Annotated in this window: 119 protein-coding genes, 2 tRNA genes and 6 pseudogenes (2 of these 127 cut by a window edge); 72 read left to right on the forward strand and 55 right to left on the reverse strand. The window is 67.8% G+C overall.

What is annotated here, in order from left to right; genetic code table 11:
* From nirB to NVV57_10230, 12 genes and pseudogenes are all read left to right on the forward strand, one after another.
* Positions 1-2,159, forward strand: a pseudogene (nirB, locus tag NVV57_10175) (nitrite reductase large subunit NirB); it begins 399 nt to the left of the window's first position.
* Positions 2,156-2,533 carry a nitrite reductase small subunit NirD gene (gene nirD / locus NVV57_10180; protein ID MCR6713025.1) on the forward strand — a complete coding sequence of 126 codons (378 nt, stop codon included), beginning with the start codon at positions 2,156-2,158 and terminating at the stop codon, positions 2,531-2,533. Before nirB ends, nirD begins: the two are co-directional and overlap by 4 nt.
* Positions 2,530-3,744, forward strand: coding sequence for a uroporphyrinogen-III C-methyltransferase (cobA, locus tag NVV57_10185; GenBank protein MCR6713026.1), 1,215 nt, complete (start codon positions 2,530-2,532; stop codon positions 3,742-3,744). Before nirD ends, cobA begins: the two co-directional genes overlap by 4 nt.
* 13 nt (positions 3,745-3,757) lie before the next feature.
* Complete coding sequence (locus tag NVV57_10190; protein MCR6713027.1) at positions 3,758-4,870, forward strand: uroporphyrinogen-III synthase; 1,113 nt, start codon at positions 3,758-3,760, stop codon at positions 4,868-4,870.
* Positions 4,867-5,568 (forward strand): sirohydrochlorin chelatase, encoded by a 702-nt coding sequence (locus NVV57_10195; protein MCR6713028.1) that lies wholly within the window; start codon positions 4,867-4,869, stop codon positions 5,566-5,568. Before NVV57_10190 ends, NVV57_10195 begins: the two co-directional genes overlap by 4 nt.
* Complete coding sequence (locus tag NVV57_10200) at positions 5,558-6,286, forward strand: HesA/MoeB/ThiF family protein (GenBank protein ID MCR6713029.1); 729 nt, start codon at positions 5,558-5,560, stop codon at positions 6,284-6,286. The genes NVV57_10195 and NVV57_10200 overlap by 11 nt, the downstream gene beginning before the upstream one ends.
* Positions 6,279-7,154 (forward strand): annotated as a pseudogene (locus NVV57_10205) (molybdopterin molybdotransferase MoeA). Before NVV57_10200 ends, NVV57_10205 begins: the two are co-directional and overlap by 8 nt.
* A gap of 143 nt (positions 7,155-7,297) precedes the next feature.
* A complete protein-coding gene (locus NVV57_10210; GenBank protein ID MCR6713030.1) occupies positions 7,298-7,483 on the forward strand; it encodes a hypothetical protein in 186 nt (61 codons plus the stop codon).
* Positions 7,480-7,947, forward strand: coding sequence for a cyclic pyranopterin monophosphate synthase MoaC (moaC, locus tag NVV57_10215; protein ID MCR6713031.1), 468 nt, complete (start codon positions 7,480-7,482; stop codon positions 7,945-7,947). Before NVV57_10210 ends, moaC begins: the two co-directional genes overlap by 4 nt.
* Positions 7,935-8,516: an NTP transferase domain-containing protein gene (locus tag NVV57_10220; GenBank protein ID MCR6713032.1), complete on the forward strand. Its 582-nt coding sequence runs from the start codon at positions 7,935-7,937 to the stop codon at positions 8,514-8,516. The genes moaC and NVV57_10220 overlap by 13 nt, the downstream gene beginning before the upstream one ends.
* The gene (locus NVV57_10225) at positions 8,513-8,776 is read left to right on the forward strand and encodes a DUF6457 domain-containing protein (protein MCR6713033.1); all 264 of its coding nucleotides are present in this window, start codon (positions 8,513-8,515) and stop codon (positions 8,774-8,776) included. The genes NVV57_10220 and NVV57_10225 overlap by 4 nt, the downstream gene beginning before the upstream one ends.
* Positions 8,773-9,009 carry a MoaD/ThiS family protein gene (locus NVV57_10230; protein MCR6713034.1) on the forward strand — a complete coding sequence of 79 codons (237 nt, stop codon included), beginning with the start codon at positions 8,773-8,775 and terminating at the stop codon, positions 9,007-9,009. Before NVV57_10225 ends, NVV57_10230 begins: the two co-directional genes overlap by 4 nt.
* Here NVV57_10230 and NVV57_10235 read toward each other — a convergent pair.
* The 10 genes and pseudogenes from NVV57_10235 to NVV57_10280 form a co-directional block, all read right to left on the reverse strand.
* Positions 9,006-10,334, reverse strand: a complete 1,329-nt coding sequence (locus NVV57_10235) for a multicopper oxidase domain-containing protein (GenBank protein ID MCR6713035.1) — start codon at positions 10,332-10,334, stop codon at positions 9,006-9,008. The genes NVV57_10230 and NVV57_10235 overlap by 4 nt on opposite strands.
* Positions 10,331-11,671, reverse strand: a complete 1,341-nt coding sequence (locus NVV57_10240; GenBank protein MCR6713036.1) for a hypothetical protein — start codon at positions 11,669-11,671, stop codon at positions 10,331-10,333. Before NVV57_10240 ends, NVV57_10235 begins: the two co-directional genes overlap by 4 nt.
* Before the next feature lie 21 nt (positions 11,672-11,692).
* Positions 11,693-12,688, reverse strand: coding sequence for a GTP 3',8-cyclase MoaA (moaA, locus tag NVV57_10245; protein MCR6713037.1), 996 nt, complete (start codon positions 12,686-12,688; stop codon positions 11,693-11,695).
* Positions 12,685-13,104 (reverse strand): molybdenum cofactor biosynthesis protein MoaE, encoded by a 420-nt coding sequence (locus tag NVV57_10250; GenBank protein MCR6713038.1) that lies wholly within the window; start codon positions 13,102-13,104, stop codon positions 12,685-12,687. Before NVV57_10250 ends, moaA begins: the two co-directional genes overlap by 4 nt.
* Positions 13,104-13,610, reverse strand: coding sequence for a molybdopterin-binding protein (locus tag NVV57_10255; protein ID MCR6713039.1), 507 nt, complete (start codon positions 13,608-13,610; stop codon positions 13,104-13,106). The genes NVV57_10250 and NVV57_10255 overlap by 1 nt, the downstream gene beginning before the upstream one ends.
* Positions 13,611-13,624: 14 nt before the next feature.
* Entirely contained in the window at positions 13,625-14,401 is a 777-nt protein-coding gene (narI, locus tag NVV57_10260; GenBank protein ID MCR6713040.1) for a respiratory nitrate reductase subunit gamma, read from the reverse strand.
* Entirely contained in the window at positions 14,398-15,045 is a 648-nt protein-coding gene (gene narJ / locus NVV57_10265; GenBank protein ID MCR6713041.1) for a nitrate reductase molybdenum cofactor assembly chaperone, read from the reverse strand. Before narJ ends, narI begins: the two co-directional genes overlap by 4 nt.
* Positions 15,042-16,700: a nitrate reductase subunit beta gene (gene narH, locus NVV57_10270; protein ID MCR6713042.1), complete on the reverse strand. Its 1,659-nt coding sequence runs from the start codon at positions 16,698-16,700 to the stop codon at positions 15,042-15,044. The genes narJ and narH overlap by 4 nt, the downstream gene beginning before the upstream one ends.
* Positions 16,700-20,414, reverse strand: a pseudogene (locus tag NVV57_10275) (nitrate reductase subunit alpha). Before NVV57_10275 ends, narH begins: the two are co-directional and overlap by 1 nt.
* Positions 20,411-21,163, reverse strand: a complete 753-nt coding sequence (locus NVV57_10280) for a helix-turn-helix domain-containing protein (protein MCR6713043.1) — start codon at positions 21,161-21,163, stop codon at positions 20,411-20,413. Before NVV57_10280 ends, NVV57_10275 begins: the two are co-directional and overlap by 4 nt.
* Before the next feature lie 168 nt (positions 21,164-21,331).
* Here NVV57_10280 and NVV57_10285 point away from each other — a divergent pair, with 168 nt between their 5' ends.
* Positions 21,332-22,672: an MFS transporter gene (locus NVV57_10285; GenBank protein MCR6713044.1), complete on the forward strand. Its 1,341-nt coding sequence runs from the start codon at positions 21,332-21,334 to the stop codon at positions 22,670-22,672.
* 133 nt (positions 22,673-22,805) lie between these two features.
* On the opposite strand, the gene NVV57_10290 is transcribed toward NVV57_10285, so the two are convergent.
* From NVV57_10290 to NVV57_10315, 6 genes are all read right to left on the reverse strand, one after another.
* Positions 22,806-23,690 carry an endonuclease domain-containing protein gene (locus NVV57_10290; protein MCR6713045.1) on the reverse strand — a complete coding sequence of 295 codons (885 nt, stop codon included), beginning with the start codon at positions 23,688-23,690 and terminating at the stop codon, positions 22,806-22,808.
* Between the two features lie 308 nt (positions 23,691-23,998).
* The gene (locus NVV57_10295) at positions 23,999-24,304 is read right to left on the reverse strand and encodes a hypothetical protein (protein ID MCR6713046.1); all 306 of its coding nucleotides are present in this window, start codon (positions 24,302-24,304) and stop codon (positions 23,999-24,001) included.
* Positions 24,298-24,960: an ATP-binding cassette domain-containing protein gene (locus tag NVV57_10300; GenBank protein MCR6713047.1), complete on the reverse strand. Its 663-nt coding sequence runs from the start codon at positions 24,958-24,960 to the stop codon at positions 24,298-24,300. Before NVV57_10300 ends, NVV57_10295 begins: the two co-directional genes overlap by 7 nt.
* Positions 24,957-25,745, reverse strand: coding sequence for an ABC transporter permease (locus tag NVV57_10305; GenBank protein ID MCR6713048.1), 789 nt, complete (start codon positions 25,743-25,745; stop codon positions 24,957-24,959). The genes NVV57_10300 and NVV57_10305 overlap by 4 nt, the downstream gene beginning before the upstream one ends.
* Positions 25,742-26,530, reverse strand: a complete 789-nt coding sequence (modA, locus tag NVV57_10310; GenBank protein MCR6713049.1) for a molybdate ABC transporter substrate-binding protein — start codon at positions 26,528-26,530, stop codon at positions 25,742-25,744. The genes NVV57_10305 and modA overlap by 4 nt, the downstream gene beginning before the upstream one ends.
* Complete coding sequence (locus tag NVV57_10315; GenBank protein MCR6713050.1) at positions 26,527-26,928, reverse strand: helix-turn-helix transcriptional regulator; 402 nt, start codon at positions 26,926-26,928, stop codon at positions 26,527-26,529. Before NVV57_10315 ends, modA begins: the two co-directional genes overlap by 4 nt.
* A gap of 118 nt (positions 26,929-27,046) precedes the next feature.
* On the opposite strand from NVV57_10315, the gene NVV57_10320 reads away from it, so the two are divergent.
* The 3 genes and pseudogenes from NVV57_10320 (at position 27,047) to NVV57_10330 (ending at position 29,784) form a co-directional block, all read left to right on the forward strand.
* The gene (locus tag NVV57_10320; GenBank protein ID MCR6713051.1) at positions 27,047-28,201 is read left to right on the forward strand and encodes a histidine kinase; all 1,155 of its coding nucleotides are present in this window, start codon (positions 27,047-27,049) and stop codon (positions 28,199-28,201) included.
* Positions 28,198-28,868, forward strand: a pseudogene (locus NVV57_10325) (response regulator transcription factor). Before NVV57_10320 ends, NVV57_10325 begins: the two are co-directional and overlap by 4 nt.
* Positions 28,869-28,953: 85 nt before the next feature.
* Positions 28,954-29,784, forward strand: coding sequence for a CPBP family intramembrane metalloprotease (locus tag NVV57_10330; protein ID MCR6713052.1), 831 nt, complete (start codon positions 28,954-28,956; stop codon positions 29,782-29,784).
* 27 nt (positions 29,785-29,811) lie between these two features.
* On the opposite strand, the gene NVV57_10335 is transcribed toward NVV57_10330, so the two are convergent.
* On the reverse strand, positions 29,812-31,398 hold the full coding sequence (locus tag NVV57_10335; protein ID MCR6713053.1) for a DUF853 domain-containing protein: 1,587 nt from the start codon (positions 31,396-31,398) through the stop codon (positions 29,812-29,814).
* A 50-nt stretch (positions 31,399-31,448) separates the two neighbouring features.
* On the opposite strand from NVV57_10335, the gene NVV57_10340 reads away from it, so the two are divergent.
* From NVV57_10340 to NVV57_10350, 3 genes are read left to right on the forward strand one after another with little or no spacing between them, the layout of a single operon-like run.
* On the forward strand, positions 31,449-31,622 hold the full coding sequence (locus NVV57_10340) for a hypothetical protein (protein ID MCR6713054.1): 174 nt from the start codon (positions 31,449-31,451) through the stop codon (positions 31,620-31,622).
* A gap of 48 nt (positions 31,623-31,670) precedes the next feature.
* The gene (locus NVV57_10345) at positions 31,671-32,243 is read left to right on the forward strand and encodes a helix-turn-helix domain-containing protein (protein MCR6713055.1); all 573 of its coding nucleotides are present in this window, start codon (positions 31,671-31,673) and stop codon (positions 32,241-32,243) included.
* Complete coding sequence (locus tag NVV57_10350) at positions 32,243-32,782, forward strand: DUF6036 family nucleotidyltransferase (protein MCR6713056.1); 540 nt, start codon at positions 32,243-32,245, stop codon at positions 32,780-32,782. Before NVV57_10345 ends, NVV57_10350 begins: the two co-directional genes overlap by 1 nt.
* A 120-nt stretch (positions 32,783-32,902) precedes the next feature.
* On the opposite strand, the gene NVV57_10355 is transcribed toward NVV57_10350, so the two are convergent.
* Positions 32,903-33,412: a PH domain-containing protein gene (locus NVV57_10355; GenBank protein MCR6713057.1), complete on the reverse strand. Its 510-nt coding sequence runs from the start codon at positions 33,410-33,412 to the stop codon at positions 32,903-32,905.
* A gap of 144 nt (positions 33,413-33,556) precedes the next feature.
* Between NVV57_10355 and NVV57_10360 the strand changes: the two genes are divergently transcribed.
* From NVV57_10360 to NVV57_10375, 4 genes are all read left to right on the forward strand, one after another.
* Positions 33,557-35,080, forward strand: coding sequence for a circularly permuted type 2 ATP-grasp protein (locus tag NVV57_10360; GenBank protein MCR6713058.1), 1,524 nt, complete (start codon positions 33,557-33,559; stop codon positions 35,078-35,080).
* The gene (locus NVV57_10365) at positions 35,074-35,997 is read left to right on the forward strand and encodes an alpha-E domain-containing protein (protein MCR6713059.1); all 924 of its coding nucleotides are present in this window, start codon (positions 35,074-35,076) and stop codon (positions 35,995-35,997) included. Before NVV57_10360 ends, NVV57_10365 begins: the two co-directional genes overlap by 7 nt.
* Entirely contained in the window at positions 35,998-36,834 is an 837-nt protein-coding gene (locus NVV57_10370) for a transglutaminase family protein (protein MCR6713060.1), read from the forward strand. It begins immediately after the preceding gene.
* Positions 36,835-37,001: 167 nt separating this feature from the next.
* A complete protein-coding gene (locus NVV57_10375; protein MCR6713061.1) occupies positions 37,002-38,297 on the forward strand; it encodes an IS256 family transposase in 1,296 nt (431 codons plus the stop codon).
* A gap of 777 nt (positions 38,298-39,074) precedes the next feature.
* On the opposite strand, the gene NVV57_10380 is transcribed toward NVV57_10375, so the two are convergent.
* From NVV57_10380 to NVV57_10400, 5 genes are all read right to left on the reverse strand, one after another.
* Positions 39,075-39,251 (reverse strand): hypothetical protein, encoded by a 177-nt coding sequence (locus tag NVV57_10380; GenBank protein MCR6713062.1) that lies wholly within the window; start codon positions 39,249-39,251, stop codon positions 39,075-39,077.
* Positions 39,252-39,349: 98 nt separating this feature from the next.
* Complete coding sequence (locus tag NVV57_10385; protein MCR6713063.1) at positions 39,350-41,434, reverse strand: hypothetical protein; 2,085 nt, start codon at positions 41,432-41,434, stop codon at positions 39,350-39,352.
* Between the two features lie 166 nt (positions 41,435-41,600).
* Positions 41,601-42,569 carry a hypothetical protein gene (locus tag NVV57_10390; GenBank protein MCR6713064.1) on the reverse strand — a complete coding sequence of 323 codons (969 nt, stop codon included), beginning with the start codon at positions 42,567-42,569 and terminating at the stop codon, positions 41,601-41,603.
* A gap of 105 nt (positions 42,570-42,674) precedes the next feature.
* On the reverse strand, positions 42,675-44,417 hold the full coding sequence (locus tag NVV57_10395; protein ID MCR6713065.1) for a hypothetical protein: 1,743 nt from the start codon (positions 44,415-44,417) through the stop codon (positions 42,675-42,677).
* Positions 44,306-46,366, reverse strand: coding sequence for a carboxypeptidase-like regulatory domain-containing protein (locus tag NVV57_10400; protein MCR6713066.1), 2,061 nt, complete (start codon positions 46,364-46,366; stop codon positions 44,306-44,308). Before NVV57_10400 ends, NVV57_10395 begins: the two co-directional genes overlap by 112 nt.
* A 198-nt stretch (positions 46,367-46,564) precedes the next feature.
* Between NVV57_10400 and leuS the strand changes: the two genes are divergently transcribed.
* The 8 genes from leuS (at position 46,565) to NVV57_10440 (ending at position 54,737) form a co-directional block, all read left to right on the forward strand.
* Complete coding sequence (leuS, locus tag NVV57_10405; GenBank protein ID MCR6713067.1) at positions 46,565-49,081, forward strand: leucine--tRNA ligase; 2,517 nt, start codon at positions 46,565-46,567, stop codon at positions 49,079-49,081.
* Between the two features lie 54 nt (positions 49,082-49,135).
* Entirely contained in the window at positions 49,136-49,999 is an 864-nt protein-coding gene (locus NVV57_10410) for a DegV family protein (protein MCR6713068.1), read from the forward strand.
* A gap of 93 nt (positions 50,000-50,092) precedes the next feature.
* Positions 50,093-50,743, forward strand: a complete 651-nt coding sequence (locus NVV57_10415; protein ID MCR6713069.1) for a ComEA family DNA-binding protein — start codon at positions 50,093-50,095, stop codon at positions 50,741-50,743.
* 1 nt (position 50,744) lies between these two features.
* A complete protein-coding gene (locus NVV57_10420; protein MCR6713070.1) occupies positions 50,745-51,959 on the forward strand; it encodes a ComEC/Rec2 family competence protein in 1,215 nt (404 codons plus the stop codon).
* Positions 51,956-52,999: an MBL fold metallo-hydrolase gene (locus NVV57_10425; GenBank protein MCR6713071.1), complete on the forward strand. Its 1,044-nt coding sequence runs from the start codon at positions 51,956-51,958 to the stop codon at positions 52,997-52,999. Before NVV57_10420 ends, NVV57_10425 begins: the two co-directional genes overlap by 4 nt.
* Positions 53,000-53,003: 4 nt before the next feature.
* Entirely contained in the window at positions 53,004-53,246 is a 243-nt protein-coding gene (locus tag NVV57_10430; GenBank protein ID MCR6713072.1) for a hypothetical protein, read from the forward strand.
* Between the two features lie 13 nt (positions 53,247-53,259).
* Positions 53,260-53,988 carry a DNA polymerase III subunit delta gene (locus NVV57_10435; protein ID MCR6713073.1) on the forward strand — a complete coding sequence of 243 codons (729 nt, stop codon included), beginning with the start codon at positions 53,260-53,262 and terminating at the stop codon, positions 53,986-53,988.
* 158 nt (positions 53,989-54,146) lie between these two features.
* Positions 54,147-54,737, forward strand: coding sequence for a hypothetical protein (locus NVV57_10440; protein ID MCR6713074.1), 591 nt, complete (start codon positions 54,147-54,149; stop codon positions 54,735-54,737).
* A 54-nt stretch (positions 54,738-54,791) separates the two neighbouring features.
* On the opposite strand, the gene NVV57_10445 is transcribed toward NVV57_10440, so the two are convergent.
* From NVV57_10445 to NVV57_10455, 3 genes are all read right to left on the reverse strand, one after another.
* Entirely contained in the window at positions 54,792-55,466 is a 675-nt protein-coding gene (locus NVV57_10445; GenBank protein MCR6713075.1) for an EAL domain-containing protein, read from the reverse strand.
* 66 nt (positions 55,467-55,532) lie between these two features.
* Complete coding sequence (gene rpsT / locus NVV57_10450) at positions 55,533-55,793, reverse strand: 30S ribosomal protein S20 (GenBank protein MCR6713076.1); 261 nt, start codon at positions 55,791-55,793, stop codon at positions 55,533-55,535.
* 71 nt (positions 55,794-55,864) lie between these two features.
* Complete coding sequence (locus tag NVV57_10455; GenBank protein ID MCR6713077.1) at positions 55,865-56,365, reverse strand: type II toxin-antitoxin system PemK/MazF family toxin; 501 nt, start codon at positions 56,363-56,365, stop codon at positions 55,865-55,867.
* 78 nt (positions 56,366-56,443) lie between these two features.
* Here NVV57_10455 and lepA point away from each other — a divergent pair, with 78 nt between their 5' ends.
* Both lepA and hemW read left to right on the forward strand, forming a co-directional pair.
* Positions 56,444-58,297, forward strand: coding sequence for a translation elongation factor 4 (gene lepA, locus NVV57_10460; protein ID MCR6713078.1), 1,854 nt, complete (start codon positions 56,444-56,446; stop codon positions 58,295-58,297).
* 2 nt (positions 58,298-58,299) lie between these two features.
* Positions 58,300-59,517: a radical SAM family heme chaperone HemW gene (gene hemW, locus NVV57_10465; GenBank protein ID MCR6713079.1), complete on the forward strand. Its 1,218-nt coding sequence runs from the start codon at positions 58,300-58,302 to the stop codon at positions 59,515-59,517.
* Here hemW and NVV57_10470 read toward each other — a convergent pair.
* The 3 genes from NVV57_10470 to NVV57_10480 form a co-directional block, all read right to left on the reverse strand.
* Positions 59,481-59,822, reverse strand: a complete 342-nt coding sequence (locus NVV57_10470) for a DUF4870 domain-containing protein (protein MCR6713080.1) — start codon at positions 59,820-59,822, stop codon at positions 59,481-59,483. The two genes, hemW and NVV57_10470, sit on opposite strands and share 37 nt — an antisense overlap.
* 171 nt (positions 59,823-59,993) lie before the next feature.
* Positions 59,994-60,362, reverse strand: a complete 369-nt coding sequence (locus NVV57_10475; protein MCR6713081.1) for a DUF4870 domain-containing protein — start codon at positions 60,360-60,362, stop codon at positions 59,994-59,996.
* Positions 60,363-60,513: 151 nt separating this feature from the next.
* A complete protein-coding gene (locus tag NVV57_10480) occupies positions 60,514-60,870 on the reverse strand; it encodes a DUF4870 domain-containing protein (protein ID MCR6713082.1) in 357 nt (118 codons plus the stop codon).
* Between the two features lie 79 nt (positions 60,871-60,949).
* Here NVV57_10480 and hrcA point away from each other — a divergent pair, with 79 nt between their 5' ends.
* The 6 genes and pseudogenes from hrcA (at position 60,950) to NVV57_10510 (ending at position 66,694) form a co-directional block, all read left to right on the forward strand.
* Complete coding sequence (hrcA, locus tag NVV57_10485) at positions 60,950-61,954, forward strand: heat-inducible transcriptional repressor HrcA (protein MCR6713083.1); 1,005 nt, start codon at positions 60,950-60,952, stop codon at positions 61,952-61,954.
* 14 nt (positions 61,955-61,968) lie between these two features.
* A pseudogene (dnaJ, locus tag NVV57_10490) lies at positions 61,969-63,086 on the forward strand (molecular chaperone DnaJ).
* Positions 63,087-63,836, forward strand: a complete 750-nt coding sequence (locus NVV57_10495; GenBank protein ID MCR6713084.1) for a 16S rRNA (uracil(1498)-N(3))-methyltransferase — start codon at positions 63,087-63,089, stop codon at positions 63,834-63,836.
* 258 nt (positions 63,837-64,094) lie between these two features.
* Positions 64,095-64,562 (forward strand): hypothetical protein, encoded by a 468-nt coding sequence (locus tag NVV57_10500; GenBank protein ID MCR6713085.1) that lies wholly within the window; start codon positions 64,095-64,097, stop codon positions 64,560-64,562.
* Positions 64,563-64,671: 109 nt separating this feature from the next.
* Positions 64,672-65,907: an IS256 family transposase gene (locus NVV57_10505; protein MCR6713086.1), complete on the forward strand. Its 1,236-nt coding sequence runs from the start codon at positions 64,672-64,674 to the stop codon at positions 65,905-65,907.
* Between the two features lie 139 nt (positions 65,908-66,046).
* A complete protein-coding gene (locus NVV57_10510; protein ID MCR6713087.1) occupies positions 66,047-66,694 on the forward strand; it encodes a hypothetical protein in 648 nt (215 codons plus the stop codon).
* Positions 66,695-66,967: 273 nt separating this feature from the next.
* Here NVV57_10510 and NVV57_10515 read toward each other — a convergent pair whose 3' ends face one another.
* On the reverse strand, positions 66,968-67,456 hold the full coding sequence (locus NVV57_10515) for a hypothetical protein (GenBank protein ID MCR6713088.1): 489 nt from the start codon (positions 67,454-67,456) through the stop codon (positions 66,968-66,970).
* A 195-nt stretch (positions 67,457-67,651) separates the two neighbouring features.
* A complete protein-coding gene (locus tag NVV57_10520) occupies positions 67,652-68,263 on the reverse strand; it encodes a hypothetical protein (protein MCR6713089.1) in 612 nt (203 codons plus the stop codon).
* A 39-nt stretch (positions 68,264-68,302) separates the two neighbouring features.
* Between NVV57_10520 and NVV57_10525 the strand changes: the two genes are divergently transcribed.
* From NVV57_10525 to NVV57_10575, 11 genes are all read left to right on the forward strand, one after another.
* Entirely contained in the window at positions 68,303-68,638 is a 336-nt protein-coding gene (locus NVV57_10525) for an HIT domain-containing protein (GenBank protein MCR6713090.1), read from the forward strand.
* 38 nt (positions 68,639-68,676) lie between these two features.
* Positions 68,677-69,666 carry a PhoH family protein gene (locus NVV57_10530; GenBank protein MCR6713091.1) on the forward strand — a complete coding sequence of 330 codons (990 nt, stop codon included), beginning with the start codon at positions 68,677-68,679 and terminating at the stop codon, positions 69,664-69,666.
* A complete protein-coding gene (gene ybeY, locus NVV57_10535; GenBank protein MCR6713092.1) occupies positions 69,663-70,112 on the forward strand; it encodes an rRNA maturation RNase YbeY in 450 nt (149 codons plus the stop codon). The genes NVV57_10530 and ybeY overlap by 4 nt, the downstream gene beginning before the upstream one ends.
* Positions 70,109-71,359: a hemolysin family protein gene (locus NVV57_10540; protein MCR6713093.1), complete on the forward strand. Its 1,251-nt coding sequence runs from the start codon at positions 70,109-70,111 to the stop codon at positions 71,357-71,359. Before ybeY ends, NVV57_10540 begins: the two co-directional genes overlap by 4 nt.
* Entirely contained in the window at positions 71,352-72,257 is a 906-nt protein-coding gene (gene era / locus NVV57_10545) for a GTPase Era (GenBank protein ID MCR6713094.1), read from the forward strand. The genes NVV57_10540 and era overlap by 8 nt, the downstream gene beginning before the upstream one ends.
* Positions 72,258-72,537: 280 nt before the next feature.
* Positions 72,538-74,283, forward strand: coding sequence for a 2-isopropylmalate synthase (gene leuA / locus NVV57_10550; protein MCR6713095.1), 1,746 nt, complete (start codon positions 72,538-72,540; stop codon positions 74,281-74,283).
* 79 nt (positions 74,284-74,362) lie between these two features.
* Entirely contained in the window at positions 74,363-75,946 is a 1,584-nt protein-coding gene (locus NVV57_10555) for an MFS transporter (protein MCR6713096.1), read from the forward strand.
* 234 nt (positions 75,947-76,180) lie between these two features.
* Positions 76,181-76,546, forward strand: a complete 366-nt coding sequence (locus NVV57_10560; GenBank protein ID MCR6713097.1) for a hypothetical protein — start codon at positions 76,181-76,183, stop codon at positions 76,544-76,546.
* Between the two features lie 56 nt (positions 76,547-76,602).
* Positions 76,603-77,337 carry a DNA repair protein RecO gene (recO, locus tag NVV57_10565; protein MCR6713098.1) on the forward strand — a complete coding sequence of 245 codons (735 nt, stop codon included), beginning with the start codon at positions 76,603-76,605 and terminating at the stop codon, positions 77,335-77,337.
* A gap of 171 nt (positions 77,338-77,508) precedes the next feature.
* Complete coding sequence (locus tag NVV57_10570; protein MCR6713099.1) at positions 77,509-78,267, forward strand: isoprenyl transferase; 759 nt, start codon at positions 77,509-77,511, stop codon at positions 78,265-78,267.
* 14 nt (positions 78,268-78,281) lie between these two features.
* The gene (locus NVV57_10575; protein MCR6713100.1) at positions 78,282-78,581 is read left to right on the forward strand and encodes a TM2 domain-containing protein; all 300 of its coding nucleotides are present in this window, start codon (positions 78,282-78,284) and stop codon (positions 78,579-78,581) included.
* 19 nt (positions 78,582-78,600) lie between these two features.
* Here NVV57_10575 and NVV57_10580 read toward each other — a convergent pair whose 3' ends face one another.
* From NVV57_10580 to NVV57_10595, 4 genes are read right to left on the reverse strand one after another with little or no spacing between them, the layout of a single operon-like run.
* Positions 78,601-78,984, reverse strand: coding sequence for a transcriptional repressor (locus tag NVV57_10580; protein ID MCR6713101.1), 384 nt, complete (start codon positions 78,982-78,984; stop codon positions 78,601-78,603).
* Between the two features lie 29 nt (positions 78,985-79,013).
* The gene (locus tag NVV57_10585) at positions 79,014-79,865 is read right to left on the reverse strand and encodes a metal ABC transporter permease (protein ID MCR6713102.1); all 852 of its coding nucleotides are present in this window, start codon (positions 79,863-79,865) and stop codon (positions 79,014-79,016) included.
* Positions 79,862-80,659, reverse strand: coding sequence for an ATP-binding cassette domain-containing protein (locus tag NVV57_10590; GenBank protein ID MCR6713103.1), 798 nt, complete (start codon positions 80,657-80,659; stop codon positions 79,862-79,864). Before NVV57_10590 ends, NVV57_10585 begins: the two co-directional genes overlap by 4 nt.
* Entirely contained in the window at positions 80,646-81,542 is an 897-nt protein-coding gene (locus tag NVV57_10595) for a zinc ABC transporter substrate-binding protein (GenBank protein ID MCR6713104.1), read from the reverse strand. The genes NVV57_10590 and NVV57_10595 overlap by 14 nt, the downstream gene beginning before the upstream one ends.
* Positions 81,543-81,686: 144 nt before the next feature.
* Here NVV57_10595 and NVV57_10600 point away from each other — a divergent pair, with 144 nt between their 5' ends.
* The 3 genes from NVV57_10600 (at position 81,687) to dusB (ending at position 85,064) form a co-directional block, all read left to right on the forward strand.
* Positions 81,687-82,304 (forward strand): hypothetical protein, encoded by a 618-nt coding sequence (locus NVV57_10600; protein ID MCR6713105.1) that lies wholly within the window; start codon positions 81,687-81,689, stop codon positions 82,302-82,304.
* Positions 82,305-82,343: 39 nt separating this feature from the next.
* Positions 82,344-83,729: a glycine--tRNA ligase gene (locus tag NVV57_10605; GenBank protein ID MCR6713106.1), complete on the forward strand. Its 1,386-nt coding sequence runs from the start codon at positions 82,344-82,346 to the stop codon at positions 83,727-83,729.
* Positions 83,730-83,891: 162 nt separating this feature from the next.
* Entirely contained in the window at positions 83,892-85,064 is a 1,173-nt protein-coding gene (gene dusB, locus NVV57_10610; protein MCR6713107.1) for a tRNA dihydrouridine synthase DusB, read from the forward strand.
* Here dusB and NVV57_10615 read toward each other — a convergent pair.
* Together NVV57_10615 and NVV57_10620 are read right to left on the reverse strand one after the other, a co-directional pair.
* Positions 85,061-85,633, reverse strand: coding sequence for a dihydrofolate reductase family protein (locus NVV57_10615; protein ID MCR6713108.1), 573 nt, complete (start codon positions 85,631-85,633; stop codon positions 85,061-85,063). The two genes, dusB and NVV57_10615, sit on opposite strands and share 4 nt — an antisense overlap.
* Positions 85,634-85,642: 9 nt before the next feature.
* Positions 85,643-86,575, reverse strand: coding sequence for an endonuclease domain-containing protein (locus tag NVV57_10620; protein MCR6713109.1), 933 nt, complete (start codon positions 86,573-86,575; stop codon positions 85,643-85,645).
* 232 nt (positions 86,576-86,807) lie between these two features.
* On the opposite strand from NVV57_10620, the pseudogene NVV57_10625 reads away from it, so the two are divergent.
* Positions 86,808-88,055: pseudogene (locus tag NVV57_10625) on the forward strand (deoxyguanosinetriphosphate triphosphohydrolase).
* On the opposite strand, the gene NVV57_10630 reads toward NVV57_10625, so the two are convergent.
* Genes NVV57_10630 through NVV57_10640 form a run of 3 tightly spaced genes read right to left on the reverse strand, consistent with a single transcriptional unit; the run spans position 88,028 to position 89,288 of the window.
* Positions 88,028-88,417, reverse strand: a complete 390-nt coding sequence (locus NVV57_10630; GenBank protein ID MCR6713110.1) for a hypothetical protein — start codon at positions 88,415-88,417, stop codon at positions 88,028-88,030. The pseudogene NVV57_10625 and the gene NVV57_10630 overlap by 28 nt on opposite strands.
* 5 nt (positions 88,418-88,422) lie before the next feature.
* Positions 88,423-88,839 (reverse strand): hypothetical protein, encoded by a 417-nt coding sequence (locus tag NVV57_10635; GenBank protein MCR6713111.1) that lies wholly within the window; start codon positions 88,837-88,839, stop codon positions 88,423-88,425.
* Complete coding sequence (locus NVV57_10640) at positions 88,839-89,288, reverse strand: hypothetical protein (protein MCR6713112.1); 450 nt, start codon at positions 89,286-89,288, stop codon at positions 88,839-88,841. The genes NVV57_10635 and NVV57_10640 overlap by 1 nt, the downstream gene beginning before the upstream one ends.
* A gap of 60 nt (positions 89,289-89,348) precedes the next feature.
* Here NVV57_10640 and dnaG point away from each other — a divergent pair, with 60 nt between their 5' ends.
* From dnaG to NVV57_10675, 7 genes are all read left to right on the forward strand, one after another.
* Positions 89,349-91,220: a DNA primase gene (gene dnaG, locus NVV57_10645; GenBank protein MCR6713113.1), complete on the forward strand. Its 1,872-nt coding sequence runs from the start codon at positions 89,349-89,351 to the stop codon at positions 91,218-91,220.
* Between the two features lie 3 nt (positions 91,221-91,223).
* The gene (locus NVV57_10650; GenBank protein ID MCR6713114.1) at positions 91,224-91,667 is read left to right on the forward strand and encodes a VOC family protein; all 444 of its coding nucleotides are present in this window, start codon (positions 91,224-91,226) and stop codon (positions 91,665-91,667) included.
* A 201-nt stretch (positions 91,668-91,868) separates the two neighbouring features.
* A complete protein-coding gene (locus NVV57_10655; protein ID MCR6713115.1) occupies positions 91,869-92,978 on the forward strand; it encodes a site-specific integrase in 1,110 nt (369 codons plus the stop codon).
* Positions 92,979-93,256: 278 nt separating this feature from the next.
* Complete coding sequence (locus NVV57_10660; protein ID MCR6713116.1) at positions 93,257-93,469, forward strand: helix-turn-helix domain-containing protein; 213 nt, start codon at positions 93,257-93,259, stop codon at positions 93,467-93,469.
* Entirely contained in the window at positions 93,459-95,417 is a 1,959-nt protein-coding gene (locus NVV57_10665; GenBank protein MCR6713117.1) for a DUF3631 domain-containing protein, read from the forward strand. The genes NVV57_10660 and NVV57_10665 overlap by 11 nt, the downstream gene beginning before the upstream one ends.
* A 450-nt stretch (positions 95,418-95,867) precedes the next feature.
* Entirely contained in the window at positions 95,868-96,077 is a 210-nt protein-coding gene (locus tag NVV57_10670) for a hypothetical protein (GenBank protein MCR6713118.1), read from the forward strand.
* 440 nt (positions 96,078-96,517) lie between these two features.
* Complete coding sequence (locus NVV57_10675; protein ID MCR6713119.1) at positions 96,518-96,997, forward strand: hypothetical protein; 480 nt, start codon at positions 96,518-96,520, stop codon at positions 96,995-96,997.
* Positions 96,998-97,017: 20 nt separating this feature from the next.
* On the opposite strand, the gene NVV57_10680 is transcribed toward NVV57_10675, so the two are convergent.
* On the reverse strand, positions 97,018-97,713 hold the full coding sequence (locus NVV57_10680; GenBank protein MCR6713120.1) for an aquaporin: 696 nt from the start codon (positions 97,711-97,713) through the stop codon (positions 97,018-97,020).
* Positions 97,714-97,764: 51 nt separating this feature from the next.
* Here NVV57_10680 and NVV57_10685 point away from each other — a divergent pair, with 51 nt between their 5' ends.
* Together NVV57_10685 and NVV57_10690 are read left to right on the forward strand one after the other, a co-directional pair.
* Positions 97,765-98,445, forward strand: a complete 681-nt coding sequence (locus tag NVV57_10685) for a helix-turn-helix domain-containing protein (protein ID MCR6713121.1) — start codon at positions 97,765-97,767, stop codon at positions 98,443-98,445.
* Positions 98,442-99,086 carry an arsenate reductase ArsC gene (locus tag NVV57_10690; protein MCR6713122.1) on the forward strand — a complete coding sequence of 215 codons (645 nt, stop codon included), beginning with the start codon at positions 98,442-98,444 and terminating at the stop codon, positions 99,084-99,086. The genes NVV57_10685 and NVV57_10690 overlap by 4 nt, the downstream gene beginning before the upstream one ends.
* A gap of 2 nt (positions 99,087-99,088) precedes the next feature.
* On the opposite strand, the gene NVV57_10695 is transcribed toward NVV57_10690, so the two are convergent.
* The gene (locus NVV57_10695) at positions 99,089-99,439 is read right to left on the reverse strand and encodes a metalloregulator ArsR/SmtB family transcription factor (GenBank protein MCR6713123.1); all 351 of its coding nucleotides are present in this window, start codon (positions 99,437-99,439) and stop codon (positions 99,089-99,091) included.
* A 292-nt stretch (positions 99,440-99,731) separates the two neighbouring features.
* On the opposite strand from NVV57_10695, the gene NVV57_10700 reads away from it, so the two are divergent.
* The 3 genes from NVV57_10700 to NVV57_10710 are packed head-to-tail and all read left to right on the forward strand — an operon-like array spanning position 99,732 to position 101,685.
* Positions 99,732-100,061, forward strand: a complete 330-nt coding sequence (locus tag NVV57_10700) for a metalloregulator ArsR/SmtB family transcription factor (protein MCR6713124.1) — start codon at positions 99,732-99,734, stop codon at positions 100,059-100,061.
* A complete protein-coding gene (locus tag NVV57_10705; protein ID MCR6713125.1) occupies positions 100,058-100,768 on the forward strand; it encodes a cation transporter in 711 nt (236 codons plus the stop codon). The genes NVV57_10700 and NVV57_10705 overlap by 4 nt, the downstream gene beginning before the upstream one ends.
* Complete coding sequence (locus NVV57_10710) at positions 100,765-101,685, forward strand: cation diffusion facilitator family transporter (GenBank protein ID MCR6713126.1); 921 nt, start codon at positions 100,765-100,767, stop codon at positions 101,683-101,685. Before NVV57_10705 ends, NVV57_10710 begins: the two co-directional genes overlap by 4 nt.
* 238 nt (positions 101,686-101,923) lie before the next feature.
* On the opposite strand, the gene NVV57_10715 is transcribed toward NVV57_10710, so the two are convergent.
* Both NVV57_10715 and NVV57_10720 read right to left on the reverse strand, forming a co-directional pair.
* Entirely contained in the window at positions 101,924-102,310 is a 387-nt protein-coding gene (locus NVV57_10715; GenBank protein ID MCR6713127.1) for a CPCC family cysteine-rich protein, read from the reverse strand.
* 76 nt (positions 102,311-102,386) lie between these two features.
* The gene (locus NVV57_10720) at positions 102,387-102,578 is read right to left on the reverse strand and encodes a hypothetical protein (protein MCR6713128.1); all 192 of its coding nucleotides are present in this window, start codon (positions 102,576-102,578) and stop codon (positions 102,387-102,389) included.
* Positions 102,579-102,702: 124 nt separating this feature from the next.
* Here NVV57_10720 and NVV57_10725 point away from each other — a divergent pair, with 124 nt between their 5' ends.
* Positions 102,703-102,906, forward strand: a complete 204-nt coding sequence (locus tag NVV57_10725) for a hypothetical protein (protein MCR6713129.1) — start codon at positions 102,703-102,705, stop codon at positions 102,904-102,906.
* Entirely contained in the window at positions 102,903-103,286 is a 384-nt protein-coding gene (locus tag NVV57_10730; protein ID MCR6713130.1) for a hypothetical protein, read from the forward strand. The genes NVV57_10725 and NVV57_10730 overlap by 4 nt, the downstream gene beginning before the upstream one ends.
* A gap of 246 nt (positions 103,287-103,532) precedes the next feature.
* Here NVV57_10730 and NVV57_10735 read toward each other — a convergent pair whose 3' ends face one another.
* From NVV57_10735 to NVV57_10760, 6 genes are all read right to left on the reverse strand, one after another.
* Positions 103,533-103,766: a hypothetical protein gene (locus NVV57_10735; protein ID MCR6713131.1), complete on the reverse strand. Its 234-nt coding sequence runs from the start codon at positions 103,764-103,766 to the stop codon at positions 103,533-103,535.
* Positions 103,763-104,194, reverse strand: coding sequence for a hypothetical protein (locus tag NVV57_10740; protein ID MCR6713132.1), 432 nt, complete (start codon positions 104,192-104,194; stop codon positions 103,763-103,765). Before NVV57_10740 ends, NVV57_10735 begins: the two co-directional genes overlap by 4 nt.
* Positions 104,195-104,456: 262 nt before the next feature.
* Complete coding sequence (locus tag NVV57_10745) at positions 104,457-104,675, reverse strand: hypothetical protein (GenBank protein ID MCR6713133.1); 219 nt, start codon at positions 104,673-104,675, stop codon at positions 104,457-104,459.
* 106 nt (positions 104,676-104,781) lie between these two features.
* On the reverse strand, positions 104,782-105,246 hold the full coding sequence (locus tag NVV57_10750) for a PIN domain-containing protein (protein MCR6713134.1): 465 nt from the start codon (positions 105,244-105,246) through the stop codon (positions 104,782-104,784).
* Complete coding sequence (locus NVV57_10755) at positions 105,233-106,000, reverse strand: hypothetical protein (protein ID MCR6713135.1); 768 nt, start codon at positions 105,998-106,000, stop codon at positions 105,233-105,235. The genes NVV57_10750 and NVV57_10755 overlap by 14 nt, the downstream gene beginning before the upstream one ends.
* Before the next feature lie 336 nt (positions 106,001-106,336).
* The gene (locus tag NVV57_10760; GenBank protein ID MCR6713136.1) at positions 106,337-107,044 is read right to left on the reverse strand and encodes a hypothetical protein; all 708 of its coding nucleotides are present in this window, start codon (positions 107,042-107,044) and stop codon (positions 106,337-106,339) included.
* Between the two features lie 183 nt (positions 107,045-107,227).
* On the opposite strand from NVV57_10760, the gene NVV57_10765 reads away from it, so the two are divergent.
* The gene (locus NVV57_10765) at positions 107,228-107,890 is read left to right on the forward strand and encodes a hypothetical protein (GenBank protein ID MCR6713137.1); all 663 of its coding nucleotides are present in this window, start codon (positions 107,228-107,230) and stop codon (positions 107,888-107,890) included.
* Positions 107,891-108,099: 209 nt separating this feature from the next.
* Here the strand turns inward: NVV57_10765 and NVV57_10770 are convergent.
* Positions 108,100-108,175 (reverse strand) — tRNA-Asn (locus NVV57_10770).
* Positions 108,176-108,276: 101 nt separating this feature from the next.
* Between NVV57_10770 and NVV57_10775 the strand changes: the two genes are divergently transcribed.
* Positions 108,277-108,353 (forward strand) — tRNA-Ile (locus NVV57_10775).
* A gap of 3 nt (positions 108,354-108,356) precedes the next feature.
* Here the strand turns inward: NVV57_10775 and NVV57_10780 are convergent.
* From NVV57_10780 to NVV57_10790, 3 genes are all read right to left on the reverse strand, one after another.
* Positions 108,357-108,563 (reverse strand): CsbD family protein, encoded by a 207-nt coding sequence (locus tag NVV57_10780; GenBank protein MCR6713138.1) that lies wholly within the window; start codon positions 108,561-108,563, stop codon positions 108,357-108,359.
* Between the two features lie 83 nt (positions 108,564-108,646).
* Positions 108,647-109,498 (reverse strand): NAD(P)H-hydrate dehydratase, encoded by an 852-nt coding sequence (locus NVV57_10785; protein MCR6713139.1) that lies wholly within the window; start codon positions 109,496-109,498, stop codon positions 108,647-108,649.
* A gap of 28 nt (positions 109,499-109,526) precedes the next feature.
* Entirely contained in the window at positions 109,527-110,084 is a 558-nt protein-coding gene (locus NVV57_10790; GenBank protein ID MCR6713140.1) for a GNAT family N-acetyltransferase, read from the reverse strand.
* A gap of 59 nt (positions 110,085-110,143) precedes the next feature.
* Between NVV57_10790 and NVV57_10795 the strand changes: the two genes are divergently transcribed.
* The gene (locus NVV57_10795) at positions 110,144-110,641 is read left to right on the forward strand and encodes a peptide deformylase (protein ID MCR6713141.1); all 498 of its coding nucleotides are present in this window, start codon (positions 110,144-110,146) and stop codon (positions 110,639-110,641) included.
* On the opposite strand, the gene NVV57_10800 is transcribed toward NVV57_10795, so the two are convergent.
* Positions 110,638-111,270 (reverse strand): NAD(P)H-hydrate epimerase, encoded by a 633-nt coding sequence (locus tag NVV57_10800; GenBank protein ID MCR6713142.1) that lies wholly within the window; start codon positions 111,268-111,270, stop codon positions 110,638-110,640. The genes NVV57_10795 and NVV57_10800 overlap by 4 nt on opposite strands.
* Before the next feature lie 203 nt (positions 111,271-111,473).
* Here NVV57_10800 and NVV57_10805 point away from each other — a divergent pair, with 203 nt between their 5' ends.
* Positions 111,474-111,691 carry the beginning of a DUF3145 domain-containing protein gene (locus tag NVV57_10805; protein ID MCR6713143.1) on the forward strand. It continues 280 nt past the right edge of the window, so the window shows 218 of its 498 coding nt (coding positions 1-218); its start codon is at positions 111,474-111,476; the stop codon falls past the right edge of the window.

Genomic DNA, 111,691 nt, shown 5'->3' on the forward strand with positions numbered 1-111,691 from the left:
ATCGACGACGTCGCCGAGATCCGAGGCTACGTGGAGCGGCTGCGCGCTGAGCGCGGCGGCGGAGTGCTGCGGGGAGCCGTGCTCGGTGGCGGTCTTCTGGGCCTCGAGGCGGCTGGTGCACTTCAGGAGTTGGGCCTCGTATCTACCGTGATCCAGTCCGGACCGCGCCTCATGAACGTGCAGGTGGACGACGCGGGCGGGGCCGCGCTCAAGCGGCTCGTCGAGAAGCTCGGCGTCTCCGTGATGCTCGACGCGAACACGTCACGCTTCGCGCCCGGCCGCACCGGCACAGTGGGCTCGGTGAGGTTCGCCGACGGCGCCGAACTGGCCACCGACGTCGTCATCGTCGCTACCGGGGTGAGGCCGCGAGACGAACTTGCCGCAGCGTCGGGCCTTGAACGGGGCGAACGGGGGGCGTGACCGTTGACGACACGTGCCTGACCGCGGACCCGAACGTCAGCGCAATCGGCGAGGTCGCGTCCATCCAGGGTGCGTGGGTGGGCCTCGTGGCCCCCGGCTACACGATGGCGGAGATCGCGGTGGACCGGCTGCTCGGCGGGACATCCACGTATCCGGGAACCGACACCTCGGCCAAGCTCAAGCTGCTGGGCGTGGATGTTGCGAGCTTCGGCGACGCATTCGCGACCACGCCGGGCTCGCTCGAGGTGGTCTTCGCCGACCCGGTCGCGGGTGTGTACAAGAAACTCGTGCTGACGGACGACGCGCGGACACTGCTCGGCGGCATCCTCGTGGGCGACGCCTCCGCGTACTCGAGCCTGCGGCCGATGGTCGGCGCGGAGCTTCCCGGCGACGCCGCAACGTGGCTGCTTCCCGAAGGGGCAGGGGACCGCCCGCAGCTGGAGCTCCCGGACGCCGCCACAGTGTGCTCGTGCAACAACGTCAGCGCGGGCACCATCCGCGGGGCAGTCACGGAACACGACTGCACCGATCTCAGCGCGGTGAAGGCCTGCACCAAGGCGGGCACCGCGTGCGGCTCGTGCGTGCCACTCGTGAAGAAGCTCATGACCACGGAGCTGGAGCGTGCCGGCATCGCGGTCTCCAACGCCATGTGCGAGCACTTCGCGATGAGCCGCGCGGAGCTCTTCAACGCCGTGCAGATCGCGGAGCTCACCGCGTTCAGCGACATCATCGAGCGGTTCGGCACGGGGAGGGGCTGCGACATCTGCAAGCCCGCCGTCGCGTCGATCCTCGCGAGCCTGTACAACGGCCACGTGCTCGCGGAGGGCCGCGCGGCGCTGCAGGACACCAACGACCGCGTCATGGCGAACATGCAGAAGGACGGCACCTACTCGGTGGTGCCGCGCGTGCCCGGCGGCGAGATCACTCCGGAGAAGCTGATCGTCATCGGCGAGGTCGCCAAGGAGTTCGGCCTCTACACCAAGATCACTGGGGGCCAGCGCATCGACCTGTTCGGCGCGCGCATCGAGCAGCTCCCGTTGATCTGGAAGCGCCTGGTAGATGCCGGAATGGAGTCCGGGCACGCGTACGGCAAGAGCCTGCGCACGGTCAAGTCCTGTGTTGGATCAACCTGGTGCCGCTACGGCGTGCAGGACTCCGTGGGCATGGCCATCGCGCTCGAGCTCAGGTATCGCGGCCTGCGCAGCCCTCACAAGCTCAAGCTTGGCGTCTCGGGCTGCGCGCGCGAGTGCGCGGAGGCTCGCGGCAAGGACGTTGGCGTGATCGCCACCGAGAAAGGTTGGAACGTCTACGTAGGCGGCAACGGCGGCTTCAACCCCAAGCACGCGCAACTCCTGGTGGAGGACGTCGATGACGCAACGCTGCTCCAGGTCATCGATCGCTACCTGATGTTCTACATCCGCACGGCGGACCGCCTGCAGCGCACGGCGCCCTGGCAGGAGGACTTCGAGGGCGGGCTTGATCGCCTGCGCGAGATCATCGTCGACGACGCGCTCGGCATCTGCGCGGACCTCGACGCCCACATGGCGCGCCACATCGACTCCTACGAGGACGAATGGGCGGCCGTGCTCCGCGACCCGGCTCGCCTCGCGCAGTTCGCGAGCTTCATCAACGCGCCCGACGCTCCCGATCCCTCGCTCGCCTACGTCACCGAGCGCGGGCAGCGGCGTCCCGCCGGGCCGGTTTTCGTCGCAGGCGACACTTTGGAGGTGCGGGCATGATTCCGACGCTGACGCCAGTCTGCGACCTGGATCGCCTCACGCCGGACCTGGGTGTGGCGGCGCTGTTTCACGACACGCGGCTCGGCGACGTCCAGGTCGCGATCTTCCGCCTCACGGACGGCAGCGTCTACGCGGTGCAGAACCTGGATCCTTTCTCCGGCGCCCACGTGATGTCCCGCGGCATCACGGGTACTCGCGCGGGCGAACCCACGATCGCCTCGCCCATCTTCAAGCAGGTGTTCTCCCTGCGCACGGGCATGTGCCTCGCCACGATGGACCGCGAACCCGCAGCACCCGGCGGGCCGGACTTGGAGACATTCGCCGTGACCCTCGACAATGGCCAGGTGTTCATCAACCTGGCCGGTTACCGGTGACGACCCTCTTCGGCCTTGACCTCTCGGGCAAGCGCGTCCTCGTCGCGGGCGCGGGAGCCGTGGCCACGCGCCGCGTGCGCCGTTTTCTCACCGCGGGAGCCGACGTGCGCGTGGTGGCGCCAACAGCGTCGGACGACATCCAACGGCAGGCGAGCCACGGCGACCTGACCTGGCAATCCCGCCCCGTAGAACCCTCGGACCTGGACGACGCCTGGCTGGTGCTCGCGGCCACGGATGACCCGGCTCTCAACGACCGGATCGCCGGGTGGGCGACCGAGCGGCGCGTGTGGTGCATCGATGCTTCCGACGCCTCGCGCGGCACGGCGCGCCAGGCCGCGATGTCCACGCATGGCGATGTGACGGTTGGCGTGGTGTCGCTGGAGGCGCCGGACCCCAAGCGGATCCGCTCGATGCGCGACGCGATCGCCGAGTACATCGACTCAGGACACGTGGACCTGCGTCGCCGCCGGCCTGGGGCTGGGCGCGTGATCCTGGTGGGCTCCGGGCCCGGGGATCCGGGGCTCGTCACCGTTCGCGGCCGGCAGGCATTGGCAGAGGCCGACGTTGTGGTCACCGACCGCCTTGGCGCCACCGGGCTGCTGGTTGCCGTTCCCTACGACGTTGAGATCATCAACGTGGGCAAAAGCCCTGATAATCACCCGGTTCCCCAAGAGGAGATCAACGCGATCCTCGTGGACAGGGCGCTCGCGGGAAAGACCGTGGTGCGCCTCAAGGGCGGCGATCCGTTCGTGTTCGGCAGGGGAGGCGAAGAGGTACAGGCGTGCCTCGAGGCAGGGCTTGACGTGGAGGTGGTGCCCGGCGTCACGAGCGCGCTGAGCGTGCCGGCGCTCGCGGGCATCCCCGTGACACACCGGGCGGTCTCGAACTCCGTTCTCGTCACCTCGGGCCACGCGGGCGCGGACGCCGCGGCTATCGCCGCGATCACGTCGGGCGCAACCGTGGTGTTCCTCATGGCCGTCAACGCCCTTGAGGGGATCGTCCCGGCGGCCCTCGCCGCGGGTGCCGATTCTCAGTTGCCCGTAGCCATCATCGAGCGTGGCTCGACCTCACAGGAACGCGTGACGCGGGGTGAACTGGGCGCGATCGTTCGTATCGCCAACGAAACGGCGGTGAAACCTCCCGCCGTTATCGTCGTGGGAGAGGTGGCGGCTCCGGGGTTTCTCGGTTCGGACTCGGGCGTCACCTCCTGAAGGGGAGGCAGGCGTGGCTGCAATCGGTGAACCGCTCGTCGGGTGCGTCGTGGTGATCACGGCGGACCGTCGCAAGCGCGAGCTCGCCGCCGCCCTCGAGCGGCGCGGAGCCATCGTGCGTCACGCGCCCGCGCTGTCAACCGTCTCCCACCTCGACGACCACCTGCTGGTCCGCAAGACCCGCGGGATCATCGCCGAGCCCCCGGACGTCGTGGTCGCCACCACGGGGATCGGCTTCCGCGCGTGGGTGGAGGCCGCGGATGCGGCGGGGCTTGCGGATGAGTTGCTGGGCGTGCTCGGACGAGCCCGGCTCATCGCTCGGGGTCCCAAGGCGCGCGGGGCGATCCAGGCCGCCGGGCTTGAGGCGGACTGGGTGGCCGAGTCAGAGACGGCGGCCGAGTTGCGCGACTATCTTCTGGCAGAGGGGGTCAGCGGACGGAGGATCGCGGTGCAGCACCACGGCAACGGCTCCGACGGCCTCGACGAGGCGTTCGCTGCGGCCGGCGCGGACGTGGTGGGGCTCGTGGTGTACGGCTGGGGACCGCCGCTCGATCCCGCCGCTCACGTGGAGTGGCTCCGGGCCGCGGCGAGCGGCCACTGTGATGCGGTGCTGTTCACCTCGGCTCCTGGCGCCAGCGCATGGGTCGCGGCGGCTCGTGAGCTTGACGTTCTGACGGGCATCCGCGAGCGTGCGCTCGCGGGGGAGCTGCTGCTGCAGTGCGTGGGGCCCGTGACGGCGGAGCCGCTCGCGCTTGAGGGCCTTCCCGTGCACTATCCGGACCGTTGGCGGCTCGGTGCCCTCGTGCGCGACGTGGTGCGGCACTATGGCGACGAGCAGTTGGCTCGCCCCACACGGGCGGGTTCACTCGTCATCCGTGCGACCACCGCGGTACTGGACGGCAAAGTGCTGCCGGTGTCGCCGTCGGGCTTCGCCATTCTCAAGGCCCTCGCCGCGGCGAACGGATCCGTGCTGACCCGAGAGCAGTTAGGCGAGATCATGCCGTCCGGCCAAAGCGGTGCGCACGCGGTTGAGGCGGCCGTCAATCGACTGCGTGAGGCGTCGCAAGCGCGAGCTCTGGTGCGGACGGTCGTGAAGCGCGGATACGCGCTGGCGGTGGCCGCATGAGCGCGCCGATCCTGATTCTGTGCGCACACGGAACGCGCGACCCAGCTGGCCAGGCGTCCGTGCGCGCGGTGGCCGAGAGCGTTGCCGAGCGCCTCGGCGTTGAGGTGTGCACGGCCTACGTAGATGTCCAGGAGCCACACCTCGACGAGGTGGTGCTCGGCATCCCCGAGAGCGCGGAGGGGATCGCGGCGGTGGTGGTGCCGTACCTCTTGGCGGGCGGCTATCACGTGCACGTGGACATCGCCAATGCGGTGCTTACCAGGCCCGACGTTGTGGCGGCTCTCCCTTTGGGTCCCGATCCGCGGCTCATCGCCATTGTGCGGGACCGGGTCGCGGAGGCAGCCGTGCAACCCACTGCGACGCTCGTCCTCGCGCCCGCGGGCAGCTCCGATGCGAGGTCTCAAGCGGACACGGAGAAGACCCTGGATGCGCTGCGCCTCGCGTGGGACGGGCCGGTGCGCGTCGGCTATGCAGCAGGCATCGAGCCGACCGTGGCGCAAGCCGTCGAGGCCGCTCGGGCCAACGGCGAGTACGAGGCGGACTCGGACGTGGCGGTGGTCTCCTACCTGCTCTCACCCGGGTTCTTCCAGGACCGGCTGGGGCAGGCGGGAGCGGACCAGGTGACCGAGCCGCTCGCCCCCGATGAGCGGCTCGTGGACATCATCGCCGACAGGTATCGTGACGCAGGTGGAACCTGATCCGTTCGTGAGGCAGCGGGCCCTCGCGGGCTTCGCCGGTGAAGGGCAGTCCGCGCTGAGCCGGGCACGCGTCGCGATCGTCGGCGTCGGGGGCCTCGGGTGCCCCGTTGCCCAGTACCTGGCCGCGGCGGGCGTTGGAGCGCTGACGCTCATCGACTCGGACTCGGTGAGCATCACCAACCTCCATCGCCAGGTGCTCTTTGGGCCGGATGACGTTGGGCAGCGCAAGGTCGATGTCGCCGCCTCCGCGCTGCGCTCTCGCGCCCCATGGACCGCGGTCACCCCGCTCGACGCGCGCCTCTCGGACGCCACCGCCGGGGGCGTCCTCGCGGGCCATGACGTCGTCGTGGACGCCACCGACACGTTCGCGAGCCGACGCATCGTCGCGAGCGCGGCGGCCGCGAACGGAACTCCGCTCGTGTGGGGAGCGGTGAACGGCTGGCACGGCCAGGTCACGGTGTTCGACGCGAGCATCGGGCTCGACGACGTCTTTCCCGAGGATCCGCCGCTCGAGCTCGACGCATGCGAGAACGCGTCGGTCCTCGGCACGCTGTGCGGTCAGGTCGGCACCGCAATGGCCACCGAGGTCGTCAAGGTCGTCACCGGTGCGGGCGCGCCGCTTGTCGGCACCCTCGCGATCCTCGACGCCCGCTCGGGGCGCTGGCGCGAGGTCGCCGTCAAGCCCGCCGTGCCCGTGAAGCGCCCCACCCATGCGTGACGTCGCCGCCCACGCCGCCGCCGCTCGCGCGCTCGTGAGCCCGCTTCCCGTTGTGTCCGTGCCGCTCGACGACGCGCTTGGGCGCGTGCTCGCCCACGATGTGGTGGCCCTGTGGTCCAGCCCTCCGTTCACGAACTCGGCGATGGATGGCTATGCCCTGCTTGGGGCCGACGCTGCGGCAGCGAGCGCGGACGCTCCCGTTCTCTTGACCCTCGTGGGTGAGTCGGCGGCCGGGCGGCCCTTTGAGGGCACCGTTTCTGCGGGCCAGGCGGTGCGCATCATGACGGGAGCCGTGGTCCCCGAAGGGGCCGACGCCGTTGTTCCCATCGAACGCGCGAGCGACGACGGCGCGGTGGTGAGCGTGCGGGAGGCGCCGCGGCCCGCGGCGCACATTCGGCGCGTTGGCGAGGACGTGGGAGAGGGGGACACCGTGCTCAAGGCGGGCACCGTGCTCACTGCCGCCCGCCTCGCCGCCGCCGCCAGCGTCGGGCATGCCAACGTGCCCACGCGACCGGCCGCTGTTGTGGCCATCCTCGCCACGGGCGACGAGCTCGTGGCTCCGGGCGTGGTGCCGGGGCCCGGCCAGATCGCCGATTCGAACTCCGTGGTGCTCGCGGGGCTCGTGCGTGCCGCGGGGGCGACCGTGCTCCGCCTCCCGCACACGAGCGACGACCCCGAGGCCCTCCTCGATGCGCTTCATGGCGTGGAAGCCGACCTCATCGTCACCACGGGCGGCGTCTCCAAGGGCGCGTACGACGTGGTGAAGGGCGCGCTTGCGCCTCGCGGCGTGGACTTCGTAGACGTTGCGATGCAGCCCGGCAAGCCACAGGGCCTCGGGCTCGTGAACGGTGTGCCCATCGCGTGCCTGCCAGGGAACCCGGTCTCCGTGCTGGTGTCTTTCGCGGTCGTCGTTCGCCCCATGCTGCGCGTGCTGCAGGGCGAGGCGGATCCGTCCCCCGCACCGCGGTGGCCGCAGAAGGCTGGAACTGCCCCGCGGGCAGGCAGCAGTACATGCCCGTGCGCTGGGTGGGGGACGGGGAGGCGGGTCGCGGTGAGGTGGCGCCCGCGACCGCCCGCGGATCGGGCTCCCACCTCGTGGCGAGCCTCGCCAAGGCGGAGGCGCTCGCCGTGATCCCTGCAGAGACGGACCAGGTTCGCGCTGGCGATACCGTGGTGGTCATGGAGATAGGCGGATGAGCGAGTTCGTGCACCTCGACGATGCGGGCCACGCGCGAATGGTCGACGTCACGGCGAAGCAGCCGACGGTGCGGGCCGCGACCGCTCGCGCCTTCGTGGAGGTCGGCGCTGACGTGGTGGCCAGGCTTCGCGACGGCTCCGTTCCCAAGGGAGACGCGCTCGCGGTGGCGCGCGTGGCCGGCATCCAGGCGGCGAAGCGCGCCCCGGACCTCATCGCTCTCGCGCACGTCATCGGCGTGCATGGGGTGGAACTGGACCTGGAGATCCGCGACGGCGGCGTGGAGATCACCGGCACCGTGCGCACCGCGGACCGCACGGGCGTGGAGATGGAGGCGCTGACGGCAGTCTCCGTGGCCGCCCTGAACGTGATCGACATGGTCAAGGGCCTCGATCGCCGGGCGGCGATCCGGGACGTGGAGCTGGTGTCCAAGGAGGGCGGCAAGTCCGGGACATGGCGGCGCTGACGCCCCCTGACGTTGACTACGCCGCGATCGTGTTGAGCGGCGGCCGCGCCCGTCGCCTCGGCGGCGCGTCGAAGCCCGATCTCGTGGTCGGCGGCGAGCCGCTCCTGGTGTCAGCGCTCAAGGCGGCCGCGGGCGCTGCGGCGACCATCGTCGTCGGACCGCCAAGCGCCCACCACCCGCCGGAGCTGACTACCAGGGAGGACCCTCCAGGCGGCGGTCCGGTTGCCGCCATTGCCGCCGGTCTGGGCCTGGTTGGGGACGCCGAGTGGGTGCTCGTGCTCGCGTGCGATACGCCCCGGGCGGCAGCCGCAGTGCCGGTGTTGCTCGCGGCGGCGAACAGCGGGCCCGACGCTGTTGTCGGGTTCGCGGATGGCCACCGGCAGCCTCTTCTCGCCCTATACAGGAGGGACGCCCTCGCGTCCGCGCTTGCCGTCATGGACGTGGAGTCCGCGTCCATGAGGGCGCTGCTTGACGGTCTCGACGTGGTCGAGGCGGAGCTGCCTGAGGGGGCCGCGAAAGACCTGGATACGTGGGAAGATGTTGAGCAGGCACGAAGGGAGTTCTCATGACTGGGGACAGCGTTCTTGACGCGTGGGTCGCGGCACTCGCGAAGAAACTTGACGTGGATCTCGGCGACCTGGACGTGCAGGCGATCCTCGATGTGGCCCGCGATGCCGCGCACAATGTGATGCGGCCCGGCGCCCCCATCGCGACCTTCATGGTGGGCTATGCCTCGGCGACCCGAGGTGGCGGTCCTGAGGCCATTGCGGCCGCGGGCGAGGCCGTGAGCGCTGCCGCCCTCGCCTGGCCGCAGGGCACGCCCCAATGACCAGAGTGCGCCTCTTTGCCGCGGCCGCGGAGGCTGCGGGCGTGGACGAGCTGACGGCCGACTTCGCGACTCTCGCGGAACTCGAGCGTGACCTCGACGAGCGCTTCGGAGACGCGTTCGCGCGCATCCGCACCCAGTGCTCCGTGATGGTCGACGGCGAACGCAGCACGGGCGACCGTGCCCTCGCCGCGGGTCAGACCGTGGACGTGCTGCCCCCGTTCGCAGGCGGCTAGTCGGTCACCTCGAATACGCCCTGCGCGCCCTTCTCGCTCAGGCTCATGGCGTGGTTGACGAACGCGTAGTGGCCGGGCTCTCCCGCGGTGAACTCCACGAAGCCGCCCTGCGCCGGCAGCAGCGGCAGCACTTGAGCGCCCGTGGTGCCGGTGTCGACGCCCTCGGTCCAGACCCGATCGAACTGCTCTCCAACCACATGGAATGACAGCGCCTCGTTCGGGCCGGCGTTGAGCACCCACACGCGCACCCGCTCGCCCGAGCGCACGGGCAACGGGTGCTCCACGTACTGGAACGCGCGGCCGTTGAACGCCATCACGTCGGGGGCGAGCGCGGCCAGCTTGTCCGTGTTCGCGGGCTCGCCGTTCGCGCCCAGGTAGATCTCGGATTCCACCAGCACGTAGGAGCGATCCACGGGAGTCAGATCATCCGGCTCGATCACCACCGCCCCGAACATCCCGCTCGCAATGTGCTGCGACATGGGCATCGTGGAGCAGTGATACATCCAGATACCAGGCCTATCGGCGGTGAATGCGTAGACGAGGCTCTCGCCGGGCTCAATGGTGCGCATCGGTTCGTCTGGAGCGAGCTCGCCCGCGTGGAAGTCGATCGAGTGCCCCATCGTGCCGTCGTTGACCAGGGTCACGCGGAACGTGTCGCCCACCTTGCCGTGAAGAATCGGTCCGGGTGTGGTGCCGTTGTAGGTCCACACGGCGCGCGTGACGCCCTCCGCGATCGTCTCCGTGCTCTCGGTCACGGTGAGGGTGACGTCGTGAACGGTGCCGGGCTCCAGGGACGGCAGTGCGGCGTCCCTCGCGGGGGTTAGCGCGGCCTGCTCCATGAGCGCCGCCATCGTCGGCGCGGAGACGGCGGCGTCGTCCGTGTGCGACGGGCTGGGGCTCGCGCCGCCCACCGCCACGATGTCGAGGCTCATTCCCATGGCACGGTGGCCCGCGATGGTGCACCACGCCTGAGTGCCGGCGGTGATGACTCCGGCGTCCACCGTGCCGCTCTCGCCCGGCGCCAGGCGATCGGTGCCTACGCCAGACGCGAGCACCAGATCGTGCACCGCGTCCCCCGTGTTCTCGAACGTGATGACCAGGCGGTTGCCCGCGGGCACCTCGATGCGGTTGGGCACGTAACTCATTCCGGCCACCTTGACCGTCACCGTCGTCGTCTGGCCGGTTGTAGTGCCCGACGCTGTGGTTCCCGGCTCGCTGCCGCCCCGCTCTGCGGTGGCCCACAGCAGCGCGGCGAGGGTGACGAGCACCACCGCGAGCACCCCGATCACCGCTTGCGCGACCCGGTTCGCGCGCTGTTCGGTCATGACTCCTCCGTAGGGGTCACGGGCGGCCGCGTGCCGAGCGGGGGCAAAGGCTCGAATGCATCTTCGCGGTGCGCGCGGCGGGCCTTAGCCTGGCGAGCGCCGGCGGCGGCCAAGGCAACGACGTCGGCCGCGAACGTGAGGATCACGAGCAGCCACCACGCCCACCGCGCGGCGGAGCCGACGCCGATCGTCACGGCGAGCGCGACGAGGGCCACGTTCCGCACCACGAGCCGCGCCGTGGCGAGCGTCTCGATGGTTGCGATCCCCGTGCGCACGGGCGTGGGGCCGCCGCCAACAACGACGGGTAGCAGGTACGAGAGGGCTCCGACGAAGATCTGCGCCACCGACGCGGCCCCGATGACCGGAATCCACTGGACGGCGGACTGCTGAGCCGCAGCAGCGTCGGGCGCCCTGGCGATGAGAACCGCGAAAGCCGCGATGCCGAGCCCGCCCCAGGCAACGCCGGCGACCATGGACCACGCCGCGTACTCGCGTGGGCCGCGCCGCGCCGTCGCCTTCGCGAGCGGGAGGCCGATCCACGCGCCAAGCCCAATGCCGTAGACCGCGAGCGAGACGCCGGCCACGACGGTCCAGCCCGCGAGCACGGAAACGGCGGCCACACCGACAGCCGCCACGAGGAAGGGGAGCGCTCGCACCGCGGAAGGCGCGGCGTCGTCCTCCATCTTGGTGCGCAGCACCGTGGGGCCGAGCGTCACGAGCGTGCCCGCGATCGACAGCCCAAGCCAGCCGCACACCATGAGCAGCGAGTGGGCGAGAGCCCAGCGGTCGAGGGCGTCGGAGATCCAGGCCGGCGCGTGAGCGTCGAGGGTGCCTACGGCCAGCACGCCGGCGACCGCGCACCCCGCCACGAACAGCGCGGCGGCTGCCACGTAGAAGCGGATCACCGCCCGGAAGCGAGAGCCAAGCGCGGTGCGGCTCGCGGACGCGAGCGCCCAGCCGTGCCACGCGACCGCGGCGCCCACGAGCGTGGCCGCCGCGACCACGAGCGGGATCACGCCCGCCCACATGCCCGCCACGAGGGCCACGAGCGAGGCGTTGAAGGCGATGGCGCGGATGAAGGCATCGCGAGCCCCGCCGCGGTAGTCGGGCGGCAGGCGAAGGATACCGCGGGCGAAATACCAGGACCATTGCATGATCCCGTTGGTCAGGACGCCCAGGGTGACGAGGTGAATCGTGGTCCACCACGCCTGCGGCACGTCCACCGTTGAGGTCACCACGAGTGCCGCGCACACGATAGCGGCGATCATCCATACCGAGGTGATCCTGTCGGTGCGGGGGCGTCGTGAACGGCGCGCGGGAGTGTTTGTGGTGGGCACTGCTTGTCCTTACGGGTCTGGTCAGCCGCCGATGGCGCTCATGGGACGGGATGGCTGCACAAACGCGGGGTCGTCGATGCCGTGGCCGGGGCGCTTGGTCGCCACGCACGCGATCATCGCCTCGGCGATGCGGTCGTCGTCGGCGCCCTCGCGCAAGAGGGTGCGCAGGTCGGATTCCTCGTGGGCGAAGAGGCAGTTGCGGAACTGGCCGTCCGCGGTGAGGCGCACGCGGTCGCAGCGCTCGCAGAAGGTGCGGGTCACGGAGGCGATGACGCCAACCGTGACGTCCGCGCCCGCGATCGCCCATTCCTCGGCCGGGGCGGTGCCGTGGATGCCGAGCGGCGTGAGCTCAAAGCGGCGGGAGATTGCGGCGAGGATCTCGTCTGCCGTCACCATCTCCTCGCGGCGCCACGTGTGCCCCGCGTCGAGCGGCATGTGCTCGATGAAGCGCATCTGCAGGCCGCGGTCCACGGCGAACTGCACCAGGTCCGCGATCTCGTCGTCGTTGACACCGCGCATAATCAAGGCGTTGAGCTTGATTGGCGCGAATCCGACGGCGCGGGCCGCCTCGATCCCTGCGAGCGTGTCCGCGAGCCGGTCTCGCCGCGTGAGCTCGATGAACCGCGCCCGCTGCAGCGTGTCCAGCGAGATGTTGACCCTGTTGAGCCCGGCGTCGCGCAAAGGAGCGGCGAGCGACGGCAGCCGCAGCGCGTTGGTGGTGAGCGAGAGATCGAGCGGTCCGTCAGGGGTGGTGATCGCCGCGAGCTCGGCGACCACGTCGACGATCGCGGGCCGCAGCAGCGGCTCTCCGCCGGTCAGCCGCACCTCGCGGACGCCGAGCGAGACGGCGATGCGAGCGAGCCGCACCAGCTCGTCGGTCGTGAGGAGGGTGGAGGATGCCAGCCACGGCACGCCGTCGGCCGGCATGCAATACGTACACCTCAGCGAGCAGCGGTCGGTGAGCGAGATGCGCAGGTCCGTGTGGACCCGTCCATAGCGATCTACCAGGCGATTCATGCGAGGCCCACCCAGCTGTGGGAGCCGTCGGCCATGATCTCGCGCTTCCAGATGGGCAGTTCGGCCTTGATGCGTTCCACTGCCTCTCGGCACGCGTCGAAGGCGGCCGCCCGGTGGGCGTGCGCCGCCGCGGCGACGATTGCGGGCTCTCCCACCGCGAGCGTCCCCACGCGATGGGACAGGGCGATGACGGCGCCGTGCGCCCGCTCGACCTCGGCGACGATCCGCTCGAGCACGGCGGCCGCATTGGGGTGCGCCGAGTACTCGAGCGCGGTCACCACCCCCTCGACGCTCGGATCGTGGTCCCGCACGAGGCCCACAAAGGTCGCCACCGCGCCGTGGGACGGATCGCTCACAGCGGCGACGTGCTCATCGAGGGACAGCGGCAGCGCGCTGAGCGCGGCGATCGCGGGCATCAGTGGTCACCGCCGTCCAGCTGCTCGATCGCGTGGGCGAGCACATCCGGAAGCACCTCGAGCGCAGACGCCACTGCGGACGGCGCGCCGGGCAGATTGACCACGACCGCGGGCCGTGGGCGCGCGGTGACGCCGGCGAGCCCGCGCGACAGCGCCACGAGCGGGGTTCGCCCAGCGTCGCGCTGCCGCAGCAGCTCAGGAATGCCGGGCAACTCGTGCTCGAGCAGGGGGGCGGTGGCCTCGGGGGTCGCGTCCCGCGGCCCCACCCCCGTGCCGCCCGTGGTCACCACCGCTCTGGCGCCCGACGCTATGGCCCCCTCGATCGCCAGCCTCACCTCGGTGACGTCGTCACCGACGGTGACCAGGTCCGTTCTGGCCCCGCGGTGGGCGAAGGTCGAGGCGATCACTGGTCCCGTAGCGTCGGGCCTCTCGCCGGAGGCGGCACGATCGGAGACGGTGACGATGGCGACGTGTAGGCCGTCAAGGGAGGGGGTATTGGCAATCACTCTTGGCGGCGCTCCTAGTCCCTGCGCGTGGGTTCCCAGCCGCGCCGCGGAGCGCGCGCGCCCGTGGGGTACTGGTCGCGGGTGCGGTACACGATGTACGGCCTGGCGACGTACTGGATCGGCGCGGACAGGGCGTGCACGAGGCGCGTGAAGGGCCAGACCGCGAAGAGCACGAAGCCCGCGATGGCGTGGGCCTGGAAGATCATGGGCGCGGACGCCATGAGCTCTGGCTGGGGCTGGAACAGCAGCACCGAGCGCAGCCACACGGAGACGTCCTCGCGGTAGTTGTGGCCCTCGCCGAAGATGCCGGACGCGTACCAGGACGCGGTCACGCCGAGCAGGATCGCGGCGCCGAGGAACAGGTACATGGCCTTGTCGTTGGCGGTGGTGCGCTGGAATACCAGGGCACTTGTGCGGCGACGGTAGACGAGCATGACGAAGCCCACGAGCGCAGCCGCGCCCGCGGCGAGCGACATCGGCAAGGTGAGCATGTGGTACGTATGCTCGTCGAGGCCGAGCGCCTCCGTCCAGGTCTCGGGAATGAGCAGCCCCAGCACGTGGCCGAACGCCACAAAGATGATGCCGTAGTGGAACAGCGGCGACGCGATGCGCATGAGCCGCTTCTCGTAGATCTGGCTCGACCGCGTGGACCAGCCGAACTTGTCGAAGCGGTAGCGCCACACGAGGCCCACGATGAGGATCGCGAGGCACACGTATGGCAGGGCCGTCCACAGCAGCAGCGAGCCGGTGGGCAGGTCGGTGGTGGTGGTCGCGGCAAAGACGGCGCTCATGATGCTGCTCCGGTGGGTGTCAGGGCGTCCGACGCGTAGGGGCGCGGCGCGGTGGGGAACGGCTCCAGGCCAACCGTCTCGACCGGCGGTCCCGTGCGCGCGAGCTCCGCCATCCGCCTCGCGATCTCCGGCGTCATGGCGGGAAGGGTGGCGAGCACCGCGTCGATGACGCGGGCATATGGCGACTGGGCCTTCGTGAGCGCCTCGCGCATGAGCCCCATCCCCACGCGGTTCTCAACGAGTAGCGCATCTCCGGTGAGCTGGTTGCCGATCGCGGCGAATTCGAGCACCACCGCCAGGTGGTCGGGAAGCTCCTCGTCTCCGAACTCGAAGCCGGAGGAGAGGTACGCCTGCTTGAACCGCAGCAGCGCGAACCCGCGGTTGCGGGTATCGCCGTCTGTCCAGAAAGAGAGGTACAGGGCGGTGCGGCGGCGCATGTCGAAGGTGTCGACATAGTGGCGCTGCGCCTCGACGAAACCCACCTCGTCAAGCCAGGCCACAGCGTCGGACAGCGGCGCGCGCGTGGCCTCCGGCAGCTCGGCAACGGCGGCGCGAATCTGGGGCAGCCGCTCCGCGAGCTGCTCGTCCGGGTACCACAGCAGCCAGGCCGCGCACAGGCGGGCGGCGGCGGTGAGGTCCGTCATGGCCGTTCCTCCGATTCCTTGCGAATGGGCGGCATGCCAAGCGCGACGCCCTTGCCGTCCCAGTGCGGCAGATTGACCGACGCCGTGGTCACCAGGGACTCGCGGCGCTCCTGCTCCACGCCCTTGAGCACGTGGAAGGAGTCCGCGGGCAGCACGTTGGGGTGGGAGGCGTGCGCCTCGGGGCCGTTCCCGCCGGGGCCGCCGACCGAATCCAGCGAACAGGTGAGGTCGTCGAGCTCGCGTGCCACCTCGGCGTGGGCGGCAGGAATGACGTAGCGGTCCTCGTACTTTGCGATCGCGAGCAGGCGATACAGCTCGAGGATCGCGGTCTCGTCGAGCCCCACCGCGGCCGGGATCTCCGGCTTGGTGGCGTTGCCCAGGTTGTGGTCGCGCATGTAGGAGCGCATCGCGGCCAGGGTGTCCAGAGAGCGCAGCACGGGCGCCGGGTCGCCGGCCGTGAAGAGCTCTGCCAGGTACTCAATCGGGATGCGCAGGGACCGCAGCGCGCCGAAGAGGCTGCCCGCGTCCTCGCCGTCGTGGCCGGTGTCCCGCAGCGCCTCGGAGACGGGGGACAGCGGCGGGATGTACCAGACCATGGGCATGGTGCGGTACTCGGGGTGCAGCGGCAGTGCCACGCGGAACTCCTTGGCGAGGCGGTAGACGGGAGAGCGGCCTGCCGCCTCGATCCAGTCCGCGGGGATCCCGTCGCGGGCCGCCGCGGCCTGCACCGCGGGGTCATGCGGGTCCAGGATCAGGTCAAGCTGCGCCTCGTAGAGGTCCTGCGGGTTGGGGGTCGCGGCGGCAGCGGTGACCTTGTCCGCGTCATACAGGAACAGGCCCAAGTAGCGCAGGCGCCCAACGCACGTCTCGGAGCACACCGTGGGGAGCCCTGCCTCGATGCGCGGGTAGCACAGCGTGCACTTCTCGGCCTTGCCGGTGGCGTGGTTGAAGAACACCTTCTTGTAGGGGCAGCCGGTGACGCACATGCGCCAGCCGCGGCACGCATCCTGGTCCACAAGCACGATGCCGTCTTCCGCGCGCTTGTACATCGCGCCTGACGGGCACGCGGCCACGCAGGCCGGGTTCAGGCAGTGCTCGCAGATGCGCGGCAGGTAGAACATGAACGCCTGCTCGTACTCGAACTTGACGCGGTCCGTCACCTTGTCCTTGATCGCCTTGATGACGGGGTCGCCGCCCGCGGTCTCAGGGGCGCCCGCGAGGTCGTCGTCCCAGTTCGCGGACCACGTGATCTTCATGGGCTTGCCCGTGATCGCGGACTGCGGCTGAGCCACGGGGGAGGTGCGGCCCTGAGGGGCCGTCAGCAGGTTGTCGTAGTCATAGGTCCACGGCTCGTAGTAGTCCTCGACGCCGGGGAGCTTGGGGTTGGCGAAGATCGAGGCGAGGCGCTTGACGCGGCCTCCTTGGCGCAGCTTGAGCTTGCCGCGCTTGGTGAGCACCCACCCGCCTTGCCACTTCTCCTGGTCCTGGTAGGTGCGCGGGTATCCGAGGCCGGGCCGCGTCTCCACGTTGTTGAACCACGCGTACTCCATGCCGTCACGGTTGGTCCACGCCTGCTTGCACGTCACCGAGCACGTGTGGCACCCGATGCACTTGTCGAGGTTCATCACCATCGCCACTTGGGCCATGACCTTCATCAGTACGTCACCTCCTGCGACCGACGGCGGATGACCGTGACCTCGTCGCGCTGGTTTCCGGTTGGGCCTAGGTAGTTGAAGGCGAAGGACAGCTGCCCGTAACCGCCCACCACGTGCGTCGGCTTGATCATGAGGCGGGTGAGCGAGTTGTGAATACCGCCGCGGTGGCCGGAGGTCTCCGCGATCGGAACATCCACCACGCGGTCCTTCGCGTGGTACATGAACACCGTGCCCGCGGGCATTCGGTGGCTGACGACCGCGCGCGCAACCACAACGCCGTTGCGGTTGTACGCCTCGATCCACTCGTTGTCCTTGACCCCGATGGCCGCGGCGTCCTCGACGCTCATCCATAGGTCAGGGCCGCCTCGAGACAGCGACAGCATGTACTGATTGTCCTGGTAATTCGAGTGAATGGACCACTTCGAGTGAGGCGTCAGATAGCGCACCGTCACCTCCTTCTCGCGACCCTGGCCCTGGTCCCCGTACATGCGGTGCATGTTGAGCGGTGGCCGGAACGTGGGCAGGTTCTCGCCCATCTCCGCCATCCAGTCATGGTCGAGGAAGAAGTGCTGACGGCCCGTGAGCGTGTGCCACGGCTTGAGGTGCTCCACGTTGATCGTGAAGGCTGTGTAGCGTCGGCCGCCGTGCTCGGAGCCGGACCACTCCGGCGACGTGATCACCGGCACCGGCCGCGACTGCGTGTCCGGGTAGGTGATGCGCTTGCCCTCCTCCTCGAGCGCGAGGTGGGCCAGATGCTGACCCGTGCGCTTCTCGACGTTCCGGAAGCCCTCCACCGCCACGCGCCCGTTCGTGGTGCCGGAGAGCGCGAGGATAGTCTCGCACCCGTGCACCGCGGTGACGAGAGACGGGCGCCCGGCCGCCGGGCCGTCGGCTATTACGCCGTTGAGCTGGGCGAGCCGCTCAACCTCTGGCGCCACGTTGACGGCGACGCCCTTGGTGAGCGTGCCCAGCTTCTCCATGAGCGGGCCGAGCGCCGACCACTTGGCGCCAAGCTCCGTGTAGTCGCGCTCCACGAGCACAAACTTGGGCGCCGTCTTGCCGGGAATCAGGTCAACCTCGCCCGCCTTCCAGTCCTTGACCACGCCGCCGGGCACGCTCATCGCGTCCGCGGTGTCGTGAAGCAGCGGCACCGCCACGAGGTCCGTGACCTTCTCGATGTGGCCGGGAGCCAGCTCGGAGATCGACTCGGCGAGCTCGCGGAACGTGTCCCAGTCGCTCTTGGTCTCCCACGGCGGGTTGATCGCCGGCGTGAACGCGTGCACGAACGGGTGCATGTCCGTGGACGCGATGTCGTTCTTCTCGTACCACGTGGCCGCGGGCAGCACGATGTCGGAGAACAGCCCGGTGGACGTCATGCGGTAGTCGAGCGACACCAGCAGGTCCAGCTTTCCCTCCGGCGCCTCGTCGCGCCATTTCACGTCCCGCGGCCGCAGCTCCTCCGGGCTGTCCTCGGCCGTCACGGCCGAGTGCGTGCCGAGGAGGTGGCGCAGGAAGTACTCGTTGCCCTTCGCGGACGAGCCCAGCAGGTTCGCCCGCCACACGGTGAGAATGCGCGGCCAGTTGTCCTCGGCGTCGGGGTCCTCGATGGCGAAGCTGGTCTCGCCGGAGAGCAACTGCTCCTTCATGAACTCGCCGGGCTGCTTGCCCGACGCTGCCGCGAGTTCTCCCAGTTCCAGGCTTGAGCGGTTGAAAGTTGGGTAGGACGGCATCCACCCCGAGCGCGCCGACTGGGCGAGCACGTCCATCGAGTGCTGGCCCTCGAACAGTCCCTTGCCGAGCGGCGACGAGATGTCTCTCGGCATCATGCCGTCGTAGCGCCACTGGTCGGTCTGCGTGTAGTAGAAGCCGGTGCCGATCATCTGACGCGGGGGCCGCGCCCAGTCGAGGCCGAAAGCGAGCTGCGCCCATCCGGTCACCGGACGACACTTCTCTTGGCCCACGTAGTGCGCCCAGCCGCCGCCATTGACTCCCTGGCATCCCGTGAGCGTGATGAGCGCGAGGAAGGTGCGGTAGATGGCGTCGGAGTGGAAGTAGTGGTTGGTGCCGGCGCCCATGAGGATGAGCGAGCGGCCACCGGAGTCCTCGGCGTTCTGCGCGAACTCGCGGCCAACGCGGGCGGCGGCGTCCGCAGGCACGCCCCGTGATCTCCTCTTGCCACGCGGGAGTGTAGGGAGAGGGGTCGTCGTATCCGGTTGGCCACTCGCCGGGGAGGCCGTCCCTGCCGACGCCGTACTGCGCGAGCATGAGGTCGAAGACGGTGGTGACGAGGGCGGGCCCGTTGGCCGTCTCGAGCGTGGCCGAGGGCACGCCGCGGCGCAGCACTCCGCCGCGCTCGTCGGTCTCCTGGCCCGTGTCAAAGCGGGGCAGCAGCACCTCCGAGGTGCCCGTTCCGCGCGCTCCGTGGAGGCTCAGGGCGGGGTCGACCCCCTCGAGGTCCAGGTTCCACTTGCCCTCGCCCTCCTCGCCGAACCGGAAGCCGAGGCTGCCGTTCGGCACGGCGGGCCGGCCCGTCGCGGAGTCGATGAGCACCGTCTTGAAGGCCGCGTTCTCGCTCGTATCTCCGAGGTCCGCGGCGGTGACGAACTTCCCGGGCACGTACGCGCCGTCCCGCTCCTCAAGGGTGACGAGGAACGGCAGGTCCGAGTAGCGCTTCACGTAGTCGACGAACCGAGGCACGGTGCGCTCCACGAAGAATTCCTTGAGGATGACGTGGCCCATCGCCATCGCGAGCGCGCCATCCGTGCCCGGGTGGGGGTTGAGCCACTCGTCCGCGAACTTGGTGTTGTCCGCGTAGTCGGGGGAGACCACCACCACCTTCTGGCCGCGGTAGCGAGCCTCCGTCATGAAGTGCGCGTCCGGGGTGCGCGTCACGGGAACGTTGGATCCCCACATGATGAGATAGGCGGCGTTGAACCAGTCCGCGGACTCAGGGACGTCCGTCTGGTCGCCGAATACCTGGGGCGATGCCACCGGAAGGTCCGCGTACCAGTCGTAGAACGACAGCATCGAGCCGCCCATCAGCGAGATGAAGCGGGCGCCGGCCGCGTGGGACGCCATCGACATCGCCGGGATGGGGGAGAAGCCGAAGACCCGGTCCGGGCCGTGCTCCATGAGCGTGTGCACGTGGGCCGCGGCGATGATCTCCTTGACCTCGCTCCAGCGGGCGCGCACCAGCCCGCCCTTGCCGCGGGCCCGCTGGTACATGCGCCTGGTCTCGGGATCGCTCACCACGGCCTTCCACGCCGCCACGGGGTCTGCGTGCTCCGCCTTCGCGTTGCGGTACGCGTCGAGCAGCGTTCCGCGGATGTACGGGTACTTCACCCGCGTGGGGGAGTAGGTGTACCAGGAGAATGCGGCGCCTCGGGGGCAGCCGCGGGGCTCATACTCTGGGCTGTCAGGGCCGGTGCTCGGGTAGTCGGTCTGCTGCGTCTCCCAGGTGATGACGCCGTCCTTGACGTAGACCTTCCAGGAGCAGGAGCCCGTGCAGTTGACTCCGTGCGTGGAGCGGACGATGCGGTCGTGGCTCCACCGATCGCGGTAGAAGACGTCGGCGCCGCGCCCGCCCTCGAGCGTGACCGTGCGCATGTCCTCGGCGACGGTTCCCGGGTGGAAGAAGCGGCCCGCCTTGACGAGCAGGCTTGCCGCCGCGTCCGGGTTTCCTGTTGCGGTGGTGCCCGACGCTGTGGTGGTCATGGCTGCTCCTTGGTGGGTGGGCGTGGGGTGGACGACGGTGCGATGGCGATGCGTGTGGGAACGGTGTCCGGTCGATTGAGGCGGGCGCGGCACACACCCGGCCGCACCCAGACGTCGAAGCCCTCGAGCGTCACGGGCTGGCCGGTGCGCTTGAGCAGGTTCGAGACGAGTTCGGCGTGGATGGTGCAGATCATCGGGTGGTCGTCGATGAGGCTCGCGTACGGGCACTCGGACATCGTGATGGTGTCGCCCACCTCGTCGGTGTGCGCCTTGAATCCGGCTCTCTGGAGCGACTCCACCGCTCGGGCCACCGCCTCGTCTAGGTCGCGCGCGGTGCCGACTTGGGGCACTGAGGAGGCCCAGCGTCGGGCCGTCTCGATGGCCACCTCATCCTCCATACTTGCCACTACTGCGCGAGTGAGGAACTGTTCCAGTTCATCGTATGGCTCGGCGGCGGCGGCGGAGGGCGTGTAGAGGACTTTGGGGCGGCCGCGACCCGCGGCGGCCGCGGTGGTGCGCGTCACGAGATCGGCGGCGACGAGAACGTCGAGGTGGTGGCGCGCGGTGTTGACGTGCAGATCGGTTGCAGCGGCGATGTCCTCGATGGCGAGGGCCTCATCCGCGGCGAGCAGAGCGTCGACGATCGCACGGCGCGAGCCCACGAGAACGCTCGAGTGCGGCGCCTTCGGCGAGCCGAGCGCGACGAGGCGCCGGAGTGCGCCCTCGAGCTCCTGGCTGGACGTTGCCATGCCACCTTCCTACCACTATTCCCACCGTTAGAACATTAAAACTACATCAATTGACGATGGTGAAAAACCATGTATCGTTTCCACCGAGGGAGGCAGGACAGGTGGCGTCACGGCGCCACCGCGCGACAAGCCGGGGCGCCGCCCCGATACTTGAGACAAGGATCAATGATGACCACTTCCGTTGAACGCAAGGGCTGGATCCAGGATTGGGACCCTGAGTCCAACTGGAACTCCAGGTTCGCTTGGCGCACCCTCATCATCACCACTTTCAGCCTCACGCTGTGCTTCATCGTGTGGTTCCTGGTCTCCGCCATCGCGCCCATGCTCAACGAGCTCGGCTTCGACATCTCCGAGCAGCAGCTGTACTGGCTCACGGCCATGCCGGGACTCGCCGGCGGCCTGCTGCGGATGGTGTGGATGTTCCTGCCTCCGGTGCTCGGCACCCGCAAGCTCGTGACGTACACCACGGCACTGCTGCTGGTGCCGATCATCGGCTGGTCGCTCGCGGTGCAGAACCCGGACACCCCCTACTGGGTGCTGCTCGTCTTCTCGTTCTTCACGGGCATCGGCGGAGGCGCCTTCGCGGGCTTCATGCCATCCACGTCGTACTTCTTCCCGCGCGCCAAGGCGGGCACGGCGCTGGGGATCCAGGGCGGAGTGGGGAACTTCGGCGTCTCGATCGTCCAGCTCGCGACCCCGTGGATCGTGGGCTTCATGCTGCTTGGCGGCGCGTTCGCCGGAATCATTGGCGCACCCCAGGAACTCACCGATGAGACCACGGGCCAGGTGCGCGAAGTCTGGTACCAGAACGCGGGCTACGCGTGGTCCTCTCTCACGGTGATCGGCGCGGTGCTTGCCTGGCTGCTGCTGCGCTCCGTGCCCGTTGGGGTCAGGAGCGTGCGCGAACAGCTGGGCGTTTTCCGCGACAAGCACACCTGGATCATGACGCTGCTGTACGTGGTGACCTTTGGCGCCTTCTCTGGCTTCGCGGCGATCTTCGCGCTGCTCATCAGGAACTACTACGGCGCCTCGGTGTTCGGGGACGAGGGCATCGATCCCCTCAAGTACGCGTTCCTTGGTGCACTCGTTGGCTCGGCCGCGCGCGTGCTCTTTGGGCCCGTCGCGGACAAGCTGGGCGGCGGCAAGGTGACGATGATCGCGTGCGTCGGCATCGCGCTCTCGTGTGCGTACACGGCGTTCCAGCTCAGCCCGGAGTCCGCGAGCGAGTTCCCCAAGTTCCTGTGGGGCATGCTCGCGATCTTCTTCTTCGCGGGCATGGGCAATGCGTCCACGTTCAAGCAGATGCCGAGCATCTTCGAGCGCAGCCAGTCCGGAACGGTGATCGGGTTCACCTCGGCGATCGCCGCGTTCGGGCCGTTCTTCTTCTCGATCATCCTGGTGGCCGTGCCGGCGCCCTTCCTGTTCTGGTGGTGGGTGTTCTGCGCGGCGAACGCGTCCGCGATGTCGTGGTTCTACTACGCGCGCGCAAAGGCCGAGCGCCCGTCCTAGGCGGGGCAGGTTCACCCTCGCCCGTACGCACATGAGCGTCGGAATCGGTGCTGCCTGCTTGCCCGTACGCACATGAGCGTCGTATTCGATGCTCAGACCGACGCCCATGTGCGTACAAGATCCGCGACGTCCGCTATGCCGCTCTGCGCGCGAGGCCGGACCGGACCGCCCTGAGCACGGTCCGCCGCACCCACTCTCGCCGGTAGAGAAGGTCGTGCATCGTGAAGTGGAGCACCGCGTAGCCGTCGGACACGAACTCGTTGTCGCGCATCCGATCCTTCTCGCGCTTCTTGGCGCCTCCGTGGTACTTCCAGCCGTCGAGCTCGATCACCACCCGTGCCTCGCGATGAAGCACGTCGGGCGTGCGATCACGACCTGCGATCTCCATCGGCTCTTGCCACTCCAGGTCGGCAAACTCGGGTCCGATCAGCACCTCGGTCTTGGCCAGCACCTCGAGCGGCGACGTGGCACCGTCTTTGAAGTGAGCGAGCAACCTGAGCAGTTGGCCCCGCGCGACCAAAGTGGGTTGACTCCGCTGAGCCTCGAGCAGTTGGCTGGCAGTGCACAGGCCATCCCACAGAGCGAGGTACACCTGCTCTTGTCGACGCCCCGGCGTTGCCTGACGCCATGCATCGAGTGCTGCCGCGGCTGGCGGTGTGCAGCGTATTCCACGGACTGTCGCCACGTCGTCGTCCAGATAGGCGGATCGCACGCGAAGCCATTTCGGCGCACGCGACCGCGTGTGATGCTGCACGACGACCATCGCACCCCTCGGCGCCGTCTCATCACCGCGGTGAATCGCGAGCGCCAGTTCGCCGGTGACGACGGCTTGCGGCCACCAGGCGTTGAGCGCTGATCCCACCGCCTCGGGACTTCCCAGGTGTTCCCGCGCCACATAGACACCGGGCAGGACGCGCCGGAGCACTCCCTCACGGACCGCGCGCTCCAAAGCGGCCCGGGAGAAGCGTTCGAGAAGATCCGCCGCACGATGCGCGGTCGGGGCACGGCGCACGAACACCGCCAACTCCCGGTAGCCAAGGCGTGTGGTGGGCTGGGACATGCGGAAACGGTGGTCCCCACACGTGGCACGGCGCAAGGCATCATCTCGGATCTGTGGATAAGCGCCCGACCGCATCTTGGTCCACAGGCGGGCTCCCTGCGGCGGCGCGGCTCGGGCAGGCCCATATCCCGTACGCACATGAGCGTCGAAACAAGGCTCATTTCCGACGCTCATGTGCGTACGGGGCAACGGGGCCGACGCTCATGTGCGTACGGGGCAACGGGGCCGACGCTCATGTGCGTACCGGGTCACGGGCGGCCCGACGCTCACACGGAGTAGGCGGCGCCCGTCGCCTTGACGCGGAAGAAGACCGCATCGCCAGGGCGAGGCAGCGGCCCGGCGACGGGATCGAGATCGGCGGCCAGTCGCGACCCGTGGACCCGCACCAGATCACCATGGGGTTCGAGCGCGGTGACGACGTCCGCGATTCCCGTGGTGTCGACGGCGATGTCCCGGGGGTGCACGGCGATCGCGGCGGTCGCGCCTTCGGCGACCGCCTCGGTCTCGCACGCCACGAGCTCTCCTGAATCGAGCCGCACACCGCCCGGCTCCGGGCTGCCCTTAATCAGCACGCGACCAGCCATGCGCGCGGCGAACGGCGTGCGCGGCTTGGTGAGCACGCGCGCCACGGGGCCGGACTCCACCACACCGCCCCCTCGAGCACCGCGATATGGCTCGCGAGCGCGTACGCGTCGAGTGTGGTGTGCGTGGCGATGATCGCGGTGAGCCCGGCCAACTCCTCCGCGAGGAGCGCGCGGATAGACGTCGCCGCCTCGAGGTCGAGGCCCGCGAAGGGCTCGTCGAGGAGAATCACCTCAGGCGAACTGGCGAGCGCGCGGGCGATCGCCACGCGGCGCGCCTGACCGCCGGACAACTCGGTGGGTCGCCGCGTCGCGAGGTCCGCCGCCCCCACCCGCTCAAGCCAGGACCGTGCGAGCTCCCGCGCCGGCTCTCGCTTCATGCCTCGGGCTCGAGGCGGGAACGCCACGTTGTCCACCACGCTCATCGTGGGGAACAGCTCGCCCCGCTGGGTGACAAGCGCCACCCTCTCGGGCGCCGCGGGGGTGACCACAGCGTCGGGCAGCAGGCCGGCGAGGGCCTCGAGGATAGTGGTCTTGCCGGAGCCGTTGGGACCCAACAGGGCAAGCACGCGGCCCGACGCCACACTCACCTTCGCGTCGATGCCTCGCCCGGGCGCGGTGACGGTGAAGGCCAGGTCGCCGGTCACTGGGAGGTACCTCGGGTCAGGGGTCGGTAGGCGACCGCAACCACAGAGACAGCCACGATGAGCAGCAGCAGGGACAGCGCCACAGCGACATTCGGGTCCACCTCGCGCTGCAGGTAGATTTCGAGCGGCGCCGTGCGCGTGACGCCCTCTAGGCTGCCCGCGAACGTCAGCGTGGCGCCGAACTCTCCGAGCGCTCGCGCGAAGGCGAGCACGGTGCCCGCGGCGAGCGCGGGCCCCAGCGCCGGCACGGTCACCCTGAACAGTGTGCGAGTCCGGGAGGCGCCGTACATTCGCGCGATCGCCTCGTTGCGCGTGCCCCGAGCGGCCACGGCCGATTCGGTCGTGAGCACCATGAACGGCATCGCCACGAACGTCTGGGCGAGCACCACGGCCGTGGTGGTGAAGGCGATGGTGATGCCCCAGTGCTCGAGGGTGGAGCCCAGCAGCCCGCGCCGCCCGAACGCGTACAGCAGCGCAAGGCCGCCCACCACGGGCGGCAGCACTAGCGGCGCGAGCACGAGCGCGCGCAGCACCGGCCGCCACCGCGAGCGCATCACGGCGAGCGCGTAGCCCAGGGGCGCTCCGAGGATCAGGCAGGCCACCGTGGCCAGCACGGCCGTGCGCAGGCTCAGCCCCAGCGCGGTGAGTGCGCTGGGGCTGGTGACCTGATTGCCGAAGTCGCTCCAGTCCACGCGGGCGAGCACGCCCGCGATAGGCAGCAGGACCAGCACCGCCCCACCTACGGCGAGGGCGGCCACCCATCGGGGCAGGGGAGAGCGGGTCACGACGCGGGGAGGAACCCTGCCGCCGCGAGCACTTCCTGGCCGTGCGCGGACTGGACGAACTCGATGAACTTCGCGGCAGCGTCGGCCGCATCGCCGGTGTCCATGACGGCGATCGGGTACTTGTTGATCGCGGCTGCGGCGCCCTCGATGGTGACGCCCTGGACTCCCGTTGCCCGGTTGATGTCGGTGACGTAGACCAGACCGGCGTCGGCCTGGCCCTCGGCAACCTTGCCGAGCACGTCGGTCACGTTCGCCTCCTCCGAGGCGGGGCTGACGTCGATGCCTTCGGCCTCGAAGAGCTTGAGCGCCGCCGAGCCGCACGGCACCTGCTCCGCGCAGATCACGGTGACGATGTCCTTGTTGGTGAGGTCCGCGAGCGAGGCGATGTTCTTGGGGTTCCCCTCCTCGACGGCGATCGTGAGCATGTTCTGCGTGAAGATCTGCGACTCGCCAACGATGTGCTCGCTCGCGACCTCCATCTGCTTCTCATTCGCCGAGGCGAAGACGTCCGCAGGGGCCAGCTCGTTGATCTGCGCGGCGAGGTCCGAGCTGCCCGCAAAGTTGAACGTGACCTTCACGCCGGGGTTGTCGGCCTCGAACTCCGTGGCCAGTTGGGTGAACACGTCGGTCAGGGAGGCTGCGGCATAGACGTCGAGCGTCACCTGAGTGACGGGGGCCGACGCTGTGGCGGTTGGGGTGGGGCTGTTCTCCTCCGCGGGGGTGGAGCAGGCGGCGAGGGTGAGGGCCGCCGCGCCAACGAGGGTCGCGGCAAGGATGCGCTTCATTGATTCGTCTCCGGTGTCTCGATGATGACGGTGGTGGATTTGATCACTGCAGTGGCTACTGAGCCGGGTTCGAGGACTAGATCGCGTGCCGCCTCCGCGCTCATGAGCGACACGACGCGGTAGGGCCCGCACTGCAGGTCCACTTGCGCCATGACGCCGTCGATCTGCACGTTGGTGACGATCCCCGTGAAGCGGTTCCGCGCACTGCGGCGCACCTGGTTGGGGTCGTCCACCGGCTTGTCCCGGGCGGCGAATGCAGCCACGTGCATGCCGTCGACCAACCGCCTTCCGGCCTCGTCGGTGATGGTGGGCACGTTCTCGGACTCGATCCAGCGACGGATCGTGTCGTCGCTGACGCCCACGAGGCGCGCGGCCTCGGATATTCGCAGATGCGGCATGAAGTCGACAATAGCGCCGCATCTGCGATTTTCACAACTTCACACGTCCGTCGTGTTATTTGTAACGCTGGCGCAACCGCCGTTCCGTGACGCTATGCCATTCACTAGAGTTGGCCGCGTGCGACCGGCTCCGTGGTTCCGCTCCCGGCCGGAGTGGTTCTGGGACACGCTTGGCGCGGTCGTATTCGCCGCGATCTCGCTCATCCCCGCCCTGAGTCAATACGGGCTCGCGCTCGGGGAACTGGCGACGAGGCAGTCGGATGCCTGGCACGTCGCCCTGATACTGCTGGAGACGCTCCCGCTCGCGGCGCGGCGCATTGCGCCCGGTTGGGTGCTCGCGGTGGTGGGTGCAGCGTTCTTCGCGGACCAGGCACTCGGCTACCCGCCCTCGCCAGCGGGTTTGGGTCTGCTGGTCGCCCTGTACTCGGCCGGCGCGCACCTGATCCGTCGCCGATGGCTCGCGGTCACGATCGGTGTGCTCGCCTACGTCGCCTTGGCCGTGGTGCTGACCGACGCGGGCTCGCGGGAGCGGCCCTGGGAGTTTGCGACCTTCGCGCTCGTGCTTGTCGCGGCGTGGGCAGGCGGCAGCGCGGTGCGGCTGAGCGCCGCCGCGTCCCTGTCCCGGGCCGAGCGCGCGGCACGCGACGCCGCACTCGAGGAGCGAGACCGCATCGCGCGGGACCTTCACGACGTCGTGAGCCACCACGTCACGAGCATGGTGGTGCAGGCGGACTCCGCGGCGTTCCTGCTTCCCGCCGACGAGACCACGGTGCGGGGCCAGCTCGCATCGATAGCCGACGGCGGCAGGCGGGCCCTCGCGGACCTCCGGCAGCTCCTCGAGGTACTGGGCCCGGACGGGCCGGTGACGACGCCCGCGATCGGCGACCTCAACGACCTCGCCGAAGAGGCGAGGAGGGCGGGCCAGCACGTCGACGTCTTCGAGGCCGGTCTGCCCCACGGCACGGACGAGCTGCGGCTCGCCGTCTACCGCATCGTCCAGGAGGGCCTCACGAACGCGGTCAAGCATGCGCCGGGGACGAGCACGGAGGTCGCGGTGGCGTGGGGTGCCGCCCAGGTCACCGCTCGTATCAAGACCGCACGGCCCGACGCTGACTCGCCTCGCGCTGCCGCCCCACCTGGCTCCGGGCGCGGGATTGCGGGGCTCGCCGAGCGCGTTCGCCGGCTCGACGGCATCCTGACCGCAGGCGACGATCCGCTCGGTGGCTTCGTCCTCGAAGCCACCATTCCCGTCGAGCCGCGAGGTGCCCAGTGATTCGAGTCTTGATTGCCGACGACCAGGCCGTTATCCGGGCCGGGTTCGCGACCATCCTCGGCGCGCAGGAGGGCATCGAGGTCGTCGGCGAGGCCCGGAACGGTCGCGAGTGCGTGGACCTCGCCTCGCGGGTGCGGCCGGACGTCATCGTGATGGACGTGCGCATGCCCGTGCTTGATGGCATCTCGGCAACGAGAGAGCTTGCCGCCCCGGGGTCGTTGATCCACCAAGAGTGCTGGTAATCACCACATTCCAGCTAGACGAGTACGTCTACGAGGCATTGCGGGCTGGGGCGAGCGGCTTCCTGCTCAAGGACTCGAGCCCCGAGGTGCTCGTCGACGCCGTCCGCACCGTCGCCGCCGGCGAGTCGCTACTCGCGCCGAGCGTCACCCGCGCATTGCTCGGACGGTTCGCGGAGCGCGTGTCGGCTCCCACTCCGAACCCGGCCGCAGACCCGCTGCTCGCGCGGCTGACGCCCCGCGAGCTGGAGGTGTTCACCGCGATGGCGAGAGGCGATTCCAACGCCGAGATCGCCGAGGCGCTCGTGATCAGCAGGGAGACGGTCAAGACCTACGTGTCGCGGATCCTGCTGAAGCTCGAGCTCCGGGACCGGGTCCAAGCGGTCGTTTTCGCATACCGTAGCGGCCTGATGCACGCCGAGCGCTAGGCGGGTCGATCCCCCTCGCGGGGGATGCAAAGTGTCCACCGCCGGGCGATTCGCGGGAGTGCCCGCTGTCCATAGCGTCGGGCATATGACAACTACTGCACAGAAAAAGCCCGCCACTCGCTTCTTCCGCCACCCCCTGGTGTGGATGGTCGCGGGGGTCGTTCCCATCGTCGCGCTCTCGAGCCTGCTCGAGTCCGGTCCTCTCGTCGCCCTCCTCGCCACGGCGCTGTCGCTCGTCGCGTACTGGGCCGTCATGCGCTTCGTCGCGAAGCGGCCCATGCCTGAACTCGCGCGGCGCCACGCCCTTCGGGACTCGCTCACCGGGGTGGCGATCGGCGCGGGCTTCATCGTCGTGTCCATCGGCATCATCACCGCCCTTGGCGGCTACCACTTCACGTTCGACGGCGCGGCCGGCTTGCGCGCCCTGCCCGGTCTGGTGGTACTCGCCGGCGGCGGCGCGATCACCGAGGAGCTGATCTTCCGCGGCCTCGCCCTTCAGGCGATCGAGAAGCTCGCGGGCAGCTGGGTCGCGCTCGGCGTCACGGCGCTGCTCTTTGGATTGGCTCACGCCGCGAACCCGGGTGCGGGTCTGTGGAGTTCGGTCGCCATCGCGATCGAGGCCGGAGGCCTCATGGGGGCGGCGTTCCTCTGGCGGCGCAGCCTGTGGCTCGTGTTCGCGCTGCACGCCACGTGGAACGGACTCGAGCAGGCGTTTGGCATCCCCGTCTCCGGCCACGTGGACCCGGGCCTCGCCGTGGCCACGGTGCACGGCTCGGCTGCACTGACGGGCGGGGAGTTCGGTCTCGAGGCGTCGCTCGTGCCGGTGCTGATCAGCCTCGCGCTCACCGCGATCCTGATGTGGGCCGCACACCGCAACGGCCAGATTCGTCGTCCTGCGCGCAGCCGCAGGATCTAGGTGCCGCGACTGCGCGCGGCATGACCGTCAGCGCCCGCGGGTACCGAAGATCGAGCGCGAGATCTGGTTGATCAGCTCTCGACCCGCGCTGCGGGCCAAGGACTTGGTGGTGGAGGAGGTGAGAATCTCCTCCACCACCGACTTGTCCTTCTTGGTGCTCGTGCGCCGGGGGGCGGCCTCCGCCTTCTTGGCGGCAGCGTCGGCCTTGGCCTGAGCCTCCGCCTGCGCGGCGGCGGCCGCGGCCGCAGAGCTCGCCTCGACCCGAGCCGCGAGCAGTTCGTACGCGCTCTCACGGTCCGTCTCCACCGCGTACTTCGCCTCGCCGTCGCTCGCATTGATGACGGCGGTCACGGCCTCCGCGGGGGCGGCGTCCATCGACCCGCGGGGAGCCCGCAGCCGCGTCCACGCCACAGGGGTTGGCGCACCCTTCTCGCTGAGCACCGTCACCACGGCCTCACCGGTCGCGAGCGAGGTCAGCACCTTCTCGAGGTCGTACGGCGAGGTGGGGTAGGTGCGTACGGCGGCCTTCAAAGCGTCGGCGTCCTGGGGCGTGAAGGCGCGCAACGCGTGCTGGACGCGGGAACCCAACTGGCCAAGAACGTCGGCCGGGATGTCTTTGGGGCTTTGCGTGACGAAGAACACGCCAACGCCCTTGGAGCGGATGAGGCGCACGGTCTGCGTGACCTGTGTGAGGAACTCCTTGGACGCGTCGGTGAAGAGCAGGTGCGCCTCGTCGAAGAAGAAGACGAGCTTGGGCTTGTCGAGGTCGCCCACCTCGGGCAGATCGGCGAAGAGGTCGGCGAGCAGCCACATGAGGAACGTCGAGAACAGCGCGGGGCGGTCCTGGAGCGACGGCAGTTCGAGCGCGGAGATCACGCCGCGCCCGTCGGCGCCGACCGCGAGCAGGTCCTTGGTGTCGAAGGCGGGCTCGCCAAAGAACTCCTCCGCGCCCTGGGTTTCGAGCGCGGAGATCTCCCGCAGGATCACGCCCGCGGTGGCGGGCGAGACGCCGCCGATGCCCTGCAACTCGTCCTTACCCTCCTTGGACGTGAGGTAAGCGATCACCGAGCGGAGGTCCTTGAGGTCAAGCAGCGCGAGCTTGTTGGTGTCCGCCCAGTGGAAGATCAGGCTCAGCGAGCTCTCCTGGGTGTCGTTGAGGCCGAGCACCTTGCTCAGCAGCAGCGGCCCAAAGTCGGTGACGGTGGTGCGGATGGGCACGCCTGTGCCGATGCCGCCAAGGCTGTAGAACTCCATGGGGTACGACGCCGGCGACCAGTCCTGCCCGATGTCCGCCGCGCGCTTGGCGATGAAGTCCTGCGGCTCGCCGTCGATGGCCATGCCCGTAAGGTCGCCCTTGATGTCGGCGGCGAAGACCGGCACGCCCTGCTCGCTGAGGCCTTCGGCCATGAGCTGGAGCGTGCGCGTCTTGCCCGTGCCTGTGGCACCTGCGACTAGGCCGTGGCGGTTGAGCATCGCGAGGGGGATGGCGACCTGGGCGGATTCGGTGGCATCCGCGCCCTGTACCAGGGCGCCTAGTTTGAGGGTGGGGCCGTCGAACGTGTAACCGGCGGCGACCTCTTGGGCGAATTCCGCGGAGTTGGGGTCCGTTGTCATGCCTGCAAATCTACCGGGGGCCCGACGCTGGGGTTGGGTGCCGTACGAATATGAACCGGACGCTCTCGGCAGTTCTCTACGTGGGCGCGCTCGTGGCGACGGTTGTCGTGGCAGACCTGCTGTTCTTCAGAGACGACGGATGGGCGCGGCTCGTGATGAACGCGGCGATTGTGGCGGTGTTCTTGGTGGTGGGGATGCGGGTGCTTCGTAGGCGGAGGCCTTAGCGGTTCACGGTCTGGACGATCCCGTCGGATCGATATAAGGTAACTTATATGAATCTGGAGCTCGAGGCGGTGACGGACGCGGCTCGCGGCGCTCGCATCGCCACTGCCCGCCGCGACTCCGCGGTCGCAACGGCCCTCCTCCATGGCGCGACGCAGGCCGACGTTGCTCGCGCCGCGGGCGTCAGCCAGCCGGCGATCTCTCAGGTCATCGCCCGCAGGCGCGCGCGCACGCTTGGCGCGGCGTGGACCATCCCCGTGCTGGCGGCGCACCTGCAGGACCATCCCGAGGACTCCGCGAATGAGGTGGTCCGTGCATGTGCGCAGTTCTCGTCAGACTTCCGCGCCCTGACCGACCCGGTCGAGCAGGAGATCGCCCTGGGCGCGCCTACGCCGACCGGGGTTGAGCGCCTTGATGCGCTCGTTGCGGGGCTCGCCGACTACGAAGCGTGGCGCGCGCACTTGCCTACCCCCGCGTGGACGATCTCGCCTCGTTACACGATGTTCCCGTCGTGGATAGTCGCTCCCACGGAGGGCCTCAAGGCGTGGGTCGTTCGCCACACCCCTCCGCAGTTCGCGGTTCGTGGCGTCTATCTTGACTCGCGGGACCTGGAATCTGTCTGATGAAAGAACTGAACAGAGAGTCCATCGTGGCGCTGCTTACCGAGCTGGGTGCGCGTCTGCACGCCAGAGGGCTGACCGCGAACGTCTATCTGGTCGGCGGCGCGGCCATGCTTCTCGCATACGGGCGCGAGACCATGACTCGCGACATCGACGCGATCTTCGAGCCCAAATCAGTGGTCTACGACGAGGCGCGAGCGATGGCGGCGGAGAATGACGCGCTGGGCAACGATTGGCTCAACGACGCGGTCAAGGGCTTCGTGCGCGGTCCCGACCCGGGCGCGCCCAGGGTGGTCCTCGTCGCAGACGGAATCTCGGTCCAGGTCGCATCCCCCAAACGGTTGTTGGCGATGAAGGTCGGGGCCGCGCGGGTGGGGCGCGACACCGACGACATCCTCTTGCTGGCCCGCGAGGTGGGCGCCGAGTCGATTGAGGAAGTCCTCGACATCGCCTACGCGGAGTACGGGGAAAGCCTTCTACCGCGCTCGCGATTCATCGTCGCGGAACTGCTAGATGGGGTCCTTCCTGAGCGCAGCCCTTGACGATGCATCTTCGTCCGTCGCGGCGAGACGGACTAGGCATGCTGAGCTGACTTGGAAGTTCCTAGAACGAGGGAACACAGGTGCCCGCGCTAGGCCCTGCGACTTCGCGCAGGGTGACGCTCAGCCTTTCCCGTCATCGTGCAGCTCGTCATAGAGCTCGTCGTAGAGCATCTTGTGGACGGCCTCGACGTTGGGGATATCGTCGAACTCGAGCGGATCGTCTGATGCGGACTCGATGATCAAGGTTCCCGTCTTGAACATGCGATCAATCACCCCGTGGCGGAACTGCACCGAGTTGATCCTGGCCATCGGGATGTCGATGCCCTGACGCGTGAAGACGCCGGTGCGGAACATGATGCGGCGGTCGGTGATGACGAAATGCGTGGTGAACCAGCGGATGAAGGGCACGAAGCCCCACAGCACCGCGACCACGAGCCAGCCAAGAACGATCGCAATCGTCAGCACCGTGTTCATCGTCGAGTCGGAGTCGCCGAGCAGCGTGTAGAGCCAGATGGCGAGGGCTGTACCCAGCAGGAACAGCAGCCCAGAACCGATGAGCCGCTTCCAGTGAGGGCGCGCGTTGACGATGATGTGCTCGCCCGCGGCGAGGTGGTCCTCTGGGTACCCCATGTTCGGCAATCTATCAGCCACGTCGGACGGAAAACAGGTTGTGACGCGGTGGAAACACAGCGGCCGTAGGCTCGGAACATGTCGCACGACGTCTCCGAGACCCCGTGGACTCGTTATGCGCCCGTGCAGGCGTGGGACGAGGCCATGGACGTCAAGGGAAAGGTGCGCGAGCCGTACGCCCGCGTCTATGCGGAAATCGACCGCATGTCCGGCGACGACCTCTACGCCCGAGCAGAATCCTTGGCCAACACCTACCTCGCCCAAGGCGTCACCTTTGACCACGCTGGCGAGGAGCGGCCGTTCCCGCTCGACATCGTCCCAAGAGTCGTGGGCGCCGATGAATGGGACATCATCTCGCCCGGCGTGGCCCAGCGCGTCAAGACGCTCGAGGCCTTCCTCGCCGACGTCTACGGCTCGCAGCACTGCGTCAACGACGGCATTGTCCCCAGGCGCCTCATAGCTTCAAGCCAGTACTTCTACCGGTCCGTCGCGGGCATCGAGCCCACCAACGGCGTCCGCGTGCACATCGCGGGCATCGACCTTGTGCGCGACCAGCACGGGATCTGGCGAGTGCTTGAGGACAACGTGCGCGTGCCGTCGGGCGTGAGCTACGTCCTCTCCAACCGCCGTGCGATGTCCCAGATGTTCCCCGAGCTCTTTGGCGCGATGGGGGTGCGCCCCGTGCTCGAGTACTCGCAGCGCCTCCGCTCCGCCCTCGCGAAGGCCGCGCCGGAGGACGTCGATGACCCCACGATCGTCGTTCTCACCCCGGGCGTCTACAACTCCGCGTACTACGAGCACTCGCTGCTCGCGCGGACCATGGGCGTGGAGCTCGTCGAGGGCCGCGACCTCGAGTGCCACAACGGCCGCGTCTACATGCGCACCACCGCCGGGCGGCGCCGCGTGGACGTCATCTACCGCCGCGTGGACGACGACTTCCTGGACCCCGTGGCCTTCCGCAGCGACTCCACGCTCGGCGCCCCTGGCCTCATCAACGCGGCCCGACTCGGCAACGTGACGCTCGCCAACGCGGTGGGCAACGGCGTTGCCGACGACAAGCTCATCTACACGTACATGCCCGACCTCACCCGGTATTACCTGGGGGAAGAGCCCATCCTGCCCAACGTGGACACGTGGCGGCTTGAGGAGCCCGACGCTAGGGAAGAGGTGCTGGATCGCCTGGATGAGCTTGTGGTCAAGCCGGTAGACGGGGCAGGTGGCAAGGGTGTGCTGATCGGCACCAAAGCCTCGCGCGAGGAACTCGACGCGGCACGCGCGCAGATCCTCGAGGACCCGCGCGGGTGGATCGCCCAGCCCGTTGTGCAGCTGAGCACCGTGCCAACGCTCACCGAGGAGGGGCTCGAGCCGCGCCACGTGGACCTGCGGCCTTTCGCCGTGAACGATGGCAGCGACGTGTGGGTGCTCCCCGGCGGCCTCACGCGGGTGGCGCTCGCCAAGGGGCAGCTCATCGTCAACTCGTCTCAGGGCGGCGGGTCGAAGGACACGTGGGTGCTCGGCGGTGTGCGGCATCGCGGCTCGATGTCCCCGCCGCCGGAGAGCCGCGTGGAGTTCTCGGGTGTGGCCGCGGTGCCGCAGGCCGCCCACCCCGACGACTACGCGGGCCAGCAGCAGGCGCAGCAGCAACAGCAGGGGAGGGACCAATGCTGAGCCGCATCGCCGAGTCCCTGTTCTGGATAGGCCGCTACGTGGAGCGGGCCGACAACACGGCCCGCCTCCTGGACGTGCACCTCAACGTGCTGCTGGAAGACCCGTGGGTGGATGAGCCGAGCGCCAACGCCTCGCTGCTCAACGTCATGAACTGCGAGTTCACGGCTCCCGTGAGCCGCCGCGACGTGCTCCAGGCGCTCGCGTTCGACGCTACCAAGGCCTCCTCGATCGCCGGAACCTTGACTGCAGCCCGCGAGAACGCCAGGAGAGCCCGCGAGGTCATCTCCACCGAGGTGTGGGAGTCCCTCAACACCACCCGCAACCAGTTGCCGCGCTGGTCCAGCTCCGCCCGCCCCCACGAGTACTTCGTGTGGGTGCGCGAGCGCGCCGCCGTGGTGTGGGGACTCAGCTCCGCCACCACCAGCAGGGATGACGCCTGGCACTTCATGGAGCTGGGCCGTTCGCTGGAGCGCGCGGACATGATCGCGCGCCTGCTCATGACCCGCCACTTCGAGGGCACCACGGGCCCCAACTGGACCACGCTGCTGCGCTCGTGCAGCGCCCACGAGGCCTACCTGCGCACCGTGCGCGCCCTCGTCACCGAGGAGCGCGCCGCCGAGTTCCTCCTGGTAGACCGCCTGTTCCCGCGGTCCATCGCCTACAGCCTCGCGAAGGCGGAGGACACCCTGAGCCTCATCGAGGGCGCGTCGAACAACCGCGCGCTGAGCGACCGCGCGCGGCTCGCCCTTGGAAGAGCGAGGACCAACCTCGAGTACCGCGACGTCCGCGAGATCCTCAATAACCTGCCCGAGCAAATGCGGGAGGTACAGCGGGCCTGTGCCCTAGCGTCGGACCTTATTCGCGACCGCTACTTCCTCCCAGCCTCCACGGTGCTGTGGAACCAGGAGGCGCTGTAGATGACGACCCTGCGCATAGAGCACAAGACCTCGTTCACCTATGAGAACGAGGTCGTCTCCTCCTACAACGAGGCGCGGCTGACGCCCGCGTGGCTCCCGCGCCAGCGCGTGCTGGAGTCGCGCATCGAGATCAACCCGATGACCTGGCGTCAGACGTACAGGGACTACTGGGAGACGGACGTGACAGTCTTCGAGGTGCTGCAGCCGCACCAGGCGCTCTCGGTGCTCGGCACGTCGCTCGTGGAGGTGGGATCGCTGCCGTCACGCGAGGACCGGGCAACGTGGGACGCGATCACGGGACCGCGATTCCAGGATCTGTTGTGCGAGTACCTCGTGAACACGCCCACCACGGAACCGACGGAGCAGCTGCTCACCTTCGCCGCGGAGGCCGCGCACAAGGGCACCCCGGACGAGACGGCGCGCGCCATCTGCGACTACCTCTACGACGAGGTCAAGTACGTCTCCGGCGTGACCTCCGTCCACACGCCGGCTGCGCACGCGTGGGAGGGCCGCTCCGGGGTGTGTCAGGACTTCGCGCACCTCGCGATCGGCGCGCTGCGCTCTGTAGGAATCCCCGCCCGATACGTCTCCGGATACCTGCACCCCAAACGCGACGCGGCCATCGGCGAGCGGGTGCGAGGGGAGTCCCACGCGTGGGTGGAGTGGTGGACCGGCGACTGGTTCGGCTTTGATCCCACCAACGACCGCGAGGTCGGCGATCACCACGTGGTGGTGGGCAGGGGCCGCGAATACGGCGACGTGCCGCCCCTCACGGGCGTGGTGGCGGGGTCCACGAAGACGCTGAGCGTGTCCGTGGACATCACTCAGACCGCCTAAGGCCCGACGCCGGGGCTGGCTTGCGCGGTTCCGTTTGCGTGCTTCGCGGTGTGGCGCTACGTTCGTTCCACCTGGCATCGCGGCCAGGGGGGGTCTGTCAGGAATTCTGTGTAAGTGATTCGGCGTGATGCCACGGCTTGGGGCTGTGGTGGAAGGACGATCACATCATGGACGATATCGACAGGGAGGTCCCGCCGCCAGGGTTGCCGGCGCCGCGGGAGCCTGACATGCAGCGCCTGGCCGAAGAGCTTGTGGCGTCCGCGCAGCAGCGGGGGTTGGAGCTCACCGGTGAGGATGGGCTGCTGACGGCGCTGACGAAGCAGATTTTGCAGTCGGCGCTGAACGCGGAGATGGCCGCTCATTTGGGGTATGACAAGCATGACCCGATGGGTCGTGATGGCGGCAACTCGCGTAACGGGTATGGGGTCAAGACCGTGACGACGGACGTGGGCAAGGTCACGATCGAGGTCCCCAGGGACCGGGAGGGGACGTTTGAGCCGCAGATCGTGCCTAAACGCCAACGTCGCCTGAAGGGCTTCGATGAGGCGGTCATCTCGCTGTATGGCAAGGGCATGACCACGGGTGACATTTGTGCGCACTTGGAAGAGGTGTATGACACCACGATCTCCAGGGATCTGGTGTCGACGGTGACCGCGCAGGTGCTGGAGGACATGCGTTCGTGGTTGTCCAGGCCGCTGGATCAGGTGTATCCCGTGATCCTCATTGACGCAATCTTCCTCAAGGTCCGCTCGGGCACGGTCGCGAATCGTCCCTGCTATGTGGCCATGGGGGTGAACCTGGATGGTCAACGCGACGTGCTGGGACTGTGGATGGGACCGTCCGGTGGGGAGGGTGCGAAACAGTGGATGAACATGCTGACAGAGCTGAAGAACCGTGGCATTGTCGACGTATGCATCGTGTGCTGCGACGGCCTCAAAGGGCTCCCGGCCGCGATCGAAGCGATCTGGCCCCAAGCGACCGTGCAAACCTGTGTCGTGCACCTGGTGCGCCAATCCTTGCGGTACTCGTCGACGAAACACTGGCAGAGCATCACCCCGCAACTACGCCGCATCTACACCGCCCCGACCCTGGAAGCTGCCGAGGACGAGTTCGCTCAGTTCACCGAACGGTGGCTGACGTTGTATCCGGCGATGATCAACATGTGGCGCGCGTACTGGCCCCAGTTCATCCCGTTCCTGGACTTCCCACCCCAGATCCGCTCGATGATCTACACCACCAACGCCATCGAGTCTTTGAACGCCCGCTTCCGTGCGGCCCTGCGACGGCGCGGACACTTCCCCGACGAACAATCAGCGATGAAGGTCCTTTATCTGGCGTGCATCGCCAGGGACAAGCACCTCAAAGCCGGTGGAACCAACCCCACCGGCCAAGTCAGAAACTGGAAAGAAATCCTCAACGTCCTGCTGCTGACCTACGGCGACAGGCTCTACCCCACCAACTAGCCGATGACACTTACACAGAAAAACCGACAGACCCAGGAGGCAGCGGTTGGCCTGCGCAACGGACAGATTCACGCAGCTACTGTGGGGGAGGTACGGGCAGCAGGGGGTACGGTAGTTCGCGCGGAAACTGCGGCGAATCCCGGCCATTGCCTCATCGGGGGTTGCACGGCGCAAACGTTCGTTGGGGTATTCCACCAAATGCCAAACCCCGCAAAATGAGAGCAGGATGATGATTCCTGAAGAAGTCTTAACGATGCTCGAGCAACTTTCGAATAAGTGCGATCCCGCACCTTGGACCGCGTTTGTCGAGGGAAGGGACGGACTCTCGTTCGCAAGTTTCATCCAGGCGGGCGAAGGAGACAGCCGCGGAGAAGACGTCTACGTCAGGCGGGACAGCGGTCCAGCGAGTGCCGATCTCCTCGACTTCGTCGCGGCCGCAAGAACTTGGCTCCCCGAACTTGTCGCGGAGATTCGACAGGCACGCGGCGCGTGAGTCCACGCCGCGGGCGTCACGTCGCCGAGTGTTCGATGCCCCCAGGGGAGATTGCTGACCGCTCAACCGCGCCGTGAATGAGATCACCTTCCCGACAGGGGATCTGACCCCGGCCTACTGCGCCACCGTCTTGGCCGCACTGGTCTTCCCCAACGGGTAGTAGCCCGACTTGTGCGCGGTGATGGTCACCGTGAGCTTCTTGCCCTTGTCCGCGCTCGCGACCTTGTACGTGTACTTGGTGGCTCCCGAGGGGTCTGTCGGTTTTTCTGTGTAAGTGTCATCGGCTAGTTGGTGGGGTAGAGCCTGTCGCCGTAGGTCAGCAGCGGGACGTTGAGGAATTCTTTCCAGTTTCTGACTTGGCCGGTGGGGTTGGTTCCGCCGGCTTTGAGGTGCTTGTCTTTGGCGATGCACGCCGGGTAGAGGACCTTTGACGTGTCCCCCGTTGGGTGGAGTCCTAGCATCGGGTTGAGGCCCGAGGATTGGAGTCCTGACCCACTTGGCCTGGGCCCCTCAACTTCGCGGCGCAGTTGGACAGACCTGACTGGGAGTTTGACCGCGCCTACTTCGCGACAGTTTTCGCGGCGCTGAGTTTGCCAAGAGGGTAGTAGCCCGACTTGTGCCCAGTGATGGTCACCGTGAGCTTCTTGCCCTTGTCCGCGCTGGTGACCTTGTACGTGTACTTAGTCGCTCCCGAGATCTTCGCCCCATTGCGGTACCACTGATACGTGAACGAGGTCGCCGCCGGCGTCCACGGACCCGTCACGGCCGTGAGCGTCTTGCCCGCCTTCGCTGTGCCGATGATGTAGCTCGTCGGCGGCTTGGAGAACTCAAGGTAGACCGATCTCGCCGCCGAGGTCTTCGAGTCCGTGCCGTACCCGGACTTCTTCGCGGTCACCTTGACGGTGATCTTCTTGCCCTTGTCCGCCGCCGTGACCTTGTAGGTGCTCTTGGTCGCCTTGGAAATGGCCACGCCATCGCGGTACCACTGGTAACTGAGAGCCGGCTTTGGCGACCACGTTCCTGGCTTGGCGGTCAGCGTCTTGCCCGCGCGCGCCGTCCCGGAGATCGTGGGCTTTGGCGCCTTCGCGAAGAACTTGGGCATCGTCACTTGCGCCGAGGTCTTCGAAACGGACGGGTAGTCCGCCTTGGTCGCGGTCACCTTGACGCTGATCTTCTTGGTCGAATCGGACGACGTCAGCTTGTAGGTCTTCTTGGTGGCGCCGGAGATCGCGGTGCCGTTGCGGTACCACTGATATGTGAACGCGTCAGGGGTGGCCTTCCAGGTTCCCACCGCCGCCGTCAGCGTGTTCGCGAGGCCCTTGACGCCCGTGAAAGTGGGCGTTGGCGTGGTCGTGAAGTGCCGGGTGGCGCTGAGTACCACGTCGATTCCCGTGACGGGACCGCTCCCGTTCACCACCACGGGCGTGGCGTCGGCGACCTCATACGCGTCGTTGTAGTACTCCCGGACAAACGCCTCGTGGTACTTGTCGAAGAACAGCACCGTGTAGCTGCCCGGCGGCACCGGATCGGAACTCCAGTTGCCCGTGGCAGGATCCACGCGCACATTGCTGGCCGTGTACCCCGTGCTGGAGAGCGTGATTCTTGTGTTCGCGAGCACCTGCTGGGGGTCCGCGACGCCGGTGAGCGACACGTGGCCAGAGATCGGCTGGCCGGCGGCGAGCGTCACCGCGCCGAGGTCCATGTCGCCGGAGGGCGACGAGAGAGAGGTGGCGTAGGTCTGCGGCACCAGGCCCGGCCCGCCCACGGTTGCCCCGTAGTACGAGACGCGCGGCAGACCCGCGATGGACCACGCCCCCGTGCTTGGGTTCACGGTGGCCGACGGGGCGGTTGAGTAGTACTCAGACGTCAGCTTCACCTTCGCGCCGGCGAGAAGGCCGGGGTCAACCCCGGACGCGAGTTCAACGGTGCCCGAAACGGTGAAGGACGGATACGCGACGAGGTTCCGCGTGAAGCTCACGGATCCAGACGTGGCGGCGAAGCCATACGAGGCAGGCTCGTCGAGGTAAGCGCCATCGAACACGCTCGCGATGTTGGGGTACACCGCGCCGCCGCCCGAGCCGTTGTAGCTCGTCGCGTCCATGCGCAGGGTGTAGGAACCGGGGATCATGCCCACGATGGCGTAGGCGCCGGTGGTGCCGTCCCCCGTGGCGCGGTACTGGACCCCGTAGGGGCCCGTCGCCGTGACCTGTGCCCCCTGCATGTCCGCAGCCGTGAGGGGCGCCACCGGATACAGCGTGCCGCGGAGAATCGCCCCGTAGTCGAGATCGATGTTCTTGCCGGTGGCGCTGGCGCCATCGATCACGATGGGGGAGCGGTCATCCCAGTTGTAGGTGCCGCCGTAGTACTCCGTGACGAGGTTGGGGCCCTCTCCAGTGCCGCCGGGCGGGTACGCGTACGCCTTCAGGGTGTACGTGCCGTTGTCCAGCCCCGCGAACGAGAACGCGCCGTTCGCAGCGTTGGCCTTGACGGTGAAGGTCGTGTCGCCCTGAATGCTGACGTAGATCTGGTCGCGCCACGCTTCGTCGACTCCGGCCGGCAGCGTCACCGCCCCTGAGATGGTGTACGTGTCCGCCGCGGCGGGAGCCGATGCGGCCACCGCCAGCCCCATTGCCATGCCCATCATTGCCAGTGCAGCAGTGACCCGTCGCCCCACAATTCCTCCTCAGCCGCGCGCGGACGCGCCCTCCATGCGCCGTTGGGTTCAGGCTATGGGGCGTGGTTCGCGGTCGACAGGGCCGCGCGCACAGTTGAGACCAGCGTGAGACTGCCCGACGCCGTGGCCCGGTCCGCTACTTGGCGACCGTCTTGGCCGCGCTCGCCTTGGCGACGGTCAGGTACCCGGACTTCTTGCCCGTGACCTTCACCGTGATCTTCTTGCCCTTGTCGCTCTTGGTGAGCTTGTACGTCGACTTGGTTGCGCCCGAGATCTTCGCGCCGTTGCGGTACCACTGGTAGGAGTACGAGGGCGTGGGCTTCCACGTGCCGTGGTGCGCCGAGAGGACGTTGCCGGCCCTGGCGGTGCCCGTGATCGTAGGCGTGGGCGTTGCGCTGAAGACCTTGGGGATGTTGACCGCGGCCGAGGTGCGCGAGGCGCTGGGGCAGCGGTCGGCCGCTGCCGTCACCGTGAGGGTGATGGCGTGCCCGCGGTCCTTGGTCTTGATGACGTAAGTGGCGTTGGTCGCGCCGGCGATCGCTGCGCCGTCGCGCTTCCACTGATACGTGAAGGTGACGGTTGTGGGGCCAGACCAGAATCCCGTTGACGAGCCGAGCGTTCCGCCTGCGGCCAGCGACTTCACCGTGATGACCGGATTGGGCGTGAGGGTGAAGTGCCCGGTGCGGCTCAGCTCGGCATTGACGTTCTTGACCTCTTTGCCTTCCACCACGATGGTGGTGGCCTCCGCGGAGGTGTACACGTCGTCGTAGTACTCGGCAAGCAGTTGGCCGTCGCCGCCGATGACACTTGATGTCCCGAACGACACGGTGTAGGTCCCGTTCGGCAGGTTGTCAATCTTGAACTCACCGTCGCCTTCGGCGACTTCGGAGAGCATGACGGTGCTGGACTCGGCAGTCACCACGATGCCGTCGAGCGTGCTGTCGGTGAGAGCCGGGTCCAGGGTGACTTTTCCCGAAATAGAGCCTTTGTCCGAGTCGGCAGAGGCGGGCTCGGCCAACCCCAAGCCCAACGCCACAATTGACAGTCCTGCCAACCACAGCGCCAGGCGCCCAAAGCGCGGCCGACGCATGCGTTTCCCCTCCATTACGAACTCGACCCAACGCTACCTGTGGGCGCGCGCCAGGGATAGGGGAGCGTCGGGCCGTGTGAAAAACTCCCCACGACCAGGCACGACGCTGTCCCGGTATGGCTATTTTGCGACGGTTTTCGAGGCGCTCGTCTTGGTGACCGTGAGGTAGCCGGTGCGCTTTCCCGTCACCTTCACGGTGATCTTCTTGCCCTTGTCGCTCGAGGTGAGCTTGTAGGTGGACTTGGTCGCGCCCGGGATCGCCTTGCCGTTGCGGTACCACTGGTAGGTCTTCGTGGGCGTGGGGGACCACGTGCCAACCTTCACGGCAATGGTGTGCCCGGACTTGAGTGTGCCGCTGATGGTGGGCGTGGGCGCCTTCGAGAACTCGTAGTAGATCGTCTTCGCTGCTGACGTCATTGGGACGGTCCCGTAGCCGGTCTTCTTGCCTGTGACGACCACCGTTATCTTCTTGCCGCGGTCGCTCGTGGTGAGCTTGTACGTGGACTTGGTGGCCCCCGAGATCTTGGAGCCGCTGCGGTACCACTGGTACGTGAGAGTTGCGCTCGGGGACCAGGTTCCGGCCTTGGCGGTGAGGGTATAGCCGGAGCGCAGAGTGCCGGAGATCGTGGGGGTCGGCGCGGTGGTGAAGAACTTCGGCGTCGTCACTTGTGCGGAGTTCTTGGTGAGCTCCTCGTAGCCAAGCCTCGAGCCGGTCACCTCCACCCAGATCGTTGTGTTCGCGTCTTCGGGGGCAAGCGTGTAGGTGGAGCCGGTCGCGTCAGGAAGGAGGATTCCGTCGCGGTACCACTCGTATGTGAAGGCCGTGGGAGCCGGAATCCAGGTGCCGTTCGCAACGGTGAGCGCTCTGCCAGTGGCGAAGGTGCCGGACAGCGACGGCAGGGTGGTGACCGTGAACGACGCGGGCGCGATCTCGATGCCCGGCGCGGTGGCGGTCGTATCCGCGAAGCCGTTCAGGGATCCCGTGATCTGTACGGAGACAATGTGCCCGGAGTCACCCGCAACCGTGGTGTAGATGCGCGCCGTGGCGCCGGTGATGGGCGTGCCGTCGCGGAGCCACTGGTACTTGAAGAACACTCCCACCGCCCACGTGCCCTCGCGGGCGGTGAGCGACTGGCCCATGACGCTCGAGCCGCTGATGCCTGGGCTGCCCGCGCTCAAGGGCGGCTTGGTTGGCGTCACCGCGTTGGACGACTGGCTCGTCTTGGGGAAATAGAAGGCCCGGTAGCCCATGACCTGCACGGTCAGGGCCTTGCCCACATCCTGAGTGGTGACCGTGTAGGTCTTGGACTGGCCTGGGTTTCCTTCGTCAGTAATGGCGATGCCGTTGCGGTACCACTGGTACTCGAACGTCGCCGGCGTGGGGCTCCAAGCGCCCTCTTCCGCGGTGAGCACGTCGCCCGGCACGGCGCTCGTGGGAATCTGCGGCGTGCCTGCGGAGAGGAAATTGACCCGGGCCTGAACGCCCGTGCTTGCCGTGGTGCCGTCCGCGTAGCCGGGCGTCGAGAAGGTCGCCACCGCCCTCAGGGTGCAGCCGCCGTCGGTCACGCCCGTGACGGTGTGCGTGGGGTCGGTCGCGCCCGGGATGGGGTTGTTGTTGCACGTCCACTGCCACGACACGTCTTGCGGGGTTGGCGTCACGCCGGCGAGAGATGCGCTGAGCGGGGCCTCGCCCTCATTCGCCGTGCCGGTGACCGTGACCACGCCGCCGCTAAATGTGGCCACGATGGGCGTCACCACATTGGACGTCGTCGCGGTGTCGACGTAGCCCGCCCTGTGGGCGGTGACCCGCACCGTGATCGGCTGGCCGATGTCCTCCACCTGCACGGTGTAAGTCTCGCCCACGCCGATCTCGGTTGCGCCGCGGAACCACTGGTAGGTGGTGGTGTCCGAGCAGGCGACCACGTGCCGAGCGTCACGTTCAGGTCGTCGCCGAACTTCGCGGTCATGGGGATGCTTGGGTTGGGCGCAGCCGTGAAGACGCTCGGAACGTGCTTGGCGTCGCTGGTGGTTGACCCGTCCGCGTAGCCCGCCTTCGAGTAGGTGGCAACCGCCGTGATGGCGCAGCCGGCGTCTGCGACGGTGAGCGCATACGTGTTGGTGGTGGCGCCGTCGATCGCGACGTCGTTGCACTGCCACACCCACGTCGTGCTCGTGGGGTCTGGCGCAACGTCCGTGAGCGAGGCGGAGAGCGTCTCGCCGAACGCGGCCGTGCCTGTGATCCAAGCTGTGCCGCCGGTGAACGTTGCCGCGATAGGCGTCACAACATTCGAGGTCACCGTGGTGTCGACATACCCGGCCCGATGAGCGGTGACCTTGACGGTGATGGCCGCGCCAACGTCGTCCGGCTGCAGCGTATAGGTGCTGTCAGAGCCCACCTCTGTGGTGCCGCGGAGCCACTGGTAGGTGAAGTCATCCGCCGCTGGACTCCAGTCGCCCAACGTCACCGAGAGCGTGTCACCGAACCCCGCCGTGGAGGGGATGGTGGGGGTAGGCGTCGCGCCGAAATAGCTGGGAATGTGACTCGCGCTGCTCGTCGCCGTGCCATCCGTGTAGCCCTCCTTGGAGAAGGTGGCTACTGCCGTGATCGAGCAGCCTGCGTCAGCAGAGGTGACCACATACGTGCTCGCCGTAGCGCCGTCGATCGCGACATCGTTGCACTGCCACACCCACGAGGTGGTCGTGGGGTCTGGGGCAACGTCCGTGAGTGAGGCGGAGAGCGTCTCGCCGACCGAAGGGGTGCCTGAGGTCGACGCCGTGCCTCCGGTGAACGTCGCCGCAACAGGCGCCACCGCGTTCGAGGTCACCGTGGTGTCGATGTACCCGTCCTTGTGCGCCGTGACCTTGACAGTGATTGGCTCACCGAGGTCCGCCACCTGGACGGTGTAGGTGCTCTCGGACCCGATCTCCGTGGCGCCGCGGAACCACAGGTAAGAGAAGGTGGTCGGGGTGGGGTCCCACGTGCCAACGGTCACGCCGAGCGTGTCGCCGAACGACGCGGTCGAGGGAATCTCGGGGTCCGGCGACAGGGCGAACGGTACGTCTGGCACGTCCGCAAACGCCAGAGCGGCGTCAATCGAGTCGAGCTGGTCGCCATCGACGACCCCTACTTGGCTCGGGTAGTCCTGCGAAGCGAGGTCGACCTCGACCTGGCCACCCTCCCCGTCGTCGTACGCGCTCACCACGAACGATACGTTGTACGAGCCCGGTAGGAGCTGGGAGAACGAGTACGAGCCGTCGTCGGCGATCGGCGTCGTGCGCGAGGCAGGGCCAGAGACCTGGACCGTCACGCCGCGCCACCACCCGGCATCCGCTTCGTCGAGAGGAGCCGTGACGTGGCCCGCAACGGTGGCGCCGACGCTCGCGTACCCGTCGATCCCGTCAGTGGTGGAGTCCGCCACAACCGTGACAGCCACGGCCAGCGCTACATCGTGGGTGCCGGGGTAGTACACCGTCAGATAATCCGCCGGGCCATCACTTGCGAACGGATTCGGCCCGAACACGACCACGTAGTCGCCCGGAGCGAGGTCGTCGATGAGGTAGTCGCCGTTCTCATCCGGATAGGTCTCAAAGTCCGTGCCGGTGTCGACGCTGTGCGCGGACACCTTGAGGCCGGTCCACCAGTCGCCTACTGCGCCGGCCGGGGCGGTGACCGTTCCGGAGATCGCGCCGTTGCCGTCGGACGCGTGGGCCGGGTCGAACGCCGCCAAGCCAACGAGCACAAGGGCCGCGGTGGTCGCGACAACGATCGCGCGCGCGAGCGCTTTCGGAACGGCAAAGCCGAGACCGGTCAAGGAGACTCCCGGGGAACCCTCAGTTCGTGCCGCGTTTGCGGCCTTTGGTCGGACAGTAACGGTGGCCCGAAAGGGTGTCTACGGAGTGTGACGACCTCCATATTCGTACGCAGGAAGCCAAAATGGGACTTACCGGACATCCAAGGCGACCGCCGTGCGAGCGCGAGGGCAGCGTCGGGCCGTCACTAGAATGCTGGGGTGAGTTCCGAGGCCCAGGCAACTGAAGACCGCAGCGACATCGACCGCTATGACTTCCGCGCGCTCGAGGAGCGGTGGCTCCCCGTGTGGCGTGAGACGCAGCCGTTCAAGTCGGGCCGCGAGGGAGACGCGCGGCCAACCAAGTACGTGCTCGACATGTTCCCGTACCCCTCCGGCGACCTGCACATGGGCCACGCGGAGGCGTACGCGCTCGGCGACGTGATCGCGCGCTACTGGATTCAGCGCGGCTACAACGTGCTTCACCCCATCGGCTGGGACAGCTTTGGCCTGCCCGCGGAGAACGCCGCGATCAAGCGCGGCATCGACCCCGCAGGCTGGACCGAGGACAACATCGCACAGCAGCGTGCCTCGATGGAGCGCTACGCGTGCAGCTTTGATTGGGATCGCGTGCTCGCCACGCACCGCCCCGACTACTACCAGTGGAACCAGTGGCTGTTTACCAGGCTCTTTGAGCGCGGGTTGGCGTACCGCAAGCCGTCGCTTGTGAACTGGTGCCCCAAGGACCAGACCGTGCTCGCAAACGAGCAGGTGGTGAATGGGCTGTGCGAGCGCTGCGACACGCCAGTCACCAAGAAGAAGCTCACGCAGTGGTACTTCAAGGTCACCGACTACGCGGATCGCCTGCTCGACGACCTCGACACCCTGCAGGCCACGTGGCCGTCAAAGGTCATCGCGATGCAGCGCAACTGGATCGGCCGCTCTCGCGGCGCGGACGTCAAGTTCGTGATCGAGGGCCGCGACGAGCCCGTGGACATCTACACCACGCGCCCGGACACGCTGTACGGCGCCACGTTCTTTGTGGTCGCCGCGGACAGTGACCTGGCCGCGGAACTTGCCGCGGAGGCGCCCGACGCTGTTCGGAATGAGTTCGACGCCTACCTTGAGCGCGTCAAGGCTTCCAATGAGATCGAGCGGCTCTCCACCGACCGGCCCAAGACGGGCGTCTTCCTGGAGCGGTTCGCGATCAACCCGGTGAATGGCGAGCGCCTGCCGATCTGGGCGTCGGACTACGTGCTCGCCGACTATGGCCACGGCGCCATCATGGCCGTGCCCGCTCACGACCAGCGCGACCTCGACTTCGCGCTCGCGATGGGGCTGCCGGTGATTCCGGTTGTCGACGTGCGCGGCGAGGACGGCGAGCCGCTTCCCGACCCCGCCGCGAGCGGAATCGCCACGGGCGGCGAAGGGGTGATGATCAACTCCGGCCCGCTCGACGGCCTGCCGAAGTCGGAGGCGATCGCGACGATCATCGCGCGCCTCGAGGCCGACGGCGTTGGCACCTCCGCGGTGAACTTCCGGCTTCGCGACTGGCTCATCTCGCGCCAGCGGTATTGGGGCACGCCGATCCCGATCATCCACTGCGAGGAGCACGGCGAGGTTCCGGTCCCCGATGACCAGTTGCCCGTGCTGCTGCCTCCCACGGAGGGGCTGGACCTGAAGCCGAAGGGCCAGTCGCCGCTCGCCGCGGCGACCGACTGGGTCAACACCACGTGCCCCGTGTGCGGCCGTCCTGCCCTCAGGGACACGGACACGATGGATACGTTCGTGGACTCGTCCTGGTACTTCCTGCGCTACCTGTCGCCGTCCAAGACAGACGGACCGTTTGACCTGCTAGAGGCCAAGAAGTGGGCGCCCGTTGACCAGTACGTGGGCGGGGTGACGCACGCGATCCTGCACCTCCTCTACGCGCGCTTCTTCACCAAGGCGCTGCACGACATGGGGCTCGTCGACTTCGAGGAGCCGTTCGCCGCGCTGCTGAACCAGGGCATGGTGGGCATGAACGGCTCTGCGATGTCCAAGAGCCGCGGCAACCTGGTGCGCCTGAGCGAGCAGCTCGACGAGTACGGGGTTGACGCCATCCGCCTGACGATGGCGTTCGCCGCCCCCCCGGAGGACGACATCGACTGGGCGGACGTGTCGCCGACCGGATCCGCGAAGTTCCTCGCCCGTGCCTGGCGGCTCGCGCGCGACGTGACGTCGGAGCCTGGGGTGGACCCGGAAACGGGCGATGCGAAGCTGCGCGCGGTGACCCACCGCACCCTCGCGGACTGCGCGGAGCTCGTGGAGCACTTCCGCTTCAACGTGGTCGTGGCGCGCGTCATGGAACTCGTGAACGCGACCCGCAAGGCCATCGACAGCGGCGCCGGGCCGGCGGACCCCGCCGTGCGGGAGGCCGCCGAGGCGGTCGCCATCCTGCTGAGCCTGTTCGCGCCGTACTGCGCCGAGGACATGTGGGCGATGCTCGGCCACGAGAACGTCGCGCTCGCCGGCTACCCGGCCTGGGACGAGGCGCTGCTCGTGCAGGAGTCGGTGACGTGCGTGGTGCAGATTCGCGGCAAGGTGCGCGCGCGCCTTGAGGTGCCCCCGTCGATCGACGAGCACGCCCTGCGCGAGCTTGCCCTCGCCGAGCCGGTGATTGTGCGCGCGCTCGATGGCGCCGAGGTTCGCACGGTGATTGTGCGTGCTCCGGGACTCGTGAACATCGTCCCGGTCTAGTGCGGTGACACCGTGCGCGTTGCACAGCGGCCCGCACGTCACTAGCGTGGCGCCATGACGCCGACGGTCGCCGTTGTGACCGACTCCGCGGCCTCGCTGCCTGCAGGTCTCGCGCAGAAGTGGGGCGTCCGCGTGGTGCCGCTGCAGGTGATCGTCGACGGCGTGTCCCACGCCGAGGGCGCGGAGATCTCGCCGGACCAGGTGCTCGCGCATCTCCAGGCCGGCGCGAGCGTCACCACGTCTCAGCCGAACGCCGCCGCCTTTGACGAGGCGTACGCGGAGGCCGCCGCGGCGGGTGCCACCGCGGTCGTGGCCGTCATCCTCTCGGCAAAGCTCTCGGGGACGGCGTCCGTGGCGCAGGCGGCGGCGGCCAATGCCGCCGTGCCCGTGACCGTCGTGGACTCGGGGACGGTCGCGATGGCCGTGGGCTACGCGGCGATTGCGGCGGCCGCCCTCGCCGCGACCGGTGCCGACGCCGACGCCGTGGCCGCCGAGGCGCGCAGGGTCTGCGCCTCATCCGTGTGCATGTTCACCGTGGACTCCCTGGACGCGCTGCGCAGGGGTGGGCGGTTGTCGCCGACCGCCGCCGCGCTCGGCAAGGCGCTCGGCGTCCGCCCCATTCTTGAGGTTCGCGACGGCGAAGTGGTGCTGCTCGATCGCGTGCGCAGCACCGCCCGCGCCCGTGCCGCTCTCATCGAGTGCGCGGAGGAGGCGATCGCGGAGCGGCTCAGGCCCGCGGTCGCCGTCATGGCGCTCGGCGAGGGCGACTACCTGGAGGACGCCGCCCGCGCCATCGAGGCGTCGAGCCCTCGCGTCGCGATGACGGTGCGCACGACCGTCTCCGCGGTGCTGTCCGCGCACGCCGGGCCCGGCGCGCTCGCGGTGGTGGTCGTGGACCTGCCAGAGCGCGTTCTGTAGCCGCGTCCCCAAACCACGGCCCGACGGCGGTCATCCCCAGGCGCCCCCGGCACCTTGGTGAGGGGTGCGGCTTGGGCTCCTAACGTCGGCCTGGTGACGGAGACAGACTCACGCTGGCAGGACTCGCTTGCCGCGGCCGCGGCGCGCGCCTACGAGGCGGCGCACGGCTCGGCGATTCCGGAGACGCGCCGCGGACTGCGGCTGCGCATGACGTGGCGGCAGGCAGTGGCGGGCGCGCTGTGTCTCGCGATACTTGCGGGCGGTGCATGGTGGTTTACCAGGCCCGACGCCGTGGGGGCCGTGCCCTTGGCAGAGGCGAGCGTCGGGCCGAGCGAGGACGCGGTCGGGCTCGTAGTGGACGTCTCTGGGGCGGTGGAGGCGCCAGGGCTCGTGGAGCTGACGATGGGTGCGCGCGTCGCTGATGCGATCGATGCCGCCGGCGGTGCGAGCGCGGACGCCGTGCTCGACGACCTCAACCTCGCCCGGCACCTCAACGACGGCGAGCAGATCGTGGTGCCGCGCAAGGGAGACGCCGAGGCGGCGGAAGGGGGCGGCCCCGTGAACCTGAATCGCGCGAACGCCGAGCAGCTTGAGCAGCTGCCGGGCGTGGGTCCCGTGCTCGCGGAGCGCATCGTCGCCGATCGCGAGGCGAACGGGCCGTTCGCTTCGGTCGAGGACCTTGGGCGAGTGCAGGGGGTCGGCGATGCGATCGTCGGCGCGCTCGCCGACCTCGCCACCGTGTGACGTGTCGCCGCACGACGCTCGGCTCGCTCCCGCGGCAGGCGCGGCATGGCTCGCGGCCGCGTGCGCGTGGCGTCAGTGGGGCTGGTGGCCCGTTCTTGCGGTGTGCATCGCGCTCGCGCTCGGGACGTTCCGGCGGTCCGCGCGCCCGGCCATGCTCCTCGCCGCGCTCGCGGGACTAGCGGGGCTCTTCGCGGGGAGCCTGGCGGTCGGCGCGGCACGGCCGGTCATGGACGCCGTGGGGTCGAGTGCTGAGCTCCTAGGGGTCGCGGAGACCGATGCCGCGCCCGGAACCGCCGGTCCCACGGAAGGGCTGTGGCGGGTGGAGGTGACAATCCGGTCGGTCGACGGCGTCCCGGCGAGGGCGCGAGTCGTGGTCTGGGGGGACGAGCAGTGGTCGAGAGTTGCGCGCGGCCAGCGGCTCGAGCTGCGCGGCGAGTTGGCCCCTGCCGATGGGGGCGCGGTGGCGCTCATGTGGCGGCCGCGGATGGTCTTGGCGTCGCCGGCGAGGGGGCTCGATGCCGCCGTCGCCGGACTGAGGGACGGTCTGAGGGACGCGACCGAAGGGCTACCCGAGCGCCTGCGTCCACTCACCCGCGGCATGGTGATCGGGGACGACTCGGGTATGGCGGCCGGCCAGCGGGCGCAGATGTCGTGGGCGGGTCTGACGCACCTCACGGCCGTGTCCGGCTCGCACTTCGCGATCGTGCTCGTTGCCGTGACGGCTCTATTGCGCGCGTTGACGCGGTCGCGTCGGCTGGTCGCGATCGTGACCGGGGCCGCGATGGGGCTGTTGGTGTGCCTTGTGTTCCCCGAGCCGTCGGTGGTGCGCGCGGCCACGATGGCCGCGGCCATCTGCGCCGCGCTGTGGTGGGGCCGGCCGGCGCAGGCGCTGCCCGCCCTCAGCTGCGGAGTCGTGGCCGTTGCGGTGCTGGATCCGCGCCTGTCGTGCGAGCCGGGATTCGCGATGTCCGTGGCTGCGGTCGCCGCGATCGCCCTGTGGGCGCCCCCGCTTGCCAAGCGGTTTGAACGCTCGCTTGCGCCATCGCTCGCCCACCCCCTCGCCGTGTGCTTCGCGGCCCAGGCGGCGGTGCTGCCACTGCTCGCCCTCATCGGCGGGGAGTCTCGCCCTGGGCGGTGGCGGCGAATCTCGCGGTCGGCTGGTGCGCCGCCCCGATCACGCTCATCGGTCTCGCCGCGCTCGTGGTTGCTCCCGTGAGCGCGCCGCTCGCTCACCTGCTCGCCATGATCGCCGGGTGGTGCACCTGGCCCGTCGACGCGGCGGCTCGCGCCGCCGCCCAGCTTCCTGGGGCCGAACTATCGGTGCCGCCGGGAGCGATAGGGGCGGCAGCGTCGGGCCTTGCGGTGGCGATATGCGTGGCCCTGACGTTCGCCGCGCGACTCAAGCTGAGGATGCCCGTGCTCGCTGGAGTCGCGGTGCTCGCGGCGATCGCGGTCCCGCTGGTTCCGAGACTCGTCGCGCCGCATGGGCCGGGCGACTGGATCGTGGTCGCGTGCGACGTGGGGCAGGGCGACGGCATGCTGCTGAGGTCGGGGCCGAGGTCCGCGGTGTTGATCGATGTTGGGCCGGAGGACGGGCCGGGTCCCGCATGCCTGCGGCGCTACGGGGTGACGCGCATCGATCTGCTGATCATCACGCACCCCCATGCGGACCACGAGGGGGCATTGCCGCAGGTACTGGGGCAGATTCCTATCACCCAGGCGTGGATCTCTCCCGCGGAGAACGAGGAGCCGACGGCCGCGACGAGAGCGCTCGAAGCTAGTGGAGTGCCCATCACCGTTGTTCACACGGGCGCTCGCGCCAAGGTGGGAGCGGTGACGGTGACCGCCCTTGCGCCCGACGGCGATGCGGTGGGCGAGGGCAGTACGGGGCTGAACGACGCGAGCATCGCGACCCTGTCCACCGTGGAGGGCGTCACGGTGCTTGGTCTGGGGGACCTCGAGCGCGAGGGCCAACGGGAGCTTGCGCGGCGCCTGGGGCCGATCGTGGTCGACGTGGTCAAGGTGCCGCACCACGGTTCCGACCGGCAGGAGCCTGAACTCGCGGCATTGGTTAGCGCGCGCGTCGCCATCGTCAGCGTCGGCGCGCACAACACGTACGGCCATCCCTCTCCTGACGCGCTCACGCTCTGGGGCGCGAGAGCGGGCGTGCTGGTGCGCACGGACGCGTGCGGGGATGTCGTCATCACGCCGGGGCCGGCGCTCGTGACCTCGTGTCCCAGCGGCATGGCAGGCTAGGCGCATGGCTGTGAAGGCACAGGTGGAACCGACGTGGCACAGCGCCAGGCCGGCGCCGGTGGTGCTCGTCTACGGCCCGGAGGACGTGCTCGGCGAGCGGGCGATCGGCCTCATCGCGCACGCCATGGACCAGGCGGGATCGGCGCCGACCGTGACGCGGCTCGACGCCGCCGCCTACCACGCCGGTGACCTGTTGGCCGCGACGAGCCCCCTCGCTGTTCGCCGAGCCCGGGCTCGTGGTCGTTGAGGGCGCGGAGGCGATGACGGATGCGTTCCTCGCCGACGCCCTCGCCTACGTCTCGGCTCCCGATCCCGAGGTGGTGGTCGTCGTTCGCCACCGGGGCGGCGTGCGCGGCAAGCGGCTCCTTGACGCCATGCGCGGGAGCGCCGTCGAGTACACGTGCCCAGCGGTCACGAAGGATGCGGACCTCGTGTCGTTCGTGACGAGCGAGTTCAGCCGCGCTGGGAGGCGCATCTCCGCCTCGGCCGTACGCGCCCTTGTCGACTCGGTGGGTGCGGACATCGCCGAACTTGCCGCGGCGTCGGCGCAGCTCATGAGCGATGTCGATGGCGCGATTGACGACGACGTGGTCGCCAAGTACTACGGAACACGCGTGAACGCCACCGGATACGCGGTCGCCGACGCGGCGGTCGCCGGCGACTCGGTGCGCGCCGTGTCGCTTGCGCGCCACGCGATCGAGACGGGCACCGATCCCGTGCCGCTCATCGCCGCGCTCGCGTCCAAGCTCCGCACCCTCGTGAAGGTCGGCGCCGCGCGCGGACGTGGCGGCCTGGACCCGCGCGAGCTTGGCCTGGCGCCATGGCAGGTGGACCGCGCCCGCAAGGAGCTCGTGAAGTGGGACGCAAACCGTCTCGCGTTGGCGATCGAGGCCGTCGCCCAGGCGGATGCCGACGTCAAAGGCGCATCGAGGGCCCCGGCGTTCGCGCTCGAGCGTGTGGTGCGGACCGTCGCTGAGCTGGCGGGCTAGTGAAGTGACGGCGAAAGGCTTCGTGCGAGTCGACGCCGGCGCTGCGGAAGCAGAGTTCGACGCAATTGTTGTACCTCGAACCGCGCGCGTTGAGACTGCGGTGATGACCAACTCGGCCGACGCACTGCTCGCCGGGTTGAGTGCTTCGGGATGACTTGATGGACGAAAGGGAACAACGGGCGTTGATGCGGCCCGCGCCCGCTTCGCAAGTGGCCATGTCGATCGGCGTGATCGCCTTGGGGCTCTGCGTCTTGGCCTTCACTACCGGCCTTACGGGACTCTCAACCGTCGTGGCCCCCGCGGTCTTGTCGCTCCCATGCGGTTTCGTGTGGAATGCCGTCTGCAATCAGGGTGCATGGCTGTTCGATCGGGCGATCGTTCTTGAGGCCGTCATGGGTCGCGCGGTGATTCCGCTTGAGGACGTTATTGAGGTCCACATAGATGAGGCGATGACGACGCTGGGGGTGAGGACAGCGGATCACTACGTGGTGCAGAGCCTTGCGACGCCCCTGGCTCTCAACATGCCGGCGGGCGCACGCGATCGCACCGTGAGGCTGTTTCGCAACCGCAACATCAGATGCGTGTGGCATGACGGTTTGGCCGACGTCTACCGAGTTGCCTCGGCGACCTCACCGTTCATGTGGCCAGGAGCGGTATTGGGCACACTCCGTCGCCCCTTGGTGTGGGGATCCGTATTGGCCGGGCTCGCGTACGGATCGATCCTGCTGTGGGCTGCGAGTGCAGGGTAACGAGCTTGATCGGGGTCAGAAGCTAGATCGCCCCAGCCAGCTCGTAGTCGGGCGTCACGGCGCCACGATCCACGAGAATCGCGGGCTCGAACGCGTGCCCCTGGTAGATGTCGAAGCCCAGGTCCTGGCACTGCGCGAGAGCGGCGCGGGTCTCGATCCGCTCGGCGACAAGGAGCGCACCCCGGACCGGGCCAACTCCACTAGCTGCGGACCGCGCTCGCGCAGGTCGCGATAGTCCACCTTGACGAAGTCGGCGTACTCGAGCAGTTCCAGTTGGGAGCGCGTGCCGCGGAAGTCGTCGAGGGCGATGCGGAAACCGAGCCCGCGGAGATCCGCAAGCCGATCGCGCAGCGCAGAGTCCGCGAAAGCGCTCTCGACGATCTCCACGATCACCTTTGCCGGATCGCAGCCGAGGTCCTCGTGGGCCACGAGGTAGGACCGGGTGAAGTTGATTGAGACGGGAAGCGAGGGCGCGATATCCGGGCCGTCGAGCAACGCGGCGGCGATCACGTGCTCCGTGGCGCGGTCCTGCTGGCGCTGATTCCAGAGATCGATACGAAGTCCGGTGCGACCGGGGGCCCTGAAGAGGAGTTCGTAGCCGAAGAGCTCGTGGCTTGCGGTGAAGATGCCTTGGCGGCCCACGAGCACGCGCGTGCGCTGGGCCCCAGCATGAATGCCGACGGGAGGCAGCTGCCAGAGCCGTGGGCGCGGGGCGTCCGGGTTGTTCAAGAGCTATGCAGGGCGCAAGAAAACCGCCTCGGAGGCGCGGTTGCGCTTCCGAGGCGGATTCGATGACTAGAGCGCCGAGACCTGCTTCGCGAGGGCCGACTTGCGGTTCGCGGCCTGGTTCTTGTGAATGACGCCCTTGGAGGCGGCCTTGTCGAGCTTCACCGACGCGGTCGTGAGCGCGGTCTGCGCCGCGGCCTTGTCGCCGGCGGCGATGGCTTCGCGCACCTTGCGGACGTGCGTCTTGAGCTGAGACTTGACGGCGACGTTGCGCTGGCGCGACTTCTCGTTGGTGCCGATGCGCTTGATCTTGGACTTGATGTTTGCCACGTGAATCCTCGTAATGCTTGATGGAAAAGTTCTGGACGGGCGCGCGGCACGCGCGCACACGAGGAAACAGTCTACCAGTGATGCAGGCTCGAAAGCGAGCGTGACACCTCATCGAACGTCCGTCGCTCAACCACCGCGCCTTCGCGACGCACCGCGCGGGGATTGACCCGGATGATTCTATCGAGCCGCACCTCGGACGGACGCCGCTGGCGGTCCCACGAACCGGTGCCGATGTTGAGCCATTGGCCGCGATTGTGACGGTCGTTGTCGTGGTCCTTGCTGGTGAGCATGAGGCCAAGCAGCCACTTCTCGTCGCGGCCGATCAGGAGCACGGGGCGGTCCTTCCCCTGCGTGTGGTCCTCCTCGAACGGCACCCAGGTCCACACGATCTCGCCCGGATCCGGCTTGCCGTCGAGGCTTGGCGAATACGCGGGCGTCACCTTGCCCGTGAAGTCGCCCGGGTATCTGCCCGACGGCCGGCTTGGCTTTCGCGTTGGCGCTTGCGGCCTCCGCCGCGACAGCACCCATCGCAAGACGAGCAGCACGACGACCGCCAGGATGACCCACTTCACGCCGCGACTCTATCGAGTGCGTGCCGCTACCGCGCGGCATGGGACGATATAGGCCCCCCATTACTGCAAGGAACCGCCGTGCCCAACGACCCCCGCATCGAGCCAGCCTCGACCGCGCCGGAGCGCATCCGCAACTTCTGCATCATTGCGCACATCGACCACGGCAAGTCCACCCTCGCGGACCGCATGCTGCAGCTCACGGGGGTCGTCGAGGCCCGCGCCATGAAGGCCCAGTACCTGGACCGCATGGACATCGAGCGCGAGCGCGGCATCACGATCAAGTCGCAGGCCGTGCGCATGCCGTGGGCCGTGGACGGCGAGGCGCACGCCCTCAACATGATCGACACTCCAGGCCACGTGGACTTCACCTACGAGGTGTCCCGCTCGCTGGCCGCGTGCGAGGGGGCCGTGCTGCTCGTCGACGCAGCGCAAGGCATCGAGGCGCAGACCCTCGCGAACCTGTACCTGGCGCTCGAGAACGACCTCACGATCATCCCCGTGCTCAACAAGATCGACCTGCCGTCCGCCGATCCGGACCGCTACGCCGCAGAGCTCGCCCAGCTGATCGGCTGCAGCGTGGACGACGTGCTGCGCGTCAGCGGCAAGACCGGCGAGGGCGTCGGCGCGCTGCTCGACCGCATCGTCCGCGACATCCCCGCGCCGGTGGGCGACGCGAACGCACCCACCCGCGCCATGATCTTCGACTCCGTGTACGACACGTACCGCGGCGTCGTCACCTACGTGCGCGTGGTGGACGGCTCGCTCAAGTCGCGCGAGAAGATCGCGATGATGTCCACTCTCGCCACGCATGACCTCCTCGAGATCGGCGTCATCAGCCCGGAGCCGGTCGTCACGAAGGGCCTCGGCGTGGGCGAGGTGGGCTACCTCATCACGGGCGTCAAGGACGTGCGCCAATCAAAGGTGGGGGACACGGTAACCCTCGCCGGCCGTCGGGCAACCGAATCCTTGGGCGGTTACCGCGATCCCAAGCCCATGGTCTACTCCGGGCTGTTCCCGCTCGACGGCTCCGACTTCCCGGCGCTGCGTGACGCCCTCGACAAGCTGCAACTGAACGACGCCTCGCTCGTCTACGAGCCCGAGAGCTCGGTCGCGCTGGGGTTCGGCTTCCGCTGCGGCTACCTGGGCCTGCTGCACCTCGAGATTGTGCGCGACCGGCTCGAGCGCGAGTTCAATCTGGAGCTCATCTCTACCGCGCCGAACGTGGTCTACGACGTGCACATGGAGGACGGCAAGGTCATCACGGTGACCAACCCGTCGGAGTTCCCCGGCGGCAAGATCCGCGAGGTGCGGGAGCCCGTCGTCAAGGCATCGATCCTGGTACCGAGCGAGTTCATCGGCACCGTCATGGAGCTGTGCCAGGAGCGCCGCGGAGTCATGGGCACTATGAACTACTTGAGCGAGTCGCGCGTGGAGATGCACTACACGCTGCCGCTCGCCGAGGTGGTCTTCGACTTCTTCGACCAGCTCAAGTCCCGCACCCGTGGCTACGGCTCGCTGGACTACGAGCCCGCGGGCGACCAGGCCGCGGACCTCGTCAAGGTGGACATCCTGCTGCAGGGCGAGACCGTGGATGCCTTCAGTGCGGTGGTGCACAAGGACAAGGCCTACTCGTATGGGCTCGCGATGGTCGGCAAGCTCAAGGACCTCATTGATCGCCAGCAGTTCGAGGTGCCCATCCAGGCCGCGATCGGCTCGCGCATCATTGCCCGCGAGACGATCCGCGCCATCCGCAAGGACGTGCTCGCCAAGTGCTACGGCGGCGACATCTCCCGCAAGCGCAAGCTGCTCGAGAAGCAGAAGGCCGGCAAGAAGCGCATGAAGAACATCGGCTCCGTCGAGGTGCCGCCGGAGGCGTTCATCGCGGCGCTCAGCACCTCCGACGACGGCTCGGACAAGGGCAAGAAGAAATAGCGGTGACCGGCACCGACGCACCGCGCGACTTCGGTGTCTACATCCACGTGCCGTTCTGCACGGTGCGGTGCGGCTACTGCGACTTCAACACGTACGCGCCGGGCGAGCTGGGCGGCGCAACGCCCGCGGGCTATGTCGACGCGGCGCTGCACGAGATGGAATTGGCGGGCGCGGCCATGGGTGCGGAGGTCCGCCCCGCGTCCACGGTGTTCTTCGGCGGCGGCACGCCAACACTGCTTCCGGCCGACGCTCTGGCCAGGCTGCTTGGCGGCGTCCGGCAGGTCTGGGGATTAGTTCCCGACGCGGAGGTCACCACGGAGGCGAACCCGGACTCGGTGACGCGCGAGTCGCTCGCGGTGCTCGCCGACGCCGGGTTCACGCGCGTGTCCCTCGGCATGCAGAGCGTCGTCCCGCACGTGCTCGCGACCCTGGAGCGCACCCACAACCCGGACAATGTTGCGCGAGCGGTGGAGTGGGCCCACGAGGCAGGCCTCGCCACGAGCGTGGACCTCATCTACGGCACGCCGGGCGAGTCGCTCGAGGACTGGCAGCGCAGCCTCGACGCGGCGATCGCGCTGGAACCGGGCCACATCAGCGCCTACGCACTGGTGATCGAGCCCGGCACCAAGATGGGCGCGCAACTGCGTCGCGGCGAGATCGCGGCGACCGATCCCGACACTCAAGCGGACATGTATGAGGCCGCCGACGCCGCGCTGTCTGCTGCCGGTTATGCATGGTACGAGGTGTCGAACTGGTCCAAGTCTCGGCAGGAGCGGTGCCGCCACAACATGGCGTACTGGACCAGCGAGGACTGGTGGGGAATCGGACCCGGCGCCCATAGCTATCTGGGCCCAGCGTCGGGCGCTGGTGGTGAGCGGGGTGCAAAGCGGTGGTGGAACGTGAAGCATCCCCGCGCCTACGGCGACGTGCTGGCGAAAGGCGAGCTGCCCGTCGGCGGGGACGAGGAGCTGACCGCGGAGGACCTAGCGCTCGAGTCCGTGATGCTGCGCATCCGCCTCGCTGACGGGATCCCCACTGCCGGCCTCCCGCCGCGAGCCGTGGCGGAACTCATCGCGGAGGGTCTCGTTGACGGCGCGGCGGCCGTTGGCGGGACGCTGCGGCTCACGCTGCGCGGACGCCTGCTTGCGGACCACGTGGTCCGCACCCTCACCCAGCCGCGGCGCTACTTGATGAACCTGATGATGAGGGGTATCCGGTAGTACTCGCCGCGATTCGCCGCGACGGCCGCGAGAATCGAGATGACCAATAGGTAGATCCCGTAGGCGATCAGCGCGGGGATGAAGACGAAGCCCCCGATGAAGAACGTGATGACCGTGCCGATTCCGGCGACGAGCCCGGCGAGGACCAGCGTGATCCCCGCGTTCACCTGCTGCTTGCCGTGGAAGTCGACGAGCGCGCTGCGCTCGCGGTAGATGAGCCAGATGACGAGCACGGCGACAAGGCCGAGCATCCCGCCAGACAGGATCGCGCCGCCACGGCCGCGACGTTGATCAGCATCGCCCACATGCGGGCGTCCGCCTCGAGCATGGGCTGGGGCGGATAGACGACTGGCACCGATGGCTGCGGAAGGTCTTGAGGTTGTTCGCTCACCGTTCCACTGTGACACAAACACAAGCGGCCCCGATATCCGGAATCGACCGGATATCGGGGCCGCTGTGTTAGGGGAAAACCCTGATTACTTGACGAAGCGGAACGTGAAGGGGTAGCGGTAGCTCTCGCCCTTGTTGTTCTTCATCGCGGCCTGGATGCCGAAGACAAGGGCCAGGATGAACACGATGACCCACAGCACCATGCCGATGATGATGACAAACAGGATCGACGAGATGATGTAGCCGATCACCAAGGTGATGCCCCAGTTGAGGGCCTCCTTGCCCTCGGAGTCGACGAAGGTGCTGCGCTCCCTGAAGATCAGCCACACAATCAGCGGCGCGATCAGCGGAAAGAGGATGTTGCCGGCGCTGCCGAGCGTGGCGTAGAGCCGCGCGTCCGAGTCGGACAGGGCAGGCTGCGGGGCGGCAGCGGGCGGGGGAGGCGTTTCGCTCATGTTGTGGACTCCACAGTCTCTTTGAACGGACAGGAAGTTGGGGCGCAAGTCCCGTGCGCGGATGGGGGACACACCGCAAGTGACTGCACGTCCAACGCGCTCAATCTAGCGAGATTTGCACGGCGCGTACATAGACGCGCGCGCTACAGCGTCAATCCTCGAGCGAGAGCACGCGGATCTGCACCGGGTAGGACGTGGGCACGCCGCGCCGCACTCGGCGGAATGCGTTGACGCACAGGACCAGGGCCACCACGATCACGGCCACCTGGAGCATGCGGCCCACGAAGCCGACGAACGGCACGAACATCCAGATGAGCGTGCCCGCAGCGAACGCGACGAGGAACGCCATGCCCGCGTTGGTCGCCTTCGCAGCTTCGCGCGCGACGAAGGGGTCCTCCTCTCGCCGGACGCGCCACACGAGCCAAGGAATCACGGGCCCGATCACCGCCCCAAGGTGCGCGAAACCGGCGAGCGAGGTGTCGGGACCGTCGAGCGGCGAGTAGCTCATGCGCACACGCTACTGGCCGCTCCCACGGCCCGTCGTAGAATTAGCACTCAGACATGCCGAGTGCTAGCCGGGAGGGACCATGAGCGATGACCGTCGCCAGGCCGTGCTGCGCGCGATCGTCGAGGGCTACGTCGCCACCTCGGAGCCGGTTGGCTCGATGGCGCTTGCGGCCCGCACCGGCCTGTCCGTGTCGCCGGCAACAATTCGCAACGACATGGCCGCGCTTGAGGACGAGGGTCTCATCGCCCAGCCGCACACCTCGGCCGGTCGCATCCCCACGGACAAGGGCTACCGAGCCTTCGTAGACCACCTTGCGGCAACCTCGTTGCCCGAGCCACAGCGTCGGGCCATTGCAAGCTTTCTCTCAGACGCCGCCGACCTCAACGACGTCGTTGAGCGGTCCGTGCGGTTGCTCAGCCAGCTCACGCGACACGTTGCCGTTGTCCAGTACCCGTCGCTGCGCGAGGCGGCCGTGCGCCGTGTGGAGCTGGTGCGCATAGGGCTCGATCGTGCGCTCGTGGTGGTGGTGTCCGCCGATGCCCGCGTGGAGCAGCAGACGATCGTCCTCGACGACACCCCGAGCGACGACATGTTCGAACGCATCGGCCGCGAACTCAACGAGCAGTCGATCGGCGTGCGGCCGGCAGCGCTCGCCGAGTCGCTCGACGCCTGGGTTGCGCGCTCGCCGCAGGTGCCGTGGGCCCGCAAGGTGGCCGACGCTGTTGTGGGGGCCGCGCGTGGCGGCACCGTGGAGCGGGTGGTCTTCGCGGGCACGTCCCATCTCGCGGGCGGAGGCTTCGAGCCCGACGCCATGGGCGCCGTGCTCGACACGCTTGAGGAGCAGGTGGTGCTGCTGCGGCTGCTGCACGAGATGGCCGCAGACTCCGGCGACGTGGCCGTACGGATCGGCGCTGAGACGCATGCAGACTCGTTGCGCGGCGCGTCCCTCGTGGCGAGCGTCTACGGACCAGGCTCGCAGTCTCTCGTTGGAGCGCTCGGGCCCACCCGCATGGACTATCCAGGGACGATCGCGGCGGTTCGCGCCGTGGCCCGCTACCTGTCAAGGGCCGTCGAGGCCGACTAGTGAAGAGGACGTAAGTGAAGGATTACTACGGGGTGCTTGGTGTGCCTCGCACCGCCACCGAGGCGGAGATCAAGAAGGCGTACCGCAAGCTCGCTCGCGAGCTGCACCCCGACGTCGCCGGCTCCGAAGGCGAAGAGCGCTTCAAGGAGGTGGCAGCCGCGTACGACGTGCTCGGCCACCCGGACAAGCGTGCCCAGTACGACAGGGGAGTGGACCCGCGAGCGGCGAGCGGAGCGTCGGGCGGCCCGCAGGGCTTTGGGTTTGAGGACATCTTCGAGACCTTCTTTGGCGGCGGGCAGCAGCGGCGCGGTCCCGCGTCGCGGGTGCAGCGCGGCGGCGACACGTTGGTGCACGAGGACGTCACGCTCGAGGAGGCCGTCTTCGGCGTCTCGCGTGAGTTCACCGTGGATCTCGCAGACGAGTGCGGCACCTGTCACGGTTCCTGCTGCGCGCCGGGAACGTCGCCCACGCAGTGCCGCCAGTGCAACGGCACGGGGCAGCTGCAGCGAGTGGCGCGGTCGCTGCTGGGCAACGTCATGACGACCTCGCCGTGCCCAACGTGCGGGGGTACGGAACCATCATTGCCACACCGTGCCAGGAGTGCTCCGGGCGCGGCCGCACGCACGCCCGCCACACCATGACCGTGGATATCCCCGCCGGCGTTGAGACGGGAACCCGAATCCGGATGCCTCAGGTGGGCGATGCGGGAGTCGCGGGCGGACCCAAGGGCGACATCTACGTGGAGATTCGCCAGAAGGCGCACAAGATGTTCGAGCGCCGCGGGGACGACCTGCACTGCACCCTCCCGGTGCCGATGACCGCGGCAGCGCTCGGCACCGTGCTGAGCCTCGCCACCTTCGACGGCGAGCAGCCGGTGGAGGTTGTGCCGGGGACGCATTCCGGGACCACGGTCAAGCTCAAGGGGCTCGGCGTGGGCAAGCTTCAGCGTCCCGGGCGCGGGGACCTGCTGGTGCACCTCGATGTTCTCACGCCCGCGGACCTCACCGAGGAGCAGGAGGCGCTGCTGCGCCAACTCGCCGCCGCACGCGGGGAGGAGATGCCCGAGGCCAACCTCGCACCCATCGGGCACGGCGTCTTCGCACGCCTTCGCGACGCGTTCATGGGGCGCTGAGTGAGCGCGCCCGTCTTCCTCTGCCCGGAGGCGGCCGACGCCGTGGTCGGGTCCGTGCTCACGCTCACCGGGTCTGAGGCCAGGCATGCCGCGACGGTGCAGCGCCGGACCGTGGGCGAGCGGGTTGATCTGGTGGACGGGCACGGGGTGCGCGCTTCCGGCGTCATCGCCGCCGTGCGCGTCGATGCGCTCGACGTTCGCGTTGAGGCCGTGTCGCGGGATGTGGACACCGAGATCACGCTCGTCCAGGCGCTCGCGAAGGGCGGGCGGGACGAGCAGGCGGTCGAGGCCGCCACCGAACTTGGGGTCACCCGTGTGGTGCCGTGGGCGTCCGACCGGGCGATCGTGCAGTGGCGCGGCGCCAAGGTGGACAAGGGACGCTCCGCGTGGGAGTCGCTCGTGCTCGCCGCGGCGAAGCAGTCCCGCCGTGCTCTGGTGCCGGCCGTGCTCGGCGTCGTCACCACCAAGGAACTCGCGGTGCTGGTCCGTGCGGCCGTAGGCGCAGGCGAACGGGTGTTGGTGCTTCATGAGGAGGCGCGGGTGGCCCTTGCCGGGCTGTCGTGGGCCAATCAGACGCAGCCTGTGTGGGTCATCGTGGGTCCGGAGGGCGGAATCAGCGAGGCTGAGCTTGAGGTGCTTCTCGCGGCCGGTGGTGAGGCGGTGCGACTGGGGCCGCACGTGCTGCGCGCCTCGAGCGCGGGCCCGGCGGCCCTGGCCGCCCTTGCCGCGCTGCGCGGAACCTGGAACTAGGCGGTCGTCGGCTGTCACCCTGCGCTCAGTCGTGGCTGTCACCCTGCGCGGAGTCGCAGGGTCGGCCGTTCCTGTTGCACAGTCAGGTAGGGAACGCTACGTTCGTCCCACCTGGCACCGTGGCCAGGGGGGATTTTGGGTGGGGTGCAGGTGGCTGCTCGGCGTTTGTCGTTGGTGGTTTCGGGTGTGTGTGTTGGCGTGTTGCTTGCTGGGCTGGGCACGCCCGCATCGGCGGTGTCGCCGTCGCCTGAGCCGAGCGTGAGCGATTCGGAGACTCCGGCGGTGGAGCCTTCGGTGGACCCGGCGCCGAGTCCTAGCCCGAGCACAGTTCCCTCGCCGGAGCCATCTGTATCGCCCACACCGTCGCCGGAGGCGCCGGATCCGGTCGACAACGATATGCCTGGTATTTCCGCGACGGTGCAGCATCCGAGTCCTGCGGCGCCGTCTGGGGAGCACTTGGTGGCGACCAGCCCAACCGTAGAGCTGCCGGAAGCATCCGTGGCGTCTGAGGTCGTGGCTCCGGAGGAGTCCGTGATGGCGCCGGACACCCCGGACGCGTTGGAGCCGGATGACGAGTTGGGGCTGACGGAGCCAGTGCTGTCGGAGCTGGTTGACACGGCGTTTAGTGATGAGCCGTGGGCGACGAACGCGGGGACGGGGCGCCCGGATTTGGCGCTCGCCAGCGTCGATCCCGCCGAGGGTCTGTCAGGAATTCTGTGTAAGTGATTCGGCGTGATGCCACGGCTTGGGGCTGTGGTGGAAGGACGATCACATCATGGACGATATCGACAGGGAGGTCCCGCCGCCAGGGTTGCCGGCGCCGCGGGAGCCTGACATGCAGCGCCTGGCCGAAGAGCTTGTGGCGTCCGCGCAGCAGCGGGGGTTGGAGCTCACCGGTGAGGATGGGCTGCTGACGGCGCTGACGAAGCAGATTTTGCAGTCGGCGCTGAACGCGGAGATGGCCGCTCATTTGGGGTATGACAAGCATGACCCGATGGGTCGCGATGGCGGCAACTCGCGTAACGGGTATGGGGTCAAGACCGTGACGACGGACGTGGGCAAGGTCACGATCGAGGTCCCCAGGGACCGGGAGGGGACGTTTGAGCCGCAGATCGTGCCTAAACGCCAACGTCGCCTGAAGGGCTTCGATGAGGCGGTCATCTCGCTGTATGGCAAGGGCATGACCACGGGTGACATTTGTGCGCACTTGGAAGAGGTGTATGACACCACGATCTCCAGGGATCTGGTGTCGACGGTGACCGCGCAGGTGCTGGAGGACATGCGTTCGTGGTTGTCCAGGCCGCTGGATCAGGTGTATCCCGTGATCCTCATTGACGCAATCTTCCTCAAGGTCCGCTCGGGCACGGTCGCGAATCGTCCCTGCTATGTGGCCATGGGGGTGAACCTGGATGGTCAACGCGACGTGCTGGGACTGTGGATGGGACCGTCCGGTGGGGAGGGTGCGAAACAGTGGATGAACATGCTGACAGAGCTGAAGAACCGTGGCATTGTCGACGTATGCATCGTGTGCTGCGACGGCCTCAAAGGGCTCCCGGCCGCGATCGAAGCGATCTGGCCCCAAGCGACCGTGCAAACCTGTGTCGTGCACCTGGTGCGCCAATCCTTGCGGTACTCGTCGACGAAACACTGGCAGAGCATCACCCCGCAACTACGCCGCATCTACACCGCCCCGACCCTGGAAGCTGCCGAGGACGAGTTCGCTCAGTTCACCGAACGGTGGCTGACGTTGTATCCGGCGATGATCAACATGTGGCGCGCGTACTGGCCCCAGTTCATCCCGTTCCTGGACTTCCCACCCCAGATCCGCTCGATGATCTACACCACCAACGCCATCGAGTCTTTGAACGCCCGCTTCCGTGCGGCCCTGCGACGGCGCGGACACTTCCCCGACGAACAATCAGCGATGAAGGTCCTTTATCTGGCGTGCATCGCCAGGGACAAGCACCTCAAAGCCGGTGGAACCAACCCCACCGGCCAAGTCAGAAACTGGAAAGAAATCCTCAACGTCCTGCTGCTGACCTACGGCGACAGGCTCTACCCCACCAACTAGCCGATGACACTTACACAGAAAAACCGACAGACCCCGATCCGAGGGGCTCGAACCGGGTATCCCATGTGTGTTCGGATTCATAGGTCCCGACTGCGGCACGGTAGGCGAGGCGATAACCGACAATCCCATGGAGGCAGGCATGATCGACGGTGGGGCGGACACCGTCGTCGCGATTGGCGAGTCATTCACTCCCTCACAGATCGCGGCGAACTGGGACGCCTATGCTCAGGCGGTCAAGGAGCGCGGAATCGTCGCGGGCACGAATTACGTCCTTGTGACACAGCCCACGGATGCGATCGACGCCACTATGACATCGAGTTTGGGGTGTTTGACGGATGCGGCGTGTATCGCGATTCCGGAGAATCAGTACCGCACCGGGCATGGTCTCGCGCAACTCGAAACTACTGCCGCCTTCGTTGCGACGGCCGCCGTGGCCGATATCGCGTTTGCCGGATCGGCTGCGCTCATTGGCACGCCCGCCAAGAGTGTCGTGATCGGCCGCTACATGGATGCCAGGGTGATCCCGTTTGCGCGCACGAATGGCTTCGGTTATTACCATGGCACTCCCAATTGGATTCGTAAGGCCGTAGAGAAATCAGCAGGTCAGGGCGCGCTCAGGAAGGTGGACCTCTGGTCCAACATGATTTGGATCGAGAAACAGAAGTTGCTCTCGCGGCGTATTGTCGACATCGGTCCGGGGCCAGCGAAGGATACGAGTGCCTTCTACCAGATGGAGCGAAACCGTACCGCCGGGTATTGGAGATATGTAGAAGAGCATCGCGGATGATCAGGGTCAGGAGGATACCAAAGGGCAGACACTTCAGGCGCCAGTACGAAGTTGCGTTCGTGGACTCAAGTGGTGCACTCCTTCGTCCCGTCTCGCGTACTTCGGCGCCCATATTCGAGGTCGAACGCGAGCTGCATACGGCCGATGCGTGGTGGTTAATCGAATCGGCCGATCGGCTCTGGTCAACACACCGCGGGGCATGGGCCGAGTGGCCGCCGCCGGAACTCCGGCGCGATTGAAGGTGCCCGGCTCCTCGTCGGATCCTGGCGTTATCTACCACTCAATCGGGAAGGTAGCGAGCACTGTGACCCCGGCGACAGCGACGCCCAGCGCCACCCACAAGAGGGATCGCTGTGCCCACTCGGGACCTCGCCGCTGTGACATCGCGGTGAGGAACAGCACCAGGGCGAACATCGCCGTGAGGAACGAGTAGTCGTCGCCGCGCTGGTCGTAGTCGAGGCCGCGCTGGTACGACGCGTCAGCCTTGGCGGTGAACTCGTCGGCCTTCGCAGTACTCGCAGGAACACACTCCGGCAGGCCGAAGGGCGTCTTCGTGTTTCCGTCCCACGCCGCGCAGGCCACGTCGAGCTCGTCGGAGAATACCCCCTGGAAGTAGTTCTGTAGCGCCGTGTCGCCGTTTGCTCTAGCCGTGAGCCACTGAGAGAAGACCATCGCGTCCGGCCGAAAGGCGTCGCGAGCGGCGGAGCGCGCGTCGCTCGCCTGCACGCGATTGCTGGAGGCCTGCGCGAAGGCGATGGACATCTCGCCGGGGACTGCTGAGGGTTGGGGTGACTCCGAGCATGAGCTGACGCAGGACCCTGCGGGAAGGATGGCCACCATGCAGAAAGCTCTTCCTTAGGAGTTCAAGGATGATGTGGTGCGGGTCGCGCGGCAGCGTGGCTCGGGTTCCTTGATCGGGCAGCCCTCGTCGCCCTCGTTGCCGCGTGGATAGCGGAGCTAGATCCTCACGGGGAACGTCGCGAGGATCACTACGCCCGTGACAGCGACCACGATCGCCACGACCAGCAGCGTCCGCTGAGCCCTTTCCGGACCTTTGCGCTGGGACATCGCCGTCAGGAAGAGCACTAGGGCGAACATCACGGTCAGCAGCGAGTAGTTGTCTCCGCGCTGATTGTTGACGAGCGCCAAAGCGTAGGCAGCGTCGGCCTTCTCCGTGTACTCGGCGGCCTGTTCGGTGCCCGCGGGCACGTACTCGGGAAGCCCAAATGGCGTCTTCGTCTTGCGATCCCAGGCCGCGAACGCGACCCCCAACTCATCCGAGAACAGCGACTTCAGATACGCCGCCTGCTCCGTGTCCCCAGCGTGGTCGGCGAGCAGCCACTCGGAGAACACGAGCGCGTCGAGTTGGAAGGCGTCGCGGGAAGCGGACGCGGCGTCGCTCGCCTTGATCCTGTTGCTCGACGCCTGGCTGAACGCGATGGACATCTCGCCGCCCCACTTGGACGCCTCGAAGCCACACCACGCGGTCAGCACCGCGACCACGGACAACACGATGACGGCGGTGAACTCATGCCACTCCTTGCGGGGGCGTTCGGCGTCCGCTGCCATGTCAAGAATCGTAGCCACGCGAGCGCCTAGGCTGTCATCATGAGCGACTGCATCTTCTGCCGCATTATCGCGGGTGAGATCCCGGCCGACGTGGTGGTCGAGACCGACGGCGTTCTCGCCTTTCGCGACATCGCCCCCAAGGCGCCGGTTCACGTGCTCGTGGTGCCCAAGAGGCACGAGCCGAACGTGGCCGCGCTTGCCGCCGCCGCGCCCGAAGCGCTCGCCGAGATGGCCGCGGTTGCCCAGCAGATCGCCGACGCCGAGTGCGGCGGCGAGTTCCGGTGGATCTTCAACACGGGTGCTGCCGCCGGCCAGACCGTCTTCCACGCGCACGGTCACCTCATGAACGCTGGCTCGCTCGGGTGGGACGCGTGAGCATCTCCCGCGTTGTCGTCGTGGACGAGGCCGGCGTCATGGCCCAACTGGTGGGCGCCGGCGACGGCGTGCTGCGCGAACTCGAGCGCGCGTTCCCCGACGTCGACGTGCACGTGCGCGGCAACACGCTCACGCTCAACGGCGACGAGAACGAGGTCGAGGCCGCGGCGCAGGCGTTTGAGGAACTGCGCGCGATCCTCGCCGCCGGGGTTCCGTTGACTCCCGATCTCGCGAGAGAGTCGGTGCGGATGCTGCGGTCCCCAGAGGGTGGTGGGGCGCGCGGCGACAGGCCCGTTGCCGTCCTCTCGCGCTCCATCCTGTCCACGCGTGGACGCACCATCCGACCCAAGACGAGGGGCCAGGCGGCCTACGTCAACGCGATCGAGAGCCACACCATCACGTTCGGGATCGGCCCTGCGGGAACGGGAAAGACATACCTGGCGATGGCGCAGGCCGTCGCCGCACTCCAGGGCAAGCGCGTGAGCCGCATCGTCCTGACCCGGCCCGCGGTGGAGGCCGGCGAGCGGCTCGGCTTCCTTCCGGGATCGCTCTCCGAAAAGATCGACCCCTACCTGCGCCCCCTCTACGACGCGCTGCACGACATGGTGGACCCCGAGTCGATCCCCAAGCTGATCGAGGCGGGCACCATCGAGGTGGCGCCGCTCGCGTACATGCGCGGCCGCACCCTCAACGACGCCTTCATCATCCTCGACGAGGCGCAGAACACCACGCGCGAGCAGATGAAGATGTTCCTCACGCGCCTGGGATTCGGCTGCAACATGGTCGTCACTGGAGACATCACCCAGGTGGATCTACCAGGGGGAACGCAATCCGGGCTGAGGGCCGCCCGCGACATCCTCGCCGGGGTGGACGACATCGCCTTCTGCGAACTCGGCGCCGAGGACGTGGTGCGCCATCGCCTCGTGAGCGACATCATCACCGCCTATGCCAAGGACGATGAAGCCAAGGCGAGGCTCGCGCCAGACCGTCAACAGCGTCGGCCCGGCACGCCGAAGGAGAAGCCATGATCGATGTCAACAATGAGACCGACTTTGGCGTGGACGAGGTGGAGTTCGCGGAGCTGGCCGCCTATGTGCTGCGCGAGATGAACATCGCGGACGGCGCGGAGCTCGCGATCCTGTTCGTCGACGAGCCGGCCATGGAGCAGCTGCACATCCAGTGGATGGACGAGCCGGGCCCCACGGACGTGCTGTCGTTCCCCATGGACGAGCTGCGCCCCGGGACCCCTGGCTCTCCCACCCCCGCCGGTCTCCTTGGCGACATCGTGGTGTGCCCCTCCGTGGCCGCGCGCCAGGCGAAGACCGCCGGGCACTCTGCCGAGGAGGAGATGCTGCTGCTCACCACCCACGGCATCCTGCACCTGCTCGGCTACGACCACGCGGAGCCCGAGGAGGAGAAGGAGATGTTCGCGCTGCAGCGCAAGTTGCTGCTCACGTTCCTCGCGAACCGATGACCGGCACCGACGTCTTCGTCCTCATCTTCGTTGGCGCGCTCGCGCTGCTCGGCGCGGGTTCGCTGCACGCGCTCGTGGCGGCCTTTGAGCAGCTTCCGTACGCGGATGAGCGGCGCCTTGCATCCGCCCTTCGGCCCGACGGCCGCCCCACCTCCGCGGCCAGGCTCGCCTCCTCGCCGGGAGACACTGACAACTCGGCGTCCGTTGCGTACGCGACTCTAGAGGCCTTGGGGATCGTGTGCTGGACGCTGCTTGCCGTTGGCATGGGTCAGGCGCTCGGGTGGCCCGGCTGGGTGTTCTCCCTGGTAGCGGCCGTTGTTGCGGCTGCGCTGTCGCTGCTCGTGGTGCGCGCCGTTCCGCGCTCACTCGGACGCTCGTATCCCGAGGCGACCGTGCGCGGGGTGGCGCCGCTTGCCCGGCTGCTCATCGTGCTCACCACGCCCGTGCGGGCGGTGGTGCCGGCGCTGCGAGCGCCAGCGCTCGCGGAACGTGAGGACCTCGTTGATCGCGCGCATGAGGCGCTCGATGAGGAGGACGTGGAGTTGGTCGAGGGGGTCGTCAACCTTGGCGAGACCCTTACCCGCGAGGTCATGGTGCCGCGCACCGACATGATCACCATTCAGGCGGGCACCACGCTGCGCAAGGCGCTCTCGCTGTTCATGCGCTCGGGCTTCTCTCGCGTGCCGGTGATCTCCGGGGACGTGGACGACGTCGTTGGGGTGCTCTACTTCAAGGACGCCGTGCGTGAGACCTGGGATGCGCCCGCCGCACTGGACCAGCTCGCGGACTCCGTGATGCGGGAGCCCGAGTTCGTGCCCGAGTCGCTCGCCGTTGACGACCTGCTGCGACGCATGCAGGACGACGTCTTTCACATCGCGATCGTGGTGGACGAGTACGGGGGAGTCGCCGGCCTCGTGACCATAGAGGACGCGCTCGAGGAGATCGTCGGCGAGCTCACGGACGAGCACGATCGCGCTGAGCCGGAGCCGGAGCCACTCGCCGCCGGAGGCTACCGCGTGCCGGCGCGAATGGCGCTCGATGAACTGGGCGAGCTCTTCGACCTAGAGATCGACGACGACGATGTCGACACGGTGGCCGGCCTGCTCTCGAAGGCGCTTGGGCGCGTGCCGATCCCGGGCGCCAGGGCGTCGGCCCATGGGCTGGTGCTCCAGGCCGATAGGTTTGAGGGGCGCAGGCGGCGGCTGTCGTCGGTGGTGGTTCGTCGCGAGGAGGCTTCAGGTGAGTGACGATTACCGCTCCGCCGATTACCGCTCCGGCTTCGTGGCGTTCGTTGGTCGACCCAACGCGGGCAAGTCCACGCTCATGAATGCCCTCGTAGGCGAGAAGGTCGCGATCATGTCCTCGCGACCGCAAACCACTCGGCGGGCGATCCGAGGGATTATTACCAGGGACGATGCGCAACTGATCGTGGTAGACACGCCCGGCTTGCACCGTCCGCGGACGCTCCTTGGTCAGCGGCTCAACGACCTGGTGCGCGAGACCTTCGCCGAGGTGGACGTGATCGGCTTCTGCTTGCCCGCGGACGAGAAGGTGGGCCCGGGCGACAAGTGGATAGCGCGAGAGCTCGCCGACGCGCGGGCACCGGTGGTCGCGATCGTCACCAAGGTGGACAAGGTCTCGCGCGATCGAGTTGCCGCGCATCTGCTCGACGTGTCCACGCTCGGCGACTTCGTGGACATCGTGCCCGTGTCGTCGGTCAAAGACGTGCAGATGGACGTGCTGCTCGAGGTGCTCATCTCACGGCTGCCCGTTGGGCCGCCGCTGTATCCGTCCGGCGAGGTGACGGACGAGCCGGAAGATGTGCGCATTGCCGAGCTGATCCGTGAGGCCGCGCTCGAGGGCGTCCACGACGAGCTGCCGCACTCGATCGCGGTTGTCGTTGAGGAGATGATCGAGCCAGATGACGGCGGGGTGCTGCAGATCCACGCTCAGCTCTACGTCGAGCGCGACTCGCAGAAGGGCATCATCATCGGGCGTGGAGGGACCAGGCTCCGTGAGGTGGGGGCCACGGCGCGTGCGGGCATAGAGCGCCTGCTTGGGCGCAAGGTGTTCCTCGACCTGCATGTCAAGGTCGCCAAGGACTGGCAGCGGGACCCCAAGCAAATGGGGCGGCTGGGGTTCTAGCCCACAACAGCGTCGGGCAAGCATGCCCAACCCGCGCCTTCGCGCCCCCGCGCCCTCGCGCCTTCCCGCACCCTGTCGGTACAACCGCGTCGCTTCGCGCGCGGAAACGACCCCTATGTACCGACAGCGGGAGAGCACGGTAGGGTGATCCACATGCGTGCACGCTCGCTGCTCCTTCGCTGCCGCGACGAGGCCTAACAGGCCGGATCCTCGTCGCGGTGGTTGGTGTGCCGGCTGAATCCCAGAAGACTTAGCCAGAGCAACCAAGAGGACCAACGAGATGAACCCCATTTACTACACGGGCGGCGACCAGTCGCGTTCGCCGATGCCCATCCGCAAGTACGTTCCCTTCCACGAGCAGATCGACGTGGAACTGCCGGACCGCACGTGGCCAAGCCGCCGCATCACCGAGGCCCCGCGCTGGTGCGCCGTGGATCTCCGCGACGGCAACCAAGCCCTGATCGAGCCCATGAACGCCGAGCGCAAGCTGCGCATGTTCGACCTCCTGGTCCGCATGGGCTACAAGGAGATCGAGGTCGGCTTCCCGTCAGCGAGCCAGACGGACTTCGACTTCGTGCGCCAGCTCATCGACGAGGACCGAATCCCCGATGACGTCACGATCCAGGTGCTGACGCAGGCCCGCGAGCACCTCATCGAGCGCACGTATGACTCGATCAAGGGCTCCAAGAACGCGATCGTGCACCTGTACAACTCCACCTCGATCCTGCAGCGCGAAGTGGTCTTTAGGGCGGACATGGACGAGATCGAGAACATCGCCACTCAGGGCGCCCGCCTGTGCCAGAAGTACGAGGACAACGTGCCTGGTACCAACGTGTTCTACGAGTACAGCCCCGAGTCCTACACGGGCACCGAGCTCGAGTACGCGGCGCGCGTGTGCAACGCCGTCATGGACGTCTGGAAGCCCAGCACGGACCGCAAGGTCATCATCAACCTGCCAGCCACCGTGGAGATGGCGACGCCAAACGTCTACGCGGACTCGATCGAGTGGATGAACCGCCACCTGGACTACCGGGACGCCGTGGTGCTGAGCCTGCACCCACACAACGACCGCGGTACGGCCGTCGCGGCCGCAGAGCTGGGCTACATGGCCGGCGCCGACCGCATCGAGGGGTGCCTATTCGGCAATGGCGAGCGCACCGGCAACGTGGACCTCGTGACGCTGGGCATGAACCTGTTCAGCCAGGGCATCGACCCGCAGATCGACTTCAGCGACATCGACGAGATCCGCCGCACGGTCGAGTACTGCAATCAGATCGACGTCCACCCCCGCCACCCCTGGGGCGGAGACCTCGTGTTCACGGCCTTCAGCGGCTCGCACCAGGACGCGATCAAGAAGGGTCTCGAGGCGATGGAGGCCAAGGCCCAGCGCCACGGCGTCACCGTGGACGAGATGGTGTGGGCGGTGCCGTACCTGCCCATCGACCCCCGCGACGTGGGAAGGTCCTACGAGGCCGTCATCCGCGTGAACAGCCAGTCCGGAAAGGGCGGCGTCGCGTACCTGCTCAAGACGGAGCGCAATCTTGACCTCCCGCGCCGCCTGCAGATCGAATTCAGCCGCGTTGTTCAGAAGGCTGCCGACGCCTCCGGAGCCGAGATGACCGCCGATGACCTGTGGCGCATCTTCGAGGACGAGTACCTGCCCGCGAGCGATCCCGCCAACAAGTGGGGCCGGTTCGCGCTCATGGGCACGCGCACGTCGTCCTCCGACCATGGCCCCGACACGCTCGCCGCCGACATCTCCGACCGCGGCGAGCTCGTCACGATCGAGGGCAGCGGCAACGGTCCCGTGGCCGCCTTCGTGGCCGCGCTGCGCGGGCGCGGACCCAAGGTCGAGGTGCTCGACTACCACGAGCACGCGATGAGCGGCGGCGGCGACGCCGTGGCCGCGGCCTACGTCGAGTGCCAGATCGACGACGAGATCCTGTGGGGCGTCGGCATTGACCCCTCGATCACCACGGCAACGCTCAAGGCGATCATCTCTGCGATCAACCGCCGCTTCCGGTAGCACCGCCCAAGCCAGCCCGACGCTGGGGCCAGGTTTCGTACGAAGCCACGCCCCAGCGTCGGGCCGCTACAGTGCCCGTATGAGCGAAACCGCGCCGCAGTCCAAGAACCCCATGCGGCTTGCGTTGCTGCTGTCCATGGCGATGTTCGTCCTGGTAGTAGACACATCGCTGATGAACGTGTCGATCTCCGCGGTGGTGCGGGATCTCGACACGACCGTGAGTCGCGTGCAGTCCGCGATCGCGCTCGAGGCGCTCGTCTCCGCGGCGTTCATCCTGATCGGCGGCAAGGTGGGGGACCTCATCGGCCGCAAGCGCGCGTACATCCTGGGACTGCTCGGCTACGCGGTGGGTGCGCTCGCGATGACGCTCGCCCAGTCGGTGACGGCGATCGTGGTGTTCTGGGCGGTCATCGGCGGTCTTGGCGCGTCTTTGCTGCTGCCCGCGATGCAGTCGCTCATTCACGGAAACTTCGAGGGCGACATGCAGCGCCGCGTATACGCCCTGGTAGGCGCCGCGGCGGCGATCGCGGCGGCCGTGGGCCCGCTGCTCGGCGGCGTGCTCACGACCTTCCTCTCGTGGCGCGTGGCGTTCGCGCTCGAGGCGGTGGTGATCGCGGTGGTGCTCGCCGGGATCGGGCTCGTGAAGGACGTGAAGTTCACCGGTGATCGGCATATCGACCCGGTTGGCGCGGTGCTGTCCGTGGTCGCGATGGGCGGCATCGTGCTCGGCATCCTCGTGTGGCAGGAGGGCGGCGAGGCCGTTGGCGCGCTGATCGCGGTGGGCGCGGTCGCGATGGCCGGGCTGGTGTGGTGGCTGCGCTCGGCGAAACGGCGCGGACGCCCCACCCTGATCGACCCCACCCTGTTTGGCTCCAAGCAGTTCCGCATCGGCATCAGCCAGCAGATGCTGCAGCAGATCGCGCTCGGCGGCGTGATGATCGTGCTGCCGATCTACCTGCAGATGGTCCACGAGTACAACGCGCTGCAGGCGGGGCTGTCGCTCGCGCCGCTGTCGCTGTCGATGTTCGCGGTGGCCCTCATCGCGGGGCGCAAGGCCGGCGGCGTGCGGCCGTCCACGCTGGTGCGGTGGGGCTTCCTGCTTCTCGCGGTTGGCGTGGCGATCATCATTCCGCTCGTGCCGCGGGCCGACGGCGGGCTCGCCCTGGCCATTCCCCTCGCCATCACCGGTTGCGGCCTTGGGCTGCTCGTGTCGCAGCTGAACAACTACACGCTCGCGCCGATGACGGAGGAGCGGGTGTCCGAGGCCGCGGGCGTGAACTCGGCCGCGGGCTCGTTTGGGCTGTCGTTTGGCCTGGCAGTCGGCGGTGCGGTGATGCTCGCGACCCTTGCCGGCGCGTTCACGTCGATGGCCACGGCGAGCGATGTGCTGTCCCCGGATCAGCAGACGCAGGTGGCGCAGGCGCTCGAGGATGACGCGCAGGTGATGACCAATACGCAGTTGGAGGCGCAGCTGTCGGGACAGAGCGCGGAGGTTCAGGACGAGATCATCTCGATCAACACGGATGCCAGGCATCTTGCGCTGCAGATCGCGATGCTCATTCCGCTGCTCGCGGGCCTGATCGGTCTGGGGAACTCGTTCCGCATGGCGAGGCTGCCGGACATCGCGCCGGCCGAGGACCATGGCGGGCTCATCGTTGGCTGAGCGCGAGCGGCTGGGGCCGTAGCATTGCCCGCGTGAACTTCTCCCGCACCCTGCGCCCAGTCCTCCTTGCGGGCGCTGTCGTTGTCGCCCTCGCGGCGTGCTCCGCGCCCGCCGACGAGCTCGCGAACACGGTCGCCGGGCAGCTGCCTGACCTCACGTCGCAGGGGCTCTCGAGCTTCGAGTGCGGCTCCGGCGATGCGATCGGGGGCTCGTTCCAGCAGCCCGCGGATCCGTATGTGGCCGAATGCTGGAAGGGGAAGCCCGGCTGGCAAGACCTTCCTCGACATCGCGAACTCCACGCAGGACGCCGTGATCCAGGCCACCGGCGGAACCGACGCGACCGCGGACGCTTGCCCCGAGGACTCGCTGAGTGCCGCAGGCGGAATCTCCTGCCGGGCCGCCCTCGTGACGAAGGGCACCCAGAAGGTCCTGGTGCGCACGGTCGTCGTGCTCGCGGACCCATCCACGGCGCTCGCCGGACTGCCGCAGGACCCCACGCAGGACCAGATCAACGAGCAGATCAGCGGCGCGGCCGTCGAGGTGCTCGTGGGGACGCAGTCGCCCACCAGCCCGAGCTCGCCCCAGCCCACCGCCTCCTAGGCGCGGCAACGGCCCGGCCTGAGCGAGCGTCGGGCATGCACGGGCGACAATGAGACGTGCCCCTGTACCGAGACGACGCGATCGTGCTGCGCACCCACAAGCTGGGTGAGGCGGACCGCATCGTCACGATGCTCACCAAGAATCACGGCAAGGTGCGCGCGGTCGCGAAGGGGGTGCGGCGCACGTCGAGCCGCATCGGTTCGCGCATGGAGCCATTCATGCTCGCGGACGTGCAGCTGTACGAGGGGCGAAACCTCGACATCGTGAGTCAGGTGGAGATGCGCGAACCGTACGCGCGCCGCATCGCCGCGGACTACGCGCTGTTCACGGCCGCGACCGCGATGGTGGAAACCGCGGACAAGCTCGTCGACCACGAGAAGGAGCCTGCGTTCCAGCAGTATCGGCTGCTGCACGGGGCACTGGGTTCGCTCAGCCGGCGCGAGCACGATCCAGGTTCTCTCCTTGATTCCTTCCTGCTGCGGTCTTTGGCGATCGCGGGCTACGCGCCGTCGTTCTCCGAGTGCGCCGTGTGCGGAAAGCCCGGCCCGCACCGCGCATTCGCGATCGCGGAGGGCGGAGCGGTGTGCGAGGACTGCCGTCCCTCGGGCGCCGCCGCTCCCTCTGTCGGTACATTCCTGCTGCTTGCCGCGCTGCTGGAGGGGAACTGGGCGGTCGCCGACGCCGCCGAGCCGCGCGATCGCCGCGACGCCGCAGGCCTGGTCGCCGCGTACACGCAGTACCACCTCGAGCGAAAGGTCCGGAGCCTGCCGCTCGTGGACCGCGAGTCCTGATCGCCGCGAAGCTCCACGCCCCGCAGCCCCGGCACCCTCCCGCCCCCACATCCTGTCGGTACATACAGGTCGTTTCACGCGCGCGAAGCGACGCGTGTGTACCGACAGGATGCGGGGTGGGGAAGGGGAGTGGACCGCGGGTTCTGAGCCCCGCCAAGTAGGCTGACGGTCGTGACGCCAACGCCGCCGCCCCCGCACCCCTCGGGCGCGCAACCGCCGCGGTTGCCCAAGGACGCCATCCCTCAGCACGTGGCCATCGTCATGGACGGCAACGGCCGCTGGGCCAAGCAGCGCGGCCTGCCGCGCACCGAGGGTCACACCAGGGGAGAGGCCGCCCTGCTGGACGTCGTCGCAGGCGGCATCGAGGCCGGGGTGTCCCACATCAGCGCCTACGCGTTCAGCACGGAGAACTGGAAGCGCAGCCCGGACGAGGTGCGCTTCCTCATGGGTTTCAACCGCGACGTCATCCGTCGCCGCCGCGACCAGATGAACGAATGGGGCGTGCGCGTGCGGTGGGCCGGTCGCCGGCCAAAGCTGTGGAAGTCGGTCATCGACGAGCTCGAGGAGGCGGAGCGCCTCACCGCGCGCAACACGACGCTCACGCTCACCATGTGCGTCAACTACGGCGGCCGCGCGGAGATCGCCGACGCCGCACAGGCTCTGGCGCGAGACGTGGCCGCCGGCGCTCTTGACCCCGCGAAGGTCACGGAAAAGACCTTCGCGCGCTACCTCGATGAGCCGGATATGCCCGATGTGGACCTGTTCTGGCGCTCGAGCGGCGAGCAGCGGTCCAGCAACTTCCTGCCGTGGCAGGCCGCCTACGCCGAGTACGTCTTCAGCGACGTCCTGTGGCCGGATGTGAACCGCACCCACCTGTGGGCGGCCATCGAGGAGTACGCGCAGCGGAACCGACGCTTCGGCTCCGCATAACCCAAGGAGATCCCATGCCCCCTCAGAAGTCCTTCATGGCCACCTGGCTGTTCGCGTGGCTACTCGGCTACCTCGCGATCGACCGCTTCTACCTCGGCAAAATCGGCACGGGGATTCTCAAGCTCATCACCGTTGGCGGCTTTGGCCTGTGGTACCTCATCGACCTGATCTTGGTGCTCGCGGGCGGCCAGCACGACAAGCGGGGTCGTGACCTCGCCGGATACCAGCAGTACAAGGGGATCGCGTGGATCGTGACGATCGTGGTGTTCCTGCTTGGCGGGGTGGGCGGGGTTCTGTACCAGATCGGCGGCTGACGAACCGGAGGACGATCGGCTAGCCGGCCTTGGCGGCGCAGTCCGAACAGACTCCGGTGATCTCGACCGTGTGCTCAATGTCGCTGTAGCCGTGGCGCGAGGCGAACTGCTCGGCCCAGGCCTCGAACTCCGGCACGTCCATGTCGAGCGCCTTGCCGCACACGCGGCACCGCAGGTGGTGGTGGTGCTCGGTTGGCTGCTCGCAGCGGCGATACAGGGTCTCTCCGGAGTCCGTCACCACCGCGTCCACCTCGCCGACCTCGGCGAGCGACTGGAGGGTCCGGTACACGGTCGCGAGCCCGATGGCCGAGCCTTCGTGGCGCAGGAGGTCGTGCCACGCCTGCGCCGAGCGGAAGTCGCCGGCGCCGAGCGCCTCCAGCAGGGCGGCGCGCTGCTTGGTCATGCGCTGGTTGGATGGGCGCAGTTCGGCGGTCACGTCATGATCCTCGCACGCCGCCTGCGGCGCACAGAGGCCGCGGTCGCGACCCCGGCGTAGGTGAGCACGCCGATCACGACGATGAGCGCTCCGGGCTGCAGGTTGGCGTAGAGCGTGATGGCGATGCCCACGACCGTGAGCGCGGCGCCGATGCCCATGGCCACGAACATGGTGCGGTTGAACGAGTGGGTGAGCAGCTGCGCGATGGCCACCGGCACGATCATCAGCGCGCTCACGAGGAGGACGCCCACGACGCGCATGGCGACCGTGATCGTCACGGCCGCGAGCACCGCGACCACCATGCTGAGCGCGTTCACCGGCAGTCCGGACGCCGACGCGAACTCCTGGTCGTGGGTGACCGCGAAGAGCGCGCGCCGCAGGCCTATGCCAATCGCGATGATGACCCCCGCGAGGATCACCGACACCCAGACGTCCTGCCACGAGGCCGTCGAGATCGATCCGAACAGGTAGCCGAGCAGATTGGTGCTGGTGCCTCCCGAGGCGCCGATGAGCAGCACGCCGAGCGCGATCCCCCCGTAGAACAGGATTGCCATGACGACGTCGGCGGCCGCGGTGCCGCGAGAGCGCATGCGCTCGATGATCGCGGCGCCGGCGATGGCGAAGATGATCGCGCCCGGAAGCGCGAGAGCGTCGCGCTCCGCGAGGCCCGCGATAGAACCTGCGAGCCAGCCCGCCGCGACGCCCGCGAGGGCCACATGGCCGATTCCGTCGCCCAACAGCGCCATACGACGCTGTACCAGGTACGTTCCCACGATCGGCGCGGCGACGCCCACCACGAGGCCGGCGATGAGCATGCGTTGAACAAGGGGATCGAGCAGGAGGTTCACGTTCCCACCTCCAGCATGGGGCCCGACGCTGGGGGCCGGGGATCCTCGTGCGCGTGCGTGTGCTCGTGGCCGGGTAGGGCGTGGACTCCCAGATCCTGTGGGGGCGCGCCCCGATACGAGACCGTGCCGTGATCAAGCACGACGGCCGTGTCGATGAGGCTCGCGAGCGGCCCGATCTCGTGGAGCACCACGATGATTGCGGCGCCGTCCGCCTTCAGATGGTCGAGCGTGTGGACGAGCGCGACCTGCGACTGCAGGTCCACGCCCGTCATGGGCTCGTCGAGCACGAGGAGGCGTGGCTCGCGCACCATCGCGCGTGCTATCAGCACGCGCTGCTGCTGGCCGCCGGAGAGCGATCCGACGTCCCGAAAGGCGAGGTCCGCCACCCCCAGCTGTTCGAGCGCGGCCGTGGCACGGCGTCGGGCATCCCGAGGCGGGCGCAGGCGGCCGTGACGAAGCAGACCGGCCGTGACAACCTCGAGAGACGTCGCCGCGACGCCCCCGGCGGCGGAGATGCGCTGCGGCACGTAGCCGACGTGGGCGCGCGCCGCGGGGGTCATGGGCCGGTCGTCGTAGGAGACGGTGCCGGCCGTGAGCGGCAGCACGCCGACGAGCGCGCGGATCAGCGTGGACTTGCCCGAGCCGTTGGCGCCCATGACCGCCACGGCTTCGCGCTCGCGGACGGCGAGGTCTACGCCATGCAGAATCTCGTTTCCGCCCAGCGCTACGCGGACGCCGCTCGCGGAGAGCAGCGCGCGTGGGGTTGATGCGCCCGGGTCGCTAGGAGCAGCCAAGTGCGGTCCGTAGCGTCTCGAGGTTACGGGCCATGACCGTAGCGTAGTCGTCGTCGTTGAGCACCGACTCGATCGGATCGAGCACGGCAGTGGTGGCGCCGGTGTCCTTCGCGATCGCGTCCGCGACGGCGGTGTTGATGAGCGACTCGGTGAAGATCGTCGTGGTGCCCGTGTCCTCCACGACCTTGCGGATCTCCAGCAGGCGGGCCGGGGACGGCTCCGCCTCGGGGTCGATGCCGGCGATGCCGATCTGGGTGAGGTTGTAGCGATCCGCGAGGTACGCGAATGCCTGGTGGGCGGTGACGATGTCCGTGCGCTGGCACTGGGCGAGGCCCTGCTTGAAGTCGTCGTCGATGCCGGAAAGGGTGTCTACCAGGGAGTCCGCGTTTGCCGTGTAGGTGTCCGCGTTGGCGGGGTCAAGCTGTGCGAACTCATCGCCGACCGCTGTGGCGTACTGCGCGAGCAGGCTAGGGTCCAGCCAGAAGTGGGGGTCGAAGGCGAGCGGCTCCTCGCCCTCCTCCTCGGCACCCGCGACCGCGGGGCGCAGGGTCACTGCGGATCCCGCGTCGAAGCTCTTTGCGCCGGTGGTCGCGACCGCGTCGTCGACTGCGGGCGCGAGTCCCTTGAGGTAGAGCACCAGGTCCGCGTCGGAGAGTTGGCGCACGGTGCTCGGGGAGAGCTCGAGGTCATGGGGTTCGACGCCTGGGGGCGCGAGCGCGATTACGTCGACGAGGTCGCCGCCGACGTGTTCGGCGACGTACTCGAGCGGGTAGAACGACGCGGCGACAGTCAGTTGGGCATCGGGGTTTCCGGAGGGATCCCCGGCGCAGCCGGTGACGAGAAGGAGACCGGCCGCGCCGGAGACGATTGCGAGGAGCTTCACGGAAGTCAGGTTAATGCGAGTGAGAATCATTGTCAACTGATGCGGAATTGCATCCCGCCGAGTGTGTCTCCGGTGCTACGTTGCGGGAAGGGCGTGGGCCGATGAGGGGGTGACGGCATGAGGCGAGCGGCGTGGGCTATTGCGATGACGGTGGCCGTCGTTGCCACGGCTGGCGCGACTGCAGCACCTGATGCTGCCGATCCCTCGCCCACATCCGACGCGACGAGCGTCACGCTCGAAGCGACCTGGCCGGACGCGACAATGGCGACCACGCCCCACGGCAACAGCGATGACTGGGTCGCGCGCTACGACCTGCAGCCAACCGGGCTGACGTGCCACGCATCCGCGGACAGTTTCACGCTCGAGGGAGGGTGGGGCTGCTACTCAGCCACAGCGTCGGGCAAACGGGTGTGGGAGTGGACGGCCACGCTCACTGCCGCGTCCGCCGAAGTCTTCGAGGCGGAGGGCTACTACGTGTCGATCCCGCCAGCAGGCACCTACGTCGTGGACAACGGCTACATGTGGCCGCTCGACGAGGTTGCCAGCGAGGTGTTGGACGGCAGGACCCCGATCGACGAGGCCATGCCGCTGATTCGTGCAGATCTGGGGCGCTACGACTCCCAGTGGGAAGTCGCGCTTTGGGTCGCCGCCCCGTGGGTGATTCTTGGGCTGGTTCTGGGGCTCGCCGTCTTTGTGGGCTATCGGTTTCGCAGGCGGCGCGCCGCCGCCGCGCCGGAAGAGGCGGCCAAACCGCGCCACTAGACTGTTCCGAGCACAGACCAACCCCGCAAGGAGCTCTCCGTGGCAGCACCGTCCCGCCTCGACAACGTCATCTCGCTCGCGAAGCGCCGCGGCTTCGTGTTCCCCAGCGGCGAGATCTACGGCGGAACACGTTCGGCATGGGACTACGGGCCACTCGGCGTGGAACTCAAGGAGAACATCAAGCGTCAGTGGTGGCGCGCGATGGTCACGAGCCGCGACGACATCGTCGGCCTCGACTCCGCCGTCATTCTTCCGCGTCAGGTGTGGGTGGCGTCGGGTCACGTTGGTGTGTTCACGGACCCCCTCACCGAGTGCCTCAGCTGCCACAAGCGCTTCCGCGAGGACCAGATGCTCGAGGAGTTCGAGGAGCGCAAGGGCCGCGCGCCCCAGGGTGGGCTCGCCGAGATCGCGTGCCCCAACTGCGGCACCCGCGGCCAGTGGACGGAGCCGCGCGACTTCAACATGATGCTCAAGACCTACCTCGGGCCCGTTGAGGACGAGTCCGGGTTGCACTATCTGCGTCCGGAGACCGCGCAGGGCATCTTCGTGAACTTCGCCAATGTGGTCGCGACCTCCCGCGTGAAGCCGCCGTTCGGCATCGGGCAGATCGGCAAGAGCTTCCGCAACGAGATCACGCCTGGAAACTTCATCTTCCGCACCCGCGAGTTCGAGCAGATGGAGATGGAGTTCTTCGTTGTGCCTGGTACGGACGAGGAGTGGCACCAGTACTGGATCGACACGCGCACCGACTGGTACACGGGCCTCGGCATCAGCCGCGAGAACCTGCGCCACTTCGAGCACCCCAAGGAGAAGCTCTCGCACTACTCCAAGCGGACCGTGGACATCGAGTACCGCTTTGGCTTCCAGGGCAGCGAGTGGGGCGAGCTCGAGGGCATCGCCAACCGCACGGACTTTGACCTCTCCACCCACGCCGAGCACTCTGGCAAGGACCTCCAGTACCGCGACCCCGTCACGAACGAGAAGTTCACGCCGTACGTGATCGAGCCCGCCGCCGGCCTCACGCGCTCGCTCATGGCGTTCCTCGTGGAGTCGTACGACGAGGACGAGGCGCCCAACACGAGCGGCGGCGTCGACACCCGCACGGTGCTGCGCCTGGACCCGCGCCTCGCGCCCGTCAAGGCCGCGGTGCTCCCGCTTTCGAAGTCCGACGCTCTGCTCCCGACCGCGGAGAACCTCGCCAAGGAGCTTCGCGGGTTCTGGAACGTTGACTATGACGTGACGCAGGCGATCGGCAAGCGATACCGCCGCCAGGACGAGATCGGCACGCCGTTCTGCATCACCGTCGACTTCGAGACCGTGGACGACCTTGCCGTAACCATCCGCGACCGCGACACCATGGCGCAAGAGCGGGTTGCGCTCTCGCAAGTGCGCGACTACCTGGCGACGCGCCTCATCGGCGCGTAAACCCAACCGAATCGCCCCGGCCCCGGCCCAACCGCGCTCTCGCTTCTCGCTCCAACCCCGTGTCGGTACATAGGGGTCGTTTACGCGCGCGAAGCGACGCGTGTGTACCGACAGCATGCGGGGTGGGGCGGGGCTCAAACAGGGTTTGAGACAATGGTGACCATGACAGCGACCGCAACCACAGCGTCGGCCCTTCTGCCGCCCCTGCAGATAGGGCCGCTGACGGTGCGGACTCCCGTGGTGCTTGCGCCCATGGCGGGCATCACGAATGCGGCGTTCCGGAGGCTGTGCCGCGAGCACGGCGGCGGGCTGTACGTGGCGGAGATGGTGACCTCGCGCGCTCTGGTGGAGCGCACGCCGGAGAGCCTGCGCATCATCGCCCACGATCCAGACGAGACGCCGCGTAGCGTGCAGGTCTACGGAGTGGATCCGGCCACGATCGGCGCCGCCGTGCGCATGATCGCGAGCGAGGACCGCGCGGACCACATCGACATGAACTTCGGCTGCCCCGTGCCCAAGGTCACGCGAAAGGGCGGCGGCGCGGTGCTGCCGTGGAAGCGCGACCTGTTCCGCGACATCGTGCGCGCCGCGGTGCGCGAGGCCGAGCCGTTCGGCATCCCCGTGACCGTCAAGATGCGCAAGGGCATCGACGACGAGCACCTCACCTATCTCGACGCCGGGCTGATGGCGGAGCGCGAGGGCGCCGCGGCGGTCGCCCTCCACGCCCGCACGGCCGCCGACTACTACTCGGGGAACGCAGACTGGGAGGCGATCGCGCGCCTCAAGGACGCCGTGCGGAGTATTCCGGTTCTCGGCAACGGCGACATCTGGGCCGCCGAGGATGCCGTGGCCATGGTGGAGCGCACCGGCTGCGATGGCGTGGTTGTGGGACGCGGCTGCATGGGTCGCCCGTGGCTCTTCGCGGATCTGCAGGCGGCTTTCGAGGGACGGCCGGAGCGGGCGCGGCCAACCCTGGCGTTCGTCGCGGACGCCGTCTACCGCCATGGCGAGCTCATGGTGCGCCACTTTGGCGGGGACGAGTTCAAGGCAATGCAAGAGATTCGCAAGCATATGGCCTGGTATTTCAAGGGTTATCCGGTTGGCGGAGAGGCCCGACGCTCGCTCGGCTTGGTCACGTCTCTCGCCGAGCTGCGGGGCTTGCTCGACGCCCTCGGGGACGCTCCCTATCCCGGGGTTGACGCCGAAGGTGCGCGCGGCCGTCAGGGAACTCCGAAGCGCCCTTCGTGCCCCGAGGGGTGGCTCGACACGCGCGACATCACCCCGGACCTTGAATTGAGGCTGCGCGAGGCGGAGCTGAGCGTCTCCGGAGGCTAGGCGGCGCGGGTGCTGAGGTGCACCTGGACGAAGCCCGGACCCCAGCGCTCCACCTTCTCCACCGCGAACTCCGCTGGATCGCGCAACCCCGCGAACAGGGGGATGCCGGCGCCGAGGGCCGTTGGCTGGATGGTGAGAACCAGATGGTCGAGGAGGCCCGCATCGAGCAGGGAACGGATGGTCGCTCCGCCGTCTGCGTAGATGTCTCGCTCCCCGGCCAGTTCTCGCGCCCGGGCGATGATCGCCTCCGGCTCGCCGCGCACGGCCTCGACCGTGGTGCGTTCCGCGGTGAGCGGTCGCGAGGTCGCGACCAGAAGCGGCACGTCGCCATACGGCCAGGGTCCATCGAACCCGGCCACGACGTCGTACGTTCGCCTGCCCATGACGATGCAGCCGACTCCCGCGAGGAAGTCGTCGAACTCGAGGCCGCCCGGGCGGGTGGCCGCCCACTCGTCAACGGCCATAGGTATCCCCGACTCGCGCGGCGTCTCGAGCCACGCGAGCTCGTCCTCGGGCCCGGCGATGAAGCCGTCGAGTGACATGGCGAGGTATCCAACGACGCGTCCCATTGCTCAACCCTAGGACGCGCTCGGCGGTGGTGCGCCAGCGAGCCGTTCGGCGACCTTCGCTCTCACCTTCGCGCGGCAAGCCCTCGGCGAGTGGACCACGTCGGGGTAGGGCAGCCGAACGGTGTCGTACCCTGCCCGCCGGAAGAGCTCGTCCCGCCACGCGTCGTAGGCCCTCTGCTCTGGTGTGCCGTGGAATCTCGCTGAGTCGAACTCCACGAGCGTCTGGGAGTCCGGGTCGTACCTGTCGGCGAAGAACACGTGGCCCTCGAGCACGAATCGGCGCTGGTACTTGAAGCATGCGAGGTCCGGGGTGTTGAGCACCGTGCGCGCGCCGACGTACTCGAGCCAGCTGTGCATGCCGTTGTGAAGGTGGGCGAGGAATGCGAGGAATCGTCGCCGACCTTTGACTCGGGGGTAGTAGGAGAGTGCGTCGCGGATCTTTGCCACGGTGGTCTTGCCCTCTCTCAGCGCGGCGAAGATGGCCTCGCGGGCGCCTCCGGTCGGGTCTTCTTCCCATGCGTGGATGATTGCGTGCGACACGGTGGCGACTCGGATGCCGTCAATCTCTGTGGTGGTTGCTGCCCGGGTGCAGCGCCGCAGCGTGAGCCACCGTGGGGATCTCACATGCAGCGGCGAGGGCGCGGCAGCGCGGAGATGCTGGGGCTCGTCTTCCAGCAGTCCGTGCACGGCGCATGCGGCCAGCCCCGTCAGCGCGACGGTACTTGGCAGCCACTCCATTGCCGCATGTGCCCTGGTAGTGAACGCCTCGGCGGTCCGGTGGTGCGCGAAGATGCGCGGCAGGAGTGCGTGGACCGCCCCGTCGCGCCGAGCCTCGTTCAGCGCGGCACGTCCATGCTTCCGTGACAGGTGACCCTGCCGTTGGGGAGCCTCCTCGCGCTCGAGGTCCGCGAGGAGGTCAAGGGTTCTGGCGATCCGAGGCATCCCGCGAGGATGGCGTGAATCGAGTGTGGGCGTCGGGTGCGCTAGCGGCAGCGGTGGATAACTGCGTCGGCGGGCTCTCCTGGGGACACAGCTCCGCCCCGCCCCATCCTGCTGTCGGTACAGCCGCGTCGCTTCGCGCGCGGAAACACCCTGTATGTACCGACAGGAGGTGGGGTTGGGAGGTGGGGCGGGTTGGCCCGCTAGCATCGAAGGGTGAGCGCGCTTCCCCCCCGGGTACTCGGACGCGGACGCGGAGCGTTTTGTCGATGAACCTCCAAAGCGACCCGGGCGCACTCCCTTTGAGCGTGACCGCGCGCGGATCGTCCACTCGAGCGCCCTTCGGCGCCTCGGCGCGAAGACGCAGGTGCTTGGCGCCGGCAGCGGCGACTTCGTGCGTACCCGCCTCACCCACACTCTTGAGGTGGCGCAGGTTGGTCGTGGCCTGGCCAAGGTCTTCGGCAGCGACGAGGACATCGTCGACGCGGCGTGCTTGGCCCACGACCTCGGTCATCCGCCGTTCGGCCATAACGGCGAGCGGGCGCTCGATGAGGTGTCGAGGGACATCGGCGGATTCGAGGGCAACGCGCAGACGCTGCGGCTGCTCACGCGACTCGAGCCCAAGTCTCTTGACCCGCGAACTGGCGCCAGCGTCGGGCTCAATCTCACCCGGGCCGTGCTTGACGCGTCCATCAAGTACCCGTGGCCCGAACCGGAGGCCCCGCACCGCGCGGACGGCGCGCCAACCCGCAAGTTCGGCTTCTACGAGGACGATCGCCCGGTCTTCGAGTGGGCGCGCGCGGGAGCGGAGCCGCGTTCCCAGAGTTTCGAGGCGCAGCTCATGGACTTCGCGGACGACGTGGCGTACTCGGTTCACGACGTCGAAGACTCGGTGGTGCACAACGACGTGGCGCTGTCCGTGCTGCGGGACCCGGGCCAGGCGGCGGCCGTCGCCCAGCACGTCCTCGAGTGGTACGGCCGGGGCGACGAGGCGGAGCTCCTCGCCGCTCTCGAGCGGTTGCGCGCGGAGCCGTGGTGGATGGACGAGTACGACGGCTCGCACCGCGCGCTCGCGAGCCTCAAGGACATGACGAGCCAGCTCATCGGCAGGCTCTGCGACGGAGTGGTCACGGCGACCCAGGACCGGCACGGGACCGGACCGCTCACGCGCCACAACGCCAACCTCGTGATCTCGCCCCAGGCGGAGGCGGAGATGCTCATCCTCAAGGGCATCGCAGTGCACTTCCTGATGGCGCCGCGCGAGAAGCGGGGCGGCTACCGGCAGCAGCGCGAGCGCCTAGCCGCGCTCGTGCTCGCGCTCGAGGCCAGGGGAGCGGCCGCCATGGAGCCCCACTTCGCGGAGTTCTACGAGGCGGCGGACAGCGACGCCGCGCGCAAGCGAGTGGCGGTAGACCAGGTGGCGTCGCTTACGGACAAGTCCGCTCACGACTGGTTTCACCGGTTCGTTGCGGCCCGACGCTGACGCCCCTTGAGCAGGAAGAAGAGGGCTGCGAGGGGCAACAGGACGGGCACCCAGCCGTAGCCGCTGCCGTAGCCGGTCCAGACGGTCGCATCCGGCCACAGGTCGGAGTCCACGATGCCGAGCGTGCCGACGATGAGCACGCCCGCGAGCTCCACCGAGGATCCCACGAGCGCCACGTTCTCCCACCGGCGCCACAGCGCCACGGCGATCAGCACGTACAGAGCGGCCGAGATCGCGGACACCGTGTAGGCGATGGGCGCGTCGGAGAACTTCTCGATGATCTGGTAGCTCGCGCGGCCCACGGCGGCGAGTCCGAGGATCGAGTACACGACGATGAGCACGATGCGGGCGATGGGGTTCACGGTGGCTATCCTCCCAGGACCACGGTGATGCGCCACGACGCCACGGCCAAGGCGATGCCGACGGCGATGGCCGCCCCAGCGTCGACTCGCGCGATCTGGTCTGGCGCAAGTACCGGCCGGTCCGGATCGGGATCGGCGGCGGCCGCCTCAGGGGTGCCGAGCCGCCCAATCCCGAGCAGCGGAAGCAGCGCCAGCGTCGCGAGCAGGTAGCCGATGGAGAGCACGAGGTCGGCGGAGGCGCCGCTCACAAGCAGCACCACCACCGCGCCGGCCTGCAGCACAACAGCCACATACGCCGCCGTCACCACCCACTGAAGCGACCTGTGTGTACCGACAGCGAGCAGGGTGACGATGCCGTGGAGCACGAGCGCGGCGCTCACCAGGAGCACCAGCGGATAGATGAAGTGGAGGTAGACGCCCACTACTGCTGGGCGTTCTGCACGCGCATGGGAAGGCGCGCGAGCTCCTCGCCATCCACGGAGATCACCCATGCGAGGAGGCGCTGCCTGTCGAACCGCAGCCCGTCGAAGGTGAACGCGAAGCACGCGACCTGCTCAAAGCCGTCTGCCAGGTGGGCCGGGCGGCCGAGCGTGAACTCGCCGCCCATGGCGCGCACCGGCTGCGGGTTGCCGTCATCGTCGGGGCGCAGGCCGATCGGGTACGTCTCCCCGTCCTCGGTGACCAGCTTGACCTCGAGGTTGTGCTGCAGATTGGTCTCGTTGAACGGCACGTGCGCCGTGACCGCTACCGCGAGGCGACGGTGCTGTGCGGGGAACTGCCGCACGAAGATGGTGTTCCACCCGCCTCCGAGCGCGTAGATCTTGCCATTCACAACCTCGGCGGTGTCGGCGAGGAACGCATCGACTCTCACGTTCGCAATCCTTTCAACAGACTGCCCCAAGCCTAACGGCCAGCGAACTAGAGTGAGCACGTGCCAGGGACCATCAACCGTGAGGACATCGCGGCGGTTCGCGAGCGCGCTCCCATCGAGGAAATCATCGGCCAGCACGTGGCGCTGAAGTCCGCGGGCGTAGGCGCGCTCAAGGGGCTGTGCCCCTTCCACGACGAGCGGTCGCCCTCGTTCACCGTGCGGCCCGCGGTTGGGCGGTGGCACTGCTTCGGTTGCGGCGAGGGCGGGGACGTCATCGAGTTCGTGATGCGCATGGACGGCCTGCCGTTCACGGAGGCCGTCGAATACCTGGCAGAACGCGCTGGGGTCACGCTGCGGTATGAGTCCGGGGGAGCGCGCTCCGGCCCGACGCCGGGGCAGCGCAAGCGCCTCATCGACGCTCATCGCGTGGCCCAGTCCTTTTACGCCGAGCAGTTGGCCTCGGACGAGGCGCGCACCGGTCGCGACTTCCTGCGGGAGCGCGGATTTGACCGCGCGGCGGCGGAGCAGTTTGGCGTCGGATACGCACCCAAGGGCTGGTCCTCGCTCACCGACCACCTGCGAAAGTCGGGCTTCACGGAGGACGAACTCAAAGCGTCGGGCCTGGTAAGCGAGGGTCAGCGGGGCGTGTATGACCGATTCCGCGGGCGGCTCGTGTGGCCCATCCGGGAGGTCACCGGGGACGTGATCGGCTTTGGCGCGCGCCGCCTCTATGACGACGACCAAGGCCCCAAGTACCTCAACACTCCCGAGACGCAGCTCTACAAGAAGGCGCAGGTGCTCTACGGACTGGACCTCGCGAAGGGCGCGATCCGCAGCGAGCGCACCACCGTGGTGGTCGAGGGCTACACGGACGTAATGGCGTGCCACCTCGCGGGCGTGACCAACGCGGTCGCGACGTGCGGCACCGCGTTCGGCGAGGACCACGTGAAGATGGTGCGCCGCCTCATGGGCGACACCACTCAGCTCAAGGTGGGCGCTACGGGCGCGCGCGTGATCTTCACGTTCGACGGCGACGAGGCCGGCCAGAACGCCGCGCTCAAGTCCTTCAACCTGGACGGTCAGTTCCTCGCGCAGACGTTCGTGGCCGTGGACCCCAACGGCGAGGACCCGTGCGAGATCCGCCAGCGACATGGGGACGCGGCCGTGGTCGCTCTCATGGCCAATCCGGTGCCGCTGTTCGAGTTCGTCATCCGCGCGTCCCTCGCCTCCCACAATCTCGCGACCCCAGAGGGTCGCGTGGCTGCGCTGCGCGGCTCCGCGCCGGTGGTGGCGGGAATCCGCGATGCCGCGATTCGCCCGGAGTACGCGCGCAAGCTCGCGGGCTGGCTGGGGATGGAGCCGGAACAGGTGGCTGCTGCGGTGGCCTCCGCTCACGCCGGGCCCAAGAGCCGGCCCGACGCTGGGGCGGCTCCCGCGCCAGAGGCGAGTGGGGCGTCGGCCAGGCCCAATCCCAAGGATCCGGTGACGCGCGCGCAGGCGCTCGCGCTCGGAGTGCTGCTGCAGGCGGCGCCCCAGGTGGTCGACGACCCCTCCGCGCTCGCGCTGTACGGCGCGATCTCGCCGGAGGCGTTCACCGTGCCGCAGTACCGTGCGGTGTTCGAGGCGGTCCGCGCGGCGGGGAGGCCGGCCGCGGGCACCGCTGACTGGGTGGGCGACGTGAGCCGGGAGGCGGGCGAGGCGCTCGCGGGCGTCGTGTCGCAGCTCGCGGTTACGCCCTTGCCAACGGATCGCGCGGACGGGGACTATGCGAGGTCGGTGCTTTCGCGCATGCTTGACCTTGATTTGACGCGGCAGATCGCGGAGCTGCGCGGGGCCATGCAGCGTGCGGGGGAGGGCAGCGACGAGGCCGCCACGGCCTTCGTGGGACTCATCGCGCTCGAGACGCGTCGACGCGCGCTGCGGGAGGAGTGAGCGATGCCGGGCGGACACAAGCAGCGCGTGACCCTGGTCACGCTCGGGGTGACGGATCTGGGCCGTGCGCGGGAGTTCTACGAGGCCTGGGGGTGGGTGCCGGAGTTCTCCAATGACGGCGTGGTCTTCTTTCAGGGCAACGGGCTGGTCATCGCCCTCTTTGGGCTATCCGAACTTGCGGCCGACCAGGGCAGGCCCGGGGAGGTGCTCGGGTTCGGCGCGATGACCCTGGCCCAGAACTACGGCACAGTGGCCGAGGTCGACGAGCGGTTCCGTGCGGCGCTCGCCGCGGGCGCCACGATGCTCAAGCGGCCGGAGGAGACCAACTGGGGCGGCTACAGCGGATACGTCGCGGATCCCGATGGGCACGTGTGGGAGCTCGCGATGAACCCGTTCTGGACCCTCGACGAGTGGGGGTCAACGGACCTGCGGGACCCCGCGGCCTAGGGCCGCGGGCGGACATAGAAAGCTCCCCCGACTGGACTCGAACCAGTTCGGCCAGAATACCCCACGACTGGATAGCACCAGGCGAATCGCATATATACCTGGTATTACGGTATCCAGTGCGGAGAGACACGAATAGCCACAACTGGCCACGCGTGTACTCTGGGATCGCACACAGATAGCACGCGGGAGAGTGGTTCACGTATGGCAGGCAAGGCGGGGCGACGCGACTGGGGATTCGTTCGCAAGCTCCCAAGCGGGCGCATCCAAGCCTCGTACCAAGGCCCAGACGGCGCCCGACACACCGCGCCCAACACCTTTGGCGCGAGGATCGACGCCGACGCGTGGCTAGTGGGCGTCCGCAAGCAGATCGACAAGGGGGAGTGGAAGCCCGCCACGGGCCGCGCTGATGACGAGATTCGCTTCGGTGCGTACGCCGACGCGTGGCTTGCCGGGCGTGACCTCAAGCCCCGGACGCGGGCGCACTATCGCTCGTTGCTCGACGCGCGACTGTTGCCGACGTTCGGACACCAACGCCTCGCAGACATCAGCCCCGCCGCTGTGCGCCTCTGGCACTCGTCGCAGGACGCGACGACACCAACGATGCGCGCGCATGCCTATGCGTTACTGCGGACCATCTTCACGATGGCCGTTGCCGACGAGGTTGTGCCCTCGAATCCCTGTCGCGTCGCAGGTGCTGGGACAACCAAGCGGGCAAAGACAATCCGCCCCGCGACCCTCGCGGAACTTGAGACGATCACGGCGGCGATGCCCGAGCGCTTGCAAGCAATGGTGCTGATCGCCGCCTGGGGCGCGCTGCGGTTTGGCGAGCTTGCAGAATTGCGGCGCGGGGACATCGACGTGAAGCGCGGATTGATTCGCATCCGCAGGGGAGTTGTGCGCGTCAACGGCGAGGTATTGGTCGGCACTCCCAAGACGACCGCGGGGCAGCGCGACGTGAACATTCCTCCGCACCTGATGCCCATGCTCGAAGAGCACCTGCGCCTTTACGTGGCGCCCGGAAAGGACGCACTACTGTTCCCTGCCACCGATGGTCGCAACTACTCGCCGAGCGCGCTCGACTGGCACTTCCGCAGGGCACGCGCGGCAGCAGGCCGGCCCGACCTTCGCTTCCACGACTTGCGGCACACGGGCGCAGTGCTCGCGGCCTCGACGGGCGCGACTCTTGCAGAACTCATGGCCCGCCTTGGGCACACGTCACCAGCGGCGGCGTTGCGGTATCAGCACGCTGCGGCAGATCGCGACCGGGCGATCGCTGAGGCTCTCTCAAGCCTCGTCACAGGACGCAACTAGAAACACCAGGAAACGGATTGACACAGGCTGTTACAACGGTGTAGTTCTGGGCGTACAAGTTCAGAACATCGAACCTGTCAGGTAGGAGCAACCGGGCGAACCCGGAGGTCGGCGCGATGCCGGGCTTCTAGCGAGGCGGTGCAACGGGCGGCGCGAGGCCCCCAAGTGGAGCGCGATGCTCCGATCACGGCATGAAGGTGCCGGGCACACCGAGGACACGACGACTCATTGCTGAGTCTTGTGCGCCTCGGTGTTCGTGTTTCCGAAGGGAAGACGCGATGACCCTCGCACCTGTATTGCCGCGGATGCTCTCTCTACAGCAGGCCGCCGAGTACCTAGGCGTTGACGAGAGATCGGTACGCCGCTACATCTCCACCGGAGCAATCCGTGCCCGCCGGCTCCCCAACGGGCGGCTCATCAGGATCGCTCTGGCGGACCTTGACGCGGCCCTCAAGCCCATCCCCGTTGGCGGTGATCAGGATGACGACTAGCGCCAATTCCAACGCCCCGGCGGATGGCCGGGGCGGGGCTTCAAACAGTCAGCAGGGCGACGCTGAGAACACCAGGCTATACGGCGCGAACTCCCACGTCACGCCTTTCGCTGATGCGTGGAGCACCTACCTCGATGGCGGCTGGGGAGTGCTCCCGCTAGACCCGCGGTCGAAGGGCACCCCGCCCGCTGGCACGACCGGCGGCAGCGGCGTTGACTTGACGCCCGACCAACTGGCGAGGTGGGCGAACGTCAACGCGGACGGCAACATCGCGGTGCGCCTGCCCCCCAATGTCGTCGGTCTCGACGTAGACGACTACGGCGACAAGCACGGCGCAGCCAACCTTGAGGCATACCGGCAGGCGCGCGGCCTCCCCGTGCTGCCGCAAGAGTCGTACTCCACTGCGCGCGGGCCAGGTGCTTCCGGCATTCGTTTCTTCCGCGTCCCTGACGGCTGGGAGCCGGTCGGCAGTGGTCCGTGTGACGGCGTTGACTACATTCGCCACAGCCACCGTTATGCCGTCGTTCACCCCTCAATCCACCCTGATGGCGGCATGTATCAGTGGTATGACCCTCACGGGCTGCCTACGTCACCGCCACGCGTGGCTGACCTTCCTTTTCTGCCCGACGCGTGGGTTGACGCCCTCGGCACGCGCCCTGAGGCGGCACCGACGAGACCGGCTGCGACGCGCAGCGACATCGACGCGTGGATGGCGAAGCACGGTGGCCAGGCGGCTTCCACGCACGCGTATGGCCGTACGGCGCTTGACGAGCGTGTGCGAGCGATTCTCGGCGCTGGCGGTGGGAGCCGACACGACACGACCGCTGCGGCGGTGAACCGCGTGTCCGAACTGATCGCCGCAGAGTGTCTTCCGGTGCGCGCTCTTGACGAGCTCCGTGCCGCGTTCGAGGCCGTGAAGCCTGAGGCGCGCGCCACTGAATTTGATGAACTGATCGCGTGGGCGGTGGTGAACACCACAGCGAAGACAGGCTGCCACCTGCATGGCGCGGCACCAACACTCGCCGATCTTCGTGTGCCGGCGCCGGTCGGCGTCGTGAAGGCCACCGTGACGGCGACGGCCATCGCCGATCCGGCAATGATCCTCGACGCGGTTCACGCATTCCTTGGTCGATTCGTTGCGTACCCGGAGCCGTGGACAAGGGTCGCCCACACCCTGTGGGTGGCGCACACGCACTTCATTGACTCGTTCGAATCGACGCCGCGTATCGCGTTCCTGTCGCCCGAGCCGGGCTCTGGCAAGTCGCGGGCGCTCGAAGTGACCGAGTCGCTTGTGCCCCGACCGGTCCACGCGGTGAACGCGACGCCCGCTTACCTGTTCCGAAAAGTTGCGGCGCCGGAAGGCCGTCCGACGATCCTGTTTGACGAGATCGACACCATCTTTGGCCCGAAGGCGAAAGACAACGAGGACGTGCGGGGGATGCTCAACGCCGGCCACCGTAAGGGCGCGATGGCGGGTCGCGCCGTGGTGCGCGGCAGGGAAGTTGTGACGGAGGAACTTGAGGCGTTCAGCGCCGTTGCTCTCGCTGGGCTCAACGACCTGCCCGACACCATCATGACCCGGTCGGTGATCGTCCGGATGAAGCGTCGGGGTCCGAGGGAGAAGATCGAACCGTGGCGTCATCGTGTCAACGCGCCGGAGGGCAACCTGCTCCGCGATCAACTCTCAGTGTGGGCCGCTGCCATCGGCAACCGTGCCACGGATCACTGGCCCCAAATGCCGGACGGAGTTGAGGACCGCAATGCTGACGTGTGGGAGGCGCTGCTGACGGTCGCGGAGCTCGCGGGCGGTGACTGGCCTGCGCGTGCGCGCGCGGCAGCTGTATCGGCTGTGACGGCTTCTCAGGAAGGTGCTGGGGAGAGTCTGGGGGATCACGTTGCTGCGCGACCTCAGAAGGGTGTTCGGTACGAAGCGGTACATGTTCAGTGAGGACCTGGTGAGCGCTCTGTGTGCCATTGAGGATGCACCGTGGTCAAACCTCAGAGGCTTGCCTCTCGGGAAGAACAAGTTGGCTGGGATGCTCAAGAAGTACGAAGTGTCTCCGAAGCCGGTGCGGATTGGGGCAGGTACACGGCGCGGGTATGACGTGTCTGACTTCCATGATCCATGGAGTCGCTACCTCCCACCCCCCGAGCAAGACGTTACAGACGAAACAGACGAAACAGACGAAACAGACGAAACAGAGGGCGCACCCCCTGAGCAAGCCGTGACACCCGATACAGGCGTTGCAGGGGGGCAGTTGTGGTGACGACCGCATCCAAAGAACCCGCTCGCGTCATCTTTGAGCCGAGCGCTTGGCTCCGTGCCGCGTTCCGGCGACGCGTCATCGGCTTGTCGCGTCGTCACGCGACGGTTAGTCCACTGCCCGGGACGCCGGTCGTGGTTGCCTACCTGACTCACGGCGACGTGGAACCCGGCTCTCGTGAGGACCGGACCTGTGATCGCTGCAGGAGTTACTGCCCGCCCGGCGCCGACTACTGCGTGTCGATGATCGTGGCCGACTACTGGGAGCGCCGCTATCACATCGTGTTTGGACTGTGCCCGGCGTGCGCGCGGCTCGAGCACCCCAACGACGTGCGCCTCCCATGACCCGGAGAGGCGTGCTTCCGGGCAACGTGGTCGCGGTACCCGGCCGTGTTGCTGCCGCAATCATTGCGTTGCCAGGTTTCACGACCTTGCGGGCCCGGGCGCGTGGCACGAACTACTACGAGCCGTTGATGTCGTTGTACCGGCTCGGCCTTGAAAACTCGGTTCCGCCGGATGGAACTAGCGACATCGCTCGAGCCGTCGCGGCCCCAAACTGGCTAACAACCGAACAAGCATCGGAGTTCCTCGGTATCGGGCAAAGGGCGGTCGTGAAGCGGCTCTCGAAGGGCCAACTCGGAGGACACAAAGTAGCGCGCCGGTGGCGTGTCGATCGCCAGCACGTTGAAGCACTGATCCAGCCAAGGACCTAGGGAGGCACCACCACGATGGGACGCACACAGCAGGAGATCCTCGACATGGCTCTGGCCCTCCGGACTCGTTGTATGGATGACGCCGGTGTCATTCGTGCCGACGCGCAGCTCACATCCGCCGGGAAGCAGGAGAGAATCGCCGAGTTGCAGGACGACGCGAATCGTAAGCTTCAGCAGTTCCGCGAGGACTACGTCGCAGCCGGAACCGCGGCGGTTGCGGAGTCGATGAAGCAAGCGTTCAGCCACTCGTCGAACTCGGACGTGCTGCTGCTCCGCGATGCAGCACTCCGCGCCCAACAACTCGAAAGCGAAGGCGACGCCTCCGCCCTCCTCGCGACAGCGCTTCGCCAGAACGACGATGCACTCGCCAAGGAGGTGGTGCTACGCGCAATTGACCAGCGGTGGTCCAAGCCGGTGAACGAGTACGCGGCTGCAAAGCCCGGCTACGCCGACGACATCAGGGCCGTGTGGGACGCAGCCGCACCCTCGTCCTGGCGAGACGGCTTCAGCACCGTGGCGATGGCCTTCTCGGACGTCAGTTTGCGAAGTTGACGGGTCGCGGCGACGTCGCGTTAGGCGGGAGTGACGACCACTCTGGACAACGAGGTCGGCGCTAGGTACGCCGCCGCCGTCGCGCCGAGGGCCGCACCCGCGAGCTGTGCTGCGATAAACCACAACGCCGAAGTCGGCGCAATGCCCGCGAAGGTGTCGGTGAACACGCGGGCGACGGTGACGGCAGGGTTGGCGAAGCTTGCCGAGGACGTGAACCAGTACGCCGCGCCGATGTACGCACCCACGGCAGGTGCCACCCACGCGCCGCGTCCTGTCCGGACCATGACCACGATGAGGCCCACCAGGCCCGCTGTGGCCACAACCTCGGCGAGCACGGTGCCGACGCTTGCCCGGTCGGTCGTGGAGACCGCGAGGGGCGCGTGGAACATGGCGACGGCGACTGCCGTGCCGGCGATGCCTCCCGACACCTGCGCGGCGATGTAAGTCGCCTGGGTGCGGCGCTCGGCGGGTTCGAGGACTCGCGCGCTCGCGAGCGTCACGACGGGGTTGAAGTGCGCACCCGAGATCGGCTGTAGCACTGCGATCAAGACCGCCAACCCCAGCGCCGTGGCGAGGGAGTTCTCGAGCAGTTGTAGCCCGACGTCTTGGGGTGAAAGCCGAGACGCGGCGATGCCGGAGCCGACGACGACGGCGACGAGGCCCGCCGTGCCAAGCAACTCGGCGACGGCGCGGCGTGGAAGTGAGGCGGTGTCCATGGTGGACGCATCTTGACAGACCCAGAACACTCAGTCAATATTGACTCAATCATGATTGAGCAACTGACGCTAGAGACTCGCGCGGCGCGGCACTCCGCTCTCGCCGAGCCGACCCGCCTGCGCATCGTGGACCTGCTCCAACTCGGAGACGCCTCGCCCGCCCTCTTGCAGCGTCACCTCGGCATTTCATCGAACCTGCTGGCGCACCACCTCGCCCAACTGGCCGACGCGGGGATCATCGCGCGGCACCGCTCCGAAGGCGACCGCCGACGCACCTACATTCGGCTCGTGCCGGGCACGCTGGATTTCCTTGGGGGAGCGCCGACGCTAGCTGCCGAGCGGGTGCTGTTCGTCTGCACAGGCAACTCGGCGCGCTCTCAACTCGCGGCCGCACTATGGAGCCAGGCGAGCGACGTCCCCGCACTGTCCGCAGGCACCCACCCCGCGCCCGGTGTTTCCCCGGGAGCCGTCGCTGTCGCCGAGCGCCACGGGCTATCCCTCGCCGACGCCCGTCCCCGTCGCATCGCCGACGTAACCACCGGAGGCGAACTGATCGTGACCGTGTGCGACTCGGCATTCGAGGAAATCGGCGATGATGCACGGCTCCACTGGTCTATCGGCGACCCCGTACCCCTCGGCTCCCAGCGCGCGTTCGATGAGGCCTTCGCGCAGATCGCCGCCCGCGTAGAACAACTTGCCCCACACGTCACCAAGGAAGGCACCCCAACATGACCACCGACCAGACTCCCAGCATCGCCGTCCACTTCGAACGGGACCTCACCGACATCACCGACCGCCTGCACAACGAGTTCGCGGGCCTCGCGCCCGACTTCATCGCCGGCATCGTCCGCTCCTCCTACGAGGAACTTGCCTCGCGCGCGACCGTGACCACGTTCGTCCCCACCCTGACGGAGCGGTTCGCCAGACAGCGCCTCACGGCACTAGAGATGGTCGAGGGCGACAAGGCGACCGTGCCGACCGTCCTGTTCCTCTGCATCCACAACGCAGGGCGCTCGCAGATGGCCCTTGGGTTTTTCGAGCACCACGCCCAGGGTCGCGCCATCGCGTGGTCGGGCGGCTCGGAGCCGGGCGACAAGGTCAACCCGTCCGCTGTCGAGGCGATGGCCGAGCGCGGCATCGACATCTCTGGCGCGTACCCCAAGCCCTGGACCACTGAGATCCTCCGCGCGGCCGACGTCGTCATCACCATGGGATGCGGCGACACCTGCCCGTATTACCCCGGCAAGCGCTACGAGGACTGGGTTCTCGAGGACCCCGCTGGCCGGGGCGTCGACGCCGTGCGACCCATCCGCGATGACATCGAACGCCGCGTGCTCGAACTGCTCGGGTCGCTCGGAGTTGCCGCAGCCTGACCCTATGGGGCGACGAGCAGCGACGACACCTGGCCGAGTGTTTCCGGCACGAGCCGGTAGTACGCCCACGTGCCTCGCTTGGAGCGCGTCAGGAAGCCTGCGTCGGTCAGCACCTTGAGGTGATGCGAGACGGTGGGCTGGGAGAGTCCGATCGACTCGGTCAGGTCGCACACGCATGCCTCGTCGTCGTCGTGGGCCGCGACCATCGACAGCAACCGGAGACGTGCGGGGTCGGCGAGCGCTTTGAGAGCGCGGGCCAGCATGTCGGCGTCCTGGCCACTCATGGCGTCCCCAGTCGCGACGGTGCAGCAAGCGTCGAGCTGGATGACGGGAAGCAGTTCACGCGTGGGCATGGGGCCATCCTCGCACGAATATTGACAGGCGTCGATATAGCCAGGCAGACTGCACGCATCGATATCCATCGATGTTCATCAATGGAAGGAGGACGGCCATGTGTAACGACACCGGTTGTTGCCCGCCCGGCTGCTGCTGACGCCGCCAAGCCGCTCCTGAGTGCACCAGGGGCGGCTCCGCAAGACCTCGAAAGGCAATTGAGACCTTGGCGTCAGCGGCGACCACAGCGTCGTCCCGCAGTCGACGAAGCCCACTCCTCAATTGATACAGCAAAGGCTGTATTATCGCGTCATGCCCGTCGCCACTCTGGCCCATGCGAGCGCCTTGGCTCGTCTCGGACACGCGTTGTCTGACGACACGCGGACGCGCATCCTGTTGGCCCTGAGGGATGCGCCAAGCTATCCGTCCGAGCTTGCGGAGGCGCTCGACGTCTCCCGTCAAGTGATGTCCAACCAGCTCGCATGCTTGCGAGGATGCGGCCTCGTCACAGCGGAGGCCGAGGGGCGGCGCACTCAGTATCGGTTGGCGGACCCGGCAATCTCCCACGCGCTGGGCGACATGCTCGGCCTCGTACTCACGGTCGACCCTGCCTGCTGCGGACCAGATTGCACATGCTCATGAGCGCCGTCATGCCGGGTGGTTCACCGCTCGACCCTGAGCGTCGGGCGGTGTTGCACCGCAGGGTGCGCTGGATCGTCGCATTCACGATCAGCTACAACGTGATCGAAGCAGTCATTGCCATCGTCGCCGGGACCAAGGCGTCATCCACCGCGTTGATCGGCTTCGGTCTGGACTCAACCATCGAGGTCGCTTCCGCCGCGGCTGTCGCGTGGCAGTTCACCCGCAAAGACCCCGAGCGGTGGGAGAAGGTCACCGTTCGCGCCATCGCGGTCGCGTTCTTTGCTCTCGCCGCATACGTGACGGTTGACGCGGTGCTGGCGCTCACCGGTCAGGTCGAGGTGGAGCACAGCCCGTTGGGGATCGCCATCACGGTCGCGAGCCTGGTCATCATGCCAGTGCTCGCTTGGGTCGAGACGCGAACAGGCCGTGAGCTCGGCTCGAGGTCCGTGCTGGCCGACGCGAAGCAACTGCTCCTTTGTGTCTACCTCTCAGGCACAGTCTTGCTCGGCCTGCTGGCCAATTCCCTGTTCGGATGGACCTGGGCGGACTCCGTTGCCGCACTTGTCGTCGCCTACCTTGCGCTCCGCGAGGGCATCGAGGCGTGGAACGGGGACGTTGAGTCGCCCTTCGAGGTCTTCGAGGATCTTGAATCTGAGGCCGAGGACGCGGAGAGCGCACCCAGTGAGGCGACAGGGGCAGACGAGTGAGCGGCCCTGGTCACACCCATCAAGCAGCGAGCGAATCGCAAGGGCGCAGACTAAAAGTCGCGCTCGGCATCACCTCCACGATCCTGGTCGCAGAACTCATCGGCGCAGCGATCACGGGCTCCCTCGCGCTTCTCGTCGATGCCGCACACATGGTCACCGACGCCGCTGGGCTAGCCCTGGCCGTTTTCGCCGCCTCGATATCCATGCGCCCAGCGACAGCACGACGCACCTGGGGCTACCAGCGGGCCGAGGTGCTCGCGGCGCTCGCGCAATCCGCGTTGCTGCTCGCCGTAGGCGTCTACGTCGTCGTAGAAGGCATCAGGCGTCTCGCGAGTCCACCGGAGATCGCCTCCGGCCAGCTCGTGTTCTTCGGGGTCGTAGGTCTCGTGGGAAATATCGCCTCGATGCTTGTCCTGGCGGGCCACCGCGACGCCAACTTCAACCTCCGCGCCGCATTCCTGGAGGTCGTCAACGACGCGCTTGGGTCCGTGGCAGTGATTGTCGCGGCGGTCGTGATTGCGGTCACCGGTTGGCTACAGGCGGATGCTGTCGCAGGCTTGCTCATCGGGGCGTTGATACTGCCTCGAGCACTCAAGCTCTTGTGGCAGACGAGTTCGGTGCTCCTAGAGACCACGCCCACTGGCCTAGACCTTGATGACGTGAGGAACCACCTGCTCGGAGTGGATCACGTGCGGGACGTCCACGACCTACACGCCTCGCTCATCGCCACCGGACTTCCCGTGTTGAGTGCCCATGTGGTGGTCGACGACGCGTGCTTCGGCGACGGCCACGCCGGCGCAATCCTTCATGAGCTTCAGGAGTGCGTGGCCGAGCACTTCGATGTGCCAGTGGAACATTCGACGTTCCAGATTGAGCCCACTACCCACCGAGAGCGCGAACACCTCACTCACGACTAGACACGTCCGTGAGGGTGCCGTCAGCACTCGCGCGAGACGTGCAGCGCCCCGTTCGGCTCCACGCGCGCGGCACTGCGGCTCAACCCTTGAGCGACCTCAGCCGTGGTGAAAAAAGACCGCCGGGGAGAGATGTCGCTATGCCCCGGGGGGCGCGCTCGAGTCGAGGGGGAGGGGGCCTCCCCGCCCGGCTAGCCTGCCGGCGTCGCGTGATGGCGTGGCGTGCCCGCCGCTGCCCGGCCTAGGCCTTAGTGCTTCGCCAGAAGGTCGGGCGCCACCAATACAGTTGCGTCATGTCGTCGGGCCACGGCGCGCGCTCTTCGCCGGTGGGTTCGAACGAGTCCGTCAGCAGGTCGATGGGTCTCCAACCCACGTCGACCTGCTCCGAGGGTGCTGGTCGGCGCACCTTCTTCACAAACTCTTCTTGCATCGCACCGAAGGTCGCGTAGGTGATTTGGCTTTGCGCAAGCGAAGGGCCGTTCGCCCCGCCAACCCACCTCGGCCAGCGCAATTGCACTGCGTCGTCTTCCCAGAAGCAAATGCTGCACAACTCGTAGTTGCCAGGCGGCTCGACGAAGGTCAGGTAGCCACAGCACGGGCACGGGTAGGTACCTTGAGGGCGGGTCATGGGACCTACCGTACCGAGGAGGACACGCGACACGCTTTGTTGCTGAACAGGCGACACGTAGTCGTCTTCACCGCGCCTAGCGCCGCCCGTCGCGTATCTGGTAGACGCGGGGAATGCTGAGCCCAAAGATGGCGGCGAGCTCGGTGACGGCGGTGCCGCCGGCGAGTGCGTCACGGATCGCGGCGTCACGCGCTGCGGTGAGTTGCTCGAGTTGCGCGGTGGTTGTGCGGATCCGTTTTGCGAGCGCGCTCAGTTCCTTGGCTTCCATGGCCGGAAGTGTAGGCCGCATGCAGCCATCTTGTCTATAGCGCGCTATAATAGGAAGACACAAGAAACCCCGGCGAGGCGGCAACCTCCCGGGGCGCGGACCCAGTTCGGAAGGAACTAGGACAATGCAAAGTTACACCACCATTGACGAGGCGCTCAGCGTCTACGACGAGGCACTAGACGAGGCTTACGGCGAGCCGATGGGCTACCAGGCTTCGCGCGTTCTCAAGGCCGTTGACCCCATCGCCTACCGATGCGGCTTTCATGACTGGCTAGACGGCGAGGGCGTGGTCAGCGACACGCTTGAGGGCGATTGGGCCGCGCTGTGAGCGGCTACACGCTCGACGGCACCTCCGCGACACTGACGACTGCCGCCCCCGATGGGACCTACTCGCATCCCAGCGGCGAGCGCGGCACCTGGAATGGGTTCGCGGTGCCCAACGCCACCTTTGCCGAGTTGCTCGAGTTCAGCGATGCGGCGTGCGCTGAGGGTGCGCGCTGGGTATTCCGCCCCGTGCTGATCGACGGCGAAATGCTCGTGTTGTTCTTCCCGTGCGACGGGGACTGCCACGCGATGTCGTCGGGCGACTTTTGGCCGCTCGGTGACGGTGAGCACGCCCACCATGACGACGCGTACGAATGGATGGTTCACGGCGAGCATGACCCCGAGTACGTTGACGGGCTGATGTGGGATTGCGTGGAACCGTGAGCACCGTCACGCTCGCGATCATCGTCGCCGTGGCGACCATCGCCAACGCGCTCAGCGGCGACTAGACGAAGCGCGCGTAGAGGGGACCGGGGTGACGTCCGGTACCTTTTTGCCTACCCGGCGCGGAGCACCCTGCCGGCCGTATCAGGCATGACATTGTCACCAGCGGGGCGCCTTCGACGCGGCGATGCCGACGTTTACGTCTATGTAGTCGATGGTGCCGTTCAGGGCGGCGTTATCTGGCGGTCAGGTGAGGCCGTCGAGGTATTCCTCAACTTGCTGCAAGGTGTACCCGTGTACGGTCTCGTGGTTGCCGGCCACGATCCAGGTGTCGGCGTTCACGAGCTCGTAGGGTCCTGCGGTCCTCCATCCGCCGAGGGACTTTTCGAGGCGCAGTCCATGCTGTTCGGCGCGGCGTCGCACACGGTCCTCGTCGGCGTCGGCGGTGTTCTCGCGCGGGTCGCTGGGTGTGGTGCTCATGCGTGCCCCCGAGTCAGTGTTTCGACCGCGGCGCGAATCGTCAGCGCCCCGGACACGTTCATGAGGGTCACGAGTTTCGTGACCGCGCTGTCGAACTTCTTCGCCTCCGCCTTTGCGGCCTCCGCCTCCCGCTGGCGTGTAATCGCAAGGGTGCGGAGGTGGTCGACCGTCCAATTGCCAAGTGGTGCGACCCTCTCGGCGTCAAGGGAGCGTGGGGAAGCCAGGATTTCTTCCATGCGCGTGTGGTCGTCGGAGTTCGTTACGTGGTCCAGAACCCATGTGAGGTCGTCGGGTAGTTGGCGGTCCAGCTCGTCTGCCACGCGGTTGAGTTCCGCCACGATGGTCAGACGGACCAAGGCCTCTCGGGCTGTGGCTTCGTTATCGGCGCGGTTCTCTGGGTCGGCGGTGTCGTCGGGTGCGTCGCTCATGCCTGCCTCCTGTTACGTGAAATGACCCCCTCAGCGGGGACCGGTGTATATCGAGCCTGGCGCGAAAGGCGATATTCCGCAACCGCTCTGAAAAATAACCGTGATTTGCGGGATTATCAGCGGTTTCGATGTTTGACGACATTTTCAAAAATGTGTAGCCAAATCGACCGCTGTGATACGAAGCGGCGACAATGTGTCGTGGAATTCAACAATGTTTGGTCGAATAGCGATGGGTGGCTGCGGGAACCGATTTCAAAGCACGTCAGCCCTTCGCTTCCCACTCACTCCATGCCGCGACTGCGGCTTCAGCGCTCGCCGCACGGATGACGGGCGTTCGGCGCCCCGGTGAGTGCAGCGGAGACACCGACCACGTGAGGCGCCCATCGGTGCGTGTGAGGGTTGCCCACCCGAAGAGCTCGGTGCCGCGCCAGAGAACGGCCATGCCGGGCGTCGTGTGCTCGATGCGGAGCGGTTCGGTCACGCGGTGACGGTACGGACGGGGTCGGACAATGAGTGCCTGGCTCCGCTTCCCCCTGCGTCGAGACGGAGACGCCCGCGCGGCACGGTGGCGCAAACGCCGTGGACGGCTAGGGGGCCGAGAACAGCTTGTCGTCGTCGATGTCGTACGGCTCGCTCACGTAGACGCCTTCGCAGTCGCCATCGGGGAAACGGTGATCGCGCACAATTACGACGTCCACGTTGGCGACGATGGCGGTAGCTAGGTGAACCGCGTCCCACGTCTTGAGGCTGTGCTTGACTCGCAACTCTCCGGCTTTCCGCGCGACAGCGATGGACACGTCCACCAGTTGCGTGTCAGGGGACTCGAGCATGCTGAGAACCGCTTGGCGGGCAACATCGTGCTCTGGGGAGTCCTGTGGGTGTTGATACAGGAACTCGGCGAGGATCGCGGTGGACTCGACGAGTTGGATTTCTCCGCGGTCCACAGCGGCGAGCAGGTTCCGCAGGCAAAGGAACTGCTCGTCGCCCCGGATGACACCGATCAGCGCCGATGCGTCCAGCAGTACCGACCGGATCTTCTCAGGCCTGCCCACGATTTGCCTCCAACCACTCGTCGACGGACATGCCGTCTAGGTAGTTGGGATCGATCCCTATGAGGTCGACCCAGCGCGTCGTCGGCTTGACGAGAACGTCGATTCGTTCGGCTCGCACGTGGAACGCGTGGCCGTCGTCATCCTGGCGCACCAGCCCCGCCACCTCTACGTGCTGGTATAGCGCGTTCTTGAGTTCGTCCCTCAGAGCACTCTCGAACGCGACGCGCACGATCCGCTTGTTTTGCAACCGCAACGAGGCGCGGTTGCCCCGCGACACGTTGAGTCCGACGAGTTCGCCACGCACGACGCCGGGCATCTTGCGCTCGAACGGTTGAAGGTCCGCGAGTCGGTCGCCGAGTTCTTTATTAAGTGTCACGCTGGGGTCGTGCTTCCCACCCACGAGGTAGAGGCGTGGCGGCACCCAATCGGATTCGTCGTCGTTCGGCTGGCCGTGTTCGACGAAGCGGTGGGCGACCTTAACGGCGTCTGGGCTCCAATCCGCAGGCAACCCGCCGCCCGCCTGCACAGCGCTCAAAGAGTTCACGGCGAGGCGCAACCACGTCGATGCGTCGGGGGCGTCGGGCGGTGCGGCAACTTTGGCAACAGCGGAACCGGTTCGCAGTTCGGTGATTTGCCAGGAGATAGGCACGTCGGAGAGTTCGTCCAGGAGCGCGAGCAGGTCAGCGCCCATCGCGAAGAAACGCCCCGCATTGGCCGGGCGACCTTCGTCAACGATGAGTTCGAGCTCTTGCATGGCACCATCATGCTCGCCCACCCTGATATTTCAGCCGATATTCGGTGAAGAGGCGGCGTTGTCGTGCGCGGTTAGGGTCTCGCTTCCCACTGCGTCCACGCCTCGGCCGCCGCCTCAGCGCTAGCGGCGCGTATCTGGGGTGTTGGGCGTCCGGGCGAATGCAGGGGGGATACGGACTACGTGAGGCGCCCATCTGTGCGTGACACGGTTACCCATCCGAAGGGTTCGACTCCCCGCCAGAGGATCGCCGTGCCAGCCGACTTATGTTCGATGCGGAGAGGCCCGGTCATGGCGCCGACGCTTACTCGCAGGTCGCGCGTGGCCTCGCCAGGATTCCTAGCGCCGCGAGTCGCCAGTCTCGTTGCGGTGATTCGCCTCCGCGACAGGCGTTGCCTGCCAGCGCTCGAGGAGCAGTGCGAACACATCGCCGGGGTTGGGTGGATCAGGAATATTGAAGTGATCCCGCAACTCCTCGTCAGTACGCGTACCTATGGTGCGATCCGACCCCAGCTCCGCGACCGCGCTAGACAGCGCGGCGGCCAGCCGGTAGGACTCGAGCTCCACGAGGTGAGCTTTCTCGAAACGACGCTTGAGGACGTTGAACCCGATCACCATGACCAGAGGTAGGAAGAAACCCCGAATGCGTTCTTCACGCTCGAGGCTCGCAGCAGATCGGCCCTGCAACCACCCGTCGTGCCCGGCCCGCACTACGCCCGCCAGTGACCCTTCGAGGTCCGCAACCGTCTCGGCCGTGATCTCGAAGTGGAGAGTGTGCGCCATAGAGTTGCGGACCCGATTCACTGCACGAAGTGCCGCCACCTCGTCATGCGACACGAACCCGAAGCCGGCACACACGTTGACCTTCTGCGCGAACGACATGCGGCCGATTCCGAGTGCGCTCGCATCCTCGGCGTTGTCTTCGAGAATCGCCTCAAGGAAACTCTCGAGAATCAGGTGGCACTTTAGGAACGAGGCGCTCGCGCCGTCACCAGCGAGTATCTGGTTGAAAAGTTCGAATCCTGGGTTCTTCTCGTCATTGGGCACCAAGCAATCCTGGCAGAGGGCGCGGTCTTGGCGCCGTCCGGCACCCCGAACTCCGTGGCGGCGGGCGATCGCCGGTAGCGGTGGACCTTTGTTCGTACGGGGAGCGCCGGGACCACTCGCGCGTCTGACCCTTTCCGTACCATCTAGTTCCAGGCAACGACCTGCACAACAAGGGGGTGGACCATGAAGGACTGGGCTTGGGTGTGGGGCTTGGTCGGAGTGCTCGGCGTGATAGCCGGATTCCTGGCGTTCTGGAAGGCGCGGTCCAGCGATGCCGCTGCGAAATTGTCCCTGAAAGCCGCGCAGGAGTCTGTGACTATCGCCAAGCGCACCGAGGAGCGCGAGACCGAAGCGCACTTTGTCGACTGGGCGGGGATATGGAAAGGCCCCGGCGTATTCATGTTGCACAACACCGGCGACGACACGGCCAACGACGTGAAGTTGGTCCTATACATCGACTACCAGCCGTACAACTTCTACGTGGAGACGCTGGACGGCGACGAGGCAACCGACATTGACGTGCCGAAGGCGTTGCAGCTGTGGGAACAGGGCCGGGATGATCTGGCAGCGCGCCGGTGGAATCGCAAGCAGGAGCGAATCGAAGCGGCCGCGCAGCGTCGCGCTGGGAAGGACGCAACCGGTGCCGCCAAGACGATGAGTGCGCTCGCTGGCTTCGGGATGGATTCGCGGCACCGGACCGAAGAGATGTTTGACCACAAGGTGGGCTTGTACGACGTGCGCTATCGGGTGTTCTGGCGAACAGACCTGGGGACGCCGAAGGATTCAGACTATCGCAAGCACGGCGACGAACTGCTCGGGCCCGCGTACGGCGACACGGACGAGTAGGCGCCCCGCAATGGTGGCCCAGAACGAGACCAGGATGAGACGCCGGGCGGTCGCCGCGAGGCGCACAGCGCGATCTTCCTGGTCTAGATAAGCGGGCGAAGCGCATCGCACGACCCAATCGGAAAGGTTTCGGATCGCACATAGATCGCATGGTGAGAAACACGAAAGGCCACCTAGCAGGAAAGTTCCTGGTAAATGGCCTAGTGCATTGGCTCCCCCGACTGGACTCGAACCAGTAACCTGCCGATTAACAGTCGGCTGCTCTGCCAATTGAGCTACGGAGGATCGCGCTCGAATACTGTACCCGATCACGGGACCGTCCTGGGACACGGAAACGGGTCCGCGCAGGCCTCGCTAGACTTGCGGGCGGCCCGTTCGCGGGCCCAGGGGCGGTAGCTCAGCCGGTTAGAGCAGTGGACTCATAATCCATCGGTCGCGGGTTCAAGTCCCGCCCGCCCCACCACAACTACTTGTCGTCGCGGTCCGTCACGTCGTTGAACTTCTCTGCGGCCCAGTCCTTGACGTCCTCGACCTTGTCCTTCACGGCGGACTTGGCCTGGTCCATCTTGCCTTCGGCCTCCATCTGCTCGTCGCCAGTCGCGGAGCCAACGGCCTCCTTGGCCTTGCCCGCCAGGTCCTCGGCGGCGTTCTGCATCTTGTCTTCCGTACCCATGATTCCCACCTCCAGTGGTGTTGAGGGTCACTAAAGACCACGCCAAAGGCTTGGCATCTATTCCCCCTGCCCAACGGGTTGGCTCAGCCCGCGAGCACGTCGCCTATCGCGATGGGCAGGTTCTCGGCGATGTCGAGCGCCGCCAGAGGACCCCCGGCTGAGGCGAGCAGCCCTGCCCGCGCGTGGATCCACGCGGCGCACGCTCCAGCTTCGGCCGCGGGCAGACCGGCGGCAAGCAAAGACCCAGCAATACCAGCCAGGACGTCGCCGGAACCAGCCGTCGCGAGCCACGCGGGCGCCTCCGGAAGCCAGATCAGCGCGCCGCCAGGGGAGGCGATCACGGTGACCGAGCCCTTGAGCAGCACGGTCGCCCGAGCGGTCTCAGCGAGGAGGCGCGCGTGACCGCCGCGGTCGTGCTCAACGTCGGCGCGGGTCACGTCGTGGCGCAGCGCGCCGAGCGTGCGGATCAGCTCACCTGCGTGAGGAGTCAGGAGCACGCGATCCGCCGAGGCCTCGCGCGCGCCAGCGGCCCTCGACACGGCAACGGACTCGAGCGCGCCGGCGTCCACCACCATGGGCAGCCCGGACGCGGCCACGGACCCGATCGCGGCGTCCTGTTCCGGGTAGTCGGCCACGCCGGGCCCCACCACCCACGCCCGCGCACGAGGCAGGGTCTCCGCAGCGTCGGCGCTGTCGTGGACGATGGCTTCTGGGCGGGCGGCTAGCACCAGGTCCTGTGCCCGCCGGGGGCCCACGTAGCGCACCATCCCGGCGCCCGCGCGGATCGCGCCAGAGACAACCAGCACGGCCGCGCCTGGGTACGCCTCGGAACCCGCGACCACGCCCAAGGTGCCGCGCGAGTACTTGTCGTCCCCAGCGTCGGGCACGGGCCAGCGTTCCGCGACGTCCTCAAGCGCCCACTCCACCGAGCTCACGCCCCTAGCGTGACACAGGCACGGCCCGCTATTGGGGAATGAGCAGGCGGTATATCTCGGAGTCGGCCGGCTCGCCGCGCACGATGACGTCGTCGGGGATGCGCTCCACGTACGTCATTCCAACGTGCTCCATGACGCGCGAGGACGCGCGATTCTGGGGTCGGCAGCGGGCCGTGAACTCGACGATGCCGTGCTCGGCGACGAGGTGATCGAGGAACGTGCCGACCGCCTCCGTGGCGATGCGCTGGCCCCACAGGTCGCGGCGCACCACCCAGCCGAGCTCCCGGACCGTGGGGTTGGCGTCCACGGGTCCACGCAGCGCGCCGAACGCGCTCAGGCCACCGACGACCGTTCCCGCAGGGACCGTTCCGGATGCACCGAGCAGGTCCTTGGCGAGCGTGATCGCCACGTTGAGGGGCGGGCCGGAGGCGACGGCCTCGGCGACGAACGCCTCGGTGTCCTCGAGGGAGTTAGGGCCCCAGTCGGTGAAGAAGCACACGGCCGGGTCCGAGGCGTAGACGTGGACGTGCTCCACGTCGCTCTCGGCGAAGGGACGCAGTACCAGGCGCTCGGACACGACTTCCATGTACTGACGATACTCGGGTGAGTTCACCGTGGCATACGCGCCCATGGGAGAATCCCGCCATGGCCTTTCGTGACATCCGGACCATTGGCGACCCCGTGCTGCGCACCCCATGCGCCCCCATCGAGACCATCGACGACGCGGTGCGTCAACTCGTCGAGGACCTTGTCGAGACCGTGGACCACGACGGGCGCGCGGGCCTCGCAGCCAACCAGATCGGCGTGAGCCTGCGAGCGTTCTCGTGGAACATCGACGGCGACATCGGCTACATCCTCAACCCCGTCATCACTGAGCGGGCGGAGGAGCTGCAGGAGCTCGGCGACGAGGGCTGCCTCTCTGTTCCGGGGCTCTGGTATCCGTGCGAGAGGCCGTCCTTCTCGCGCGCCGAGGGCACCGACCTCGACGGCAACCTCGTGATCGTCGAGGGCGAGGAGATCTGGGCGCGCCTCATCAACCACGAGGTGGACCACCTCGACGGGCACCTGTTCCTCGACCGGCTCAAGAAGGACGTGCGCAAGCAGGCGATGCGGGAGCTGCGCGAGTCGCTGGAGCAGGGCTAGAGCGTCACCCCGACGTCCACGATCACCACGCGCCCGGCCGCCGCCTTGGCCGGGTCGAGCGTCAGGCACAGCTTTGGCGCGGTGAACGTGACGGTGGTGTCTGCGGTGACGTGAGGTGCGCCCGCATCGCCGGAGTCTGGGTCTAGGCCGCTCGGAAGATCCACGGAAATGACCCGGGTACCAGGGGTGATCGCTTCCACCGCAGTTTGCGCGTCCGCTCGCAGACCTCCCGTGCCGCCGATGCCGACAATCCCGTCGATGACCACGTCGGCGGACGCGATCGCGTTCGCCGAACCCTCGGGGTTGACCGCCCACTCGAGAACCTGGCCACCGGCCTCGGCGAGGGCGAGGAGGCCCCTCTTGTGAGCGTCGGGCGACAGCAGTACGGCCGCGACGGGCACGCCGCGCCCGGCGAGCAGCGCTCCGGCGAGCAGGGCGTCGCCGCCGTTGTTGCCGCGGCCAATGAGGAGCGCGACGGAACTCGCGCCCGTGGCCTCTCCGGCCACCGCGGCAGCCGCGCGGTCCATGAGCACCGGCTCAGGGGTGTGCAGCATCGTCACGCGCTCGGCTGCCCTCAGTGCGGACGCGGTCATGGGCTCTGGCTGCGACGCCATGCCCCACTGTCCCACTCACCCCCTCCTTCCGCACGCTGTCGGTACAAGCGGGTCGTTTCCGCGCGCGGAAACGACCGCTATGTACCGACAGGAAGTTGGGGGAGAGGCGCGGCGGAACTTCCGTTTTTCCGCACGGTGAGGCACGATAGGAGCACATCGCGCGCCGTGCGCAACCTTCGAGGCCGTTGGGGAAGACGAACCTCATGGAAGGAAGGGACATGGCAGCAATCACCCGCGGTGTCATTTTCGTGCACTCGGCGACCCGTGCAATGTGCCCCCACATCGAGTGGGCCGTGCGCAACGTGCTGGGTCCGCGCGCATCCTTCGACTGGACCGATCAGCCCGCGGGCACCGGCCTGCTGCGTGCCGAAGTTGCCTGGCAGGGTCCGCAGGGCACGGGGGCCACGCTCGCGTCCGCCCTCAGGGGTTGGGAGCA

It is taken from the genome of Demequina sp. (genome assembly GCA_024707205.1).
GTDB lineage: Bacteria > Actinomycetota > Actinomycetes > Actinomycetales > Demequinaceae > Demequina.

Bases quoted from the DNA above. Each gene is read 5' to 3' on its own strand.
- nirD (MCR6713025.1), top strand. From the start codon at position 2,156: ATGATTCCGACGCTGACGCCAGTCTGCGACCTGGATCGCCTCACGCCG.
- NVV57_10195 (MCR6713028.1), top strand. From the start codon at position 4,867: ATGAGCGCGCCGATCCTGATTCTGTGCGCACACGGAACGCGCGACCCA.
- NVV57_10210 (MCR6713030.1), top strand. From the start codon at position 7,298: ATGCCCGTGCGCTGGGTGGGGGACGGGGAGGCGGGTCGCGGTGAGGTG.
- moaC (MCR6713031.1), top strand. From the start codon at position 7,480: ATGAGCGAGTTCGTGCACCTCGACGATGCGGGCCACGCGCGAATGGTC.
- NVV57_10220 (MCR6713032.1), top strand. From the start codon at position 7,935: ATGGCGGCGCTGACGCCCCCTGACGTTGACTACGCCGCGATCGTGTTG.
- NVV57_10225 (MCR6713033.1), top strand. From the start codon at position 8,513: ATGACTGGGGACAGCGTTCTTGACGCGTGGGTCGCGGCACTCGCGAAG.
- NVV57_10230 (MCR6713034.1), top strand. From the start codon at position 8,773: ATGACCAGAGTGCGCCTCTTTGCCGCGGCCGCGGAGGCTGCGGGCGTG.
- NVV57_10235 (MCR6713035.1), bottom strand. From the start codon at position 10,334: ATGACCGAACAGCGCGCGAACCGGGTCGCGCAAGCGGTGATCGGGGTG.
- moaA (MCR6713037.1), bottom strand. From the start codon at position 12,688: ATGAATCGCCTGGTAGATCGCTATGGACGGGTCCACACGGACCTGCGC.
- NVV57_10250 (MCR6713038.1), bottom strand. From the start codon at position 13,104: ATGCCCGCGATCGCCGCGCTCAGCGCGCTGCCGCTGTCCCTCGATGAG.
- narI (MCR6713040.1), bottom strand. From the start codon at position 14,401: ATGAGCGCCGTCTTTGCCGCGACCACCACCACCGACCTGCCCACCGGC.
- narJ (MCR6713041.1), bottom strand. From the start codon at position 15,045: ATGACGGACCTCACCGCCGCCGCCCGCCTGTGCGCGGCCTGGCTGCTG.
- narH (MCR6713042.1), bottom strand. From the start codon at position 16,700: ATGAAGGTCATGGCCCAAGTGGCGATGGTGATGAACCTCGACAAGTGC.
- NVV57_10280 (MCR6713043.1), bottom strand. From the start codon at position 21,163: ATGGCAACGTCCAGCCAGGAGCTCGAGGGCGCACTCCGGCGCCTCGTC.
- NVV57_10285 (MCR6713044.1), top strand. From the start codon at position 21,332: ATGACCACTTCCGTTGAACGCAAGGGCTGGATCCAGGATTGGGACCCT.
- modA (MCR6713049.1), bottom strand. From the start codon at position 26,530: ATGAAGCGCATCCTTGCCGCGACCCTCGTTGGCGCGGCGGCCCTCACC.
- NVV57_10315 (MCR6713050.1), bottom strand. From the start codon at position 26,928: ATGCCGCATCTGCGAATATCCGAGGCCGCGCGCCTCGTGGGCGTCAGC.
- NVV57_10330 (MCR6713052.1), top strand. From the start codon at position 28,954: ATGACAACTACTGCACAGAAAAAGCCCGCCACTCGCTTCTTCCGCCAC.
- NVV57_10335 (MCR6713053.1), bottom strand. From the start codon at position 31,398: ATGACAACGGACCCCAACTCCGCGGAATTCGCCCAAGAGGTCGCCGCC.
- NVV57_10340 (MCR6713054.1), top strand. From the start codon at position 31,449: ATGAACCGGACGCTCTCGGCAGTTCTCTACGTGGGCGCGCTCGTGGCG.
- NVV57_10345 (MCR6713055.1), top strand. From the start codon at position 31,671: ATGAATCTGGAGCTCGAGGCGGTGACGGACGCGGCTCGCGGCGCTCGC.
- NVV57_10350 (MCR6713056.1), top strand. From the start codon at position 32,243: ATGAAAGAACTGAACAGAGAGTCCATCGTGGCGCTGCTTACCGAGCTG.
- NVV57_10355 (MCR6713057.1), bottom strand. From the start codon at position 33,412: ATGGGGTACCCAGAGGACCACCTCGCCGCGGGCGAGCACATCATCGTC.
- NVV57_10360 (MCR6713058.1), top strand. From the start codon at position 33,557: ATGGACGTCAAGGGAAAGGTGCGCGAGCCGTACGCCCGCGTCTATGCG.
- NVV57_10365 (MCR6713059.1), top strand. From the start codon at position 35,074: ATGCTGAGCCGCATCGCCGAGTCCCTGTTCTGGATAGGCCGCTACGTG.
- NVV57_10370 (MCR6713060.1), top strand. From the start codon at position 35,998: ATGACGACCCTGCGCATAGAGCACAAGACCTCGTTCACCTATGAGAAC.
- NVV57_10375 (MCR6713061.1), top strand. From the start codon at position 37,002: ATGGACGATATCGACAGGGAGGTCCCGCCGCCAGGGTTGCCGGCGCCG.
- NVV57_10380 (MCR6713062.1), bottom strand. From the start codon at position 39,251: ATGCTAGGACTCCACCCAACGGGGGACACGTCAAAGGTCCTCTACCCG.
- NVV57_10385 (MCR6713063.1), bottom strand. From the start codon at position 41,434: ATGATGGGCATGGCAATGGGGCTGGCGGTGGCCGCATCGGCTCCCGCC.
- NVV57_10390 (MCR6713064.1), bottom strand. From the start codon at position 42,569: ATGGAGGGGAAACGCATGCGTCGGCCGCGCTTTGGGCGCCTGGCGCTG.
- NVV57_10410 (MCR6713068.1), top strand. From the start codon at position 49,136: ATGACGCCGACGGTCGCCGTTGTGACCGACTCCGCGGCCTCGCTGCCT.
- NVV57_10430 (MCR6713072.1), top strand. From the start codon at position 53,004: ATGGCTGTGAAGGCACAGGTGGAACCGACGTGGCACAGCGCCAGGCCG.
- NVV57_10435 (MCR6713073.1), top strand. From the start codon at position 53,260: ATGACGGATGCGTTCCTCGCCGACGCCCTCGCCTACGTCTCGGCTCCC.
- NVV57_10440 (MCR6713074.1), top strand. From the start codon at position 54,147: ATGGACGAAAGGGAACAACGGGCGTTGATGCGGCCCGCGCCCGCTTCG.
- NVV57_10475 (MCR6713081.1), bottom strand. From the start codon at position 60,362: ATGAGCGAAACGCCTCCCCCGCCCGCTGCCGCCCCGCAGCCTGCCCTG.
- NVV57_10480 (MCR6713082.1), bottom strand. From the start codon at position 60,870: ATGAGCTACTCGCCGCTCGACGGTCCCGACACCTCGCTCGCCGGTTTC.
- hrcA (MCR6713083.1), top strand. From the start codon at position 60,950: ATGAGCGATGACCGTCGCCAGGCCGTGCTGCGCGCGATCGTCGAGGGC.
- NVV57_10505 (MCR6713086.1), top strand. From the start codon at position 64,672: ATGCAGCGCCTGGCCGAAGAGCTTGTGGCGTCCGCGCAGCAGCGGGGG.
- NVV57_10510 (MCR6713087.1), top strand. From the start codon at position 66,047: ATGATCGACGGTGGGGCGGACACCGTCGTCGCGATTGGCGAGTCATTC.
- NVV57_10515 (MCR6713088.1), bottom strand. From the start codon at position 67,456: ATGTCCATCGCCTTCGCGCAGGCCTCCAGCAATCGCGTGCAGGCGAGC.
- NVV57_10520 (MCR6713089.1), bottom strand. From the start codon at position 68,263: ATGGCAGCGGACGCCGAACGCCCCCGCAAGGAGTGGCATGAGTTCACC.
- NVV57_10525 (MCR6713090.1), top strand. From the start codon at position 68,303: ATGAGCGACTGCATCTTCTGCCGCATTATCGCGGGTGAGATCCCGGCC.
- NVV57_10530 (MCR6713091.1), top strand. From the start codon at position 68,677: ATGGCCCAACTGGTGGGCGCCGGCGACGGCGTGCTGCGCGAACTCGAG.
- ybeY (MCR6713092.1), top strand. From the start codon at position 69,663: ATGATCGATGTCAACAATGAGACCGACTTTGGCGTGGACGAGGTGGAG.
- NVV57_10540 (MCR6713093.1), top strand. From the start codon at position 70,109: ATGACCGGCACCGACGTCTTCGTCCTCATCTTCGTTGGCGCGCTCGCG.
- leuA (MCR6713095.1), top strand. From the start codon at position 72,538: ATGAACCCCATTTACTACACGGGCGGCGACCAGTCGCGTTCGCCGATG.
- NVV57_10555 (MCR6713096.1), top strand. From the start codon at position 74,363: ATGAGCGAAACCGCGCCGCAGTCCAAGAACCCCATGCGGCTTGCGTTG.
- NVV57_10560 (MCR6713097.1), top strand. From the start codon at position 76,181: ATGTGGCCGAATGCTGGAAGGGGAAGCCCGGCTGGCAAGACCTTCCTC.
- NVV57_10575 (MCR6713100.1), top strand. From the start codon at position 78,282: ATGCCCCCTCAGAAGTCCTTCATGGCCACCTGGCTGTTCGCGTGGCTA.
- NVV57_10580 (MCR6713101.1), bottom strand. From the start codon at position 78,984: ATGACCAAGCAGCGCGCCGCCCTGCTGGAGGCGCTCGGCGCCGGCGAC.
- NVV57_10600 (MCR6713105.1), top strand. From the start codon at position 81,687: ATGACGGTGGCCGTCGTTGCCACGGCTGGCGCGACTGCAGCACCTGAT.
- dusB (MCR6713107.1), top strand. From the start codon at position 83,892: ATGACAGCGACCGCAACCACAGCGTCGGCCCTTCTGCCGCCCCTGCAG.
- NVV57_10615 (MCR6713108.1), bottom strand. From the start codon at position 85,633: ATGGGACGCGTCGTTGGATACCTCGCCATGTCACTCGACGGCTTCATC.
- NVV57_10620 (MCR6713109.1), bottom strand. From the start codon at position 86,575: ATGCCTCGGATCGCCAGAACCCTTGACCTCCTCGCGGACCTCGAGCGC.
- NVV57_10650 (MCR6713114.1), top strand. From the start codon at position 91,224: ATGCCGGGCGGACACAAGCAGCGCGTGACCCTGGTCACGCTCGGGGTG.
- NVV57_10655 (MCR6713115.1), top strand. From the start codon at position 91,869: ATGGCAGGCAAGGCGGGGCGACGCGACTGGGGATTCGTTCGCAAGCTC.
- NVV57_10660 (MCR6713116.1), top strand. From the start codon at position 93,257: ATGACCCTCGCACCTGTATTGCCGCGGATGCTCTCTCTACAGCAGGCC.
- NVV57_10665 (MCR6713117.1), top strand. From the start codon at position 93,459: ATGACGACTAGCGCCAATTCCAACGCCCCGGCGGATGGCCGGGGCGGG.
- NVV57_10675 (MCR6713119.1), top strand. From the start codon at position 96,518: ATGGATGACGCCGGTGTCATTCGTGCCGACGCGCAGCTCACATCCGCC.
- NVV57_10680 (MCR6713120.1), bottom strand. From the start codon at position 97,713: ATGGACACCGCCTCACTTCCACGCCGCGCCGTCGCCGAGTTGCTTGGC.
- NVV57_10685 (MCR6713121.1), top strand. From the start codon at position 97,765: ATGATTGAGCAACTGACGCTAGAGACTCGCGCGGCGCGGCACTCCGCT.
- NVV57_10690 (MCR6713122.1), top strand. From the start codon at position 98,442: ATGACCACCGACCAGACTCCCAGCATCGCCGTCCACTTCGAACGGGAC.
- NVV57_10695 (MCR6713123.1), bottom strand. From the start codon at position 99,439: ATGCCCACGCGTGAACTGCTTCCCGTCATCCAGCTCGACGCTTGCTGC.
- NVV57_10700 (MCR6713124.1), top strand. From the start codon at position 99,732: ATGCCCGTCGCCACTCTGGCCCATGCGAGCGCCTTGGCTCGTCTCGGA.
- NVV57_10705 (MCR6713125.1), top strand. From the start codon at position 100,058: ATGAGCGCCGTCATGCCGGGTGGTTCACCGCTCGACCCTGAGCGTCGG.
- NVV57_10715 (MCR6713127.1), bottom strand. From the start codon at position 102,310: ATGACCCGCCCTCAAGGTACCTACCCGTGCCCGTGCTGTGGCTACCTG.
- NVV57_10720 (MCR6713128.1), bottom strand. From the start codon at position 102,578: ATGGAAGCCAAGGAACTGAGCGCGCTCGCAAAACGGATCCGCACAACC.
- NVV57_10725 (MCR6713129.1), top strand. From the start codon at position 102,703: ATGCAAAGTTACACCACCATTGACGAGGCGCTCAGCGTCTACGACGAG.
- NVV57_10735 (MCR6713131.1), bottom strand. From the start codon at position 103,766: ATGAGCACCACACCCAGCGACCCGCGCGAGAACACCGCCGACGCCGAC.
- NVV57_10740 (MCR6713132.1), bottom strand. From the start codon at position 104,194: ATGAGCGACGCACCCGACGACACCGCCGACCCAGAGAACCGCGCCGAT.
- NVV57_10755 (MCR6713135.1), bottom strand. From the start codon at position 106,000: ATGCAAGAGCTCGAACTCATCGTTGACGAAGGTCGCCCGGCCAATGCG.
- NVV57_10765 (MCR6713137.1), top strand. From the start codon at position 107,228: ATGAAGGACTGGGCTTGGGTGTGGGGCTTGGTCGGAGTGCTCGGCGTG.
- NVV57_10780 (MCR6713138.1), bottom strand. From the start codon at position 108,563: ATGGGTACGGAAGACAAGATGCAGAACGCCGCCGAGGACCTGGCGGGC.
- NVV57_10790 (MCR6713140.1), bottom strand. From the start codon at position 110,084: ATGGAAGTCGTGTCCGAGCGCCTGGTACTGCGTCCCTTCGCCGAGAGC.
- NVV57_10795 (MCR6713141.1), top strand. From the start codon at position 110,144: ATGGCCTTTCGTGACATCCGGACCATTGGCGACCCCGTGCTGCGCACC.